96 protein-coding genes and 1 riboswitch (1 of these 97 only partly in view) are annotated in these 115,343 nt (G+C 42.3%); of the genes, 64 read left to right on the top strand and 32 right to left on the bottom strand.

Annotation, left to right across the window (positions count from 1 at the left end; translation table 11 throughout):
• The 6 genes from truB to pnp all read left to right on the top strand — a co-directional run.
• Positions 1–370, top strand: partial view of a tRNA pseudouridine(55) synthase TruB gene (truB, locus tag ACP69U_RS04500; protein WP_045454875.1) — the 3' end only. It extends 710 nt beyond the left edge of the window; only the last 370 of its 1,080 coding nucleotides appear in the window; its start codon lies beyond the left edge, outside the window; the stop codon is at positions 368–370.
• A 376-nt stretch (positions 371–746) separates the two neighbouring features.
• Positions 747–1,271 carry a type 1 glutamine amidotransferase domain-containing protein gene (locus tag ACP69U_RS04495; RefSeq protein WP_045454877.1) on the top strand — a complete coding sequence of 175 codons (525 nt, stop codon included), beginning with the start codon at positions 747–749 and terminating at the stop codon, positions 1,269–1,271.
• Positions 1,272–1,346: 75 nt separating this feature from the next.
• Positions 1,347–1,508 (top strand): hypothetical protein, encoded by a 162-nt coding sequence (locus ACP69U_RS04490; protein WP_157292328.1) that lies wholly within the window; start codon positions 1,347–1,349, stop codon positions 1,506–1,508.
• Between the two features lie 135 nt (positions 1,509–1,643).
• The gene (locus tag ACP69U_RS04485; protein WP_167541661.1) at positions 1,644–1,820 is read left to right on the top strand and encodes a hypothetical protein; all 177 of its coding nucleotides are present in this window, start codon (positions 1,644–1,646) and stop codon (positions 1,818–1,820) included.
• Positions 1,821–2,187: 367 nt separating this feature from the next.
• Positions 2,188–2,454, top strand: coding sequence for a 30S ribosomal protein S15 (gene rpsO, locus ACP69U_RS04480; RefSeq protein WP_045443035.1), 267 nt, complete (start codon positions 2,188–2,190; stop codon positions 2,452–2,454).
• Positions 2,455–3,202: 748 nt separating this feature from the next.
• Positions 3,203–5,305, top strand: a complete 2,103-nt coding sequence (gene pnp, locus ACP69U_RS04475; protein WP_201501757.1) for a polyribonucleotide nucleotidyltransferase — start codon at positions 3,203–3,205, stop codon at positions 5,303–5,305.
• A 128-nt stretch (positions 5,306–5,433) separates the two neighbouring features.
• Here pnp and ACP69U_RS04470 read toward each other — a convergent pair whose 3' ends face one another.
• The 4 genes from ACP69U_RS04470 to ACP69U_RS04455 all read right to left on the bottom strand — a co-directional run bounded on the left by ACP69U_RS04470 (position 5,434) and on the right by ACP69U_RS04455 (position 9,140).
• Complete coding sequence (locus tag ACP69U_RS04470) at positions 5,434–6,024, bottom strand: hypothetical protein (RefSeq protein ID WP_045454879.1); 591 nt, start codon at positions 6,022–6,024, stop codon at positions 5,434–5,436.
• Between the two features lie 33 nt (positions 6,025–6,057).
• Positions 6,058–6,582, bottom strand: coding sequence for a hypothetical protein (locus ACP69U_RS04465; protein ID WP_426137935.1), 525 nt, complete (start codon positions 6,580–6,582; stop codon positions 6,058–6,060).
• Between the two features lie 113 nt (positions 6,583–6,695).
• The gene (locus ACP69U_RS04460; protein WP_426137934.1) at positions 6,696–6,953 is read right to left on the bottom strand and encodes a YheV family putative metal-binding protein; all 258 of its coding nucleotides are present in this window, start codon (positions 6,951–6,953) and stop codon (positions 6,696–6,698) included.
• On the bottom strand, positions 6,954–9,140 hold the full coding sequence (locus ACP69U_RS04455; RefSeq protein ID WP_426137933.1) for a M3 family metallopeptidase: 2,187 nt from the start codon (positions 9,138–9,140) through the stop codon (positions 6,954–6,956).
• A gap of 455 nt (positions 9,141–9,595) precedes the next feature.
• On the opposite strand from ACP69U_RS04455, the gene ACP69U_RS04450 reads away from it, so the two are divergent.
• From ACP69U_RS04450 to ACP69U_RS04435, 4 genes are all read left to right on the top strand, one after another.
• The gene (locus ACP69U_RS04450; RefSeq protein WP_045443051.1) at positions 9,596–10,708 is read left to right on the top strand and encodes a hypothetical protein; all 1,113 of its coding nucleotides are present in this window, start codon (positions 9,596–9,598) and stop codon (positions 10,706–10,708) included.
• Positions 10,709–10,872: 164 nt separating this feature from the next.
• Positions 10,873–11,625 (top strand): M949_RS01915 family surface polysaccharide biosynthesis protein, encoded by a 753-nt coding sequence (locus ACP69U_RS04445; protein ID WP_426137932.1) that lies wholly within the window; start codon positions 10,873–10,875, stop codon positions 11,623–11,625.
• Positions 11,626–11,629: 4 nt separating this feature from the next.
• Positions 11,630–12,388, top strand: a complete 759-nt coding sequence (locus tag ACP69U_RS04440; RefSeq protein ID WP_426137931.1) for an endonuclease/exonuclease/phosphatase family protein — start codon at positions 11,630–11,632, stop codon at positions 12,386–12,388.
• Positions 12,389–12,475: 87 nt separating this feature from the next.
• Entirely contained in the window at positions 12,476–13,480 is a 1,005-nt protein-coding gene (locus ACP69U_RS04435) for an NADP-dependent oxidoreductase (RefSeq protein WP_426137930.1), read from the top strand.
• 191 nt (positions 13,481–13,671) lie between these two features.
• On the opposite strand, the gene ACP69U_RS04430 is transcribed toward ACP69U_RS04435, so the two are convergent.
• Genes ACP69U_RS04430 through ACP69U_RS04420 form a run of 3 tightly spaced genes read right to left on the bottom strand, consistent with a single transcriptional unit; the run spans position 13,672 to position 17,171 of the window.
• Positions 13,672–14,304: an alpha-ketoglutarate-dependent dioxygenase AlkB family protein gene (locus ACP69U_RS04430; protein ID WP_426138020.1), complete on the bottom strand. Its 633-nt coding sequence runs from the start codon at positions 14,302–14,304 to the stop codon at positions 13,672–13,674.
• 17 nt (positions 14,305–14,321) lie between these two features.
• Positions 14,322–15,212 carry an alpha/beta fold hydrolase gene (locus ACP69U_RS04425; RefSeq protein ID WP_201501766.1) on the bottom strand — a complete coding sequence of 297 codons (891 nt, stop codon included), beginning with the start codon at positions 15,210–15,212 and terminating at the stop codon, positions 14,322–14,324.
• Positions 15,213–15,263: 51 nt separating this feature from the next.
• Positions 15,264–17,171 (bottom strand): ABC transporter ATP-binding protein, encoded by a 1,908-nt coding sequence (locus ACP69U_RS04420; protein WP_426137929.1) that lies wholly within the window; start codon positions 17,169–17,171, stop codon positions 15,264–15,266.
• Positions 17,172–17,489: 318 nt separating this feature from the next.
• On the opposite strand from ACP69U_RS04420, the gene ACP69U_RS04415 reads away from it, so the two are divergent.
• The 4 genes from ACP69U_RS04415 (at position 17,490) to ACP69U_RS04400 (ending at position 21,778) form a co-directional block, all read left to right on the top strand.
• Positions 17,490–18,338 (top strand): hypothetical protein, encoded by an 849-nt coding sequence (locus ACP69U_RS04415; protein ID WP_045454888.1) that lies wholly within the window; start codon positions 17,490–17,492, stop codon positions 18,336–18,338.
• A gap of 192 nt (positions 18,339–18,530) precedes the next feature.
• Positions 18,531–19,433 (top strand): fructose bisphosphate aldolase, encoded by a 903-nt coding sequence (locus tag ACP69U_RS04410; RefSeq protein ID WP_426137928.1) that lies wholly within the window; start codon positions 18,531–18,533, stop codon positions 19,431–19,433.
• A gap of 125 nt (positions 19,434–19,558) precedes the next feature.
• Entirely contained in the window at positions 19,559–20,626 is a 1,068-nt protein-coding gene (locus tag ACP69U_RS04405; protein ID WP_426137927.1) for a hypothetical protein, read from the top strand.
• A 6-nt stretch (positions 20,627–20,632) separates the two neighbouring features.
• The gene (locus ACP69U_RS04400) at positions 20,633–21,778 is read left to right on the top strand and encodes a hypothetical protein (RefSeq protein WP_426137926.1); all 1,146 of its coding nucleotides are present in this window, start codon (positions 20,633–20,635) and stop codon (positions 21,776–21,778) included.
• A 55-nt stretch (positions 21,779–21,833) separates the two neighbouring features.
• On the opposite strand, the gene thiC is transcribed toward ACP69U_RS04400, so the two are convergent.
• On the bottom strand, positions 21,834–23,774 hold the full coding sequence (gene thiC / locus ACP69U_RS04395; protein WP_426137925.1) for a phosphomethylpyrimidine synthase ThiC: 1,941 nt from the start codon (positions 23,772–23,774) through the stop codon (positions 21,834–21,836).
• 247 nt (positions 23,775–24,021) lie between these two features.
• Positions 24,022–24,165, bottom strand: a riboswitch (TPP riboswitch).
• A 292-nt stretch (positions 24,166–24,457) separates the two neighbouring features.
• On the opposite strand from thiC, the gene pstS reads away from it, so the two are divergent.
• From pstS to phoU, 5 genes are all read left to right on the top strand, one after another.
• The gene (gene pstS, locus ACP69U_RS04390; protein ID WP_426137924.1) at positions 24,458–25,621 is read left to right on the top strand and encodes a phosphate ABC transporter substrate-binding protein PstS; all 1,164 of its coding nucleotides are present in this window, start codon (positions 24,458–24,460) and stop codon (positions 25,619–25,621) included.
• Positions 25,622–25,817: 196 nt separating this feature from the next.
• Complete coding sequence (pstC, locus tag ACP69U_RS04385) at positions 25,818–26,771, top strand: phosphate ABC transporter permease subunit PstC (protein WP_055123678.1); 954 nt, start codon at positions 25,818–25,820, stop codon at positions 26,769–26,771.
• Positions 26,772–26,862: 91 nt separating this feature from the next.
• Positions 26,863–27,768 carry a phosphate ABC transporter permease PstA gene (gene pstA, locus ACP69U_RS04380; protein WP_109590613.1) on the top strand — a complete coding sequence of 302 codons (906 nt, stop codon included), beginning with the start codon at positions 26,863–26,865 and terminating at the stop codon, positions 27,766–27,768.
• 97 nt (positions 27,769–27,865) lie between these two features.
• Entirely contained in the window at positions 27,866–28,792 is a 927-nt protein-coding gene (gene pstB / locus ACP69U_RS04375) for a phosphate ABC transporter ATP-binding protein PstB (protein WP_426138019.1), read from the top strand.
• Positions 28,793–28,911: 119 nt separating this feature from the next.
• Positions 28,912–29,718, top strand: coding sequence for a phosphate signaling complex protein PhoU (gene phoU / locus ACP69U_RS04370; RefSeq protein ID WP_055123676.1), 807 nt, complete (start codon positions 28,912–28,914; stop codon positions 29,716–29,718).
• Positions 29,719–29,805: 87 nt separating this feature from the next.
• Here phoU and ACP69U_RS04365 read toward each other — a convergent pair whose 3' ends face one another.
• Both ACP69U_RS04365 and argH read right to left on the bottom strand, forming a co-directional pair.
• Positions 29,806–30,096 carry an oxidative damage protection protein gene (locus tag ACP69U_RS04365; RefSeq protein WP_045443086.1) on the bottom strand — a complete coding sequence of 97 codons (291 nt, stop codon included), beginning with the start codon at positions 30,094–30,096 and terminating at the stop codon, positions 29,806–29,808.
• A 306-nt stretch (positions 30,097–30,402) separates the two neighbouring features.
• On the bottom strand, positions 30,403–31,776 hold the full coding sequence (gene argH / locus ACP69U_RS04360; RefSeq protein WP_201560448.1) for an argininosuccinate lyase: 1,374 nt from the start codon (positions 31,774–31,776) through the stop codon (positions 30,403–30,405).
• A gap of 125 nt (positions 31,777–31,901) precedes the next feature.
• Between argH and ACP69U_RS04355 the strand changes: the two genes are divergently transcribed.
• The 6 genes from ACP69U_RS04355 (at position 31,902) to ACP69U_RS04330 (ending at position 38,070) form a co-directional block, all read left to right on the top strand.
• The gene (locus ACP69U_RS04355) at positions 31,902–33,053 is read left to right on the top strand and encodes a sensor histidine kinase (RefSeq protein WP_426137923.1); all 1,152 of its coding nucleotides are present in this window, start codon (positions 31,902–31,904) and stop codon (positions 33,051–33,053) included.
• A 304-nt stretch (positions 33,054–33,357) separates the two neighbouring features.
• On the top strand, positions 33,358–34,095 hold the full coding sequence (locus ACP69U_RS04350) for a LytR/AlgR family response regulator transcription factor (RefSeq protein ID WP_045443089.1): 738 nt from the start codon (positions 33,358–33,360) through the stop codon (positions 34,093–34,095).
• Positions 34,096–34,312: 217 nt separating this feature from the next.
• Complete coding sequence (gene hemC, locus ACP69U_RS04345; RefSeq protein WP_055123673.1) at positions 34,313–35,347, top strand: hydroxymethylbilane synthase; 1,035 nt, start codon at positions 34,313–34,315, stop codon at positions 35,345–35,347.
• A gap of 98 nt (positions 35,348–35,445) precedes the next feature.
• Positions 35,446–36,450, top strand: a complete 1,005-nt coding sequence (locus tag ACP69U_RS04340; protein ID WP_426137922.1) for a uroporphyrinogen-III synthase — start codon at positions 35,446–35,448, stop codon at positions 36,448–36,450.
• A 101-nt stretch (positions 36,451–36,551) separates the two neighbouring features.
• Positions 36,552–37,529 (top strand): hypothetical protein, encoded by a 978-nt coding sequence (locus ACP69U_RS04335; RefSeq protein ID WP_426137921.1) that lies wholly within the window; start codon positions 36,552–36,554, stop codon positions 37,527–37,529.
• 52 nt (positions 37,530–37,581) lie between these two features.
• Positions 37,582–38,070: an acyl-CoA thioesterase gene (locus ACP69U_RS04330; protein WP_060490199.1), complete on the top strand. Its 489-nt coding sequence runs from the start codon at positions 37,582–37,584 to the stop codon at positions 38,068–38,070.
• 104 nt (positions 38,071–38,174) lie between these two features.
• On the opposite strand, the gene ribBA is transcribed toward ACP69U_RS04330, so the two are convergent.
• Together ribBA and ACP69U_RS04320 are read right to left on the bottom strand one after the other, a co-directional pair.
• The gene (ribBA, locus tag ACP69U_RS04325; RefSeq protein WP_055123670.1) at positions 38,175–39,287 is read right to left on the bottom strand and encodes a bifunctional 3,4-dihydroxy-2-butanone-4-phosphate synthase/GTP cyclohydrolase II; all 1,113 of its coding nucleotides are present in this window, start codon (positions 39,285–39,287) and stop codon (positions 38,175–38,177) included.
• A 325-nt stretch (positions 39,288–39,612) separates the two neighbouring features.
• On the bottom strand, positions 39,613–40,902 hold the full coding sequence (locus tag ACP69U_RS04320) for a replication-associated recombination protein A (protein ID WP_201552358.1): 1,290 nt from the start codon (positions 40,900–40,902) through the stop codon (positions 39,613–39,615).
• 430 nt (positions 40,903–41,332) lie between these two features.
• On the opposite strand from ACP69U_RS04320, the gene ACP69U_RS04315 reads away from it, so the two are divergent.
• Together ACP69U_RS04315 and ACP69U_RS04310 are read left to right on the top strand one after the other, a co-directional pair.
• Complete coding sequence (locus ACP69U_RS04315) at positions 41,333–41,839, top strand: type IV secretion protein Rhs (RefSeq protein ID WP_426138018.1); 507 nt, start codon at positions 41,333–41,335, stop codon at positions 41,837–41,839.
• A gap of 72 nt (positions 41,840–41,911) precedes the next feature.
• On the top strand, positions 41,912–42,862 hold the full coding sequence (locus tag ACP69U_RS04310; RefSeq protein WP_201602756.1) for a hypothetical protein: 951 nt from the start codon (positions 41,912–41,914) through the stop codon (positions 42,860–42,862).
• Between the two features lie 172 nt (positions 42,863–43,034).
• On the opposite strand, the gene gltA is transcribed toward ACP69U_RS04310, so the two are convergent.
• Positions 43,035–44,315, bottom strand: a complete 1,281-nt coding sequence (gltA, locus tag ACP69U_RS04305) for a citrate synthase (RefSeq protein WP_045455400.1) — start codon at positions 44,313–44,315, stop codon at positions 43,035–43,037.
• 1,029 nt (positions 44,316–45,344) lie between these two features.
• On the opposite strand from gltA, the gene sdhC reads away from it, so the two are divergent.
• The 12 genes from sdhC (at position 45,345) to ACP69U_RS04245 (ending at position 64,874) form a co-directional block, all read left to right on the top strand.
• A complete protein-coding gene (gene sdhC, locus ACP69U_RS04300; RefSeq protein ID WP_083475612.1) occupies positions 45,345–45,731 on the top strand; it encodes a succinate dehydrogenase, cytochrome b556 subunit in 387 nt (128 codons plus the stop codon).
• A 2-nt stretch (positions 45,732–45,733) separates the two neighbouring features.
• Positions 45,734–46,138: a succinate dehydrogenase, hydrophobic membrane anchor protein gene (gene sdhD, locus ACP69U_RS04295; RefSeq protein ID WP_227678233.1), complete on the top strand. Its 405-nt coding sequence runs from the start codon at positions 45,734–45,736 to the stop codon at positions 46,136–46,138.
• A gap of 463 nt (positions 46,139–46,601) precedes the next feature.
• On the top strand, positions 46,602–48,452 hold the full coding sequence (sdhA, locus tag ACP69U_RS04290) for a succinate dehydrogenase flavoprotein subunit (RefSeq protein WP_055123666.1): 1,851 nt from the start codon (positions 46,602–46,604) through the stop codon (positions 48,450–48,452).
• A 211-nt stretch (positions 48,453–48,663) separates the two neighbouring features.
• Positions 48,664–49,374, top strand: a complete 711-nt coding sequence (locus ACP69U_RS04285; RefSeq protein WP_055123743.1) for a succinate dehydrogenase iron-sulfur subunit — start codon at positions 48,664–48,666, stop codon at positions 49,372–49,374.
• Positions 49,375–49,883: 509 nt separating this feature from the next.
• Positions 49,884–51,188, top strand: coding sequence for an RNA-guided endonuclease InsQ/TnpB family protein (locus ACP69U_RS04280; protein ID WP_426137920.1), 1,305 nt, complete (start codon positions 49,884–49,886; stop codon positions 51,186–51,188).
• A gap of 761 nt (positions 51,189–51,949) precedes the next feature.
• The gene (locus ACP69U_RS04275; protein ID WP_426137919.1) at positions 51,950–54,832 is read left to right on the top strand and encodes a 2-oxoglutarate dehydrogenase E1 component; all 2,883 of its coding nucleotides are present in this window, start codon (positions 51,950–51,952) and stop codon (positions 54,830–54,832) included.
• Between the two features lie 153 nt (positions 54,833–54,985).
• A complete protein-coding gene (gene odhB / locus ACP69U_RS04270) occupies positions 54,986–56,227 on the top strand; it encodes a 2-oxoglutarate dehydrogenase complex dihydrolipoyllysine-residue succinyltransferase (protein WP_426137918.1) in 1,242 nt (413 codons plus the stop codon).
• Positions 56,228–56,448: 221 nt separating this feature from the next.
• Positions 56,449–57,903 carry a dihydrolipoyl dehydrogenase gene (gene lpdA, locus ACP69U_RS04265; RefSeq protein WP_426137917.1) on the top strand — a complete coding sequence of 485 codons (1,455 nt, stop codon included), beginning with the start codon at positions 56,449–56,451 and terminating at the stop codon, positions 57,901–57,903.
• A gap of 154 nt (positions 57,904–58,057) precedes the next feature.
• Positions 58,058–59,224 (top strand): ADP-forming succinate--CoA ligase subunit beta, encoded by a 1,167-nt coding sequence (gene sucC / locus ACP69U_RS04260; protein ID WP_426137916.1) that lies wholly within the window; start codon positions 58,058–58,060, stop codon positions 59,222–59,224.
• A 152-nt stretch (positions 59,225–59,376) separates the two neighbouring features.
• Complete coding sequence (gene sucD, locus ACP69U_RS04255; protein WP_426137915.1) at positions 59,377–60,252, top strand: succinate--CoA ligase subunit alpha; 876 nt, start codon at positions 59,377–59,379, stop codon at positions 60,250–60,252.
• Positions 60,253–60,363: 111 nt separating this feature from the next.
• Positions 60,364–63,651, top strand: a complete 3,288-nt coding sequence (locus tag ACP69U_RS04250; RefSeq protein WP_426137914.1) for a glycosyltransferase family 2 protein — start codon at positions 60,364–60,366, stop codon at positions 63,649–63,651.
• A 59-nt stretch (positions 63,652–63,710) separates the two neighbouring features.
• Positions 63,711–64,874: an SGNH/GDSL hydrolase family protein gene (locus ACP69U_RS04245; RefSeq protein WP_426137913.1), complete on the top strand. Its 1,164-nt coding sequence runs from the start codon at positions 63,711–63,713 to the stop codon at positions 64,872–64,874.
• Between the two features lie 42 nt (positions 64,875–64,916).
• On the opposite strand, the gene ACP69U_RS04240 is transcribed toward ACP69U_RS04245, so the two are convergent.
• From ACP69U_RS04240 to ACP69U_RS04230, 3 genes are read right to left on the bottom strand one after another with little or no spacing between them, the layout of a single operon-like run.
• Positions 64,917–66,011, bottom strand: coding sequence for a glycosyltransferase family 2 protein (locus ACP69U_RS04240; RefSeq protein ID WP_426137912.1), 1,095 nt, complete (start codon positions 66,009–66,011; stop codon positions 64,917–64,919).
• A gap of 3 nt (positions 66,012–66,014) precedes the next feature.
• A complete protein-coding gene (locus ACP69U_RS04235) occupies positions 66,015–67,274 on the bottom strand; it encodes a nucleotide sugar dehydrogenase (protein ID WP_201580718.1) in 1,260 nt (419 codons plus the stop codon).
• 48 nt (positions 67,275–67,322) lie between these two features.
• Positions 67,323–68,306, bottom strand: a complete 984-nt coding sequence (locus ACP69U_RS04230; protein WP_426137911.1) for a hypothetical protein — start codon at positions 68,304–68,306, stop codon at positions 67,323–67,325.
• A 161-nt stretch (positions 68,307–68,467) separates the two neighbouring features.
• Between ACP69U_RS04230 and galE the strand changes: the two genes are divergently transcribed.
• The 4 genes from galE to ACP69U_RS04210 are packed head-to-tail and all read left to right on the top strand — an operon-like array spanning position 68,468 to position 73,566.
• Positions 68,468–69,499, top strand: coding sequence for a UDP-glucose 4-epimerase GalE (gene galE / locus ACP69U_RS04225; protein ID WP_426137910.1), 1,032 nt, complete (start codon positions 68,468–68,470; stop codon positions 69,497–69,499).
• Between the two features lie 52 nt (positions 69,500–69,551).
• The gene (locus ACP69U_RS04220) at positions 69,552–70,424 is read left to right on the top strand and encodes a UTP--glucose-1-phosphate uridylyltransferase (RefSeq protein WP_426137909.1); all 873 of its coding nucleotides are present in this window, start codon (positions 69,552–69,554) and stop codon (positions 70,422–70,424) included.
• Positions 70,425–70,427: 3 nt separating this feature from the next.
• Entirely contained in the window at positions 70,428–72,095 is a 1,668-nt protein-coding gene (gene pgi / locus ACP69U_RS04215; RefSeq protein WP_426137908.1) for a glucose-6-phosphate isomerase, read from the top strand.
• Positions 72,096–72,135: 40 nt separating this feature from the next.
• Positions 72,136–73,566 (top strand): UDP-glucose/GDP-mannose dehydrogenase family protein, encoded by a 1,431-nt coding sequence (locus tag ACP69U_RS04210; protein WP_426137907.1) that lies wholly within the window; start codon positions 72,136–72,138, stop codon positions 73,564–73,566.
• A 99-nt stretch (positions 73,567–73,665) separates the two neighbouring features.
• Here ACP69U_RS04210 and ACP69U_RS04205 read toward each other — a convergent pair whose 3' ends face one another.
• Positions 73,666–75,165 carry a phosphomannomutase CpsG gene (locus ACP69U_RS04205; RefSeq protein ID WP_426137906.1) on the bottom strand — a complete coding sequence of 500 codons (1,500 nt, stop codon included), beginning with the start codon at positions 75,163–75,165 and terminating at the stop codon, positions 73,666–73,668.
• A 131-nt stretch (positions 75,166–75,296) separates the two neighbouring features.
• On the opposite strand from ACP69U_RS04205, the gene mazG reads away from it, so the two are divergent.
• The 8 genes from mazG (at position 75,297) to yjgA (ending at position 83,017) form a co-directional block, all read left to right on the top strand.
• Positions 75,297–76,178, top strand: a complete 882-nt coding sequence (gene mazG, locus ACP69U_RS04200) for a nucleoside triphosphate pyrophosphohydrolase (RefSeq protein WP_426137905.1) — start codon at positions 75,297–75,299, stop codon at positions 76,176–76,178.
• Positions 76,179–76,249: 71 nt separating this feature from the next.
• Positions 76,250–76,543, top strand: a complete 294-nt coding sequence (locus ACP69U_RS04195; protein ID WP_426137904.1) for a ComEA family DNA-binding protein — start codon at positions 76,250–76,252, stop codon at positions 76,541–76,543.
• 172 nt (positions 76,544–76,715) lie between these two features.
• Complete coding sequence (pcnB, locus tag ACP69U_RS04190; protein WP_426137903.1) at positions 76,716–78,995, top strand: polynucleotide adenylyltransferase PcnB; 2,280 nt, start codon at positions 76,716–76,718, stop codon at positions 78,993–78,995.
• Complete coding sequence (folK, locus tag ACP69U_RS04185; protein WP_426137902.1) at positions 78,988–79,509, top strand: 2-amino-4-hydroxy-6-hydroxymethyldihydropteridine diphosphokinase; 522 nt, start codon at positions 78,988–78,990, stop codon at positions 79,507–79,509. The genes pcnB and folK overlap by 8 nt, the downstream gene beginning before the upstream one ends.
• 130 nt (positions 79,510–79,639) lie before the next feature.
• On the top strand, positions 79,640–80,440 hold the full coding sequence (gene panB / locus ACP69U_RS04180; RefSeq protein ID WP_426137901.1) for a 3-methyl-2-oxobutanoate hydroxymethyltransferase: 801 nt from the start codon (positions 79,640–79,642) through the stop codon (positions 80,438–80,440).
• A 41-nt stretch (positions 80,441–80,481) separates the two neighbouring features.
• Complete coding sequence (panC, locus tag ACP69U_RS04175) at positions 80,482–81,381, top strand: pantoate--beta-alanine ligase (protein WP_426137900.1); 900 nt, start codon at positions 80,482–80,484, stop codon at positions 81,379–81,381.
• A gap of 51 nt (positions 81,382–81,432) precedes the next feature.
• Entirely contained in the window at positions 81,433–82,398 is a 966-nt protein-coding gene (gene rapZ / locus ACP69U_RS04170) for an RNase adapter RapZ (protein ID WP_426137899.1), read from the top strand.
• Positions 82,399–82,498: 100 nt separating this feature from the next.
• Complete coding sequence (gene yjgA, locus ACP69U_RS04165; RefSeq protein ID WP_045443152.1) at positions 82,499–83,017, top strand: ribosome biogenesis factor YjgA; 519 nt, start codon at positions 82,499–82,501, stop codon at positions 83,015–83,017.
• Positions 83,018–83,218: 201 nt separating this feature from the next.
• Here yjgA and ACP69U_RS04160 read toward each other — a convergent pair whose 3' ends face one another.
• Positions 83,219–83,839, bottom strand: coding sequence for a thiol:disulfide interchange protein DsbA/DsbL (locus tag ACP69U_RS04160; RefSeq protein WP_045443155.1), 621 nt, complete (start codon positions 83,837–83,839; stop codon positions 83,219–83,221).
• Between the two features lie 449 nt (positions 83,840–84,288).
• Between ACP69U_RS04160 and ubiG the strand changes: the two genes are divergently transcribed.
• From ubiG to ACP69U_RS04140, 4 genes are all read left to right on the top strand, one after another.
• Complete coding sequence (gene ubiG, locus ACP69U_RS04155) at positions 84,289–85,128, top strand: bifunctional 2-polyprenyl-6-hydroxyphenol methylase/3-demethylubiquinol 3-O-methyltransferase UbiG (protein ID WP_426137898.1); 840 nt, start codon at positions 84,289–84,291, stop codon at positions 85,126–85,128.
• Between the two features lie 75 nt (positions 85,129–85,203).
• Positions 85,204–85,914, top strand: coding sequence for an HAD family hydrolase (locus ACP69U_RS04150; RefSeq protein ID WP_045455441.1), 711 nt, complete (start codon positions 85,204–85,206; stop codon positions 85,912–85,914).
• Between the two features lie 99 nt (positions 85,915–86,013).
• Complete coding sequence (locus tag ACP69U_RS04145) at positions 86,014–86,850, top strand: YciK family oxidoreductase (protein ID WP_201580731.1); 837 nt, start codon at positions 86,014–86,016, stop codon at positions 86,848–86,850.
• A gap of 161 nt (positions 86,851–87,011) precedes the next feature.
• Entirely contained in the window at positions 87,012–87,278 is a 267-nt protein-coding gene (locus ACP69U_RS04140) for a DksA/TraR family C4-type zinc finger protein (protein WP_426137897.1), read from the top strand.
• A 62-nt stretch (positions 87,279–87,340) separates the two neighbouring features.
• On the opposite strand, the gene ACP69U_RS04135 is transcribed toward ACP69U_RS04140, so the two are convergent.
• Positions 87,341–88,594, bottom strand: coding sequence for a CobW family GTP-binding protein (locus tag ACP69U_RS04135; RefSeq protein ID WP_426138017.1), 1,254 nt, complete (start codon positions 88,592–88,594; stop codon positions 87,341–87,343).
• Between the two features lie 122 nt (positions 88,595–88,716).
• Complete coding sequence (ompR, locus tag ACP69U_RS04130) at positions 88,717–89,475, bottom strand: two-component system response regulator OmpR (protein ID WP_055123637.1); 759 nt, start codon at positions 89,473–89,475, stop codon at positions 88,717–88,719.
• Positions 89,476–89,971: 496 nt separating this feature from the next.
• Between ompR and ACP69U_RS04125 the strand changes: the two genes are divergently transcribed.
• Entirely contained in the window at positions 89,972–92,521 is a 2,550-nt protein-coding gene (locus ACP69U_RS04125) for a Tex family protein (RefSeq protein ID WP_314885871.1), read from the top strand.
• Positions 92,522–92,696: 175 nt separating this feature from the next.
• Here ACP69U_RS04125 and ACP69U_RS04120 read toward each other — a convergent pair whose 3' ends face one another.
• From ACP69U_RS04120 to ACP69U_RS04110, 3 genes are all read right to left on the bottom strand, one after another.
• Positions 92,697–93,062: a hypothetical protein gene (locus ACP69U_RS04120; RefSeq protein ID WP_426137896.1), complete on the bottom strand. Its 366-nt coding sequence runs from the start codon at positions 93,060–93,062 to the stop codon at positions 92,697–92,699.
• A 469-nt stretch (positions 93,063–93,531) separates the two neighbouring features.
• Positions 93,532–94,371: a hypothetical protein gene (locus ACP69U_RS04115; protein WP_426137895.1), complete on the bottom strand. Its 840-nt coding sequence runs from the start codon at positions 94,369–94,371 to the stop codon at positions 93,532–93,534.
• A 474-nt stretch (positions 94,372–94,845) separates the two neighbouring features.
• A complete protein-coding gene (locus tag ACP69U_RS04110; RefSeq protein WP_426137894.1) occupies positions 94,846–96,138 on the bottom strand; it encodes a saccharopine dehydrogenase family protein in 1,293 nt (430 codons plus the stop codon).
• 562 nt (positions 96,139–96,700) lie between these two features.
• Here ACP69U_RS04110 and ACP69U_RS04105 point away from each other — a divergent pair.
• Positions 96,701–96,856 carry a DUF1328 domain-containing protein gene (locus ACP69U_RS04105; RefSeq protein ID WP_021814049.1) on the top strand — a complete coding sequence of 52 codons (156 nt, stop codon included), beginning with the start codon at positions 96,701–96,703 and terminating at the stop codon, positions 96,854–96,856.
• Positions 96,857–96,971: 115 nt separating this feature from the next.
• On the opposite strand, the gene ACP69U_RS04100 is transcribed toward ACP69U_RS04105, so the two are convergent.
• The 4 genes from ACP69U_RS04100 to ACP69U_RS04085 form a co-directional block, all read right to left on the bottom strand.
• Positions 96,972–97,265: a 4a-hydroxytetrahydrobiopterin dehydratase gene (locus ACP69U_RS04100; protein ID WP_055123632.1), complete on the bottom strand. Its 294-nt coding sequence runs from the start codon at positions 97,263–97,265 to the stop codon at positions 96,972–96,974.
• A 375-nt stretch (positions 97,266–97,640) separates the two neighbouring features.
• Positions 97,641–97,934, bottom strand: coding sequence for a GNAT family N-acetyltransferase (locus tag ACP69U_RS04095; protein WP_314885948.1), 294 nt, complete (start codon positions 97,932–97,934; stop codon positions 97,641–97,643).
• A 223-nt stretch (positions 97,935–98,157) separates the two neighbouring features.
• Entirely contained in the window at positions 98,158–99,507 is a 1,350-nt protein-coding gene (locus ACP69U_RS04090; RefSeq protein WP_314885947.1) for an acyl-CoA desaturase, read from the bottom strand.
• A 149-nt stretch (positions 99,508–99,656) separates the two neighbouring features.
• On the bottom strand, positions 99,657–100,868 hold the full coding sequence (locus tag ACP69U_RS04085; RefSeq protein ID WP_426137893.1) for a flavin reductase family protein: 1,212 nt from the start codon (positions 100,866–100,868) through the stop codon (positions 99,657–99,659).
• A 437-nt stretch (positions 100,869–101,305) separates the two neighbouring features.
• Between ACP69U_RS04085 and ettA the strand changes: the two genes are divergently transcribed.
• Positions 101,306–102,967 (top strand): energy-dependent translational throttle protein EttA, encoded by a 1,662-nt coding sequence (ettA, locus tag ACP69U_RS04080; protein ID WP_045443195.1) that lies wholly within the window; start codon positions 101,306–101,308, stop codon positions 102,965–102,967.
• 147 nt (positions 102,968–103,114) lie between these two features.
• Here the strand turns inward: ettA and plsB are convergent, their stop codons facing one another.
• The gene (gene plsB / locus ACP69U_RS04075; RefSeq protein ID WP_426137892.1) at positions 103,115–105,913 is read right to left on the bottom strand and encodes a glycerol-3-phosphate 1-O-acyltransferase PlsB; all 2,799 of its coding nucleotides are present in this window, start codon (positions 105,911–105,913) and stop codon (positions 103,115–103,117) included.
• A gap of 258 nt (positions 105,914–106,171) precedes the next feature.
• Between plsB and ybaK the strand changes: the two genes are divergently transcribed.
• Positions 106,172–106,660 carry a Cys-tRNA(Pro) deacylase gene (ybaK, locus tag ACP69U_RS04070; RefSeq protein WP_426137891.1) on the top strand — a complete coding sequence of 163 codons (489 nt, stop codon included), beginning with the start codon at positions 106,172–106,174 and terminating at the stop codon, positions 106,658–106,660.
• A 107-nt stretch (positions 106,661–106,767) separates the two neighbouring features.
• Positions 106,768–107,142: a 5-carboxymethyl-2-hydroxymuconate Delta-isomerase gene (locus tag ACP69U_RS04065; protein WP_426137890.1), complete on the top strand. Its 375-nt coding sequence runs from the start codon at positions 106,768–106,770 to the stop codon at positions 107,140–107,142.
• A 37-nt stretch (positions 107,143–107,179) separates the two neighbouring features.
• Here ACP69U_RS04065 and ACP69U_RS04060 read toward each other — a convergent pair whose 3' ends face one another.
• Positions 107,180–107,662: a hypothetical protein gene (locus tag ACP69U_RS04060; RefSeq protein ID WP_426137889.1), complete on the bottom strand. Its 483-nt coding sequence runs from the start codon at positions 107,660–107,662 to the stop codon at positions 107,180–107,182.
• 191 nt (positions 107,663–107,853) lie between these two features.
• Positions 107,854–109,674: an acyl-CoA dehydrogenase C-terminal domain-containing protein gene (locus ACP69U_RS04055; RefSeq protein ID WP_060490238.1), complete on the bottom strand. Its 1,821-nt coding sequence runs from the start codon at positions 109,672–109,674 to the stop codon at positions 107,854–107,856.
• A 398-nt stretch (positions 109,675–110,072) separates the two neighbouring features.
• Between ACP69U_RS04055 and ACP69U_RS04050 the strand changes: the two genes are divergently transcribed.
• The gene (locus ACP69U_RS04050) at positions 110,073–111,200 is read left to right on the top strand and encodes an FUSC family protein (RefSeq protein WP_426137888.1); all 1,128 of its coding nucleotides are present in this window, start codon (positions 110,073–110,075) and stop codon (positions 111,198–111,200) included.
• Between the two features lie 95 nt (positions 111,201–111,295).
• Here the strand turns inward: ACP69U_RS04050 and aroE are convergent, their stop codons facing one another.
• The gene (gene aroE / locus ACP69U_RS04045) at positions 111,296–112,156 is read right to left on the bottom strand and encodes a shikimate dehydrogenase (RefSeq protein ID WP_426137887.1); all 861 of its coding nucleotides are present in this window, start codon (positions 112,154–112,156) and stop codon (positions 111,296–111,298) included.
• A 444-nt stretch (positions 112,157–112,600) separates the two neighbouring features.
• Between aroE and ACP69U_RS04040 the strand changes: the two genes are divergently transcribed.
• Together ACP69U_RS04040 and ACP69U_RS04035 are read left to right on the top strand one after the other, a co-directional pair.
• A complete protein-coding gene (locus ACP69U_RS04040; protein WP_238049849.1) occupies positions 112,601–113,269 on the top strand; it encodes a hypothetical protein in 669 nt (222 codons plus the stop codon).
• Between the two features lie 3 nt (positions 113,270–113,272).
• The gene (locus ACP69U_RS04035) at positions 113,273–114,259 is read left to right on the top strand and encodes an aminotransferase class IV (RefSeq protein WP_426137886.1); all 987 of its coding nucleotides are present in this window, start codon (positions 113,273–113,275) and stop codon (positions 114,257–114,259) included.
• A gap of 6 nt (positions 114,260–114,265) precedes the next feature.
• Here ACP69U_RS04035 and ACP69U_RS04030 read toward each other — a convergent pair whose 3' ends face one another.
• Positions 114,266–114,460 (bottom strand): DpnD/PcfM family protein, encoded by a 195-nt coding sequence (locus ACP69U_RS04030; RefSeq protein WP_426137885.1) that lies wholly within the window; start codon positions 114,458–114,460, stop codon positions 114,266–114,268.
• A gap of 158 nt (positions 114,461–114,618) precedes the next feature.
• Between ACP69U_RS04030 and ACP69U_RS04025 the strand changes: the two genes are divergently transcribed.
• Entirely contained in the window at positions 114,619–115,185 is a 567-nt protein-coding gene (locus tag ACP69U_RS04025; protein WP_426137884.1) for a hypothetical protein, read from the top strand.
• The last annotated feature ends 158 nt before the right edge of the window (positions 115,186–115,343 follow it).

Genomic DNA, 115,343 nt, shown 5'->3' with positions numbered 1-115,343 from the left:
ATTAGCGTTTGATAACAGGCAAGAGCAATTGATGCCAGTAGATGCTTGCATTAATATAGAAGCTGAGATGGTATTGACGGATGAGCAGTGTGAGCGTATACACATGGGTCAACGTTTGAATGTATTTGAGCAACTGACAGACAGTCTGCGCGACTATATTTCAACTAGTATCAGCCATCAGTCGTCTGTGTCAGAAAACAACGATATACATCTAGATAGTGATATGGTTAGTAGTAACGATGACCAACAACCCTTGATCCATGAGATTCCAGTTGATATTCGTTTGATAAATCAGCAAGGTCAGTTTCTTGGATTGGGTGCCGTAAGTCTCAACGGTAGATTGCAGCCTAAAAAATTAATCCAGCGTTAATGTTACGGTTCTTGTATAACCCTCGTTTAAACACGATTTAGCTTACTAATAGTTTACACTAATCACATATCCTCACATTTTATTGCAGGTTTCACCTATGGTGGAACCTGTTTTTTTTGTACTTTAGATCTACCGGATAGGAAGTCTGGATAGAAAAATAAATCGAACTAAGACTCTAAGAATAAGAACATAAAAAAATAATAAGATAAAAAGTCATATATCAAAAATAAAAACTAGGTTCGAAAGAGAATATTTAATAGGAACAAGATGGGTCAGAGGAAGACTATACAGCCAATAATAACAACGACTCATAAAAATAAAGTATGAATAATAAAACAACTAAAAGAAAATCACTCATAACGAGAAAAGGAATATCATGAAAACCATCGCTTTTTTACTACACAATAACTTCGAGCAAGCAGAATACGAAGAGGTTAATAATCAACTCAAAGATAAAGGTTACAAGACACTTCTTATAACCACAAATAAAGAAAAAGAAGTGCAAGCCATGCAGCAAGATGTAGACAAAGGCGACACCTTTATTGCTGATATTTTTGCAAAAGACGCAAGCATTTCTGATTATGATGCGTTGGTACTACCAGGTGGTACTGTCAATGCGGATACGATTCGTGGCAATGAAGAGGCTCATAGTATTATCAATGCTATCAATGATGCAGGCAAGCCATTAGCTGTCATTTGCCATGCTCCTTGGGCACTTATCAATACAGGTATTGCCAAAGGTAAAACGCTCACTGCTTATCATACGCTGCAGATAGATTTAGAAAACGCTGGTGCAAAATTTGTAGATCAAACAGTACAGGTAGACGGTAATTTGATTACCTCACGTAATCCAGATGATATCAGCAATTTCGTTGATGCTATTGATAAGGCATTATCTTAATTTTTCTACCCATTTACTGAATAATTAATTATTTATATTTCTTAAACGTTCACAACCGTAACTGAGGAAAATATTATGTCAAATTCTAATCCAAACGATACCAAGCTTGAGCAACAACGTTCTGAGTCAGCAACTGCAGCGCTTAAAAGCCAAACTGAGAACAATCATACTGAAGATAGTGAAGCCGCAGCAGATCGTATTGCGGACAACCTAGGAAATGCTAAAGAAGACAAGTAGAGTACGTAAAGTGTCATCCATAATAAGGTGACACTGATATATTTGCTTATCATCTCAATATCACTGATGACATTTGCATCTCAATGTAAAAAGTATAAAACAGCTACTTCAAAAAATAATAATTCAGGAGCTAATATGAGTAATTCATTGAATAACATGAATGAGCAAGAAAAAGAGATTGAAAGGCTTGCAGAAGACATCAATCCTAGCGAGCATGCTACTCCTGATAGTTTAGCAGAAGTTACCACAGCTGCACCGCTTGAAGATGATGAACTAGGCGGTAACGCGACGGAAGATGACGTCAAGAAATAAGCAAATTCTATTGCCTATTGACGGATGATTTAACTATAAAAAATAAATCTGACTTTACAAGTATTATGAAAAACTGCTGCTAGTTCAGCAGTTTTTTGTTATAATCACTGTCACATTTACATTAGGTTAAGATAAGACATCGTGCTTCATAGGCTGTCCAAAACGGATAGTTATATTAAGTGCTCTCTCATCGCAACTTATCCTAAATGGTCGTTATGACTAATTAGCTTGTCGTACACTAGGTCAACTCTAGTAATGCAGGGTTGTCCTGAATGACGTGCAGGTTATTTTATTTACTATTCTACTGCTTTAGATCTTACTCAAATTCGAGAATGTCTTAAAGCTTTTAGCATTGCCGGAGATATTCATGCTAACTAATACCGATCGCGAACAAATCATTGCTCAATACCAACGTGGCGAAAATGACACTGGTTCTCCAGAAGTTCAAGTAGCTCTATTGAGTGCTCGTATCAACGATTTGCAGAACCATTTTAAAGCACATAAAGCTGATCATCATAGCCGTCGCGGTCTTATCCGTATGGTTAACACGCGTCGTAAATTGCTTGATTACCTAAAAGGTAAAGATCTTGGTCGTTACACCACGCTTATCAGCCAGTTAGGTCTACGTCGTTAATCTAACGACAATAGTACGAGCGGATGCTAAGATAAAAGAAGCCATCATATGGTGCTATTCTAGAAGTTTTGCTGAATCGCTTGGAACTTGCTTGTTGCTATCGATAAAATAGATTTTTCTAAAAACGGTGTGGAATAGTTTCACGCCGTTTTTTTATGCTTATTCATTTTCAAGATTGATTTTGGATAGCATTGGTTATAAAGACCAATTCAAAGTAGGTAATAGAAGTTTTCGTAAAAACAGTAATACTAGAGCCTAGAGTTAAGTGTTTTCTATCGATAATTGCTGTGTTCCGCAATTCATTGGTCAATGGCTATAAATCACTGTAAAATAATGCCTTGTGAGTTTGATAGTATATCTACTACATATATGTTGACTATTTATAAAATACCCGTTTCTTAGCTTATAGAATAGCTAGCTGCGCTAATATCCAACTCTCAAAAGTGCAGAAAAATAGCCTATAGGGTTTTTAGCACCGAAGTCTTTTGACTTAAGGTCTTTTTGATAGTATTTATAGTAAAGCCAAAATTGAATGACCAAATATACACAATAGTACGATGTCTAGCACCGATAGGCATATGGAATAACTAGGTAATGTTATTGGCACTGGTTGAGATGATTTCTGAGAGAAAGACTGTCAATTATTAGTCATATACACTAGTAGTCACATACACAGAATTTTAATGAAAAATATCAGCATTTTTATAATGCTGATATTACTTTCGTCAGTCAACATTAGGAAGATTATATGACAATGTTTAACACCATTAAGCGTGAATTTCAGTATGGCAACCAACAGGTTGTGATCGAGACAGGTCGTATTGCTCGTCAAGCAAACTCTATCTTAGTACACATGGGCGGCGTTACGGTACTTGTCGCAGCAGTGGTAAAATCAGAAGCTAAAGAAGGTCAAAACTTCTTTCCGCTAACGGTTAATTATCAAGAAAAAATGTATGCAGCGGGCAAAATTCCAGGTGCCTATGGCAAACGTGAAGGTCGTGCAAGCGAGTTCGAAACCCTAACCTCACGCTTGATTGACCGCCCGATTCGTCCGCTATTCCCTGAAGGTTATGTTAACGAAATTCAAATTACGGCAACGGTTGTTTCATCAGATAAAACTCAGTCTGCAGATATCGCAGCCTTAATCGGTGCTTCAGCAGCATTGGCCATCTCTGATGCACCATTCAATGGTCCTGTCGCAGCTGCCCGTGTTGGCTTCATCAACGGCGAGTACATCCTGAACCCAACAATTGAGCAGCTTAAAGAGAGTGATCTTGATTTGGTTGTGGCTGGTACGAAATCTGCGGTACTAATGGTTGAATCTGAAGCAGCAGAGCTGTCAGAAGATCAAATGCTAGGCGCGGTATTATATGGTCATCAGCAACAGCAAATCGTTATTGATAACATTGCTTCAATGGCAGAAGAAATCGGTACTGCTAAGCAGCAGTATACTGCCCCTGAGCGTGATCAAGCGCTTACCAGCAGCATGAAAGAGCAGTTTGGCGAGCAAGTTGCTGACGCTTATACGATTACTGATAAGCAAGCGCGCTACACTAAGCTTGATGAAATCAAGCAGTCAATTATTGATGCACTTGCTGGTGATGCTGAGTCAGAAACTTACGCTGATACAGTATCTGAGCTTAAAGAAATCTATGACGATCTTAAATATCGTACGGTTCGTGACAATATCTTGTCAGGTAAGCCGCGTATTGATGGTCGTGACCTTGAGACTGTTCGTGCTCTTGACGTACAAGTTGGTGTATTGCCATACACGCATGGTTCAGCATTGTTCACACGCGGTGAAACGCAAGCATTGGTTACGACCACGCTTGGTAACAGCCGTGATGTCAACATGATTGACTCACTAGGTGGCACGATTCGTGACCATTTCATGCTGCATTACAACTTCCCACATTTCTCAGTTGGTGAGACGGGCCGCGAAGGTATTCCAAAACGTCGTGAAATTGGTCATGGCCGTTTAGCACGCCGTGGTGTACAAGCGATGCTACCGGATAGCGAACGCTTCCCGTATGTCATCCGTGTGGTATCAGAGATTACTGAGTCAAACGGTTCATCTTCTATGGCGTCTGTTTGTGGTGCAAGTTTGGCATTGATGGATGCTGGTGTTCCACTAAAAGCACCAGTTGCTGGTATCGCCATGGGTCTGGTTAAAGAAGGTGAGCGTTTCGCTGTACTATCAGACATCTTAGGTGATGAAGATCATCTTGGCGATATGGATTTTAAAGTTGCTGGTTCTAAAGATGGTATCACTGCGCTGCAGATGGACATCAAAATCGAAGGTATTACGCCTGACATCATGGAGCAAGCGCTTAAGCAAGCCCATGCCGGTCGTATCCACATCTTAGATGCGATGAATAAAGTATTGCCTGAGAGCCGTACTGAAATCAACGCTCATGCACCAAACTATGCGGTTATCGAAATCAATCCGGACAAAATCCGTGACGTAATCGGTAAAGGCGGCGCGATGATTCGTCAGCTAACCGAAGAGACTGGCGCAGTTATCGATATCGATGATGGCGGCACGATTCGTATCTTTGGTGAAAACAAAGCGGCAACTAAAGCAGCTATCGGTAGAATCGAAGCGTTGACGGCAGAAGTTGAAGTGGGCAAAACTTATGAAGGTACGGTTGCTCGTATCGTTGATTTTGGCGCGTTTATTAACGTCTTGCCAAACACTGATGGCTTGGTACACATCTCACAAATCGCTGAAGAGCGCGTTGAGAATGTTTCTGACTACCTAAAAGAAGGTCAGATCGTTAAAGTCTTCGTCCAAGACGTTGATAACCGTGGTCGTATTAAATTGACTATGAAAGGTATCGAACAAAGCTAATCGATATCTAATATAGTCAACATCTAAAAACCGCTTTAAGTCTCTCGTCATGAGTGCTTAAGGCGGTTTTTTTATGGGTGTAAAATCTTGTTTGCAGTAGAATATCTTATTAAAGTAACTGGCCTATATCAAAGTGATTGGTCTATATTAAAGTCTTTAGGAAGGTGAATATCGATACGAAGTTTTGGCAAGTCTTGTAGGTGCTGTAAGAGTAACGGTAAGATATCAGCATGCCAGTCTAACGCAAGTGAGCCTGCGTTTGCTAAATTGGCTGCGTTAGACACGTTAGCTGTCTCATTTCGTGAGTGGTTATGAATAAGTGGGCGTGCGAGGAGGGCAATTCTACGAATACCTTGATAACGGATAAGCGGGATAAGCTGCTCAGATAAATCATTCAATGCGGCAATTAACCATTGTGACCGTGTGGGGTGGTAAGGATGATTTGATACCACAAGATTAGCAATATAACTGGGCTGATTGCCATTACTGCTGATGCTTAAACCAGCTTGCTCAAGCACGCGTTTATGCAGTAAGCAGCTGCCAACACTCAGACTGCCATCGCGGCATGCGCGATAGTAACGTTGATAATTATCAGCAAATAAAGTTTTAGCTTTTGTGAGAACAGGGTCTAAAAGAATCCCTGCAGTATTGACTGGTAGAATAAGCAGCTGCGCGCTACTATTTAAGATAGGGGCGTGGGTAAGTTGCAAAGTCGCCATTGTCAGCCCCTTGATAAAAGTCTAAATAATGAGCTACTGGTTGTCGCCGTTTGTCTCGGCTTCTAATTGCGCTATTTGTTGTTCAAGTAGGGCGATTTGCTCTGCTTTCATATCAGTTAATTGCTTGTTCATCGTCAGTTGTTCAGCAGCCAATTTTTCTTGTTCGGCTAAGCGCTTACGCTCGTCTTCTAAGCGATCTATTTCTTCTTTGGCAAGACTATCTGTTTCTGGCAAAGCCGCATTTAAGATGGCATCAGCATTAGGTATTTGATTAACTGTGGTTGTCTCATTAGTATTTGACGTTAAGTCACTATTGTTTAAACTATTGTCATTATTACCTAAGGACGTAGCATCTAATTGAGTAGCGCTATCTGGTTCGGTAGTCGACGGTGTACTTTCGATAGGCGCAGTATTAGTGTCTATCGAATTGTTTTTCCAGACCAAGTAGCCAATCAATAATGCCGCTAATATAATAATTGACCACCATTTCTGGCGTAACTTAGTGGGCTTTTTTTTCAGTGATTTGGTTGACAGAGGACGCATTTTTTGGCTTTTCATACTATAGTCGATTTATGTTAGAAATATAAGTAGCCATACTATAGCAAACTCAAAATAAAAAGCCTATCTATTGCTAGATAGGCTGGTAGCTATTAATACTTGACGCTTAATATTTAAAGTTTGAACTTTACTGTGCCACTGGTACCAGTAGCCATAGCATCACGAGCAATTTGGTCTTCAGCATGGTTTTTGGCACTGATAGCATCAGGGTCGGGGCGATGCTCTGTATGTCCGCACTGCGTACATTCTATATACTCATCTGGCGCAGGTGTGACGATGCTTACTTGCACCACCGCATCCATCGCCTGACACTTAGGGCAGCGAACACCGGATAAAAACTGCCGCTTTGGTCGCGTTGATTGATAGCGCATTTAAATCATCCCATGTGTTGTTGAGGCATTAGCAGCAGCACTGCCTTTTTTAATATCAGCAAAACCGCTATGACGTAATAACGCATCAATGCTGGCGCTACGACCACGGAAGTTTTCAAAGTTGGTCTTGGCAGGGAAACTACCACCAACGGATAAAATTGTCTCACGGAAGGCTTTACCAGTGACAGGGTTAAAAATACCTTCTTCTTCAAACTTACTAAAGGCATCTGCCGATAGCAACTCTGCCCATTTATACGAGTAATAACCTGCCGCATAGCCGCCTGCAAAGATATGACTAAAGCCGTTGGCAAAACGGTTATAGTCAGGTGTTTGCATGATAGCAATGTCGTCTCGAACGGTATTTAGCGTGGCTAATATACCGTCATAATCAAGCGCTGGCGTATGCGCATGAATCAATAAGTCAAACAGTGCGAATTCGATTTGACGTAGGGTTTGCATGCCGCTCTGGAAATTCTTCACCGCCAATAATGCTGCAAGTTTGTCTTTTGGTAATGGCGCACCCGTTTCGACGTGGCTACTAATCAGCGCAATACCTTCGGCATCCCACGCCCAGTTTTCCATAAACTGACTGGGCAGCTCGACCGCATCCCATTCAACGCCATTGACCCCAGCGACATCACCGACCGTCACTTGGGTTAATAAATGATGGAGACCATGACCAAACTCATGGAATAGCGTCAGTACCTCATCGTGAGTCAATAGACTTGGTTTGCCATCGAGGGCAGGGGTAAAGTTGCCCACCATAAAGCAGACGGGCAATTGCTGATGATTTTCTTCATCATAACTATAACGCGACTGAAAACCACTCATCCACGCGCCGCCGCGTTTACCACTACGAGCAAATAAGTCAAAGTAAAAGCCGCCAAGCACGTTATCATCAGCATCAAACAACTGATAAAAGCTGACATCGTCGTGCCAGCGTGATACGGATTCACTTTGCTCTTGGACTTTGATACCGTACAAACGCTCAACGATGGCAAATAATCCGCTAATTACTTTTGGTAAAGGAAAGTACGGGCGGATTTCTTCTTGCGATAAGCTGAACTCGCTTTGTTTGACTTTTTCAGCGATATAAGCACTGTCCCACGCCTGTAACTCCTCAATATCATAATCCTGCGCATACTTTTGCAACTGAGCTAAGTCTTGCTTAGCCGCTGGAGTTGCTTGCGTGGCCAAACTCCGTAAAAAGGTTTCTACTTCTGCCACGTTGTCTGCCATTTTAGTCGATAGTGAGACTTCTGCATAATTGTCAAAACCTAATAGCTTGGCTTTTTGCTCACGTAATTGCAGAATTTGACTCATGATATCGGCGTTGTTTAGCGACTCACCTTTGGCATTGGTATGCGCATCAAACTCAGAAGCACGGGTGACATAAGCACGGTACATAGTCTCACGCAAACTGCGATCATCCGCATGCGTCATGATAGCGAGATAGACAGGAATGTTTAAACTTGCCACATAATAAGGTGTTGGTAGCGCTTCAATATCATCTTGCGTGAGTGCACCGCTGGCAAGCTGATTGGCTTTATATTGCTCACCTACATCTGCCAATAATGCCAAACCACTTTCGGTTAGACCTGCCAATTGCTCTTGCTGCAGCGGTAAGGCATAAGCTTGGGTGGCATCCAGTACATTGTCTGAAAAGGTCGCTGATAAGGTAGAAAGCTGACTTTGAATAGCTGCAAACTTTTCTTGTTCATCTTTTGGTAATGCGACGCCTGACAGCTCAAAACTGCGTAGCGCAAGCTCAATAGCCCGCGCTCGTGCAGGCTCAAGCGTAGCAAAAAATGCTGTGTCATTGACGATGGTTTGATAGCGACTAAATAGCGGCTGATGCTGTCCCACTCGTGTGCCATAAGCAGATAATTTAGGTAGCAGTTCATGATGGACATGACGAATGTCGTCATTGCTCATGACACTATTGAGGTGCGATAAAATACCCCAACTGCGATCCAATGCCAGATTAATATGATCAAAAGTCATCACATCGGCCAGTGCTTGCTCAGCACTGATATTAGTCGGGCTGTTATGGCTGTCAGTATCTGCGCTCATCTCATCTAAAAATGTATTGGCTGCATCGATTGCACTGATGACATGGCTTTGTAATGTACTTGGCGAAACGTTGTCAAAATCGACAAGGCGTAAATCTGTAGGAAGGGTTTTCATAAAAGTATCCGATATCTGATCGTAGTGAATGAATTATTATTGAGTAAACGTCGTTTTGTATAAGAGATTGGCTTGTCGCAAAATCTAGAACGTCAGTAGCTTTCTGTTATTTTTCTTTTTTGCTGTCTCATTGATAAGCTATATAAAAGATGGGTTCGTTTGACGAAAATGCAACCTAAGCATTAACTGTAAAGAAAGTGAATCGAGAAGATAGTGGATATTTAAGGGGTTTAAAAGGGATCAGTCAGTCTTTTAGAACAATACAGAGTGTTCTACTTACAAAGCGCTATCATTTGCTTGCAAATTAACCCTACAGCGAGTGAGGTTTGACTGCTAGCATCAAGGCAATGGAATAAAAAGATTAAGTACTACTGATAGCAGAAACTATGAATCAGTTGATTCATAGTAAAAATCACAATGTTAAAAGTAAATGATAATAAAACAAGGAGCAATAAATGAAAGCGACTCTCAAAAGTTTACGTGAAACCAAAGCCAATCCTGCGGTTAGTATCTTTGTTAAGACTCATCGCGAGCATCCTGCTAATGATCAAGATCCCATTGCCCTGAAGAACCAATTAAAAGTGGCTGAAGAACGCTTAACCAACGAATACGATAAGCGCACAGCGACTACCATACTCGATAAGATTCATGATAAGACCAAAGAGCTCAATCACAACTTAAATCTTGATACCTTGGCTATTTTTGCCAGTACCGACGATGTGCAAGTTATCCGTATGCCGATTGACACCACGGAGCGTGTGGTGATTTCACATCGTTTTGCGACTCGAGATTTAGTGCGTGATATGGCAAGCGCGGTGCATTATTACACCTTGGTGCTCACTCGTGATAATGCCCGTTTGATTGAAGCGTCTAATGATCGCGTGGTGAGAGAGTTCGATAAGGACGACGACCTGCAAAAAAATATGGATAATATTCCATTCCCTATTGAAAACAATGGTCTATATACGACAGGCGACGGTGGATCGGATCGCTCGTCTAATAATGAAAGTAGCTATCTAAAAGAGTTTTTTAATCAGGTCGATAAAAGTGTCCAAGAGCTGTGGGGTGAGCATAAAATGCCTTTGGTCGTCGTTGGCGATGCTAAAAATATCGGCTACTATAAAGAAGTTTGTGATCGTCCAGACAACATCATTGCCACAGTGTCAAATGCGACCAATCTAGAGGATGGTAGTGCTCAGCATATTATCAATAGTGTGCAAGAGGCGGTGGAAGGCTATCGTACATCACTGCATCAAGCTGCCATGGGTGAGATTGATAAAGCACGCGGTGCCAATATGTTACAAACAGATCTACAAGAAGTCTACCGCAGTGCCTTCCAAGGTGCAGGCGAGACGCTTTATGTCCGTCGTGGTTATATACAATCAGCCAAAATTGATGAAAAGGCACAGACTTTGAGTCTTGCAGATGATGCGGCTTCAGAAGGCGTTACTGATGATGCCATTGGCGAAATCATTGAGCATGTCATTCATAATGGTGGCGAAGCAGTATTTATGCCACAAGATATTATGGGTGAAGATCAACCAATTGCTTTGGTGACACGCTATTAATTGCTAGATAGTGCTTATTGATGACAATCCTTTGCGAATTCGCCATTGATAGAAGATAGGTATAATATGGGAGCATTGGTTCGATAAGAATCAATGCTCTTTTTACATTGATGATATATTAAGCCTTTACCTAAAACATATGCTTGATTGCCGTAGATTGTTAAATGATGCGAAATAACATACCAAATACTCTCATGCTATTTAGCGTCACAGCAATGATAGCCTTTAGCTCCAGTCTCAGTATGGCAGAGACAGATGTGAATAATATATCTGTGAGCCATCTATCATGGGGTCAATTGCCGCCTTCTATTCAAAACTATTATCAAATAGACTCTAAAAAAAATAAAATGAGGCTAAAGACCAAAGATATTGTTGCTATTCGTTCTTGGATTGGCACAGTAGGAGAACAGTATTTGGTTCAATTACAGCGTTTCAATTCAACCAATAGCCCCGGCGAGCCAGCAGGAGAGGTCTTCACGCATTTATATGTTATAGATGAACAAGAGGTTTTACGAGTATGGCAAATATATGATTATGTACCCTGCGATGGGTTAGATGTAATCGCAGAATTCGCTAAAAACACCGCCGTAGTGACTGATATTAATAATAACGGTGTTGTCGAAGTGAGTGTGCCTTATTATCTCGGTTGTCGTGGTGACGTAAGTTACGATGAGATGAAAGTAATCATGTACGAAGGGCAGCAAAAATTCGCCATCCGTGGTAACTCTGCAATTTGTAACGCCAAGACAGGTCAGCCAGTAGACGCTACTGGTTATTATGGTGGCGACTATAAGGTTGATGAAAAATTACTACAGCAATCAGCGCTATCAGCTTCTCAAAAATCAGTATTTAGGCGTCACTTGCAATCAGTGTGGCGAGATAATCAATGTTCCATTTATTTTAAGTATGATGACTAATTTTATGACTACCACAACCTCTTTTGTGCTAACCAGCTATAACATTCATAAAGGCATGTCGCCGATGAATCGCCAAGTTAAAATACAAGGTATCGCCCAAGCCCTTAATATCATTGGCTCTGATGTACTATGTCTCCAAGAAGTGCAAGGTCAGAATCTTAAGCGCAATATGCAGTACAACGAATATCCTGACCAATCGCAACATGAATGGTTTGGTGAGTATTTACAGCTGCAAAATAGCTATGGTAAAAACTCAGAGTATGAAAACGGTCATCATGGCAATGCGGTATTGAGCCGTTTTCCATTGGATCCTAAGCATAACGTCAATATCACCGTTAATAAGCTTGAGCAGCGCGGCGTCTTGCACTGCGAAGTACAACCAGTTGGATGGGATGTACCAGTGGTTGTACTGTGTGCACACCTAAATTTGTTTGAGCGTGATCGCATCAAGCAATATGAAGCCATTGCCAACTATGTTCGCAATGAGATTGCACCTGATCAACCACTGATTTTGGCAGGAGATTTTAATGATTGGAAAAAAATGTCTTGTGATAAGCTGGCTACTAGCTTGGGTATGACCGAAGCTTTCAAGCATTGTCATGGTAAACTGCTGCCAACTTTTCCAGCCAAGCTTCCTGTGCTGAGCTTAGATCGTATTTATGTGCGTAATCTAAGAGTGAAAAATGCTTGGGTGCATACGGGCAAACCATGGTCGACACTGTCTGATCATCTGCCACTCAGTGCGGAATTGGCACATTTATAAATGATTATTAGATAAGCTTAAGTTATTCACTAAAAATAAAATTGAATGCAAAAATAAAGCAATAGATACCTATAAGGATATATAACGATGTCTACTCTTTCTCATAACCCGCTACCAACGACCCAACATGCCGTACTCATACGTGAGTTTGGCGAACCTGAAGTGATGAGCTATCAAGAGGATGTGGCCATTCCTGTGTTAACAGATAACCAGGTATTGGTCAAAGTTGCTTACGCGGGTATCAATCCTGTCGATTACAAAACGCGTCAAGGCAAAGGCTGGGGCGCTGATGCCATTCAAAAAGACAAGTTTGATAAAAATGAGCCTGCAATTTTGGGGTTTGATATGTCAGGCACTGTGGTCGATAGTCGTAGTGAGCAATTTACTATCGGTACACAGGTCGCTGCCCTGACTTTTCATGGTGGCTGTTATGCAGAGTATGTAGCAGTCGATGCTGACATGCTGGCAAAAGTACCGGATTCTGTCACGTTAGAGCAAGCAGGTGCGCTGCCTTGTATTGGACAGACGGCGATACAGTTTGTAGAGTTTGCAGATATTCAAGATGGTGAGCATGTGGTGATAAACGCGCCAGCAGGCGGCGTGGGTCACTTGTTGATTCAGCTGCTCATGGATAAAGTGGCTAAAAACAATATCAAGGTGACTGTTATTTGCTCACCAGAAAAATATGCCAAGCTTGATAAAATAATAGATACCAATCAGCTTACAGGTTGGATTGATTATACCAAAGATGGTGAATTCCCTGAGTTACAGGCAGATGTGCTACTGGATTTGGTTGGTAATGAAGCAGGCGTGCGAGCGCTTAGCGTGCTCAAATCTGGTGGTCGCGTCAATGTGTTACCAACGATTTGGGTGGATAAACTTAAAGAAGCGGGTAGCCAGAAACAGTTAAAGGTAGCAGGTTATAAGGCGCAGCGTAGTGGTGAAGATATGGCGCGAGTTTTACAGCTCGTTGCTGATGGCAAGCTAACGCTACGTATACAGCAAACATATCCATTGTCTGAAGTGGTCTCGGCTCATCATGAGCTGCAAAAAGGTGCTGCTTTTGGCAAGATTGTTTTAAAAGTGAGCTAGGGCATGTCTTCAATCTGAAGGCATGCGACTAAGTGGGCTAAAAATGGTTAAATCTTTCTAGACTGCATCAAATAGCTGATTAATATCCCGATATTAATCAGCTATTTTCCTTGTTTGGCTACCGTTTATCTCATTTTTATCACCATTTTCAAAACGAGGACGCGCTCTAGCTTATACTAAGTTGCATTAATTTAATGCGATAGCACTTTTCGAAAGGTGAGGCTGATGCGCCCTGATGCGACAGTTTTAGTTTTTGTAATGGTATGCTTCCAAAAATCCTGCGTATCGCCATGCATAACGATAAGCTGACCGGATTCAAGATATAGCTCAACTTTGACGGGCTTGTTCTCTTGTCTAATAGTTTTATGTTTAAAAACAAATTTTCGCCTAGCACCGAGCGATAAAGAAGCGATAATCGGCTGCGCGCCCAGCTCTTTTTCATCGTCGGCATGATAGCCCATGCCATCAGCACCAGAGGGATAGTGGTTAAGTAAGCAAGAATTAAAATCAACGTTGATATCAATGCTTGATAACTGCTGCTCAATATATCGTTTTACGTGCAACATTTGCTTTGACCATGGAATGGCTCGACGCGTCTGTCCAGAGTAATGATAACTGACATCGTGGTCACCCATCCAGACGATTTGGCGAGTGGTAACATGCGTTTTACCAAACAACGTCACGATGTCAGACTGCCAAGGTAGCTCATTTAGTAAATTCTCATACAGAGCGTTAGCCTCAAGAATAACTATTCCTAAGTCATTGACCTGACCATCGTAAGGCAACAGATTGTCAGTCGGTGTAGGCGCAAAAAGGTCAGTCATCATTTAGACGGCTCAGCTTATTTATGACTATGATAATGCTCATTGATAACTTGAGCACATAATTCAGGTGCTTCCATCGGCAGTAGATGACCATAATCTAACAAAGATATGATGCTGTCATCAGGGACGAATTTTTGCCATTGTTGTCGCACTTTATGGTTAATAAACAACGTCGGCTTACCAGTGATAAGTGTATAAGGACAGCTTAATTGCTTGAGAGCGGTATCGATATGTGGCGCGCCGAAATAGTTGGCGAGCTCTTGCTCAGGCGCAAATATCAGCGTGTAACTGCCACTGGTATCTTTGGATAAACTTTGCTCTGCAAATACCCGCAAATGCGCATCACTCATTCGCCTATAAGCACGTTGAGCGCGTAAGTTCTCATAATAATCATCGATGCTTGCCCAAGTAGATTGTTTGGTGAGAGTGCTTTTAAACGGTTCGCGACTAAGCAGAAGCTTACGCGGCAATAGATTATAGAGTCGGGCTTGTGGTTTGGTAAACGTCACAGGCTCTATTAAATAGAGCTGTGAAAACAGATCTGGGCGCTGGGCTGCAGCGATGGCAGTGGCAGTGGCTCCTTGCGAATGACCAATACCAACGATGGGTTTGTCTTGCGTTTTTTCTAAAAATTCAATAAGTATCTCAGCATCCTGCTCGCGCGTAAGACGACGGCGCTGCGGCTTGTCATACCAATAGCCACGAAGTGCAAGCGAGCTGATTTTGAAGTCAGTTGCCAGCGCATTTAATAAGGGACTATAAGTACCAACGGTAAAACTATTGCCACCATAAAAGTGTGCTGGCACGCGAGAGGCAGTACTTGATTGTATCGATGGTGTAAGCTGGCTAAGGTTATAGTAGCGCGCTTGTTTTCCACTAATATTAATATTTTTTGCAAATGCTTTCATAATGTACACACCTCCTTGTGTCTGATTTTTAATGAAAATTAAGGGTTGTACTTAGCTGTCTTCACCTAAAAAACCACCACTTTGACGGTGCCACAAGCGAGCATAAACACCGTGTAGATTTAATAATTCATCATGGCTGCCTTGTTCGATAATTTGACCTTTATCCATGACCACCAATCGATCAAGTGCGGCAATGGTAGAGAGACGATGGGCAATCGCAATGACCGTTTTACCTGTCATAATGTCATTCAGGCTTTCGGTAATGGCAAATTCAATCTCAGAGTCAAGGGCGCTGGTCGCTTCGTCCAATAGTAAGATGGGCGCATTTTTCAGCATAACACGTGAGATGGCGATACGCTGACGTTGACCGCCAGATAGTTTGACGCCGCGCTCACCGACTTGGGTATCAAGTCCTGTATTGCCTTTATCATCATATAAGTCTTTAATAAAGTCCCATGCTTGCGCTTGTTTGGCAGCGGTAATAATTTCTTCGTCGGTTGCGTCAGGACGACCGTAAGCGATATTTTCACGTACTGTCCGATGTAGCAAAGACGTATCTTGCGTCACCATACCTATCTGCTGGCGCAAAGACTCTTGGGTGACTTCATCAATTGCTTGTCCATCGATAAGGATTTTACCGCTATCAACATCAAAGAAGCGTAACAATAAATTAACCAAGGTAGATTTACCGGCACCTGAGCGTCCAACCAAGCCTATTTTTTCGCCGGGTTTAATATCCAAATAAAAGTTATCAAGTAGTTTAGTCTTCGTAGTAGGCGTTGCTGATGTTTTCACTGTATCTAAGCTATCGCCTTCGACCGCATCGCTATCATTCTCATAACTGAAATCAACATGATCAAAAACGATACGACCTTCGGTGACTTTCAAAGCGGGTGCATTGGGCTTATCAATGATTTTTTGCGGCGCTGATAAGGTACGCATGCCATCTTGTACGGTTCCGATACTTTCAAATAGACTGGCAGTTTGCCACATGATCCAACGAGTCAAACCGTTCAAACGTAGTGCCATGGCTGTCGCGGCAGCAATCGCACCGACACCGACCGCGCCTTGTTGCCATAAATATAAGCCAATAGCTGCAGTGCCACTAACCAAAATCACACTGATTAGATGGGTTGATACTTCTAAGTAACTGACCCAGCGCATCTGTGCATGGACGGTACCTAAAAATTGCCCCATGGCATTTTTGGCATAACTCAGCTCACGGCGTGAATGGCTAAACAGCTTGACGGTCATGATATTGGCATAAGCATCGGTAATGCGGCCAGTCATCAAGGCACGGGCATCGGCTTGCACAATGGCAGTTTGTTTGAGCTTAGGAATAAAGTACCAAATGGTCAGCGCAACCAAGACTAGCCAAACGATAAACGGGATTAATAATAGGCTGTCCAGATTAAATAAAATGACACCTGACGTAATAAAATAAACGGTGACATACATAAACATGTCGGTGACGGTCATGACTGTATCACGTACGGCCAGTGCGGTTTGCATTACTTTGGCTGAGACACGTCCAGAGAATTCATCTTGATAAAACTGCATCGATTGCCCAAGCATCCGCTGGTGAAAGCGCCAGCGCATTTGCATAGGAAAGACGCCTTGCAAGGTCTGAAAATGGATGAATGATGACAATGCAATCCATAGCGGACTCATGATCATGACGGCTAGCATGAGCAGTAGCATATCGCCTTTTTCTAACCACAGATTCTGCGGTGTATAGACGCCTAGCCAGTCAACAATATTCCCAATCCAAGCAAATAGCATCGCTTCATAGATGCCAATGCCCGCAGACAAAATCATAAATATCAATAGCCAGCCACGTAAACCGTTGGTACACGCCCACAAGAACTTTAGCATGCCCTCACGGGGTGAAGGTAGCGGCATAGGGGTTTCAGGAAAGGCAGGGAGGCGAGTTTCAAAAAATCGAAATAGAGCATTCATAGGCAGTCATAAAACATCAATAGCAGTACGCCAAAATCAACGACATTACTCGTTATTTTGAATCTTTACTTTTGTTATTAGGATTGAGTACTATTTTAGCAAACTTCCCAATCAGACCTGCATGCTAATTGTAAATTGAAGGCTAAAGAGCTACTTGTCAGCAGTCGAATAAAAGCCAATAAATAGATTGCTGTGTAAGAAATACTTTGTTACATTCTATGGCTTTATCCTAATTGGCGGTTCGCGCTTTATCTTCAGTATATGAATGATGAGCGAATAATGTCCCCATAAAGCGGCAGTTTAACAAGGTAATAGCTCATGATATATTTGACGATAGCGGTGCTTTGTAGTGTCGCCGTTTCAGTATTGCTAAAAGTGTTACGACAGAAAAATATAGACATACGGCAGACTATCGTCGCAGGCTATCCGGTGGCTTTTCTGCTGACGTGGTTTTTATTGAAGCCAGACGTCAGTGGACTCGGTACGCTTGGCAGTGCATGGGGCATTATTATCGCGCTTGGTATCCTGCTTCCCGCCGTGTTTATTGTCCTTGGAAGGGCGATTGAATCTGTGGGAATGGTAGCAACCGATGCGGCTCAGCGGCTATCGTTGATTATTCCTATCGTCGCGGCTTTTTTATTGTTTGGTGAAATACTGACCAGCACGCGAATATTTGGACTGTTATTGGGCTTTCTAGCACTCGGAGCGTTGATTTATCGTCCACAGCAGGGTCAGATTAGCAGACAATCGAAGCATACACCGCTATGGTTGTTTGGCGTCTGGGCAGGCTATGGCATTATTGATATCTTGTTCAAGCAAGTTGCCAAGCAGGGCGCTGCTTTTCCTCTTACATTATTTGTCAGTTTTGGTTTAGCAGGATTACTGCTGTTTATTTATTTGCTGATTACGCGGGTGCGCTGGCAGGGGAATGCGCTCGCAGCAGGATTGTTATTAGGTGCGCTCAATATGGGCAATATTTATGCTTATGTACGTGCGCATCAATTATTGTCCGAGTCGCCTAGCATCGTCTTTACCGGTATGAATGTCGGTGTCATTGCAGTGGCAACCTTGATAGGGGTCGGTGTGTTTAAAGAGTCGCTTAACCGTATTAATGTATTGGGTTTATTATTAGCCATTTGCTGTGTGGCAGTGCTGTTTTTAGCATAAACGTTCAGCCTAGTGAGTTCGCTCCTAGGACAGCCCCTAATTATTTTATCAACGTGTTAACTTATCAGATATAGGCACAAAGAGCGTCCTATGATAAGGTTGTCTACAAACAGTAAGGCTGATATAAGCCAATAAAAAGCGATTTACTTTGTGACACTTGACCTTAACAAATAACAATAGGACGCACTCTCAATGGAATATCAAAACCAATATAACAAACAACTACAACGTATCAAAAATGGTTCAGGGTTCATTGCGGCACTGGATCAAAGTGGCGGCAGTACACCAAAAGCGTTAGAGAATTATGGTGTCACAGGCGATGATTATGACAACGATGAAGCCATGTTCGACCAAGTGCATGAGATGCGCGCGCGTATCATGACTTGTGAGGCTTTTGATAATGAGCGTGTGCTTGGAGCGATTTTGTTCGAAGATACTATGGAACGTGATGTCAATGGCAAACCGACGGCCAATTATCTATGGGAAGATAAAAATATTGTGCCATTTTTAAAAGTGGATAAGGGTTTGGCTGAGCAAATGAATGGCGTCCAAGTGATGCGTCCGATGCCAAACTTAGATTTGCTACTCGATAAAGCCAAAAACTATCCAGTATTTGGTACCAAAATGCGCTCAGTAATTTATGAGCCGAATGTCGATGGCATTGAGCTGGTCGTGCAACAGCAATTCGATGTAGCAAAACAGATACTCTCAAAAGGTCTGATGCCAATCGTAGAGCCTGAAGTCGATATCGACAGTAGCAAAAAACATGAATGTGAAGTCATACTCAAGACCAGCATTTTGCACAATCTGGATCGTTTGACTGACGACCAGCAAGTGATGCTAAAGCTGACTTTGCCAGAAGAAGCGGGTTTTTACCAAGAGCTAATCGATCATCCAAAAGTGCTAAAAGTTGTGGCGTTATCGGGCGGCTACAGCCGTGGCGATGCTTGTGCCAAGCTTAAGCAAAACCCCGGTATGATTGCCAGTTTCTCACGTGCCTTTACTGAAGGGCTGAGTAAGCAGCAAAGTGATGATGAGTTTGCTAATACTATCAACACGTCTATCGAAGAGATTTATGAGGCGTCGAAGGTTTAAAGCCTTCAACCTTTATAATTGATTTTGAATCCCAGCTGACTTTAGGTTTGCTGGGATTTTTTTAATGGCATTCACAGTAGATATTTATTAAACTTGTGTTTGTTTTCATGGTTTCTGGAGAGGTTGTGTTTCGCTTTATTACTTTAGGAGTGTTTTTATTAAGTTGGAGTGTTTCTAGTCAGTCTATGGAGCCTGTAGGCTATTCAGGTACTTGGGCAAGCGCTGCTTATTTTAATAATGCCATCGATGTTATATCAGAGACAGTTAATATCGATATTACAGATGATGCTAATAATGCTGGTTATACAGTGAGCTATAAGCTGTATAACAATCGTGAAGGGCTGCAATTCCCATTGGTTTTTGAAGTATTCGATGAATTTGGACAAAGTAATGAGTTCGAAATTACTGTCGATGGTCAATCAGTGCCCGTCGTAACGGTTACTGAAGATAATAACGGGCTTGAGACATCTGACTTCTATATGCCAGCCAATACTGGTTTAGAGCAATTCAGAGCAGATTCAAAGTATATCAACCTGAATTTGTCGTCAGGGTTGCATACTATTACAGCTACTTATGACGTCCAGCCGCATTATTATGGCAGTGATTGGACTGGGATAAGCACTTACTCTTATTCGTTAGTGCCGATGAAGGAGAGCGTCAGTGATGATAAGCAGTTTAAAGGGTCATTTATTAAGCTAAATTTCAATGGTAGTTCAGACTATATCAGTATGGGTATCGATGGCACGAAGAATACTTTACCTTCTAATAACCAATGGCATTTCAAAGATAATCTAACAAAAGAGATTGATTTTACTATTCAAGCACCTCTGAATCCTGTGGCAAAAGTTTTGACGGCTGTTTCGCCATTCATAACTATAAGTTTCGCGCTATTTGTATTGGGTGGACTGCATTTACGTATGATGAAACGTAGACAGCAAGCCCAGCCCGAAACCCTTTGGACAGTCATGCTCGCGGGTGGTTTTCTAGTGCCTCTGCTTAGCCTGATAATCTACTATATATATCTACTAGCAACGGATATAGTTATTGGTAAAGGTGCAACAGGAGAGAGTCGCGATTTGTTCTTTATTTGGGTTTTACCATTAGGCTATATAGTATTGACACCCGTTTATCTGGTCGTTAGTTTTGTGGCTTTTATGATGGTTAAACAGACGGTTACTAAAACAGTAAAGTAATTATAGTTGAAGGCTGTAAATAGCTTTGTGATTCGCGAACAGCTAGCTGATGAGCCATTTGAGAGAATATTAATGCGTAGGATTATTTTAGGATTGCTTTTATTAAGTACTAGCATGTTTAGCTATGCCAATATGGCGTCTCCCATTATCGACGGTACTAATGCCAGTACGGCATATTCAAGCAAAGATATCGATATATTGTCTGAAAACATAGATATCAATATTGCTGAAGGTTTTAATCAAGCTGACTATGATATCACTTACGAAATTTATAGCGCTAAAGCAAGCGATCGAATACCTTTGGTTTTTGAGGTGTTCGATAATATAGGTAATGATACAGACAAAAGCTTTATAGTCGAAGTCGATGGGCAAGCGGTACCAGTACTTATCAATTATGATTATGAAAGTCAGTCAAAATCATTGCCTGCTTATCATGATCCAGAAACGGATACGGCTGTACAGTTCAATAATGACGCTAAATACTTTGAGATAAACTTAAGCGAAGGCAATCATGTCATTAATGTTAAATATGCTGCCTATCCTACAATAAACCGTAGTGATTGGACCAATCAATATATCTATAGCTATTCATTAAAACCTGCCAAAACTTGGAAAAGCTTTGGTGACCTGACCGTTAATCTAAAGATTGCTGATGAGTCGCAATACTTGAAGACTAATCTTGGCGAACCTTTAAGTGGGATGATAAAAGCAGATTCTAAGTGGTTTTTTGATCATCTGCCTCAAGATGTTCTTGAAATATCTTATCAACCACAACCAATACCTCTAGCAAAGTGGTTAATTAACTTAGACTCATTAATACTTCTGTTGTTTTTAATATGTTTGTTAGGGGGTGCTCACTATGGACTTATGTATTGGAGCCGGAAGAAAAGCCTTAAAAGAGCATGGATGGTCACATGGTTAGGGATTCTGATAGTTCCATTTATCGTATTGATGATAGTTTTCTATAAGATTTGTCTTATAGATTGGTTACTGGGCGAGCATGCCAGCAGGTATCATGGTTATACTATTTTTATTATTATCTTTGGCTATCCACTGACTTTGCTTGTTTATTTAATCATTATGAAGTTATGCGATTCTTATTTGAAACGGGTTTTTTTACAACCCTCACAAGTAGGTACAAAAAAAGCTTGAACCCAGTGAATGGATTCAAGCTTTTTAAGTTAGCCAGTTTTCAGTAAGTAAAGCACTACACCTCTTTAATAACATGACCTACATTGGTTGAATCATCCGATTTCGGAGTTGATTTTTTATTAGCGGCATCTTTATCTAGCCCTGCCGCATAATCCCGCACGTTTTGAGTGATTTTCATTGAGCAAAACTTAGGTCCACACATCGAGCAAAAGTGCGCCGTCTTATGCGCGTCTTTAGGCAAGGTTTCATCATGGAACTCACGGGCGGTATCTGGGTCGAGCGCCAGATTGAACTGATCGTCCCAGCGGAATTCAAAACGGGCTTTAGATAACGCATTATCGCGAGCTTGTGCGCCCGGATGTCCTTTGGCAAGGTCGGCGGCATGAGCAGCGATTTTATAGGTGATGATACCGTCTTTAACATCTTTTTTATTAGGCAGACCTAAATGCTCTTTTGGCGTCACATAGCAGAGCATAGCAGTACCAAACCAGCCAATCATCGCCGCACCAATCGCACTGGTAATATGGTCGTAACCGGGTGCGATATCGGTGGTTAAGGGTCCTAAAGTATAAAAAGGCGCGTCGGCACAAACCTCTAATTGCAAGTCCATATTTTCTTTAATACGGTTCATTGCTACGTGACCGGGACCTTCAATCATGACCTGTACGTCATGCTTCCATGCCACTTGGGTCAGCTCGCCAAGGGTACGCAGCTCACCAAATTGTGCCTCGTCATTGGCATCTTGCAAGCAACCCGGACGCAAGCCATCGCCTAAACTAAATGCCACATCATACTGCTTCATAATCTCGCAGATATCTTCAAAATGGGTATATAAAAAGCTCTCTTTATTATGAAACATGCACCACTGAGCCATGATGGAGCCGCCACGCGAGACGATACCGGTCAAGCGTCCAGCAGTTAGCGGCACATAGCGCAAAAGTACACCAGCGTGAATGGTGAAGTAATCGACGCCTTGTTCAGCTTGCTCAATCAGCGTATCACGAAAGATTTCCCACGTTAAATCTTCTGCCACGCCATCGACTTTTTCTAGCGCTTGATAAATGGGTACTGTACCAATAGGCACTGGAGAGTTACGGATTAACCATTCTCGGGTTTCATGAATGTGATTACCCGTGGATAAATCCATAATATTATCCGCGCCCCAACGCGTGGCCCACGTCATTTTTGAGACCTCTTCATCAATAGAAGAACCTAGCGCTGAGTTACCAATATTGGCATTAATTTTCACCAAAAAATTACGCCCGATAATCATCGGTTCAGATTCAGGGTGATTGATGTTATTTGGGATAATGGCGCGACCTGCAGCCACTTCACTCCGCACAAACTCAGGGGTAATAACAGTGGGCGTATTGGCGCCAAAGTTCTCACCATCGTGCTGACGCATATCGGTCAGCTCATGCTGCTTTTGCGTTTCGCGAATGGCGATATATTCCATTTCTGGGGTGATGATGCCGCGGCGTGCATAGTACATCTGCGTGACGTTGCCAGCTTTGCCATCGACATCTTTGGCGCGGCGAGGTTTGTCGATATGAGCAAATCGTAGATTGGCAGTGCTGATATCGCGGGCGCGTGCCATTCCGTAAGAGCTAGACAGTCCGCTTAATTGCTCGGTATCACCGCGCTCAGCAATCCAACCTTCACGCAGCTTTGGTAAGCCTTTCGTCAAATCAATCTCAACGTTGGGATCGGTATAAACGCCAGAGGTGTCATACACATAAAAGGGTGGGTTCTGTTCCCATTCGTTCTCAGAAACGCCTTGCACAGGGGTAGGATCAAGGGTGATTTCACGCATGGGTACTTGAATATCGGATCTAGAGCCTTCGATATAAACTTTACGAGAAGCAGGTAAAATACGATGTAAGTCGCGCGCGTCTTCTTCAAAGCGCGCATCATTGGTACTGCGGTGAGCAGGGGTCTTTAACGCGTCTGTCTTAGAAGGTTTTTGAGAAGGAGAAGTGGCTAATAAAGTTGTCATATGCTGTCCTAGCGTGTTGGTTTTTGAATAAAAGCAACACCGCCAGTAGCTGCGGGGGTAGCATCTGTAATCTAGACAAGTTTATCTCATGAGTATACAGGTGCGACCAAAGCGTATCGTCGCAGATAATACTCATCAAATATTGGACGCAGCTTTGTATCGATCCTCACTATCTGGACATGCAAAACGCATATTAAGACAGTAATGATGATAAAAAGGTATTTCTACGCGTCCTTTGTCATAAATAACAAAGTGCTTAAGACTTCCCTGCGTCGGTACTAACCGCATCAGGTTCGGCGGGTGATCTCTCAGCGAATGTATAAAGGCGACTATTTTAATAAAGCAAGCTTATAAAGTAAGTCCATAATACACCGCACCCCGAGTCTGTCAGTGTTGTAAATCACCTCAATACTAACAAAGTTCTGCAATGAGGGCTAATGATATTTAGATGAAAATATCAGGCGTTGAGTTTGAGGTTCGATGTTTTTATGAGAACGACTCTAGAGTACTAGTGATTGAAATCACTTGATGTTACTGAGCTGTAGATAGCTTATCTAAATATTATGTAAAGCGAATGAAAGATTGCAGAGGTTGTCATTAAACTGTCATAAAGATTTGGCAAGATAGCACGCATGTCACAAACAATGCTTTTTTGTATCGTTGTTAAACTTTAGGAGTCCTACATGCGTTATTCGTTATTAGCAGTGGCCGTTAGTTGTACATTAGTGCTTACGGCATGTAATAAATCGACTGAAACGACAGAGCCAGCTGCGGATAGCAGTAGCGCTGTCACCACCACTGAAGCAACCACTCAGACAACGTCTGCTTCTACAACAGGTTTTAAATCTGCTGAGAATATCGCCATGAATATCACGGGTGCAGGGGCATCGTTTCCGCAGCCTATCTATGCCAAATGGTCTTACGACTATAACGCTGCTACCGGTGGTCAAGTCAATTACCAGTCGATTGGCTCTTCTGGTGGTATCAAACAAATCGAATCAAAAACAGTCGATTTTGGGGCATCTGACGCGCCGATGACGCCTGAAGAGCTAGACGCAGCAGGCTTGATTCAGTTTCCGACGGTTATCGGTGGCGTCGTGCCAATCGTCAACATCGATGGTGTTGAGCCGGGCGCGTTGAAATTAGACGGTGCAATGTTGGCAGACATCTATTTGGGTAAGATTAGTAACTGGAACGACCCAGCCATTAAAGCCATGAACCCAGATTTGACTTTGCCTGATGCCGCTATTACGACGGTATTCCGCTCAGATGGTTCTGGCACAACGTTTAACTTTACGGATTATCTAGCCAAAGTCTCGCCAGACTGGAAAGACACAGTTGGTGTTGATAAAACAGTCAAATGGCCAACGTCTGCGACTGGTGCTGGCGGTAAAGGTAACGAAGGCGTATCAAGCTATGTAAATCGTATGAAAAACTCTATCGGTTATGTGGAATATGCTTACGCTAAGCAAAACAACATGTCACATACTGCATTGAAAAACGCTGCTGGCAACGTCGTTCAGCCATCTGCTGAGACATTTGCTGCGGCAGGTGATATCGACTGGTCACAGCAAGCAGGCTTTTATAAAGTCATCACCAACTCTGAGACTGAGCAAGCATGGCCGATCGCTGCTGCGACCTTTATCTTGGTACATAAGCAACCAGAGAATCCTCAGCAAGTAGCTGGCGTGTTGAACTTCTTTGATTGGGCTTATAGCCAAGGTGATGACAGCGCCATGGCGCTAGACTATGTCCCATTTTCTGATACGGCAGTGGCCTTATTCAAGGAAAAATGGAACGAGGTAAAAGGCAGTGATGGACAGCCTGTTTATAAGCCTGCTCAGTAACCTGTTTCTGCTAAATATTCTTTAATACCTTGTCAGTGCCTTACTAGTCCCTTTCGAGTTATCCTCTCGAATAACTATTCTCCGGTAGTTATTTGAGAGGTTTTATCACAGCAAATTTGATGACAAGTTTGTTGTGATAAAACCGAATGAATGCTTCTACTATTTTGACTTGATTCTATTTAATGCTGAGACACTTATGAATGATTTAAGGTCCCAACTGGCTAAACAAAAGCGCTATGACTTATTGTTTGTGAATGCCACCAAGGCTTTTGCCATATTAGTACTCTTATCGTTGGGCGGCATTTTAGTCTCCTTGATCATCGGAGCATGGCCGAGCATTCAAACATTTGGTCTTGGATTTTATACCAGTAATAATTGGGATACGGTCGCCAATGAGTACGGGGCGCTAGCACCTATCTATGGTACGTTGGTGACATCCTTTATCGCGATTTTGATTGCAGTACCAATCAGTTTTGGCATTGCCATATTTTTGACCGAGATGTGCCCAACCTTCCTCAAAAAACCACTTGGTATTGCCATTGAGTTATTAGCGGGTATCCCTTCTATCATTTACGGTATGTGGGGTTTGTTTGTCTTTGCGCCTTTCTTCGGTGATCACATTCAGCCATGGTTCATTGAGCACATTGGCCCACTACCTATCATCGGCAAGTTGTTTACGGGCGCGCCAATGGGATTGGGCATGTTTACGGCATCCCTTGTACTGGCCATCATGATTATTCCATTTATCGCCGCTACCATGCGCGATGTTTTTTCGGTCGTGCCAGACCTGCTCAAAGAGTCGGCCTATGGCATGGGTGCGACGACGTGGGAAGTTATGTTCAAGATCATTTTGCCGTATACCAAAGCTGGCGTGGTTGGTGGCGTGATCTTAGGACTGGGTCGGGCATTGGGTGAGACGATGGCAGTGACTTTCTTGATTGGTAATGCCTTTAACATCAGTCCGAGTTTATTTACCTCTGGTGTCACCATTACCTCAGCTTTAGCCAACGAGTTTGCCGAAGCGTCGAGTGAGCTACATTTGGCTTCCTTATTACATTTAGGCTTAATCTTATTTGTCATCACCTTCATTGTGCTATCTCTAGCAAAACTCATGCTCATGCGCATGGATCACAAGGCAGGCAATCGGTAGTCGTTTGGCAATCTCGATAGGTCTTTTACGGATTTATTGGACATCAATAAACATTGATAGATATTGATAAAAGATATGGGAAATAAATAGTATGGCTGCTAACAATGCGATCAATGCACCACTACCGACTCAGCCAAACAGTGCTAGCCGCTACAATCAAAGCCTTTATAACAAGCGCCGTTTGACCAACAAGTTAGGTTTAGGCTTTGCCATGTCGGCGATGGTTTTTGGACTATTTTGGTTGTTTTGGATTTTGTTGACGCTTTTCGTGGAAGGCTTTCAAGGTATTGTGCAGCTGCCTATTTTTACTGCTGACACACCGCCACCGATGAGTGCGGGCGGGCTGCGTAACGCCATTGTCGGTTCAGTAATGCTCGCGTTTTCAGGATTGTTTATCGGTGCGCCTATTGGTCTTATGACCGGTATTTATTTATCCGAGTTCGCTCAGGGCAGTATGCTTGGCAAGGTAACGCGTTTCTTAAATGATATTTTGTTATCGGCACCCTCGATTGTAATTGGTCTCTTTATTTATGCATTGATGGTAAAAGGTCAAAGTTTCTCTGGTTGGGCAGGCGCGTTAGCATTAGCATTAATCGTTATTCCTGTGGTCGTACGTACCACTGAGAATATGCTCAATCTGGTTCCTAATAGCATTCGTGAAGCGGCTTACGCACTTGGCACACCCAAGTGGAAAATGGTGACTCAAGTAACGATTAAGGCAGCTAGAGCAGGACTGACCACTGGGGTGTTACTGGCATTTGCTCGAATCACCGGTGAGACAGCACCGTTGCTATTTACGGCGCTTAACAACCAGTATTTCAGTACCGATATGGGTCAGCCTATTGCCAACTTGCCCAATACCATCTACCAGTTTGCGATGAGTCCTTATGATAACTGGCATACCTTAGCGTGGGCGGCAGCGTTGCTAATCACGACCTCTGTCTTGGTATTAAATATTTTGGCGAGATTCATCGGTAGTAGAGGTCAGGCTAAATAAAGGCTGATGGTAAATTAAGGCTTGTCCTAGATTACCTCGAGCATTTACTTCCATTTATATTCATTGAGCTGGGTTGGAACACATTATGAATGACGTCATGAGCAAAATCCGTACAAAAAAGCCTGTCGATAAATTCAATGCGGCAGATAAATTTAATCCAACAACAGACAGTTTATTAAACAGACCGATGTCGACGGCAGCACAAATGGAGCAGCCAGATATTGCCAGCCTAACCAAACAAACGCTTCATGATATTCCCAAAAACATGCCTACAGCAAAAATGCAAATTCGGGATCTGAATTTTTATTATGGTGACTTTCAGGCGCTAAAAAATATTAATATCGATATTCCTGATAAAAAAGTCACTGCTTTCATTGGTCCTTCAGGTTGCGGCAAATCGACGCTGTTGCGTACCTTTAATCGGATGTATGACTTATATCCAGGGATGCGGGCAGAAGGCAATATTAATCTTGATGGCAACAATATCTTGGGCAAAGACGTCGATGTCAATTTGCTGCGCGCCCAAGTTGGCATGGTCTTTCAGAAACCAACCCCATTCCCGATGTCAATCTATGACAATGTCGCCTTTGGGGTACGCCTTTATGAAAAGTTGAGCAAGGCTGAGCTGGACAATCGAGTAGAGTGGGCACTCAAAAAATCCGCATTATGGCCAGAAGTGAAAGACAAGCTAAAAGCGTCAGGGCTTTCGTTATCAGGTGGTCAGCAGCAACGCTTGTGTATCGCACGTAGCGTCGCGACCAAGCCTGAAGTGTTATTGCTTGATGAGCCAACGTCAGCGTTAGATCCTATCTCGACAGGTGCGATCGAAGATTTGATTGAAGACTTAAAACAGGATTACACCATTGCCATCGTTACGCATAACATGCAACAGGCCGCACGGGTGTCAGATTACACCGTCTATATGTACTTAGGCGATATGATTGAGATGGGCGAGACCGACCAGATATTTACCAAGCCTGCCCAAACCGCGACGGAAGATTATATTACGGGTCGTTATGGCTAACATCGCGGTCTGAGCAAGGACGACGTGCTCGATACGTTCAATAAGATATCGTGAGCCAATCTGTTCGACTCAACAGCCACACCGCGCTACCAAAATATGGATTTTAGGGAATACCTCTTATGCAAAGCGATAAGCATATCTCCAAAAGTTTTGACCAAGACCTTGATGAAGCTATCCGTCTATTTCTATACATGGGTGATAGCGCGGCCAACCAAGTGGCGAAAGCGATCCATGCGCTTATCGATAAAAATGAGACACTGGCGCAAGAGGTGATTGATATGGACTTTGATATCAATCGAATGGAAGTCGAGTTGGATGAGCATATCTTGCTACTAGTCGCCAAACGCCAGCCCGCCGCCAGCGATTTACGCTTGGTCATGTCCATCAGTAAAGGCGTGGTTGATCTAGAACGCATCGGTGATGAAGCCGTCAAAATTGCTCAAATGGCCAAAAAAATTGCGGCACAAGGTAAACTGTCGTATGGCTATGCAGAAGTTCAACACCTAAGCAATCAAGTGCGTCTCATGCTACACAATGCACTAGAGGCATTTAGCCAATCAAATGCTGAGCAAGCGTTTGAGGTCATGCGTAACGATAGCATGGTCAATGATGAGTATCAGTCCGCCATCCGTGCTTTAATGACCTATATTATGGAAGATTCACGGCACGTTTCAAAAGTCATCAATATTATGTGGGTATTGCGCGCGCTTGAGCGAGTAGGCGATCATGCACAAAATATTGCAGAACTGGTGATTAACTATATTAGTGGGCAAGATGTGCGTCATTCCGACTATGCGCTGGTCGAAAAAGCCGTGCAAGAAGCCAATGACCGTATGGCGGCGCGCCAAGTCAGCACCCTGTCTGCCACTAAACCTGCCGTCAAGTCAGCCACGGATTTTGTAGACTCAAACGGTGATGAGGGCTGAAAAAATAGTTCATCGTAAGTTTTACATCCAAAAAAACGCGCTATATTAAATAGCGCGTTTTTTATATTGTGGCAATAATAAAAACAATTAGCTCTCCGGCGTCCAACCTTGTGCACGCTCATAATCTTCATTATCTAAAAATTTATCACGTTGTTCGGTGAGGAATTTTTTGGCAGCAGGATCTAACATGCTTAGATGGTTTTCATTAATCAGCATCGTTTGCTGTTCAAGCCATTCTTTCCACGCTTTGTCAGATACCGTTTCTTGTAGCTCCTGACCTTTTTTATTAGGAAAAGGCGGGTGCGGCATTTTTGGCAATTCTTGCTGATACTTACGGCAAAATACCGTATTGGCTTGCGGATTAAAAGTCTCAGTCATAAGGCACTCCTTATTAGGGTTTAGTTATTATAAAAATATGTTATTGAATCACTCATGAGAATAGTTATACCAAACCCAAAAAGTAAGATTAGCTGTGTCAAACTCGCTTAGTCTACAAGGCGTAGTACTTTCATTCGTTTTCCTTGCTACTCTAATTTCTGTGAATGGTATTAGTTAGCACCTATTCAGCATAAGTGACTTAAATATTATTAGCTGAATTTACTTTACCTCATCATGGTATCAAAAACACCCGCAGCAGGGGCGGGTGTTTTTGATAGTAGAAGCTGTCAGGTCAACAATGCGCTTTTACGCAAACACTTCTAAACGACTGCGACCGCGAGCAACGGCTTGCTTAACTTGATTTGGCGCTGTACCACCTAAGTGGTCACGGGCTGCTAGTGAGCCTTCTAACGTTAGATAGTCAAATACATCATCACCGATAGCATCGCTAAATTGCTGTAGCTGCGCCAGTGATAAGTCACTCAAATCAACACCTTCTTTGATACCTAAGGCGACAGCGTTACCGACCACTTCATGAGCATCACGGAAAGCCACACCACGACGTACCAAATAATCGGCCAAATCCGTCGCTGTTGCATAGCCTTTCATTGTGGCAGCGCGCATGTTTTCTTTATTTGGGGTGATATTCGGTAGCATATCAGCAAAAGCCAATAAACAGCCGGTAAGGGTGTCGACGCAATCAAACAACGGCTCTTTGTCTTCTTGGTTGTCTTTGTTATAAGCCAGTGGCTGACTCTTCATTAGACTTAAAAGTGTCATTAACTGCCCAAAGACACGTGCTGCTTTACCGCGGACCAACTCTGGCACATCAGGATTTTTCTTTTGCGGCATGATAGAGGAGCCAGTACAAAAGCGATCAGGGATTTGCACAAAGTTAAACTGCGCTGACATCCATAGGATAATCTCTTCGCTCATCCGTGACATATGCATCATAAGGATAGACGCGGCAGAGGTAAATTCAATCGCAAAGTCACGATCTGAGACGGCATCAAGCGAGTTTTGGCAAATACCTTCGAAACCTAACAGCTCAGCAGTAATGGTACGATCGATTGGGAATGTCGTGCCAGCAAGCGCAGCGCTACCAAGTGGCATCTGATTGATACGGCGGCGCGCATCGACCAGACGTTCGGTATCGCGGTATAACATCTCAAACCACGCCATGACGTGATGACCAAAGCTCACAGGCTGCGCCGTTTGTAAATGCGTAAAGCCGGGCATAATAGTGTCAGTATGCTGCTCAGCCAAATCAAGCAAACCACTTTGCAAGCGTACTAATAAGGCAATGATATTATCAGTCTCTTCGCGTAGCCAAAGACGAATATCGGTGGCAACCTGATCGTTACGGCTACGACCCGTATGCAGTTTTTTACCAACAGCGCCGATGATGTCAGTCAAGCGCGACTCAACATTCATATGCACGTCTTCTAGCGCGATTGACCAGTTAAACTCGCCAGCCTCAATCTCGCGCAGTACCTGATGCAGACCATCAATAATGGTGGCTACTTCGTCAGCGGTCAAAATGTCACATTCTTTAAGCATGGTCGCGTGGGCGATTGAGCCTTGAATATCGTGACGCGCAAAGCGTTGGTCAAAGCCAACAGAGGCGGTGAAGGCAGCGACAAAGCTGTCCGTCGCTTCACTGAAGCGTCCGCCCCACATCTGCTGGCCTTGGCTGTTTGAAGGACTGCTTACAGGGTTGTTTTGTGCAGCGTTATTTGTTATCGGAGCATCTGTGCTAGAATCAGAGACAGATGGGTTTACATTTGATTCGGGACTACTAGGTTTTGAAGAATTGGCGTTCATATCGGTACAAGACAAGTCAGCAGAATAAGAGCTCAAGTATAGCAAAGGATGAGGTTGCCTTACTAGCGGAGCGCTTAGAGTTTTTTATTCCCAAGCTCATGGAAGTCATGAAGCCTTGGCAGTGGTTCATTTATATCTTTTTTTGGTCACTATTCGTCACGGTAATAAATCGCTATGATATTGCCACGTGGTCAGATTTTTTGATTCAGCTGTTTAGCAGAGTCCTGCAAAACACCTTGAGTATTATTCCTTCCTTATACATCATTGATTATTTGCGCCCCATTTTTAAGGGCATGAGCATACCTAAAGCCAGCATGTATGTGCTTACCTTACTCATGGTGGCATCTACCATATCCATGATTTTAGTCATGCTAATAATGATTAACATTGGTTGGTTTGAATATGATCGTCAAACTTTTATTCTAAATATATTGTTTGATGCGGTGATTAGTGGTGGCTTTACCTTGGTGTTCTTACTGTATTTTTTACGCCGTTATCGTGAGACGAATGCGCTCAAACAATCGTTTGAGCAGAAATTGAGTGCACAAAACGATGTGATCAAAGCACGAATCGCTCCGCATTTCTTCTTTAATACCATTAATACCCTTGTGTCACTGATAGAGTCCAATCCAGCAAGAGCTTCCGCTTTATTACAGCACGTTTCTGCCTTATTTCGTGCCAGTTTCAATGGGGCACGAGAGATTAGCTTTGAAGAAGAAATTGCTCTTTGTGAGCACTATCTAGCGATTGAGTCTAGCCGCTTAGCGGATAAGCTTGAAGTGAGTTGGCAATTGCCTGACGAAGATGTCATGTATGACATGGTGATTACCGCCTTGACCTTACAGAGCGTGCTAGAAAAAATGCTGCTGAATGTGGTAGAGATGACTACTGAAACCATTTATATCAATATTAGAGTCACTTGGCAGCAGCATCGGGTTGTGATTACGATTGGTGTCGCGCTGCCGAAAAAAACCATGATTATTAACCATGATTTACGTCAGCACATGAATTTTTATATTCAAGCGGAACGTTTACGGGCTTATTTCGGTCAAAGTGCGGATATTAAAAGTAGCGTTACCAGTAGTCGAATTATTACCATCATCGACTATCCCCTTCAAGATGTTAGTTTATGACCGTTTCGTTTGGGCTTAATTTTGTATTTTATTTCTCAAGAAATAGGTATGGCATACTTATTGCACTATCTTTATAGCTAATGCGCTGTTTTACTTTATATTTAGCCATGATTCCCCATAAAAATTACTATCGATAAATGCATCGCAATAAAACTCAACGCACAAGGCTATCAACGTCAATATAGCCAGTTATTGTTTCATGAAATAATTAAAGGTTTTTATGCTAAGTGATTGGTAATGAGTGCTAATATGTTGGTAAGGCCATTGAAAAAAATACTAAGTTTATCCTGGGATTGGAGTTTGCATGCGTATCGTAGTTTGTGATGATGAGCCACTAGCACGTGAGCGTTTGGTTAGAATTGTACAGGAGTCAGGTCATCAAGTCGTTGCTCAAGCAACCACGGGTGCAGAAGCCATTATCGCTGTCAAAACTCAGCAGCCAGACATCATATTATTAGATATTCGTATGCCTGAGATGGATGGGGTGCGCTGTGCGCAAGAGCTTGCCAAACTTGAGCATCCGCCAGCCATTATATTTGTCACCGCTTATGATCATTATGCCATTGCCGCGCTAAAAGCCAATGCGATTGGTTATTTATTAAAGCCTGCCAATAAAGATGAGTTACTAGAAGCACTAGATAAAGCGAAAAATTTGAACGCGGCGCAGTTAAATGAGATTCGTAAACTCGAAGACCCAACAGCGCGTCCAGTACGTGAGCATATCGCTGCTCGTACCCACCGAGGCGTTGAGCTCATTAAACTCAAAGATATCTATTATTTTACCGCCGATCAAAAGTACGTCAAAGTCCGTCACAAAGATGGCATTGTCCTGATTGATGAGACGCTAAAAGAGCTTGAACAAGAATTTGAGGATCGGCTGTTTCGGGTGCACCGTAATGCCATCATCAACCTTAGCTTTTTGGACTTTTTAGAAACGTTGGATGCAGGACAATATCAAATACGCTTTAAAGGCATTGATGAGACACTTGCGGTTAGCCGTCGTCACTTACCTGCATTACGTGACAAGATTCAAAGCATGTAAACTGCGGTTTGCATTGTGAAATAACAGCAAAATAACCGTGAAATAATCATCCCATATCATCAAACCCTTATTTATGCTTAAATAGGGGTATTTTTTTGCGTCAGCATTGACTATATATGGTTTATATCGCCCATTTTTTGTGGAAAATTTGCAGTATTGCTTAATACTGACATGCATAGTACTGATGTGAACAGTATCGAATTTATTGAGGCCCTTTATGAGCAATCCGCAGCAAACTGCTTTGACTACCTTGAATATCGCCACGCGTCAGAGCCCTTTAGCATTATGGCAAGCTGAGCATATCCGTGCTCGTCTACTAGATTTGTATCCTGAATTGACGATTAACTTGCTAAAAATTGTCACTAAGGGTGACAAGATTTTGGACACACCTTTGGCTAAAATTGGTGGTAAAGGTTTGTTTGTTAAAGAGCTTGAGCAAGCACTATATGACAAACAAGCGGACATCGCGGTACATTCATTAAAGGACGTACCGATGCAGCTTCCTGAAGGCTTGATGCTGGGCGTCTATTGCAAACGCGCCTCACCGACTGATGCTTTTGTGTCCAATACTTATAATAGTATTGATGAGTTGCCGCAAGGGGCAGTCGTTGGCACGTCAAGTTTGCGTCGTCAGTGTCAGCTTAAAGCCTATCGCCCAGACCTACAAATCAAAACCCTACGCGGTAACGTTGGTACACGTTTGGGCAAGCTAGATGCTGGCGAGTATGATGCGATTATTTTAGCAACCAGTGGTTTGCAGCGTATCGAGCTGGATGAGCGCATACGCGGCGAGCTTGATATCAATGCCTGCCTGCCTGCGGTTGGTCAGGGCGCCTTAGCGATTGAATGCCGTGAAGGTGATGATGAGGTGCTAAAATTACTGGCACCACTGAATGATGATAAAGCTCGTATCCGCCTCATTGCTGAACGCGCGCTAAACCGTCACTTAGAGGGTGGCTGCCAAGTGCCCATTGCTGCTTATGCCGTGTTACAAATGGCGGATGAAACGAGCAGCAACAATGATGATAACGGTGACAATGGCAATAACGACAACGGCAATGTGTTATGGCTACGTGGCCGCGTCGGTCAAGCGGATGGCAGCGAGCTGCTAAAAGCAGAGAAGCGCGTCACGTTGATTGGCACACAAGCCGAGCAAGAAGTACAGGCTAATCAGCTTGGTATTGATGTTGCCAATATACTGCTTGCCGATGGCGCGGGTGATATCTTATCCGCGATTTATCATCCTGAATAACAGGCCAGTATTTTGATTATCTTAGTCATAGCCCCAGTATTATTGATGCTAGGGCTATCGTTAAGCCAATTCTATCAGTCTTTTGTCATGGTACGTCTATGTCATCAACATTAAATCACGCCCAGCTTATTGCTAACAGTCAATCAAATAATGAGTCATCACTTACGCAAGTAGTCATCAATACTCGCCCAGCGGAGCGTGCCGCTGCATTGACGGATCATCTACAAGCAGCAGGGCTGACGGTGGTAGAGATACCGATGTTGACGTTACAACCGCGCCCAACGACTGAGCAAGACATGACGCTGATGCGGCATTGGCTAGCAGGCGATTATAAGGCGCTTGTGATCGTTAGCCCAACGGCAGCCGCTTCAGGACTGGCTGTGTGGCAAGCGCTCGAAGATGAGCGCCAAGCTCAAAACCATGACGATGACGATGATAATGACGGTGAGCGAAAAGATATAGCAATTAATGCTCTGCAAGCGCCGAGCTACTTGATTGCCGTGGGTGAAGCGACTGCGTCGGTATTAAATAATGCCAAAATCGAGGCGTCGAATTATCAAGTACTTCAGCCTCACATTGCCAATAACGAAGGTATGCTAGCGATGCCTGAGATTGGGCATTTGCAAGCAGGTGACAAGTTGCTCGTGTGGCGCGGATTGGGTGGTAGGCGACTATTGGTCGATACGTTGCTGGCACGCGGTGTGCATATCGATAGTATTGCTTGGTATGAGCGCATAATGCCAGTCGAGGCGATGGCTCAATATGAGCAGTGGCTAAAAGAATTTTTAACCGATAATTTAACGCATAATATGATGCAAGATGCGTTGGCAGCGCAGCAACCAAAGCCAATCGTTGTGATCAGTAGCGGTACAGCCTTTGAGCATTGGGAAAGCATCGTTCGGGCTGTAGCAGAAAAGGCATTAGAGCAAGAAACAGCCAGAGAAACCTCTGCTATTTTGCCCTATAAATTGTCAGACTTTTCTTATGTGGTGTTGGGTGAGCGTTTAGCTGATATGGTCGCTGAGCAGCAATTAAGTTATTGGCGTGTGGAAGATTTGGCGCCAGAAACCATTCTTGCTGCCATCCATGCTAAAGCCTATTAAATGTATAAATGTACCAACCGATGACCTGTCCTTATCTATTATGTTTCACTTTTTATTTATTCGCTTTAAACCTGTTTTAGCCAAAATAACGGTGCTGCCTTATGTCAATCAATTCTGAATCGTTATCTCAGGAACCTTCTGCTACTCAGCAGCGCCGACAAGCAAATGTGTTTTTGTTGCGCCTGCAGTGGCTGGTTATCTTGTTGCTTATCGCCGCCCTATTGTGGCTCTACATTAGCCAGCAGCGTTTCCAGCATAGTGTTAATGAGCGTTTGCAAAGCAACGAGCAAGTCGTCAGCCGTCTGAATGAGATGGATGACCGTCTATTTGCGATGAGTCAGCAGACGTTGCCAGAGCCTCGATCTGCCGCCAGTAGCCAAGCGCAAAACCAGTTAGATTTACTGCGTATTCAGATACAAGCCGCTGATAGATTATTGGCAGACAATAATGACAGTGCGGCGATTGATTTGTTGCGTGGTCTACACTGGCAGCTTTCGCAAAGCAGCAATGAGATTGCTCCAGCGCTAACGGTTGTGATCAAACAAAGCTTGATGAAAGACATCGAACGTTTGCAGGCGAGCAGCTCTCAGCCCAGTCCTTGGCAGCTACAAAACCTCGCCATTCAAAATATTCAAGAGTTTTTGCACAGCTATGAGCGTGTGAGTAGTGAGGCGACACCGCACAATAGCGCTGATAATAATATGAGCCTCTCGCGCAAACAACTGACCATTCACGAAGTGATTATGACCTTAAATCTGGCCAGTCAAGCCAGTAATATGCGCGAACAAGAGCAGCTGATTGGTTATCTGCGTCAAGCACGAAATCAACTACAAACCTTGGTGCCGAAGTCTGCTATTCCTCAAGAGTCAGCGCCAAAGGCAGCCATGACTAATACTGAAAACGCCTCTAATGATGCGTCCGTAGGCAAAAAACAAACCTCTACCGACAAGAACCTACCAACCAGATCCTCTCCCACAAATATCGCAGAAGTCATAGATTGGTTAGATAAATTGATTGCCAATGCACCGAAACCAACGCCATTGGTGACCACCCAGATTTTGGATAAATCTCAGCGTTAGTGGTTCAGTGGATGTTGATTGATAGATTTATAAAAATAAGAGAAGTGACGTTATGGACAGTTTGAATCAAGCAGCACATGTAGCCTCCAATATCGCAGATAATCATCCTGACGAATTGTCTCATTACCCCATTATTCATCACCAGCCCATTCACTGGGGCGAGATGGATGCGTTTAACCATTTAAATAATGTGATTTATTACCGTTACGCTGAATCAGCACGAATTGGCTATTTGCAGGCGCTAGGTATGTTTGATGGCAGTATGGTGACGGTATTGGCACAATCTAGCTGCCAGTATTTACGCCCTGTGACTTATCCTGATACTTTGCTATTAGGAGTGCGCTGTCAGCGCTTGGGCAATACGAGTATCGTGATGGAATACAGCTATTATAGCACCGCGCAAGCAGCCATCGTCGCGACGGCTGAGGCAGTCGTGGTACGGCTCGATAGTGAGGGAAAGCGTAAGTTAGCTTGGACAGAGGAAGAGCGCGCTCGGCTATTGGCATTAGAAGCAAAAGTTGGTCATATACCAAAGCTTTAGCACTGAATATCAGCCACATAGCAAAGGGCACGCTAACGTTACGTTAGCGTGCCCTTTGCTATGTGACTGATATCGAATCAGCCAATTAATCAGTCAATCAACTATTAATCTTGCTTTGGCGCATGTACGAAATCGATGACGTTCAAGTCAAAGCCTGATAATGCGTAAAACTTCATGGGTGATGATAATAAACGCATATCACGAACGCCTAAATGACGCAAAATCTGTGCACCAACACCAATGCTGCGATACGGCTGCTGGGTAATAGTCGATTGCGATTCATTGTCTGCCGCTTTGTCTAACGCCTCTCCTAAATCTATTGGCTGGTTGCTACCAATCCAAACTAATACGCCGCGATCTGAATTACTAATTTCCTCCAGCGCTGAGCGTACGCTCCAGCCACTACGACCCGTCATATCATTTTTGGCAGCAAACAAGTCGCGTAGTGGGTGAAAACCATGGACACGGACGGTGCTGACGCCTTCGCTCACATCGCCTTTTACCAAAGCCAAATGCGTTTCATCAGCGCCAAATTCGCGGAAGCGATGTAGCGTAAAGGTGCCGTATTCTGTTTCAAAAGGACGCGACTCAATTTCTTCTACCGTTTGCTCGTTCGCGATGCGGTAGTTGATGAGGTCAGCAATTGTACCCATCTTGATGCCATGCTCTTCGGCAAATATCTCTAGATCATCACGGCGCGCCATCGTACCATCAGCATTGATGATTTCGACAATCACTGCTGCGGGCTCAAGTCCTGCTAGGCGTGCTAAATCACAACCAGCTTCGGTATGTCCAGCGCGGTGCAAGACGCCACCATTTTGAGCCATGATTGGGAAGATATGTCCAGGTTGGACGATGTCTTCAGGTTTTGCCGAAGAAGAAACCGCTGCTTGAATCGTACGAGCGCGATCAGCAGCAGAGATACCCGTGGTAACGCCTTCAGCGGCTTCGATAGAGACCGTAAAGTTGGTACTAAATTTTGCCTCGTTACGATCAGACATCAGCGGCAACGCCAACTGCTGGCAGCGTGCTTGTGACAAGGTCAAGCAGACCAAACCACGTGCATGAGTAATCATAAAGTTAATATCTTCAGGGCGCACATGGGTCGCTGCCATGATGATATCACCTTCATTTTCACGATCTTCATCATCCATTAAGATGACCATCTTGCCAGCACGAATGTCTTCGATAATCTCAGGAATCGTATTTAAACTCATAGTAAGTCTCAATATTTTATTATTTATAGATAGGTGTGATGTGGAATATAAAGCATTGTCTGTCTATTGTAGCAGTAGATACTACAGAGCGCTGTTGCGGTTAGGCAAAGTGCATTAGATCAAAGTGATCCACCGTAGACATTATGGAATCATTGCTTATATATCAATATGAGGACATTTTAACGCTTTTCAGCCCACTGTGCTGCTTCATCTCGAAACTATATGGGCCAGTCTGTCAAATATAGTGATAAGTATTACTAATGGTTACGACGATTCATGTATTCAATGACGCAGTAAGCAATGGGCTAACCTATATTGCGAGCCATCAGTCATTACTGGCTGCTTGGCTTTTTAGCCAATCCATAAACTGTTTACTGTGTTGCTCGCGCTGGTTGTCGGCAAATTCATAAAAGCTGCTCCCAACTAAATTGTCTGGCAAATAGCTTTGTGGATAATAGTGATTGGGATAATCGTGTGGATAGGCGTAACCTTGACCATAGCCTTGATTACGCATTAGTTTGGTCACGCCATTGCGCAGGTGTAGCGGTACTGGAGAGGCATCTTTTTCTGCCAACGCCATCGCAGCATTGATGGCTTTATAAGTGCTGTTACTTTTGGCACTGGTCGCCAAATAAACCACCACTTGCCCCAAGATAATACGCGCTTCTGGCATACCAATTGATTGCACACTACGTAATGCTGCATCGGCAAGCAGTAAAGCATTAGGGTTGGCATTACCAATATCTTCACTGGCCAAGATGACCAAACGCCGCGCGATAAAATCAGCAGGCTCACCGCCAACTAACATCCGCGCCATCCAATAAAGCGCAGCATCAGGGTCTGAGCCACGTACGGACTTTATCATCGCCGAGATAATATCGTAATGCTGCTCGCCATCTTTGTCATAGCGAACTAGAGCTGTTTGGGCGACACGAGCGACCAATTCATCGTTAATGACGAGGGGTGATTGCTTAGTGTCCGCCGTTTGAATAGCCAGCTCTAATAAATTTAGCGCCTTTCTAGCATCGCCATGCGCCAGTTGGCTGATAGTGTCCTGTGCTTGTAAATCAACCGTCAAATTTTTCAGCACTGAATCTTCTGAAATTGCCCTTTGCAATACCGCACTGATTTGTTCAGGCGTCAGTGGCTCTAAACGATACACTTGGCAACGTGATAGCAGCGCATTATTGACGCTAAAGGACGGGTTTTCAGTTGTCGCACCAATCAAGGTAATATCACCAGATTCGACCGCGCCCAGTAAGGCATCCTGCTGAGCCTTGTTAAAGCGGTGTATCTCATCGATAAACACCACTGGCGATTCAAATGCCAGTGAGTCCTTATTATCTAACACTTCTCGCAGCTGTTTGACCCCAGTATTCAAGGCAGACAAGGCATGAAACGGTCTGCCAACAGCATCAGCCAACAGCATGGCAATAGTCGTTTTGCCGATGCCAGCTTCACCATGCAAAATAATCGATGGCAGATGCCCTTGTTCGACCAAACGCCGCAAGGGTGCACCTGCCGCCAGTAGATGTTCTTGACCAATGATTGCATCAAGTGTCGTTGGGCGCATACGCTGAGCAAGGGGTGTATCGGCATGAAAATTAGGCGGCATAGAAATCTCTATTATCAATTTAAACAGCTATCAATTAGTTCATAACGACAGTGATTAATGGGCTTTTATTGCTGCATCTAAATGACTACATCCTAGATTACATTCATCATTGCTATGGAAAAAGACCATATCTGTCTGTTTGGCATGATTTTCGCACTAATGAATATTAGACATTAGTGGTAAAAGTAGGCTAATTTATAAAGATGCTATTTAGTATGTGTCTTGTTATATGTCATACACGATAGGCTAACGCAGATTTACGTTAATAAAAGTCAATCAAGTGTACAGCTTATGTCCCAAATACTTTGATTTTTATGCTTTTATCCCTATTAACGCTTCAACAGCATTGATAGATCGCAGATATCACGCGCGATTTACGACCTATCATTTGTGATTATCCATTCATTAGGTATAAGGTATTACCGTCATGATGTCTCCGCCGATATTGCAGCGCTTGTTTGCTCGCTATTTATATGACAGTGCCAAGCAGCAATCACGTTTGCTTACTACAGGTGAGATAGCGCTGGCGCGTTCAGTATTTGGCGACAGCATCAATCTCGATGAGGTTCAGCTCAAGACTGCTTGGTGGGTGTTGAAACATTATGCCGTTAGTCCTAATGGCAATATTTATTTTAACCCAGCAGATTGGACAGTAGATTTTAGCGATGCTTCATTGAGTAAAAAAAGCTGGCTGATACATGAATTGACTCATGTATGGCAATTACAGCAAGGCTTAAAAGTGGTGCGCGGTGCACTTATTGATCGCCGTTATGATTATGTGCTCAAGACAGGCAAATCCTTCTTTAACTACGGTATCGAACAGCAGGCGCGTATGGTTCAGGATTATTTTATTCGTCGTCAGCGTGGACAAGACTGTCAAGCATTAGAAATTTGTATTCCATTTTTAATCGTGAAGTCTGACGACAATATGAAGTGATATCCATTGGCAATGGATTGCCATGATAATTTTGGTTTTTATTATTTTGCCTTAACAAGGACACGTACCCTTATGTTTAAATTTTTGCCAAAAAAGCCCAATTATAAAATGAGTAAAGGTGTGGTTGATAATTCTATCAATCAAAACAACAACCCTTCACAGCACTCGTCAACCTTGCTTGCGGCAACACTCAGCGGCGTATTGCTGTTAAGTGGTTGTCAGCAGCAAGCAGAGACTCAACCTGCGCCAGAAGACAGTCAGAGCGTTGAAAAAACGAGCACTGAAGACAGTCAGCCTATGCGCCCAAGTGATTCTGCTGCTGCCCGTATAAAGCAGTTTCAGCCCATATATGTCGCGCAAGCACAAAGGCTACAGCGTCGTTTACAAGCAGAGTATGAATCCCTACAAGCCGCTGATAGCTCAGATAGTGAGGATTCATTGCTGCTAAATGATGATACAGCTGCTAGCGATACTAATACTGATAACGTGATGGAGAATGACAACGACACAGCTGATAGCAGCTCACTATCTGCTGACACCACAGATGATGAAGTGGATATCTCCGCTGAGGCTGATATCAATACCAGTACGGAAGTTGGCGAGCGTGATTTAACGGTGTTAAAGCGCATTAGCCTTGAGCCGCGTAAGCCTGTCATGCTAACAGAAGATCAAATCATCGAAAGCTACCAGCAAGCGATGGAAGCGCTTTATCAGCCTGTGACGACGCCTCTTAGCGCAGAAGATGTTGATACTTTAATTAATATCGCGACATTGGCTCCGCAGTTATTTGAGCATGCAGAAATTGCCGGTAGGCTCAGTGCCAAAAGCCCAGCATTAGCGCGTTTGATTATTCAGCATCAGGTTTGGGAGCAGATAGAAGCTCAGCAAGTGATTGATATGCAGCAGATGAAACTGAATCAACAAAAAGAATTTGAGACGCTTATGACTAAGTTTAATGACACCATTAAAGGTTATGATGAGCAAATTGCCAAATATGAGCAAACACTAAAAGAATTCCAGTAGCCGCAATTCTGTCACTCAACCAGTTATTCATTCAGTAACGGATAGGGTTTCTATAAAATGTAATGTGGCTAACCGTATCAAATGAGACAGTAAGAACCATAAAACAAGAACCATAAAAAATCCCGCACGATGGCGGGATTTTTTATGGTTCTAAAAACTAAAATATAAGTGACTATTTACGGTCTTCAACTTTAACGAAGTCGCGATGCGTTTCACCCGTGTATAACTGACGTGGACGACCGATTTTGAACGGTGTGCTGTGCATCTCTAACCAATGGCTGATCCAACCAGAAGTACGAGCCAATGAGAAGATTACGGTAAACATTGACGTTGGGATACCGATGGCTTTAAGGATAATGCCCGAGTAAAAATCAACGTTTGGATACAAGTTACGCTCAACGAAGAACGGGTCTTCTAAAGCGATTTTCTCAAGTGCCATGGCAAGCTCAAGCTTAGGATCATTGATGCCCAATGCGCCCAATACTTCGTCACAAGTTTCTTTCATCACTTGTGCGCGTGGATCAAAGTTTTTATAAACGCGATGACCAAAGCCCATGAGCTTCACTTCACGGCTCTTCACTTTTTCCATGAACTCAGGCACATTTTCAACTGAACCGATCTCATCTAACATCTCAAGCACGGCTTCGTTCGCGCCGCCATGTGATGGTCCCCAAAGGGCGGCGATACCAGCAGCGATACACGCATAAGGGTTAGCGCCAGTAGAACCAGCTAGACGTACCGTAGACGTTGACGCGTTTTGCTCGTGGTCAGCATGCAAAGTAAAAATTTTATCCATGGCGCGAGTGATGACGTCATTGGTTTTATAATCAACATCAGCAGGCGTGGCAAACATCATGTATAAGAAGTTTTCAGCATAGCTAAAGTCATTGCGTGGATACATGAACGGTTCGCCTTGCGAGTATTTATAACTCATCGCAGCAAGCGTTGGCATTTTAGCGATTAGACGGATAGCCGTGATTTCACGATGCTCTTCGTTACTGACGTCTAATGCTTCATGATAAAACGCGGATAAAGCACCAACGACACCAACCATAATGGCCATTGGATGTGCGTCACGGCGGAAGCCTTCAAAGAACTTGCGCAATTGATCATGAACACCCGTATGCTTACGGATTTTTTCAAAGAAATCTGCTTTTTGCTCAGCGTTCGGTAAGTCGCCATGAATCAAGGCATAAGCCACTTCTAAATATTCAGCATTGTTTGCCAATTGATCGATAGGGTAGCCGCGGTGTAGTAGCTCACCCTTACCACCATCAATATAAGTAATCTTTGATTCAACAGGAGCGGTTACTTTAAAACCAGGGTCATAAGACCAAAATCCTGATTCTTGTAGAGCAGCAATATCTAGAACTGGACGCCCTAAAGTACCTTCGATAATAGGAAACTCGTATTCTTTACCATTGACGGTTAGTTTGGCATTAGTGTCAGCCATAAATTGCTCTCCATTGGTTTTAGCTTGTTAGAATAAAATTACGACAGACACACACCCTCGGTCTATCGTTAGTCAAATCATAAAAATGCATTTAACTCATTTAATACGCAGGGTATATTAGCAGTAATTACTTATGATTTGAAAAGACTTTTACCATCAATAGCGTCAATTGGCACGGTTTAGTCGTGTTTATTCACTGTAATTTTTGTATCAAAATATGTCTGATTGGTTATTTTGCTTAGAAAGCTTGTTTTTATGACAGTAAGTACAGCTACATTATCCGCATAATTTTTAAAGAATTTTACGATAATAATGTAGCAGGTTTGATTAATATTCGGGTTAAAAACAGACAGAGTATGCGTAGTAGACGAATTGAGTTTGGCGTAAATTCCCTCAAAATTGAGCAATGTTGGCAAATACGTATGACCGCTGTCTATTTATTTGTTAACCCAGCGTTTGCCTTTTACTACTTAGGGGATAAATTTGTAATTATCGCCCAGTCATTTTATAATTGTAGGAACTTAACTGGCACTCGCTTTGTGCGAATTGATAAGTGGTCATGATGTAGTGTCGTTTTTCTATTCATACTCGGTTATGGCTGAGTAGCACCAGAGCAACGACGCACTAGCGTTTTGATAGACAATATCTGTAATCCAGGGTTTGAATGCTTTTGTTAACTGTTCTATTTTTAAGTCATTAGTAAAAGGGCTGTATTGATATCGATGACGGAGTAGCGTTGTCTTTATTGATATGACCAGTAAAAATAGACTAGTTAATCGATCTTACTCATGTTTATTTTCTTTGTTGTATAATAGACGGGTTGTTTTATAGACCTGTCGATTTGACGAGCGATATTAAACAGTTTATCAATACCTTGTACCCCACGATCCTTTCTTCATATTTAGCGCAAACTAAACGAAGTCAGCTAGCTCTTCCTTACTTTATTCGTCTCGTGTGTTGCTCAATGCTTAATCGACATCAGTGATATCAAGCGTTGATAGCAGATACAGGAGTATAACCGCAAAAAGGATGCCCGCTGTGAAAAGCAACCGACCTATTGATCTGCCTTTAAGCCAAGTGATTAGCGTTAATCGCTCACCGATTGCGATCGCCTCTATCTTGCATCGTATCTCTGGCATTATTTTATTTTTATTGATTCCTGTCATGCTGTGGTTACTACAGAACTCATTGGCTTCGGCTGAGAGCTTTGAAACCGTATTTGACAATGTACTTGTGCGCTTCTTAGCATGGATATTTGTTGCCGCGATTGCTTATCACTTTGTGATGGGTATTAAGCACTTATTCGCTGATATGGGCATGAACGAAGAGCTAAAATCTGGCCGCACTGCGTCTATGGTTAGTTTTGTGATTGCAGCGATTCTAATTGTCGCGTCATTTGTATGGGTGATGTTCTAATGATAAAAAATGATTCAGGAATCAAAAGTGCGACTGGTCTGACAGGTTCAGGCTCACGCGATTGGATTATCCAGCGTATTAGCGCTGTCGTTTTAGCCGTTTATAGTGTGGTATTGCTGGGCTTCTTTTTGACGCATGGCGAGGTTACTTATCTTGAATGGTCATCATTCATGACCAGTTTACCTATGCGTCTATTTAGCTTGGTGGCGGTACTTGCCCTAGCTGGTCATGCTTGGGTTGGTATGTGGACGGTTTTCACTGACTATATTACCACGGGCAAATTGGGCTCAAGCGCAGCAGGTCTACGCTTAGTGCTACAGTCATTGATGATTATCGCTATTTTAGTGTTTCTATTTTGGGGCATTATGATTTTTTGGGGTACTGGTTTCGGTGTGGTTGCTGTTTAACGATAGCCAATCCCCTATAATCTGGATACGGTGTCAGGCTTGCTTAGTCAACTATTTGTAGTTCTGGTGACTCGCCTTCCTTATATCCATATTATATTGAACAGACTATGTATTGATAATATTTATTTATCTGTAACTTGATTTATTTATAAACAATAACGGACGCGACTAGCAAATGTCAAAGTCATCCGTTAGTAGCCAAAAATAGTCATAGCCAATCATAGCGTTGGACATCATTGACTTAGCCAGTCACTTATATAATAGGTGCGCTATGGTTTAGTCAGTGAGCGAACCCAATATAACGATAGATATGCAAATTAGGTGGTTAAAGGTTGTGAGCGTCATCCACTTTGATCATTGCAAATAGTGGCAAGACAATAAAGTGTTTTGTCCAGCAATAGGATGATTTTGAGACAGCCTTTTTATTTACTTCTAAGCATTAATAGGCATTAGGAAAACCGTAATGGCAACTAGACAAGATAATACCATTAGTAATATTAAGACGCTAAACTACGATGCAGTCATCGTTGGTGGCGGCGGCTCAGGTATGCGTGCTTCACTACATTTGGCAGAAGCAGGCATGAAAGTTGCCGTTTTGACCAAAGTATTCCCAACCCGTTCGCATACGGTTGCGGCTCAGGGCGGTATCGGCGCAAGTTTGGGTAACATGAGCAACGATAACTGGCATTTCCACTTTTATGACACCGTTAAAGGGTCAGATTGGTTGGGTGACCAAGACGCGATTGAATACATGTGCCGTGAAGCGCCTAAAGTTGTCTATGAGCTTGAGCACATGGGCATGCCGTTTGACCGTAACGAAGACGGCACGATTTATCAGCGCCCATTCGGTGGTCATACCTCAAACTATGGCGAAAAAGCCGTACAACGTGCGTGTGCTGCGGCTGACCGTACGGGTCACGCGCTACTACATACGTTATATCAGAAGAATTTGCAGCAAGGCACTGAGTTCTTTATCGAGTGGATTGCGCTTGATTTGATCAAAGACGAAGCGGGTAATATCAACGGTGTTATCGCGCTTGAGCAAGAGACAGGTACGGTTGCCGTATTCCAGTCACCGATTACTGTCCTAGCGACAGGCGGTGCAGGTCGTATCTTTGCCGCCTCTACTAACGCTTATATCAATACTGGTGACGGTATTGGTATGGCCGTTCGTGCTGGTATTCCATTACAAGACATGGAATTTTGGCAGTTCCACCCAACAGGTGTCCACGGTGCAGGCGTACTGTTAACTGAAGGTTGCCGCGGTGAAGGCGCTATCTTACGTAACAAAGATGGCGAAGCGTTCATGGAGCGCTATGCGCCAACCGTGAAAGATTTGGCACCACGTGATTTGGTTTCTCGTTCTATGGATCAAGAGATCAAAGAAGGTCGCGGCTGTGGTCCAAACGCTGACCATATCGTGATGGATATGACGCATTTGGGCGTTGAAACCATCATGAAGCGTTTGCCATCGGTATTTGAGATTGGTAAAAACTTCGCTAACGTTGATATCACCAAAGAGCCAATTCCCGTTATTCCAACCATTCACTATATGATGGGCGGTATTCCAACCACTATCCATGGTCAAGTCATTAAGCCTGATCTAGAAGCAGGTACGGACGAAGACGGTCTATATGCAAAAGGCAACGTGGTTAAAGGTCTTTATGCTATCGGTGAATGTGCTTGTGTCAGTGTTCACGGTGCCAACCGCTTAGGTACCAACTCTTTGCTTGATCTATTGGTATTTGGTCGTGCTGCTGGTAAACATATCGTTGATGAATTCCATCATGCCGATCATAACTATAAGCCACTTGATCCTCGCGTCCTTGATTATACAGTTGGTCGTTTAGACAAGCTGCAACAGTCGACCGAAGGCTACAATGCCCAAGACGTGGCTGACGAGATTCGTGCAACCATGCAAGCGCATGCGAGTGTGTTCCGTACGCAAGCGATGATGGACGAAGGCGTTGAGAAGATTTTAGCGCTTGGTGACAAGATTGAAAAAATCCATTTGGCCGATAAATCACAAGTATTTAACACAGCGCGCATTGAAGCATTCGAAGTGGCTAACTTGTATGAAGTGGCCAAAGCGACGATGGTATCAGCGGCAATGCGTCACGAAAGCCGCGGTGCTCATAGCGTGTCTGACTATGACCGTCCAGAAGATGATGATTACGCACCAAATGGCCGTAATGACCACGAGTGGATGAAGCATACCTTATGGTATTCTGAAGGCAATCGCATTATTTATAAGCCAGTTCGTAAAGTACCACTAACGGTTGATTATATCGAACCGAAAGTTCGCGTCTATTAATTTTAGACTGCGCAATTTAGCGATACGAACAGCGTAAACGTTTTATTTTTTATTCATTTATTAAAAGGTGACCGCCAGCTACATGCTCATGCCAGCGTGACAATATGATTAGTTGATATTTGATAATGACTGTCAATATGGGCTAATCAATAGCGCTGATATGCTGCAACCTTTGTATGCCCGCCATCACCTACGTGTGGAGTTTAGCATTATGAGCCGAGGTACTCGCACCATCGAAATCTATCGCTACGATCCTGATCTGGACGCAGCGCCGCGCATGCAAACGTATACGATTGAGTTGCTAGACTCAGATCGTATGTTGCTTGACGTGTTATTACGCCTGAAAAAGGAAGACGAAACACTGACCTTCCGTCGCTCTTGCCGTGAAGGTATTTGTGGCTCTGATGGCATGAACATCAATGGCAAAAATGGCCTAGCGTGTCTCATTAACATGAACACTCTGCCAGAAAAAGTCACGGTTCGTCCATTACCAGGTCTACCTGTTGTTCGCGATTTGGTTGTTGATATGAACCAATTCTATGAGCAATATGAGAAAGTACATCCGTACCTGATCAATGACCAGCCAGCACCGCCGACAGAGCGTTTGCAGTCACCTGAACAACGCGAAAAGCTAAACGGTTTGTACGAATGTATTCTATGCGCATGCTGTTCAACCAGCTGCCCATCGTTCTGGTGGAACCCTGATAAATTCTTAGGTCCATCAGCACTACTGCACGCTTATCGCTTCGTGGCTGATAGCCGTGATGGTGATACGCAAGCACGTTTGGCGCGTTTAGATGATCCATTTAGCCTATTCCGTTGCCGCGGTATCATGAACTGTGTATCAGTTTGTCCAAAAGGTTTAAACCCAACCAAAGCAATTGGTCATTTACGTAATATGCTCATTGACCAAGCAGGTTAATCGTTTATAATTGTCTGGTTTTTTTGCAGATAGCGTACGAAAAACACCACCTAATCATTAGGTGGTGTTTTTTATGAGCAATATATCTGAGATTCTTTGATTGTCTTTCAGTGCCAGATATAGCTTATAGAGACGATTATTTAATATGGTTAAAGGTAAGGCTGGGCTATCAATACGTTGGTTGTATGTAAGAAGGCATGATATATAGGTCAGCAATCTATCAAAAAAGCGAAATAGGACTCCACCCGACATTAGGGCGGAGGGGAATGTCACTTAGTATTTATTATATTCGGTGGTGTGTCAAAAAATATGTTGACTAAAATTTGAACAATTTTTGAAGCCTTGAAAGCTCTATGGAATCAGAGAAATTAGCATAGACTTCGTATTAAATTTTTTCGTCACCATACTTTTTAGAACACCGCCTTATATTTTTATACAGATTGGTTACTGAAATAAACCGTGTTAATCTTTAGTATTGGTAACATGTCAGACGAAAATGAATTGGTGTTATGAAAATCAGTAAAGCGTATAAGTTTAGGCTTGAGCCTAACGCAGAGCAAGAGGTTATCTTAAATAACCTTGTTGGTTCTGCGCGCTTTGTTTGGAATCAAATGCTGGCCATATCGTTTGAGATGTTTGCTAAGAATGAGTTTATTAATGCAACGAATTTGGTTAATAAAATCATGGATATTAAAGCCAATCCTGATTTTGCATTCTTAAAAACAAGCTCCAATGCGGTATCTTTACAACAGAAAGTTCGTGATCTCGCTTCTGCTTGGTCGCGCTTTTTTGACCCTAAAGTTCATGCAAGGCTGAAAGAAAATAACAGAAAACCTAGAAAAACTAAATGCCTCAAGCTTGCCGACGGCACTGAAATCCAACTACGCCCACTCATGCCGCGTTTTAAACGTAAATCAGATGGTCGAGATTCAATCCGCTTGGTTCAATTTGATAAATATTGCCGCGTTAATGGCAATCGCGTCAAATTACCGAATGGTATTGGCTTGGTGAAGTTTAAAAAATCTCAAGAGATCATAGGTGTCATAAAGAATATCACCATCAGTAAGAAATCCGGCCAATGGTACGTGTCTTTCGGTACGGAGCGTGAGGTTGAAACACCGACCCATCCGTCCAAAACCGCCATTGGTATTGATTTAGGGATTACTAAATTTATCACTACCTCAAACGCTGATATTATTCAGCCCAGAAATAGCTTCAAAGCCAATCAAGTCAAGATAGCAAGGCTACAGCGCCAATTAAACCGCAAGGTCTTATTTAGTAATAATTGGAAAAAGCAAAACCGTAAAATCCAAAAGCTTCACCATCATATCGCCAATATTCGCCATGACTACTTGCATAAGATCACCACTGACATCAGCAAAAACCACGCCATGATTGTCTGTGAGGATTTGAAGGTAGCTAATATGTCGAAATCAGCAAGTGGTACGCTTGAAAACAAAGGTCGCAATGTCAGAGCCAAATCAGGATTGAATAAATCAATTCTTGATCAGGGTTGGGGTATGACGTTGACTATGCTTGAATATAAACAGCAGTGGCAAGGTGGATTATTGATCCAAGTAAACCCAAGATTTACTAGCCAAACCTGTTTTGAGTGCAAGCATGTTGCCAAAGAAAATAGACGCACCCAAGCAAAATTTGAGTGCGTTGAATGTGGTTATATTGCGAATGCTGATGTTAATGCAGCTCGTAATATTCTTACGGTAGGACATGCCGTTTTGTCTGTGGAGGGAGGACGCGGTAAAGGTCGCCCGATGAAACAGAAAGCTTGTGACCTTCGTGAGAAAGTCACCTAAGAGCTTTTGCTTTTAGAATCCCACACTTGAGCTTGTCGAAAGTGGCGGGAGTATGTCAAATAATTGGTGTTAGAAAAAAGTATTCAGCCAGAGATATTCACCACGTTAAATGTTAGAATAGCGCATTATTTTAATAATTAGTCGTTTTGACGAACCACTATCAGTCGTTAATGTTTAACTTACTGATAAATAAGTATTCAAAACAGATAATAGACTGGAATAATGCATTCAAAATGATAGTAGATATTCATTACCTAAATAGTTAGTATTGAACAAACAAACTATGGCGCGAAACGCTGTCATGCTACTCTATACAGCAACGTATGTTTGCCATAAAAGTAATGATAGCTTGGGAATAACCAGACGTTCCAGCGAGGATAGCCAAATAATAGGCCAGCTGAAGGCGTCAATAATTCATCGATCGTTTATCTTTGATGAATTGGTTATGACTAACTTCAGTATATATAAATTAATGTTGTGAGACGAGTCAGATAACAAAACTGGACGTTCACAAATAATTATATTTTTAATATAGGTATTGTAATGGCACTTATTATCACTATTTAGCATCACTGTCTGTCATAAGCAAAGCACAGATAAGCGTACTTTTCTTTTATAGTAATAAGTGTGGTTCATAAATCAGTACTGAACAGAATACGATTGAGTTTTTATAGCATTAAGTATTTAGATGTCTCACATACAACAGATTACACAATAATAAGCACGATTCCATTCATTTATCTATCAAATAGACGATTATTATGAATAGTATAACTAAAGAAGCCGCAAGCCTAGGACATACAGAACTGGCTGCTGACAACGCCAGCTATATAGAAGCTCTTTATGAGCAGTACCTAAACGACCCTGATAGCGTTGATACCGATTGGCAAACGTATTTTGAACAATACAAATCGCCAAACGATGCACAGCATAACGCTATTAAGGAACAGTTTTTGTTGCTTGCTCGCAACCAAACTGCTAATAAAGCCAGCACTCAAGCGCCTGATAAAAATGCAGGCTTAGCCGACTGTGCTAACCCTAAACAAATGGGTGTACAGCAGCTAATTTCAGCTTACCGTCGCCGTGGTCATCGCCGCGCGAAGCTTGATCCGTTAAATCTACATCCACGTGCAGAAGTGGAAGATTTGACCCTTGCTTATCATAATCTTTCAGAAGCTGATCTTGATACAGTATTTCCTACCAATGATTTAAATATCGGTAAAGACGAAGCGCCATTGCGTGAAATCATCGAAATTATGGAACGTGTTTACTGCCGTTACATTGGTACTGAATACATGCACGTTACCACCAGTACTGAAAAACGCTGGATGGAAAAGTATCTAGAAACCAACTTAGGTTACATCAAGTTTGATAAAGAAAAGCGCTTATCTATTCTTGAGCGTCTAACAGCAGCTGAAGGTCTAGAAAAATACTTAGCACGTAAATATACGGGCGTTAAGCGTTTCGGACTAGAGGGCGGCGAAAGCTTTATCCCTGCTATCAATGAAATCATCCAACGTGCAGGCGGTTACGGCACTAAAGAGATGGTCATTGGTATGGCTCACCGTGGTCGCCTAAACCTACTGGTCAATATTTTAGGTAAAAACCCTGCGGACTTGTTTGACGAGTTTGATGGTAAAGTACAGCCAGAAAAAGGCTCAGGTGACGTTAAATATCATAATGGTTTTTCATCAAACGTGATGACGCCAGGCGGTGAAGCGCATTTGGCTTTAGCATTTAACCCATCACATCTTGAGATTGTCGCACCGGTATTGCAAGGATCTGTACGTGCCCGTCAGGTGCGCCGCAATGATCAGCCACTATTGGATAATAAAGGCGGTAATTCAGTATTGCCAATCGTTATTCATGGTGATGCTGCGTTTGCTGGTCAAGGCGTGGTTCAAGAAACGTTCCAAATGTCACAAACCCGTGCTTATACCACTGGTGGTACTGTACATATTGTGATCAATAACCAAGTCGGTTTCACGACCAGCCGCCAAGAAGACGTGCGTTCGACTGAGTACTGTACTGATGTTGCAAAAATGGTACATGCACCTATCCTACATGTGAACGGTGATGATCCTGAGTCGGTCGTATTTGCCGCGCAATTAGCATTAGATTACCGTCATGAGTTTGATAAAGACATCATTATCGATCTGTTCTGCTATCGCCGTAATGGTCATAACGAAGCGGATGAGCCGTCAGCGACTCAGCCACTCATGTATGCAGTTATTAAGAAGCTACCAACGACTCGTACGATTTATGCACAAAAACTTATCGAAGACGGTATTTTGAATGCTGAAGAAGAAAAGCAGTATGAAGATGACTATCGTGAGTCTTTAGACCGTGGTGACTATGTTGCAAACTCATTGGTTAATGAGCCTAACGAAGAGTTGTTCGTCGATTGGAAACCTTATTTAGGTCACGATTTGGTGGATGATTGGGATACCAGTGTCGACATCGAGATTCTAAAAGGGTATGGACGTCGTATGGCGGAAATGCCAGAAGGCTATAAGTTACAACGCCAAGTACAAAAAGTGGTTGAGCAGCGCTTGGCCATGCAGACAGGCGAAGAGCCATTAAACTGGGGTGCAGCTGAAACATTGGCATACGCATCACTAGTCGATAATGATAAAGTGTTGGTACGTATTACTGGTGAAGATGTGGGTCGCGGTACTTTCTCACATCGTCATAGCGAAATCTATAATATCAATGATGGCAGTATGTATGTGCCATTGGCTCATATGAGTGACACTCAAGCCCGCTTTGCCACTTATAACTCACTGTTGTCAGAAGAAGCGGTATTAGCATTTGAATATGGTTATGCAACGACAGTACCAAATGCCTTGATCGTTTGGGAAGCGCAGTTTGGTGACTTCGTCAACGGCGCGCAGGTAGTGATTGACCAGTTTATCTCAAGTGGTGAAACCAAGTGGCAGCGCGTTTGTGGTCTAACTATGTTATTACCACATGGTTTTGAAGGTCAAGGTCCTGAGCATTCATCTGCTCGTCTTGAGCGTTTCTTACAGCTATGTGCTGAAGACAATATGCAAGTAATAACGCCGACGACACCTGCACAGATCTACCATGCCCTACGTCGTCAAGCAGTTCGCCCAATTCGTAAGCCATTGATTGTCATGTCACCGAAGAGCTTACTACGTCATAAGCTAGCCACTTCAAATCTTGAAGAGCTGGCGAATGGTAAATTTGAAACGGTACTGCCAGAGATGGACAACCAAAATGCAGACAAAGTCACTCGTATGGTTCTTTGTGGTGGTAAAGTTTACTATGACCTATTAGAGCAACGCCGTGCGCTAGGTTTGGATCATGTTGCGATTGTGCGTATTGAGCAGCTCTACCCATTACCAGAGCAGCGTTTGATGGCTGAGATTGAAAAATACAGCAACTTGGCTGAGATCGTTTGGACACAAGAAGAGCCGCTGAACCAAGGCGCTTGGTATTATTTAGCACCGCATATGTTCCGTATCGTCGTACCACACCCAACCAAGGCGAAAGTCATGGAGCCAGTGGCGCGTCCTGCGAGTGCAGCACCTGCAACAGGGTCACCAAAACTGCATGCTCAGCAGCAGCAAGCGTTGATCGCTGGTGGTCTTGGTATCAGTGTCGATGAGTTGGCTAAGTAACAGATTATTGAAGATAAATGAATCAGGCGATAACAGTCAGTATGTTGTAATAAAATCTAGATAGTATTATCTAAGATCGCTATGCAAGATGGCACTGACTGCCTATCACGACTTAATAACAAATATGAATATCCCAATCTAAGGAGTATATCGATGGCTGATATCAAAGCCCCCGTTTTTCCAGAATCAGTTGCCGACGGTACTATCGTTGAGTGGCATGTCACTGAAGGTCAGCAAGTCAATCGTGATGACCTATTGGCTGAAATCGAAACTGATAAAGTCGTATTAGAAGTTGTGGCGCCTGATAACGGCGTTGTGACCAAAATCGTTAAGGAGGTTGATGATACCGTGTTGTCTGACGAGATCATTGGTCAATTCGAAGCTGGTGCAAGCGCCAGTGCAGATAATGCTCCTGCGGTAGATCCAGATCAACCAGCAGCGCCAGTACAAGCCAAGCAAGCAGCAGATGGTGGCGAGCCTGTCCAAGCAACAGATAAAAAAGACGAAGCGGATCATAAAGATCAAAGCCCAGCAGTGCGTAAAGCAGCGAAAGAGTCTGGCGTTGATCCTAAAGAAGTGGAAGGTAGTGGTCGCGGCGGTCGTGTGACCAAAACGGATATGGCTAACCCAACATTGAAAGCAGACAGCAGCATCAAATCTGATAGCGGCCGTCCAGTGGCTGAATCAATGGGTGAGCGTACTGAAAAACGTGTGCCAATGACGCGTCTACGTAAGACAGTCGCCAATCGTCTGCTAGCAGCTTCACAAGAAACGGCGATGCTAACGACGTTTAACGAAGTGAACATGAAGCCATTAATGGACATGCGCGCTAAATATAAAGACCAGTTCGAAAAACGTCATGGCGTACGTTTAGGCTTTATGTCATTGTTCGTGAAAGCGGCAACCGAAGCACTTAAACGCTTCCCAGCAGTAAACGCTTCACTAGACGGTGATGACATTGTTTATCATGGTTTTTACGATATCGGTGTTGCTGTATCATCTGACCGTGGTTTGGTTGTTCCAGTACTACGTGATACCGATCGCATGAGCATGGCTGATGTTGAAAGCCGTATCCGTGAGCTTGGTGGCTTGGCTCAAAAAGGTAAGCTTGGTCTAGATGACATGACTGGTGGTACTTTCACTATTTCAAATGGCGGTGTATTTGGCTCATTGATGTCAACGCCTATTTTGAACCCACCACAAACGGCTATCCTAGGCATGCATGCGATCAATGACCGTCCTATGGCTGTTGATGGTAAAGTTGAAATTCTACCGATGATGTATCTTGCATTGTCTTATGACCATCGTATGATTGATGGTAAAGAAGCGGTACAGTTCTTAGTAACCATCAAAGAATTGGTTGAAGATCCAGCCATGTTGCTACTAGACCTGTAAGCTTTTAAGCTTGTATTGGCAACCGCTGATACAAGCTTTTTAACTTTAGTCTAAACAGTGGTGCTCGTTGTTTACTAATAAATAAGAATGTTTAACTGATGTGGTGTATTTACCGTAAAGTGAAAAAATTTGAACTAAAACATGGCTTATTTATTAACGAGACAATCCTCAGTTTAAACGATATTTACAATTAGAACGATAATTAGAAATAGGAACGTACTATGAAAGACAATTATGATTTAGTCGTCATCGGCGGCGGTCCTGGTGGTTATGAAGCCGCTATCCGTGCAGGTCAGTTAGGTATGAGTGTTGCTTGTATCGAAAAGCGTGTTTATAAAGGTGAGCCAGCACTTGGCGGTACTTGCTTGAACGTCGGTTGCATTCCATCAAAAGCACTACTTGATAGCTCGCATCGTTACGAAGCGACGAAGCATGACCTTGCTGAACATGGTATCAGCACTGGTGACGTTGCTATTGATATTGAGCAAATGATTGCACGTAAAGAAGGTATCGTTAAGCAATTGACGGGCGGCGTTGCTGCACTATTGAAAGGCAATGGCGTTGACTGGCTACAAGGCTGGGGCACGTTAGAAGACGGCAAGGGCGCTGATAAAAAAGTTAAATTTACCGCGCTTGCAGATGAAGTAGAAACGACTATCACTGCTAAAAACGTGATTCTTGCGGCAGGTTCTGTGCCGATCGATATCCCAGTTGCTAAAACTGATGGCGATCGTATCGTTGACTCTACTGGCGCGCTCGACTTCACTGCTGTACCTAAACGCTTGGGCGTGATTGGTGCTGGTGTCATCGGTCTTGAGCTTGGTTCAGTATGGCGTCGTCTAGGCGCTGAAGTTGTTGTTTATGAAGCGCTTCCAAGTTTCTTAGCAGCCGCTGATAAAGACATTGCTAAAGAAGCGGGCAAAATGCTAAAGAAGCAAGGTCTTGATATCCGTGTTGATACCAAAGTAACCAATGCTGAAGTACAAGGTGATCAAGTTGTCGTTACTAGCGAAAGCAAAGGCGAGTCATCTGAAGAAAGCTTCGATAAACTCATCGTTTGTGTCGGTCGCCGTGCTTACTCTGAAAAATTACTTGGTGATGACAGCGGCATTCAGTTGACTGAACGCGGTCTTATTGACGTGAATGATCAATGTAAAACCAATCTTGATGGTGTTTATGCCATTGGCGATTTGGTTCGCGGTCCAATGCTTGCGCATAAAGCGATGGAAGAAGGCATGATGGCGGTTGAGCGCATTCATGGCGAAAAAGCTCAAGTTAATTATGACACGATCATTAACGTCATCTATACCCATCCAGAAATCGCATGGGTTGGTTTGACTGAGCAAGAAGCTGAAGCAGCTGGTTTTGAGGTCAAAACAGGTTCATTTAATCTAGCAGCAAATGGCCGTGCATTGGCTCAAAGCGAAGCAGAAGGCTCTATCAAAGTCGTAGCTGATGCTAAAACAGATCGCTTATTAGGTATGCATGCTATCTCTGCTGGTGCTGGTGATATCGTCCATCAAGGTATGATTGCGATGGAGTTTGTCTCTAGCATCGAAGATCTGCAATTGATGACTTTTGCCCATCCAACCATTTCAGAAGCCGTGCATGAAGCTGCTCTGTCTGCCGATGGTCGTGCTATTCACGCCATTCAGCGTAAAAAGCGTAAAAAATAAGTAGTTAGTTTGATAAGTACCGACTTATAACCTGATCGCGGTGGGGTTGTTATAGCTCTCATCACGATCATAAGTGCGCCATATATATGTAAAACATGTATATACGAACTTGTTTTCACTTTTTATTAATTGTAAAAAATAAAGGATACAATCAATGAATTTACATGAGTATCAAGCAAAAGAGCTATTAAAAAGCTACGGTTTGCCGATTCAAGAAGGCATCATTGCCTATAACGGCGACGAAGCTGCTGCTGCTTTTGATAAAACACCAACAGACATTGCGGTTATCAAAGCGCAAGTACATGCTGGTGGTCGCGGTAAAGCGGGCGGTGTAAAGCTGGTTAAGACTCGTGAAGAAGCCAAGCAAGTTGCTGAAGAGCTAATCGGTACCAACTTGGTTACTTTCCAAACTGACGCTGATGGCCAACCAGTTAACTTTGTATTGGTTGCAGAAGATATGTATCCAGTACAAACTGAGCTATATCTTGGTGCAGTTGTTGACCGTTCTACGCGTCGCGTAACGTTCATGGCATCAACTGAAGGCGGTGTTGATATTGAAGAAGTTGCACACAACACACCAGAAAAAATCTTTAAAGTACATGTTGATCCTTTAGTTGGTTTAATGCCTTTCCAAGCGCGTGATGTTGCGTTTAAATTAGGCTTAGAAGGCAAGCAAATCAATCAATTCGTTAAATTAATGACAGGTGCTTATCTGGCATTTGTTGAAAACGACTTTGCCCTAATGGAAATCAACCCATTGGCTGTTCGTGAAAATGGCGAAATCGTTTGTGTTGACGGCAAAATCGGCATCGATTCAAACGCACTATACCGTCTTCCTAAAATTGCAGCACTGCAAGATAAGACACAAGAAAATGAGCGTGAGCTTAAAGCGGCTGAGTTTGACCTAAACTATGTTGCTCTAGAAGGCAACATCGGTTGTATGGTTAACGGTGCTGGTCTTGCAATGGCTACCATGGATATCATCAAATTGTACGGCGGCAAGCCTGCTAACTTCTTGGACGTTGGCGGCGGCGCAACTAAAGATCGCGTTGTTGAAGCGTTCAAAATTATCCTAGAAGACAGCAGTGTTGAAGGCGTTCTAATCAACATCTTCGGCGGTATCGTACGTTGTGACATGATTGCAGAAGCTATTATCGCTGCTATCAAAGAAGTTGACGTAAAAGTACCTGTTGTTGTACGTCTAGAGGGTAACAACGCTGAAAAAGGCGCACAAATCCTAGAAGAGTCTGGTCTGAAATTGATCTCAGCCCAAGGCCTAGCAGATGCTGCTCAAAAAATTGTCGATGCTGTTAAAGCTTAATATATTTGAGGCATAGTCCTTTAAATATATGCGCTTAAGCATAGTAGTCAAAGCGTAATAGCTGCTTTTTGGTATAAATTTATCATTAATATTTAATGAATAATATGCTATCAGGTGGCTATTACAAGACAACCGAATACAAGGAATAAATAATGAGTGTATTAATCGATAAAGATACCAAAGTATTGGTACAAGGTTTTACTGGTAAAAATGGCACGTTTCACTCTGAACAAGCAATCGAATATGGTACTAAAGTCGTCGGCGGCGTAACCCCAGGTAAAGGCGGTCAAACGCATTTAGGCCTACCAGTATTCAATACGATGAGCGAGGCCATGGAAGCGACCCAAGCTGACGCTTCTGTTATCTATGTACCAGCACCATTCGTACTAGATTCTATCATTGAAGCAGTTGATGCTGGCGTTAAATTGATCGTTGTGATTACTGAAGGCGTACCGACTCTCGATATGCTAAAAGCAAAACGCTATCTTGAAGCAGCGGGTGATGTACTTCTTGTTGGTCCTAACTGCCCAGGCGTTATCACTCCAGGTCAGTGCAAAATCGGTATCATGCCAGGCCATATTCATCAGCCAGGTAAAGTGGGTATTATCTCACGCTCTGGTACATTGACTTATGAAGCCGTTGCTCAGACCACTAAACTTGGTTTTGGTCAGTCAACTTGTATCGGTATCGGTGGTGATCCTATCCCTGGTATGAACCAAATTGACGCATTAAAACTGTTCCAAGAAGACCCACAAACTGAAGCAATCATCCTAATCGGTGAGATCGGCGGTACTGCTGAAGAAGAAGCGGCTGCATATATCAAAGACCATGTAACCAAGCCTGTTGTTGGTTATATCGCTGGTGTTACTGCTCCAGAAGGCAAGCGTATGGGTCATGCTGGTGCAATTATCTCTGGTGGTCAAGGTACTGCTGAAGAGAAATTTAAAGCCTTTGAAGATGCTGGTATCGCGTATACACGTGACCCATCTAAGCTTGGCGAAAAGCTAAAAGAAGTTACTGGTTGGTAAGTAAGATAGGCATAAGTCTACATTGTAGCTACTAAAACGACCTTGAAATATAAAGAAGACACTTCTACAATGGGGTGTCTTTTTTTTTATGCTTATTCTAAAGGTTTTATAATGAAAAAATTCATAACTTATCTTATTGAGAATAATAAAATAGAGTTAAAATCAGAACTTGAAAACTACCTTTATCAAGCTTATTCAGAGCTTAACCATTTTTTGAGAAAAGAAAAATATGTACAAATAGTTTTCGATATGCAAGATGTAGAATGTATTGGTTACATTGCGATAAGAGAGTTTTTCAAGGATAAAGATGCTAAAAATGGCTTTAAAGTTTTAGTTACTAATTCCATAGATACAGCTGAGCAGGACAGATCAGCTGATCTAGTGTTAATCCCTAATGATCTTAATAGAAAAGTATTTTCATTTACTGATGCTAATTATTATCATTCAAAGCATTCGAATATTTCATATATAATTAAAAATGTGAGTGAAAAAGATACTTCATTTATCGACTATTACTTCCAACAGCTTAATGGAAATACTTGTTTAGTTAAATTTAATTTACTAGAGGAATATTACTATCTATATTTAGAAACTCAAAAAATAAAAAAAATGAAAAGTATTTACACGGAAGATAAGGAATATCTAGAAAAAAAGCTTCAAAATTCTTATAAGATAATCGAACATCAGAAAAATTTAAACGAAACTTTAACAATACAAAAAGACAATATAAAAAAGCAACTTTCTTATAGAGTGGGTAATCTATTAGTAAGTTCTTTTAAAGATAAGAAAAAGGTAAAGGTTCTACCTTATAATATTATAATCGAGTTTCATAGCTTTTATTCCGATAAAAAAACCATTCCTAAGGTATTAAAGTTTACTAAATTGTTGGCAGATAATAAAAAAAATATTTATGATTTCAAAAATATAAAACAAGCTTTCCCTTCTTTTAGTAGAAATCGTATTGTAAATATTAATAATGAAAAATTTAGTTATGATACAAGACCAACTATACTATCTGTTAAAGATTTCGTAGCAGGATATGAGAATATTAGAATAAGCTTTTTTATGAAGTCTGATTTAAAGGGGCTTTATGAGATTACATACAAATTTGTAGAAGATAATATACATAATTTTAAAAATTTCGAACCTATTTTGAAGGAAATATTACAAATATTTTTCTATTATGAAGGTGTTTCTAATAAAGGAATAGAGAGGATTTTAGCTCAGAATTTTTTAAATGATTATGCAGTCAAGGGGGAGTTAGATAAGATTTCAGCTTTCTTTGTAGAGTTTAATTCAATTTTGGGATGGGATGTTTTTCAAGAAACATTATTTAAGCATAATATTAGCTTTGCAAGTATTTATCAGAAAAAACATTTTTTAGAGTCTATAGCTTCGAGACCACAAGCTTTTATACCAGCGTTAGATGAAGAATTTTATACTTGGGCTGAGAGCCAAACAGAAAGCTATGAACTTATTTTAGCTAAGTTTCTCTACTCGATAATTAAGGGTAAAAGATTAGATCGTGTAACCTTGTTCGGATTTTTTAATATAAAGAGGTCTAAGTTTAAGAAAAGATTCTTGGATATACTGCAAAGATATACTTATTCAATTAAAAAGTCTATCAATGATGAAGATTTTATTCACGAACTTATAAGTCAGATAAATAGTGTTGAAGACCTAATTTATGTTTCTTTATTAATTTCCTGTAATTCTAGTAAAGAAAATATAGATAGCTTTATTGTCAATGTTGATAGACTACATGAAACTATGTTATTCGATAAATATCAACTCGCATATTTATTTTCTCAGGTTGGTAATAATAGTAATTTAACTAGCATTATTAATGACAGTTTTAAAGGAAGTTTTGTCAAACCGATTGATCCCTTAGGTAATAAGTCCATAATCTCAATTTATAACAACATCTTAAATACAGCTGTGAATAGAGACAGAAATTATCCAGAGTTCCAGAATATTATCAATGTAATTACTAGTACTTTTAATCCTGATATATCCTTATTAAGCTTGTCTATTGATTCTATACTAAAGCAATCTCATAATTTACTAGTATTGACTATTGTTGATGATTGTTCGGATAATAGTAAAGATATACAGCAGTTGATTAATACTAAAAATGATAGCCGAATTAAATATCTAAGGATGACTGAAAATGGAGGAGCATATAAATGTCGTAATTTTGCTATAGATAGTATAGAGAGTGATTTTATTGCTTTTCAAGATGATGATGATATATCACATCCACAGCGACTCGAATATCAGTTAAACCATATGAGAAATAGTAAGATTGAAGTATCTATGGTTACTAATTTGCGCATAGACATCGATGGCCATGTCCAAATTGATAATCATAGTTCGATACTTTCAAATGGCCCTGTCACAATGCTCTTTCGTAAAGATTTGATAAGTAAAATTGGATTATTTAAAGAATTTCGTTCAAGAGGAGATGTTGAATTTAAAAATAGATGCGTGAGATTATTAGGTCCAAGTTCTTTAGAAGTAGATTCTAAAATCCTATATTACTCCTTAGGCTCGCATAACTCTCTGTCTTCTACTTTCGAACATGGGAAAAATAACTCAAATTTAAAACTAATTAGATCGCTAATACATTATGATCAAACTAAACTAAATATCGAATTTAAGAGAAATAGTAGTTCCGGTAGTAAAGTTATTGCCTGTATGGCATCTTTTCCTGCTAGGAAAGAAAAGATGCTGTTAACAATTGATTCTATTGTTGGCAACGTCGACAAAATTTATTTATACTTGAACAACTATCAAGAAATACCAGTAGAGTTAAAAAAGTATAATAATTTAGAGGTGATACTTGGACATAATACCAAGGGCGATCTGAGAGACAATGGAAAAATTTATCCATTTTCTGTTGAAAAGATTGAAGGTTACTGTTTCTTGATAGATGATGATATTATTTATCCTCCTTCCTATTTCAATGAATTTGTGAGAAAGATTGAAAAATATAATAGGAAAGCTGTGGTAGGTGTTCACGGAGTAATCTTTGCCAAACCCTTCCAAAGCTACTTCAGAAACCGTGAGGTTTTTCATTTCAAAAATGAGAATTTGGTAGATGTTATCGTCAATCAGCTGGGTACAGGCGCGTTGGCCTTCCATACTGATACACTAGTTCCTACTTTAGATAAATATGTGGAAACAGGAATGGCCGATGTTTTTTTTGCTATAGAAGCTAAGCAGCTGAATGTTCCTCTGGTTTGTATTGCACATCCTGCAGAATGGTTAAAACCGTTAGAAATAGAAATAGAAGATACAAGCAATTTATATGATGAGTTTAAAAATGATCATTCAAAACAAACGATGTTTATTAAAAATGCTGGTGAATTTAAAAAGCTAGATATTTTAGATTTATGAAAGGATTAAATTATTTACAATACTATTTCTGACTTTATAAAAGGTACCTAACAATTTTCATGAAACGACACATTAGATTACGAGAATTTAGCCCACTTACTACTGCTACTTATATTCCATCTTCAGAATATTTATCTAGACGCCCTAATATGATTAGACATTGGGGCTACTTCGTAGAATTTGATGGCTCTGGATATTTGAAGACTGGGAATCATATTATAGGGAAAAGGAAAATTGTATTTCTAGGAGGCTCTTTTTACGAGAATTTATATGTGTCTCAAAATGCACGTATCCCTTCTATATTAGAGGTGTTACTAAATTCTCAAGGATATGACTATGAAGTCTTAAACGCTAGTATTTCAGGCTTGACATTACTACAGGCATTCAACGTTATTGTGAATAAAGTCGCTTCAAATCCTCCTGACATCTTAATTATGGGAGATTTGGCGAATGAGATATATCCTTTAAGTCATGAAAAAATATATTGGAATAAAACTAGATATTATTCTAACTTAACTGATTATAATAAAAACAATGCATCAGAAGTTGATCTTAAGCTAAACAACATAGATGTAAGAGAGAAAATATTAAATTCTATAATTTACTTTTGTAATGAATTCAATATAAAGCTCATATTTGCATCTATCTGTAATTTGCAAGTAGAAGATGAAACGTTTTTTCGAGTCAATAAAAAAGATAATGAATTAAGAAAAATTTTATATAAAAATACAGAGAAAGTAGCAAAGGAAAAATCTATTCCTTATATAAATGTTACAGATTATAATGAAAAACAATATTTTACTAATATGCAAGATGACATTCATGTTAATTCATTAGGTGCAGCAAATGTAGCTGATAAAATCCATAAATTTATTCTAGAAAAATACAATTTGAAGAAAAAGAGTAAACCTATCTTTTCTGAGGAGATTTCCGACACTTTCGTCACCGCTCCAAATCGTTCTAAAATAGTATATCAAGTGAGTTGTGTATCTTATTCTAGGATAGTAGTAATTTTCGATATAAAATGTTTAAGTGAGGTGAATACTGACTACGTTCATGTAAAGATCTTTGGCAATTATAAAAATGGAATAGATATACTTCCAAATGTATGGCAGCAGAGAAGCGTGTTTTTTGATTTAGAAAAAAAGGATAATACCTTCCCAATTTCATTTAGATCTAATAATACTTTAGAGCTGAAAAATATAAATTTGATTTTCATTTAAGTGAAGACTAGTTATTTATACATACCATATAATTTAGACTTTCTAATCATAATAAATTCTCTCAGTAGAAAACCCGTATTTATTGAATCCTGAAGCCTGTGCAGTAGTTAAAGAATTTTCTCTATATAACCCAATAGCTAGAGGTTTTCTAATATATGATATTGAGTTTTTACTGTAAATTGATTCTATGAGTTGAAGTAACTTTTTATCTGACTCAATCCTTTTTGTAGAGTCAAAGCCTCCTAATTTGTTTAGAGTTATACGTGATATCATCATTGATGAAAGATTAAGACGTAATAAAGGATAGTTCTGTCTACAAGTAGGTAAACCTGATAATTCGTCAACTCTAAAAAAATGCGAGTAACTGGCAATATTTGTATTTGTCTTTAAAAGCTCCTCTAGCTGCAGTTCTAAGCGTTGTGGATGCGACCAATCATCTGAATCTTGGAATGTTATAAACTCGCCAGATGAGAGTTGTATACCGATATTTCTAGCATGATATGTGCCACGATTTTCATTAAGTTCAATGACTTTTATAGATGAATACTTTTTGAGCACTTCTACAGTATTATCAGTGCTAGCATCATCGACTACAGTGATTTCAATATTGTTAATGGATTGATTCAACAAAGAGTCTATACAGTTTTCGATAAAAGCTGCAGAATTATAAGTAGTGACTATAATACTGACTTTTTGAGTGTTATGAATTTTTTTTACTTTTCTACGATTATTGCCGATAGTAAGCTTATTGTTTTTAACTAAGTTTATAGATTGTAGCCCATACTGACGATAAAACCTATAAATTAGCAGTTTTGCCAATAAAGGTTTATTTCGCATAAGAGCGATTTTTATGGCGATTAGCGTATCAGCTTGTTTGTAAAAGCGCAGAGGAGGGGTATCTCCTAAAGCTATTCTTAAAGTATCTTTAAATGGCTTAGGAATATCGTCTCGTTGACTACATAGCTCTAGAGTCAAGTCAGGGTAAACATAACCTATTCGATATAGAAGTTGCAGTGCATCCTTTCTTTCCAAGCTAACGATACAGTTAGTCTGTAGCAGACTCTCAATTAGAGAGTCCGCATGGGCGTATTGCTGAGCTTGAACATAATGCTCAAACTCTTTTAAAATTTTACTCATTTATTATAAACGCCAGTCTGGATTTACTAATGCACCTTTAACATCGATGACTACTTTAGGCTTAGTGCAAAATCCATCTATTCTGTCATCTTCACCAACAAAATCTGAATGGTTAACAGCTACAATAACAGCGTCAAAACTATTCTCTTGAATATCTTCATAGTCGATATAATCAACATCTAGGCTATTCCAGTCTTCTTCAGTAACCCAAGGATCGGAATAAGTCATTCTTACCCCATATTTCTCAAGTTCAATACCAATATCTGTTACTTTGGTATTTCTGACATCTGGACAGTTTTCTTTAAAGGTAACACCTAAAAGTAAAATACGGGCATCTTTGATATTTTTCCCATATGAGATAAGCTTTTTGATGGTTTGTTCGGCAACGAATTTACTCATAGAGTTGTTGATTGCGCGAGAAGTCAAAATTAAATTGGGATTTAATCCTAAAGATGATGCTTTGTGTGCCAAGTAATAAGGATCTACGCCAATACAATGCCCACCTACTAAACCAGGCATAAGCTTGATAAAGTTCCATTTAGTAGCAGCAGCTTCTATGACTTCATGAGTGTCGATACCAACTTCGTTGAAAATAAGGGCCAATTCGTTTATCAAAGCAATATTGACATCACGCTGAGTGTTTTCAATAACTTTAGATGCTTCTGCGACTTTTATAGAGGAAGCCTTGAATGTGCCAGCAGTAATCACTGAGCTATATAATTCATCCACTATGTCTGTGTAGTAAGGGTTTGAACCTGAAGTGACTTTTAAGATGTTCTCTACTGTGCGCAGTTTATCGCCTGGATTAATACGTTCTGGAGAATAGCCTACGCCGAAATCGTCATTCAATATCAAACCAGATTTCTCTAGTTCAGGAATACAAACTTCTTCTGTAGCACCTGGATATACTGTTGATTCATAGATAACGATATCATCTCGCTTAATAATTTTACTTAACATCTGAGAAGCTTTAACCAATGGGGACAAATCTGGTAAGTTATTATCATCAATTGGTGTTGGTACGGTAATGATAAATACGTTTGCTGCGGTTAGGTCATTAGTGTCAGAAGTAAAAGTAAGACGAGAAGTGTTTTTGAGATATTCGCTAGTCACTTCTCTAGTTTTATCAATATTATTAGATAACTCGTTAATACGTGTTTCATTTATATCAAAGCCTATAACGTCATATTTTTTTGCAAACGCACAAGCTAGTGGTAGACCTACGTAACCTAACCCTATAATGGCGATTTTTTTGGAATTCATCGAATGACCTTTTTGTATGAATTAATTAGATAAGAGTGTTTGGCTACTTTAGTGATAATTAAGATTGTAGGTATAATAGCAGATATAAAATAGCTGAGAAAGTAACGGTGTGTTTGATTTTATATCATCAGAGCATAAGCCGTAATAAAAAGGTCGCCCTAATACGGTGACCTTTTTGCCTCTTAACAACGCCTCAAATCCACCCAAAGACGTAATCGTATATACGTGATCGACTGTCTCTAACGCGTCGACCAAATGAATAGACTGGTTAAGGATTAGGCAATCTAGCTCAGTGAGTTCATCAACGATAGAGTGATCATCAAGCGTCATTGGATGTGGTTTGACTATAATTTGTGCATCAGGATTTTCTGCAATTGCCTGATTGACCACATCAAGCAATGTAATACCAATGCCGCCGCCGTACTTTAATGAATCATCATGCGGCACTTGACCTAATACCAAAATACGCTTTTTATCTTTAACGCCATATATTGGTGCTATATCGACATAAGGCTGATGATTGTATTTGCTCACGCGATGTGACACATAATAATCAAGTATCTCTTGAGCCAATGTCTTATCATAGCCATCCTGTTCAAAATCAAAGTTTGCTATGAGGTCAGTTAAGTCATTTGGGCGAGTGGTATCGAAGTAGGGCGCTTGGCTATCCATTACAATAGACAATGGTGGAGCGCCTGATTCATCATCAGGGCCAGAACGAATGAATCCGTCTTCTAAAAAGAAAATATCTAGACCTTGCTTGCGGATATAATCAATAAAATACTCAGGCGCTTTATAACCCCAAATATAGATAACAGGGTTTACACGCTTGATAAATGGCTTTAACCACGTAGCAAAGTAACGCTTATCAAAATGTCGTTGTATTTGAACATGTGATGACTCCAATACCCAGTCACCAACCAAGTCTTGCCATGGCAGCATACCAACGACTAACGCCAAACGCTGTTTTGGCTGACGATTATGTTTATAATAACCTAATAGTAGCGGTTGGATGTAAGCGTTAAATTTCATAATATGTTGGCTGGCTTAGTTTGATAGCGAGAGGGCAGATAGTCATGATTGGGGCATTTACGTTGGCAATGTTTTATCGTTCCCAGTATAGTTGCATTTACGAGTAAAAACGAATACCTACTTCGAAAAATAATAACTTCGAAAAATAATGGATCGATATTATGAAAAACAAGATACTAGTCACGGGCGGTGCGGGCTATATTGGCACACATACCTGTATCGCCTTGCATGAAGCTGGCTATGAGATTGTAGTTTACGACAACTTATCTAATAGTAGTCGTGAAGCCATCAATCGTATCTCAGCTCTCATTGGTCAGCCTATTGAGTTTATCGAAGGCGATATTCGCGATGCTGAAATGTTGAGACAAGTATTTTTATCTCATCATTTCTTCGGCGTGATTCACTTCGCTGGACTAAAAGCAGTTGGTGAATCTGTTGCCAAGCCATTGCTATACTACAATAACAACGTCAGTGGTACCATTACCTTGCTAGAAGTTATGGCAGAGTATGATGTCAAAAACTTCGTTTTTTCTTCCTCTGCGACTGTTTACGGTGACCCTGAAATTCTGCCAATTGATGAGAGCTCATCACGTTCTTGCACCAATCCTTATGGACAAAGCAAACTTGCCGTCGAGCACATATTAGAAGACCTTGCCGTATCGGATACTAGATGGAATCTCATTCCTTTGAGATACTTCAATCCGGTAGGTGCACATCCATCAGGTCAGATTGGCGAAGACCCTAATGATATCCCAAATAATTTAATGCCTTATATCTCTCAAGTAGCCGTCGGTAAGCTGCCCAAGCTCAGTATCTTTGGTAATGACTATCCAACTATTGATGGTACAGGTGTTCGTGATTTTATTCATGTTACTGATTTGGCACAAGGTCATGTCGCTGCGTTAAATTATTTAGAGCGACAAGTGGCACCAGTAGGATTTTTACCGATTAATTTAGGCACTGGTAAAGGTACTTCTGTTTTAGAATTGGTATCTGCATTTTCCGATGTATCTGGACAGACCATTCCTTATCAGTTTACAGATCGTCGTGCAGGTGACATTGCCAGTTGTTATTCCAGTGCCGATAAAGCGAAAGTATTGTTAGGGTGGCAAGCCAAATTATCAATTACTGATATGTGCCAAGATACGTGGCATTGGCAGAGCATGAATCCGAATGGGTATAATGTCACTTAGACTTTATCAGATATCTTTTCTTTTAATCCTCTTTTAATACAGTTTAAAAATTATGAAAAAAATTACCCATGCCGTTATACCCGTTGCAGGCTTTGGCACTCGTATGTTGCCACTGTCTAAATCTGTACCAAAAGAGTTATTGCCACTGGGCAATCGCCCTGCTATTCATTATGTGGTTGAAGAGGCGATTGCTGCCGGTATCAAGCATATTGTACTAGTCGGCCATGCGCAAAAAAGTGCGATTGAAAACTACTTCGATATCAATGCTGAGCTAGACAGTCAGCTTAGAGCAAAAGGTAAAGACGCGCTGGCGGATAGCTTAAACTGGTTACCAGAAGATGTGACAGTCTCTATGATACGCCAAGGCAAGGCGTTAGGTTTGGGTCATGCGGTACTCGTCGCTCGCCCCATTATTGGTGAGCATGATTTTGCCGTATTATTGCCCGACGTTGTGCTTGATCCATTTACTGGCGATATGGCTGCTGATAACTTAGCCTTTATGATTGATGCTTTTGCTGAAGACAATCATTCACAAATATTGGTCGATAATGTTGCCGATGAAGATGTGCATAAATATGGTATTGCTAAGCTGAGCGACGCTATTGAGATTGATGAGCAATCAGATACTAATACTAGCTTTAAAGTCGCAGGATTTGTAGAAAAGCCTAACTTAGCCGATGCACCTTCTAAGTTAGCAGTGGTTGGTCGTTATGTCTTTAGCAATCAAATTTTTGACTATTTGACCAATACCAAAGCCTCGGTCGGTGGTGAGATTCAGCTGACCGATGCGATTGATGCCTTGATTAGCGAATACGGCGTGAATGTCACAACCATGCGTGGCGACAGCTATGATGCAGGTGATATGCGCTCATATATGCAGGCGTTTATCTATTTTGCCAAGCAGCAATTAGCAAATGAAGAGTAATCAATGAGCGATACGAAAGATAATAACAAGTATAGTAGTGCTCGAAATTCTAAGTACTGGCAGCAATTGCAAGAATTAGCGGCACAGCCATGGTCGCTGGATAAACTATTTACGCAAGATACTGAGCGCACGAGTCGTTTTAGCACTCAAGTTGGTGCACTATATATGGACTATAGCAAGCAATGTATTGATGAACAGGTACTGGCAATTCTGTTGCAGTTAGCAGAAAGCTGTGAATTGTCCACAAGGATTGATGCACTGATGCAAGGGGCGATGGTCAATACCAGTGAGGAGCGTGCTGCCTTGCATACAGCACTACGATTGCCAAAGTCTGCCAAACTAGACGTTGATGGGCAAAACGTCGTCGCTGATGTGCATGATAGTCTGTCGCAAGTAGCACGTTTAGCTGAACGTGTCCGTAGTGGTACATGGCGCGGATTTTCTGGTAAAGCTATCACGGATGTGGTCAATATTGGCGTCGGTGGCTCTGACCTTGGCCCGCTTATGGCGACGACCGCGCTAGATGAGTGGGCAGATACCGACATTGAAGTACATTTCGTCTCTAATATGGACGGCACTCAGCTTGATAACTTGCTCAAGCACCTCAATCCTGAGACCACCTTGTTTATTATTTCATCTAAATCCTTTGGTACGGTTGATACGTTATCTAATGCTAAAACAGCATTATCATGGCTGCTTGCCACTGCCAAGCGGCGTGCAGGTACTGAAGATAGTGTGCTACGCCGCCACTTTATTGGTATCTCCGCTAATAGTGAAAAAATGAGTGCTTGGGGTATTCATCCTGAGCATCAGCTACAGCTTTGGGAGTGGATTGGTGGGCGTTTTTCTTTATGGTCAGCGATTGGTCTTGCTATTGCTATTCGTATTGGTATGGCTGGTTTTAAAGCGTTATTAGCTGGTGCGCATAGTATGGATCAGCACTTTGCTCAGGCTGATTTTGCAAAAAACTTACCTGTCTTATTGGGTTTACTTGCTGTTTGGAATAGTACCTTTTTACAAGTGAATGCTCATACCGTATTGCCCTATGATGGTCGACTCAGCTATTTACCAAGCTACTTAACCCAGCTTGAGATGGAGAGTAATGGTAAGTCGGTCACCCAACACGGTGATCATATTGATTATGATACCTGTCCGATTTTATGGGGTGAGATTGGCTCCAATGCGCAGCATGCCTTTTATCAGCTGCTACATCAAGGCACACAGCAGGTGTCTTGTGACTTTATCGCTTGTGTGCGCCGCTATAGTGGTCAATCGCAAAACGCGCCATTACAGCAGCAGCATGAGCTGTCTTTAGCCAATTGTCTAGCACAGAGCCGAGTGCTGGCTTTTGGTAATGCCGCGCTTCAAGAGACTGAGGTTCAAGTAGCTTCTGCTGCGGATAAGTATAAATATTACCGTGGCAACCAGCCGTCAACGACATTGCTAATCGATGAGCTGACGCCGCACAGTTTGGGAGCGCTGATTGCGCTTTATGAGCATAAAGTCTATGTCATGGCCAGCATTTGGGATATTAATCCGTTTGATCAATGGGGCGTCGAGATGGGCAAGCAAATGGCAGAGTCCGTACATCAAGCCAAGCAGCAAGCAGGTGAGAGTCAGTTTGACAGCTCCACTAACCAGCTGTTAAAACACATTCAACAGCTGTCTTGATCGTTTTGCTACTAAGTCAATAATCATTAAAGGTGAACGCATGAGCGCTGTTTCTATAAATGACAATACAACTAAATATACGCATGAATCTAAACCACAAAGCACTGCAAGCAAGCAAGTTTGTGTGCTTATTGGTCATAGCATTGAGGCCATTACTAGCGCCGTGGTGCTGGCAAGTCTAGGTCAGCGCGTGCATCTTTATGCAGGTATTGAGCTATTGACGCAGCAAATACAACAATACAGCTTTGAGCATCATTTGCAAGCACTGTGGCAGATGTATGAGCAGCAGCAGGTTATTATCAGTACAGCATTACCAGCTAGCGCTGACACGTTAATACAATATTATGAAACGGCAAATTTTAGCGACAGTCGTCACATCAATGAGAGCAATGAGAGCAATGAGATTAGTAAGATTGACGACCAAAGCACCGTTGCGCTTTATTGGTTGTTTTTAGACAGTATCAAGCCAGTATGGGCAGAAGCCAGCTGGATTACCGCATTCAACCATAGCCATCAGCAATCGCTACCCGTGATTATAAGTGGCATTGAGAAACTAGGGGTTGTCTCAGCACTGGCGCAAAATTTGCAGCGCGCGTGGGTCTACTATGTGCCGTTTGTATTCTTGCAAGATGGTGATGCTTATAGCTCAATGTTAAATCCCTCACTATGGTTGCTTGGTGAAAAAACAGCCAACAGTAGCCAGCATCTAGAGGTATTGAAGCCGTTAATGCAGCATGCGCGTGCCGCTCATCACGCTGATATCGCAACGATAGAGTTTGCCCGTAGCAGTATTATGGCGATGCTGGCGACGCGAGTGAGTTTTATGAATGAGATGTCACGCTTGGCGGACAGTCAACAGGTAGATATCAAGCAAGTCAGTCGTATCATGGGGCTAGACGCGCGGGTCGGTAGCAGTTATCTACAAGCGGGCTGGGGCTTTGGTGGTAACACACTACCGACCGAGCTGGCTAAATTACAACAGTCCAGCCAAACGCACAGTTTAGAGATGCCGCTGTTGCAGTCAGTCATGCACATCAACGAAGATCAAAAAGAGCTGATATTCCGTAAATTCTGGCAATATTTTGATGGATTTATTGACAATAAAACGGTGATGATTTGGGGCGGTAGTTATAAATCAGGCTCAGGACGTACCGCAGGCTCAGCCATACATCCATTGCTAGCGTTATTATGGTCTTATAATATTCGTACTTTGGTGTATAGCGATAAAGCACAAGATGAACTTGCCATGCTTTATCAGCAGCAATCATTACTGCAATTGATTAATAATCCTTATCAGCAGCTAAGTGCCGCACAGGCGATTTTTATTATTAGTTGGTCGCCACAAGATCAACTAGATATTGCCAAGCTTAATCAACACGCGATGCCAGTATTTGATGCGCAAAATGCACTGACACGATTGCAGATCGATAGTCTGGTAGGTGACTATATGGGCATTGGTCGGTCTAAATAGCTTTATTTCAGTTTTTCTGTCATCAAAAAAGCTCGTTGATAATTATCAGCGAGCTTTTTTGATTTTTAGTCGAAATCACCCATATTAAATCGTATTCGTTTACGCTGGTACAGCACCTTGTGTCGCTAGCCACTGTTGAATCTCTTTAACTTTAATAGCTAACAATTCTTCATTGCCACGACTTTCAATGTTTAATCTAATAAGTGGCTCGGTATTTGAGGTACGCAGATTAAAGCGCCACTCGCCGAAGTTAAGACTTAAGCCATCAAGGGTTGATTTGGTCGGATTTTCGCTGCTAAATTTTTCCTCAATAGCGCTAATAATCGTTGGAGCATCATGAGTGGTGAGACGAAAATTAAGCTCGCCTGAACTTGGATATGCTTGAATATAGCCAGTAACCAATTCTGATAAAGTCTTACCAGTGACAGACAACAGCTCAATGGTTAATAACCAAGGGATCATGCCGCTATCGCAATAGAAAAAGTCACGGAAATAGTGGTGCGCAGACATCTCGCCGCCATAAACAGCGCCCGAGTCACGCATGACTTGCTTAATAAATGAATGTCCAGATTTACTGATGACAGCCTTACCGTTATGTTCCTTAATCACTGCTTCAGTATTGTAAATGACACGTGGATCGTAGACGATTGACTCATTCTGCCCTTGTTGTTGATGCTTATTCAAAAATGCTTGAGCGAGCATGCCGACGATGTAACTGCCATCAATAAATTCACCATGTTCATCGAATAAAAAGCAGCGGTCAAAGTCGCCATCAAAGGCAATGCCAAGGTCGGCCTTATTTTCCAAAACAGCTTGTTGAGTCGCCACTCTATTGGCTTCAATCATAGGATTGGGGATGCCATTGGGGAAGCTACCATCTGGTGTATGGTGCAGTTTAATCACTTCAATTGGCGCACCAGCTTGTGCAAGCTTTGCAATCAACAAGTCAACCACAGGCCCTGCACTGCCATTGCCTGAGTTAATCACTAATTTGAGGGGTTTGAGCTTATCGGTATCAATAAAAGTCATGACATGATTGATATAAGCGCTTTTATCAGTTAATAACTGCAAGGCTCCTGATCGGTTTTTAGTAATAAATTGCCCAGACTCTGCCAATGCTTGAATCTCTGCCAAACCATCATCGCCACTGATCGGCTTTGAATGTTCCTTAACCAATTTTAAGCCATTATAGTTAATAGGATTATGGCTGGCTGTGACCTCAATACCACCCAATGCCTGATAATAACTGGTGGCAAAATAGACCTCTTCTGTACCGCTCATGCCCAAGTCAATCACATCGACACCAGCATCTACAATACCAGCGATGGTCGCTTGTTTTAACTGCTCGCTTGAATGACGAATGTCACTACCAATAACGATGGCAGGTTTTAGATTTACCATATCATTGTCATGAGCCTCAACCGCCGTACCATAATGCTGAAATAAAATCTGTGCAAAAGCACGACCAATACGGTAAGCAATGGCTTCGTTTAGATTTACCCCAAGCTCGCCGCGAATATCATAAGCTTTAAATGAATCAATAATAATGGGATTAAATGCAGTTTCTGGCTGATAACGAATGGTCGCAGACGTAGACATAATGATAAAATTCCTTGCGCGTGTGCAGTGGTAAAATAATAAAATAGATAGCACGATTATAAGCCAATCAAGGTTCAATGATACACTAACTGCTAAATTGAACGATAAGCAAAAATATAAGAGCCTCCCTTATGAATACTCTCGACAATAAAATAGTAGCGCCTACACCAGCACAAGGAACGCCAACTGCTAGTGGTGAATTAGACGATTTATTGGCTTTGATGGCACGGCTACGTGTTGATTGTCCGTGGGATAAAAAACAGACCAATCATAGCCTAATTCCCTATGCGATCGAAGAGGCTTATGAGCTGGGCGAGGCGGTACAAAGTAATGACGATGAGGATATCAAAGGCGAGCTAGGCGATGTACTGCTGCAAGTGGTGTTTCATTGTCAGATGTATGCGGAGCAAGGTCGCTTTGATATGAACGATGTCATTAACACTTTACAAGAAAAGCTCATTCGTCGTCATCCGCATGTATTTGAGGCTGAAACCCTTGAAGATGACACGGCGGTAAAAGCTCGTTGGGATGAGATTAAAGTGGAAGAGCAGCAAGCGCGCGAGGCACGAGGCAAACCAAAACGTCGTTTAGACAATACCAAAGCGGGCAGTGCGCTTATGCAAGCGCAAGATGTACAAAAACAGGCGTCAAAGTTAGGGTTTGACTGGGAAGGCGTTAGCGGTGCTTTTGATAAGCTAGATGAAGAGATTGCCGAGTTAAAGGCTGAATTGATAGATAAATCAAAAGATGCTGCTGAATATGACATAAGCAAAGCCAATATTAGCGATATTGAAAAAGAGCTGGGTGATTGTATGTTTGCGCTGGTGAATGTGGCGCGTAAACTTAATCTTGATGCAGAAACCGCAACGCTGACGTGTGTGCATAAATTTAAGTCACGCTTTGGTTATATTGAAGAACAGTTAGCTGCGGCTGGCAAGCGTTTAGAGGATAGTGATATTAACGAGATGGATGCGTTATGGGAAGCGGCGAAACAACATGAACGATCGTCATGAACGCTTATCATAAGGCCTCGTTTGTTAGCTTGGTCAATATGGCTGTTTTCAGTCTAATATTGGCGGTTTTTATGTTGAACAGTGTTCAAGCTGCGCCTTGTTTTGATAATCCTCAAAGGGCTTATGAATATCTATTGGCGCAAGAAAGTGCCAAAATACAAGTACGTGACCAAGCCACTGTAAATATCAATCGTGCTAGTGAAGGCGAGCTAGTTTCGCTAGATGGTATCGGCAGCAGCAAAGCCCAAGCGATTATTTTATATCGTGAGATGTTTGGTGATTTTAAGACAGTGGATGAGTTAGCAAAGGTCAAAGGTATTGGTGCAAAAACGGTTGAGAAAAATCGAGGACGTTTACGCGTATAAGATTAAGGGCAGTATTTTGCTTTAATTAACCCCAATATTGACAAAATAGCACGTAAGTATCAGTCATAACACACCTACTAGGCGCAAAATTTGTTAAACTAGCAGGTACATCCGCCTGATAAACGCTGTGTTCATCAGGGGTGGTTAAAGAATACCGGCGAGGAGTAGATGCATGGCCGAGCGTGCCGCCAAGCAGTTAGAACTGAATAAATCTGAATTACCCAATTCCATTACTGAAGTGATTGCCACCTTAAACCGAGCTGGGTTTGATGCCTATATCGTCGGTGGCGGCGTGCGTGATACTTTATTAGGTCTGCGTCCAAAAGACTTTGACGCTGTCACTGATGCCAAGCCGCATGAGATCAAAGACGTCTTTGGCAAGCGCTGCCGCATTATCGGTCGCCGCTTTCAGTTGGCGCACGTGTATTCAGGCCGTGAGTTGATTGAGGTTGCTACCTTCCGTGGTCCACCAACCAATGATGCTAATACCAATCAAGACGGTATGATCCTGCGTGATAATGTTTGGGGTGATATCAAACAAGACTTCTCTCGTCGCGATTTCTCTATTAATGCGCTGTATTATCAACCACTTAAAGGCGTGGTTCATGATTTTTGCGGTGCGCTTGACGACATTGATAATAAAATCATTCGACTGCTCGGCCATGCGCCCGTGCGTATCGAAGAAGATCCAGTACGTTTGTTGCGTGCTTTACGTTTCAAAGCCAAGCTCGGTTTTGAGTTTGATGACGAGTTAGCCGATCAGTTTCATGATGGCAACTGGGCATTGCTTGAGCAAATATCACCGCATCGTCTCTATGATGAAACCCAGAAAATGTTTACCGGTGGTTATCTGGTGCCATTATTGCCGCTATTGTTTGAGTCAGGGGCGATTGATAGCTTAATTATCTATCCACCATCTGAGCCGAGTGCACTGGTCAATCAAGTCGCTATTAATACCGACAAACGTATTGCTGCTGGCAAAAGCATCAATCCGGCGTTCTTTTATGCCGCGCTATTATGGGAAAACTATCTGCATCAGTTGGCAAAAGCTAAAAAGCGCAATATGCCGTTTGCTGAAGCACAAATGCACGCCGCTGGTAAAGTGATTGATCGTCAACGTATCAAGACCGCGATTCCTAAATTTGCAGAGCAGTTTATCCGCGATATCTGGATATTGCAGCCAAGACTTGCAGCCCCGCGTAGCAAACAAATCGTCCAGCTCTCTGAGCATCCACGTTTTCGCGCAGGTTTTGACTTTTTGTTATTGCGTGAGCAATGCGGTGATGCTGAGCATCCGTTATCAGAGTCGACCAATGGTATGGGCGATTGGTGGCAGACCTATCAGACATTGTCTGAACGAGAGCAGCAGCAAGCCATTGATGATTTTGATGAAAATATTCGTCGCGGTGCCTATAAAAAAGGGCAACAAGCGCAGCGTGGTCGTGGGCGTAATCATCAAAATTCAGAGTCAAATAGCATCGATCACTCAATATCTCATCAGAAAAATACCAAGCATAGCAAAGCCAATGATACTGCTGAGCAGGGTAGGAATGATCAGAATATGGTAAATGACCCGTCAAATATTCCAGCACGCCGTCGCCGCGCTGCCAGTCAGTCAGCCTTTGTTAAGCAATCTGGTGGCAATAACAACAAGCACTATGAATCGCAGCAAGTAAGTCAAGACAGCCATGAACTTGCTCAGTTACGACAGCTATCCCTTGCCAATAGCAGCAACCAAGCGGCAAATAAACGCCATCATTACAAGCCGGCACCACTTTTTGTAATTGAGCACGAAAAAGTCGTGCCGCCATTGCAGAAGCAGCTATCAAATGGTGATAAACCTGATAGTCGTCAAGGGGCGGCGCAGAAAAAACCTGCCCATAAGAATGTATCGGCTGAGAAAGCACTAAAAAATCAGGATGCCAGTTCTGATGCCAACTCTTATAGTAGTAAGGCTGACAGTAAACCTGATCGCTCAAATCAAGCTCAGCAGCCAAAAGCAACACAGTCAGAGGTTATGCCTTCATCTGTGGCTCGCTCGGTAGCAAGATCGCCATCGCTCGTCAGTATGAATAATGAGCCGATACCGTATAAGCGTCGCCGTCGTCAGCCGAGTGTAGATAGTATAAATCTTGCTAGTAACACAGAGATGCAAGTAACGACTAACAACGATGTTAAAGCTGCAGCAAAGTATGCAAAAAAAGCACCTAAGCCCGCAGCCCAGCCTACTGATAAAACAGATATTCCGGCTAAAAAAATGGCTGAGCGCAAAAAAGTGACGAAGGTTATGACACCTGCAAGCGCTAAAAAACCAGCCAAAACGACAGAAGCAAAGTCTGCTAAAACCAGCCAAGCTGCTAACGGTAATGTTGGTACGAGTAGCGTGAATGACAATAAAGGCCCTATCCCATCGAAACGTCGCCGTCGCCAACCTAGTACTGACAATGTCTAATATTACTAATGATGCGGGCAACGCGAATTGGGTAACCTGCTACGTAGGTTTGGGTAGCAATTTGTCTAACGACTTGGGTTCACCAGTAGAACATTTGCAGCAGGCAATCGCAGCGATGCAAGAGCATAATCAAATACGTGCGGTTCGTGTTTCTTCGTTTTACGCTTCAGCGCCTATGGGGCCGCAAGATCAGCCTGATTTTGTTAATGCCGTCGCTGGGTTTGAGACGATATTGCCGCCTTTTGAGTTGCTTGCTTACTGTCAACAGTTAGAAGAAGAGGCTAAACGTGCACGAATACGGCGTTGGGGTGAGCGTAGTTTGGATGTCGATATTTTGTTATACGGTGAGGCACAAATCACTGAGCCACAATTAACCGTACCGCACGCTGGATTGTTTGAGCGTAATTTTGTCTTATTACCACTGCGAGAGTTAGCCCCAGCGCTTATCATTGCTAGCAAGTCGATAGATGACTATCCGCCTAGCAAAGATTGGACAGGCATAAAATTACTGTAGCCAATCTATTATAAAAGAGTGAAAACGTTCACCTCTTTTAAGGTAAATCACCTATACCAAACGATTGCTAAAAGTTTTGATCACAATCAGAATAATAGCTAGAGACAGCTAAAGGTTAATCGAGGATCATATGAGGACGTTATCTACTTTAAAAAAATTCAAAAAAGATGGCACCAAGTTCACTTGCTTAACGTGCTATGACTCGATGTTCGCACGAATGATGGAAAAAGCAGAGATTGATACCATTTTAATCGGTGACAGTTTGGGCATGGTGGTGCAAGGTCATGACTCAACGTTACCCGTGACTGTCAATGACATGGCTTATCATACAGCCAATATTGCCCGTAGCAATAGACACGCGCTGATATTGGCTGACTTGCCGTTTATGAGCTATGTCACCCTACCAGAAGCAGTTGCCAATAGTCGCCAGCTGATGCAGGCGGGCGCGCATGTGATTAAGATTGAAGGTGGTAGTGAGCTTTGCGATTTAATCACGACTTTGGCGCAAGCAGGGACGCCTACTTGTGTACATCTAGGGTTGACACCGCAATCAGTCAATGTGTTTGGTGGTTATAAAATCCAAGGTCGTGGTGACGAAGCGGCTGATAAATTGCTTGCTGATGTGAAAGCAGTCGTTGCGGCAGGTGCTGCGCTGCTAGTGTTAGAGTGTGTACCTGCTGAGCTTGCAAAAGCAGTGACGGAAGCCGTCGCAGTGCCAGTTATTGGTATTGGTGCTGGCGCAGGTACGGATGGTCAAGTGTTGGTCATGCATGACATGCTAGGTATGGCGCACGGCCGTGTCCCGCGCTTTATTCATGACTTTTTGACCGATGAGCGTAATAGCACGCACAGTATCGAAGGCGCATTTGCCCTTTACCAGCAGTCAGTACGTGAAGGCAGTTTTCCAACCGAGCAGCACCAGTTTAGCTAACATTTTAGTTTTTACGATTATCAGTAGAAGAATAGTTAACCATGCCAATCATTCATCATCATATCTCCGCATTGCGTACGGCTTTACAGTCTTATCGTGGACAAAAAACTGACAATCAAGATGGCCCACAGCGCATCGCTTTAGTGCCAACGATGGGCAATCTGCATGCTGGTCATCTTGAATTAGTAAAAATAGCCAAGCAACATGCTGATATCGTGGTGGTTAGTATTTTTGTTAACCCTACTCAATTTGGCGCGGGAGAGGACTTTGATAGTTATCCTCGCACGCTTGATGAGGATGTCGCTAAGCTAGCAACGGTCGATACTGATTATGTGTTTGCGCCCAGTATTGAAGAGATGTACCCAGTCTTACCGCCACCGACCTCTGTTCTTGCAGGTGCTATTACCACTCAATTATGTGGTCAATCACGCCCTGGCCATTTTGACGGTGTTGGTATTGTCGTTTCTAAACTGTTCAATATCGTACAACCAGATATGGCTGTTTTTGGACAAAAAGACTATCAACAATTAGCGATTATTAAGCAATTGGTACGTGATTTAAGTTATCCCATTGACATTATAGGGGCACCTATTGTCCGCGCTGCAGATGGTTTGGCACTCTCATCGCGTAACCAATATTTAAGTGCTACTGAACGTGAGGTAGCACCTGTTATCCATCAAGCGCTACAATATTTAGCAAAGCAGTTAGAAAAAGGCGAACAGAGCCAACAAGTTGTTCAGTCGTTGTTAGCAGAAACGCATCAGCGTATTACGGATGCTGGCTTCATTATTGATTATTTAGACATTAAAACCGATACGCTAGAGTCACTCACTAATGATACTGTAACTTTTAATGCAGAAAACAAGAATTTGATGATTCTAGTCGCTGCTTGGCTAGGACGTGCACGTTTGTTAGACAATCAATTGGTGATGGTGGATTAATCGTTGTGACATAGTAATTTGCAGGATGCAATGGACTAGAATGGGTGAATCATGGATGTGAGTCAGGGTGAAAATAACAGTAAATCTGAGCAGGCAGCGTGTAAAATAGCAACCGATAAGCTCAGTATCCTAGTGGTATCAGGGCGTTCAGGCTCAGGTAAAACCTCAGTATTAAATATCTTAGAAGATTTAGGATATTATTCTATTGATAACTTACCGTTATCCTTATTGCCGGATGCTGCGCATAAATTGGTCAATGAAAGTGGGATTCGTCGTATTGCGCTTGGTGTTGATATTCGAACACCGCGAGCGGATCTATCCAACTTTGCAGAGATGCATGCATCCCTAAAAAAAACATACGGGGCGCATGCGGTCAAAGTAGTGTACGTGACCGCGCAAGAAAGTACCTTAATAGCACGTTTTAATGCGACACGCCGCGTACATCCGCTGATGTCGCAGGATATCGATAGTGACAATGCCAAGCACATTGCTTTTAATCTACCTGCCGCGATTAAAAAAGAAGTGGAGCTGTTAGAGCCTATCGCAGGTCATGCCGATATCAGAATTGATACCAGCAATTTGAATATTCATCAATTGAAAGACAGCTTGCGTGAACATGTCGGCGTGGACAATCAGATTGTGATTAATCTGCTGTCTTTTGGCTTTAAATATGGCAGTCCTATTGATGCAGATTTTGTCTTTGATGTGAGGATTTTGCCGAATCCGCATTGGAACCCTGAATTGCGTACTTCGACAGGTCTAGACATGGAAGTTGCTGCATTCTTTGCCGACTATCCAGAAGTGGCTGAGATGACTGATGATATAGATAAGTTTTTAACCCGTTGGTTGCCCGAATTTTTACACAATAACCGCCATACAGTGACAGTGGCCATTGGCTGTACTGGTGGTAAGCATCGTTCAGTATTCATCACCGATAATTTACAACGTCGTCTTGCCGATGTTATGCCGCAAAGTATAAAAGTGCTGGCGAAACATCGTGAAAAAAATCGTTGGTAGTTATTGGTAAACACTGGGGCATATCTTCATTTTTATGACTATTCCTAAAATGAGGACATGCCCCTGTTAATTTTATTATTTATTATTTTGGAAAGCTTTTATGATTGACTGGAAAGAACAGGATATGCGCGTCTCGCGCACTGAACTCAAAAAGGCCCATGAGCGCTTGCAGAAGTTGTCGATACCACTTGCCAGCTTATCGAAAAAGCAACTCAAAAATCTGCCAGCCAGTGACTATTTTATGGCAGAACTCATGGCATTGGCCGATATCACCAGCGCTAATGCGCGTATTCGCCAAACCAAGCGCGTTGGTAAGCTGATTAGTGAAGAAAACCGCCACGAATTGGTAAAAGCATTATTTGATGCGTTTTTCCCTAAAGAACAAGTCTCAAAAATAGAAAGTTGGTTTGAGCGTTTAAATATTAATGATGAAGGGACGCTTAAGCAGTTCGTTAAACAATACCAAGCATCTGAACAAAATAGTATGTATCAATTACTGTTATGGATTGAGTATGCCAAACATACCCAAGATGATGAGCTGATGGCAGAGTCTAAAGCAGACTTAGCCAGTTATATTCGTGAAGTTACTATTTTGTCGCAATTGAAAAAAGAAAAGTAATAAGATGATAGCGGCTAAATAACTTTGAGCACTGTTTATACAATATCTCCAATTATAAACTAAAGTAGTCTGCAAATAAAAAAAGCCAATCATCAAGTGATTGGCTTTTTTATGGGTAAGAGCATTTATGTCCAAATGGCACTTGTGGATAAATGCTAGTCCCTAATTTATAACGGTACTTAATTTATAACAGTACTTAACCTATTTCTTTTCAGCACGCACTTTGTCAACCAAATAGTCAACGACTTTAGGTACAGTGGCGCTTTCACCAGTGACAACGTATTTGCCTTGCACGACGACTGCTGGCACACCAGAGAGCTGATAACGCTTAGCGCCTGCTTGTGAACGACCAATTTTCGTACCAACGGCGAATGAATTATAAAGGCTATTGAATTTCTTCTCATTAACGCCTTTCGATGCATACCATTTGCTTAATGATGATTGGTCAAAGATTTTCTTACCATCTTTGTGAATGGCATCAAATAGCGCGTCATGAGTCTTGTCTTCAAACCCTAGCAGCTGAGCGGCATAGAAACCACGAGCGTTCGCTTCCCAGACAGGGTTAAGCGCTGCTGGCGTTTTGAAAAAGGCAACGTCTTTGTCTTTGTTTTTAGCCCATTTTTCCATATGTGGGTTAAGAACGTTACAATGCGGGCAACCATACCAAAAAAACTCACGAACAATGATAGCATCACCGCTGATTTTTTCTGGATTGTCTAGCACGCGATAGTCTTTTCCGGCGACATAGTCGGCAGCTTGTGCGCCCATAGTGGCAAGTCCAATGGCCATGGCCAGACCAGTCAGTGTGATGACACGTTTCATACTTTATCCTTGAGGTGTGAAAACTTAGGGTTTGTTGAGATGTTTTAGTATCGTATGGTTTTGGGTATAGCGCACAGGTTTTTAAAGTGCCCAAACGAGACAGCGTCGAGTATAATCGAACTATAGTGACGTATCGACTATAATAACGTAAAACATGGTCGCTTGTGAATCCGATTCTTAACTAATGGTTGTAAAGCTGTGAGCCATTATTTAAGGCATATTTCACCGTGTTTTTTGGAATTTTTTTAGCGTTTTATTATTTAGGTTTTAAGCTGTTTGAAGCATCTATCTTCTAAAAAAACGGTACAGAAAATATGAACGTTTGCTAAGAGTATTCACAATCGGTGACGATGTACTCACGACAAAGCTGCCGCTCTCATGCTAATATTAGGTACATAATTGTGCACTGTATATGATTATAACGATAATGACAATAAAGGAAAAATGCAATGAGCTCAGCTCTATCTTCCTCGCCTTCTTTGAATGAGCAAGCAAACAGCAGTCTTGATGATACAACGGCTACCGCCATTAATGTAGATCCTAGCGAAGTCGACAAGTTTAATAAGTTGGCAAGCGAATGGTGGAGCAAGACGGGTGCATTTGCGACTTTGCATGAAATAAATCCACTGCGTCTAAATTGGATAGAAGAAAACGTCAAGCGCAGTTATCAAAATGACAGTGCTGATACGGATATTCATAAAACGGCTGAAACCGGCTTGGCTGGAAAAAAAGTGCTCGATGTCGGCTGTGGCGGCGGTATATTGTCAGAGTCTATGGCACGTCGCGGTGCGGATGTGACAGGGATTGATTTGGGTACCGAAAATCTAAAAGCGGCAGCGCTGCATGCAGAGCAAAGCGCTTTACATGAGACGTTGCGTTATCAGCATATCCCAGTAGAAGAATTGGCCAAAACTCATGCAGGTCAGTTCGATGTGGTGACTTGCATGGAGATGCTCGAGCATGTGCCTGATCCCAGCTCGATTGTGCAGGCTTGTTTTGAGTTATTGGCACCAGGCGGTGTTTGCGTGCTATCGACGATCAATCGAAACCCTAAATCATATCTATTTGCCATCGTTGGGGCAGAGTATGTATTGCGCTTGCTCGATCGCGGCACTCATGACTATGCCAAATTCATTACGCCAGCTGAGCTAGACAAAATGGCAATTGATGCGGGATTCACACGTCGAGATATCATTGGCTTGCATTATAATCCGCTGACCAAGCGCTATTGGCTCGCTCAAAATGTCGATGTCAATTACATGATGGCAGTACACAAGCCACTGGCTTAAGCTGAATGCCGTATTTGGTTGTTTTCATGCCATACTATTTCACTCAACACCTTATCTATATTAAGAGCATTCACTATGAGCCAATTTGTAAAAGCGGTTTTATTTGATCTCGATGGGACATTAATCGATACGGCTGCTGATTTTGTCCGTATTATCGGTAAAATGAGCCGCCAAAATGATTGGCAAGCACCCCCTGAAACAGAAATTCGCGAGCAAGTTTCTGCTGGTGCCTCAGCGATGGTACAGTTGATGCTACGTCATAACGATCAAATTGAGGTTAGCGAAAAAGCTTTACAGGAGTTTCGCCAACAGTTTTTAGATGATTATGAAGCTGAGATATGCGTCGATAGTTGTGTGTTCGCTGAATTAGAAGACGTGTTGACTGCTCTTGAAGAAAAAGGGGTGCCATGGGGTATTGTGACCAACAAGCCGCGTTATTTGGCAGAGAAGTTACTAGACAAGATGCAGTTAGACGGGCGCTGTTCTGCTTTGGTCTGTCCTGATGATGTGTCTCGCTCAAAACCTGACCCAGAGCCTATGTATGCGGCGTTAGAGAAGCTTGGTATCCCTCGCGGCGCCGCTGAAAGCGTTATTTATGTTGGCGATCATATCCGTGATATCGAAGCTGGTAATGCCGCTGGCATGCCGACGATTCTAGCTGCCTACGGTTATATCCCGCCTGAAGATCAAAAAAACCTAAAGAAATGGGGCGCAGATTATATTACTGATACGCCTGAGCAATTAAATAAACTGTTGCTCTCATCTGGTAAATTTGACTATTTATAAATCAAATTATAAATCGAGTCCGCCACACTCTATGTTTTTAAAGAAACACGATAAATACTTAGCATCCCAACTATTAAACGATAAGCAGTGAGTAATGCCATGAGTGACAATATTAATCAGCTGGCTAATCAGCAAGACAACCAAAAAACTGTTCAAAGTCTACCTCAACCGTTAACTCATAACGATATTCGCAACTTTGTGCCATCTGATAATTGTTTAGATGGTAAGACTATTCTGGTCACGGGGGCAGGTGACGGTATCGGCCGCGTTGCCGCGCTGACTTATGCTCGCTATGGAGCGACAGTCCTGTTATTGGGACGTACCAGCAGCAAGCTTGAATATGTTTATGATGAGATTGAAAGTCTTGGCGGCAAACAGCCTGCCATGCTACCGATGAATCTAGAAGGCGCAACCTATGCTGAGATGCAGCAGTTAGAGGGGTTGATTAATAAAGAAGTCGGTCAGCTCGATGGTATCTTGCACAATGCGGGCATGCTTGGGCAGCTAACCCCACTTGAGATGTATGACGTCGATACTTTTGCACAAGTTATGAAGGTGAACTTTACCTCGACGTTTATGCTCACCCAAGCACTGCTACCACTACTTAAAGATGCTGAGAATGGTTCTATTGTTTTCACCTCTAGCACGGTCGGTACACATCCTCGCGCGTTCTGGGGTGCTTATGCGCTGTCCAAGCAAGCCGTAGAAGGCATGAGTGATATCTTTACCCAAGAGACGCAGAATACGACTAATTTACGTTTTAACTGTGTCAATCCTGGTGGCACTCGTACCAATATGCGTGCGCATGCTTATCCAGGAGAGAGTCCTATGAGCCTAAAAACACCTGAAGATATCATGGCAGGCTATGTTTGTCTGATGAGTGATGCCAGTATCGGGGTACGCGGGCAAGTGGTTGAGCTACAGCCAAAAGATTAGCCATGTGATTTTTTGCTAGGAAATGTCATTATTTAGCGCATTTATTCGCATACTTTCAGGTTGAGGCATGCTCTAGTAGGTTGCAATTAATCATAGATAACCCCATCTATTTGTTATTAAAGCGATTTGTAATATCTAATTATCGTAAATAGGATGAAGTTATGGCAGGTGGTTGGTCAAGAGATGGTGCTGAGCATGAGCAAATGGATGCAACGGTAAATGATGCATTAGAGCGGGCAAGACGTGCTTTGCCAACTGGCATCAGTGCCGAGATATGTGATGAATGCGGCAAGCCTATTCCAGAAGCACGGCGGTTAGCAGTGCCTGGTATTCAGCATTGCGTCAGCTGTCAGACAGAACTTGAACAAGAGGCGAGAGCCGCTGAGTTGTTTAACCGGCGCGGTAGCAAAGACAGTCAATTACGTTAAAAAAGAAAGAGGGCAGACATTGCTATATCGAACAGCAATGTCTGCCTTTTTTTTGTTTATTACTATATAACCAGTGCCATTAGTTCACGGTCGCAGGTATCCCAATCGATAGAAGGTAGCGTCTCTATAGAAGATAAAAATGCTGTCCTATATTTTTCTTCTGAGCGGTCGCTTTCTGCCGCTGTATCGTTGTCATTATTAGTATTTGCATCCAACTGTAATATAATCTCTAGCCGACTATCAACTTGTGCGCTGACCGTACTGGTTGTTAAGCTGTCAGGGGTAAAATTGATTTGTAGCCAGCCATCAGACGTATGAACCACACCTTTGATACGTTGCCAGTTCGGTAGCGTTAATAACCAGCTCTGTAACTCATCCGCTTTTAATATGTAGTGCGCTGGCAGTCGCCAACCCGCCAACTGTAAATCTTGCTGTTTCTCATGATAACGGTAAGGTAGCTCAATATCTGTGTCGGTCTGCGCATTATCTTTGTTTGTAAAAGCGTCGGATGGCAAGGTGGTCGATATCGATAGAGCCTTACTCTGCGGTTGCAAGCTAGTAGTCGATTTTTGAGGGTGAACAATATTGACTGTGCGTTGTTTCGAGATAACCTGACTGGGCTTGGTTAGCTGCGTTTTCAACTCTGACACGCTTGATTCTGATAAAAGAATATTGGATGAGTCATTTGTATCATGAGATATCTGCTCAGATGCTGCCCAAATAATTTTTACCTGTGCATTGAGCTTGGCTATCCATTGTTGCAGTGCTTGTTTTTCGCTATCGCTTAATTGAGCATAGCGATTAATGACTAACACATCGGCATCACGGACATGCGCTTGAAAACCGTCATGATGACGGTATTTATCTTGCTGCCATTGCACGCCACTCAGTACCGTTATTACTGCCTGCATATTGAGCGCTGTTTGCCAATGCGGTGCACTGAGCTGCATGATAAGCTCACGTGGATGAGCAAGCCCTGTGGGTTCGATGAGCAACCGCTGTGGATGATGCTCACTAAGTAGCCGACTGATAGCAATTTGTAATGGCAGCTGACTGGTACAACAAATACAGCCACCACTGACTTCGCGTATCGCAATATTATCTTGCTCAGGCTTACTCTCTTGCGCGCTTGCCAGCAGCGCACCATCAATACCGATACGACCAAATTCATTGATCAGCAATGCCCAGCGCTCATCGGCAGGTTTGATAGCAAGCAGCTGATTAATCACTGTGGTCTTGCCAGCACCCAAAAACCCTGTCACCAAGGTACAGGGTATGTTTTGAAAAATAATAGGTTTTTTCACAAAGACACTCATCATATAGGCTGTATTTGTGAGTAATCAAACACGGCCTATATTAAAAGGAAATGATATTAGCGTGTGTCCTCAATTCAATCGATAATCGAAATTTTCAAAATGAGGACACACTTAGTCAAAAGTTACTCACTTTTAACGGTTTCTACTTCGGCTTCGTCAGGAACGAATACATAGCCTACGCCCCAAACGGTTTGGATATAACGCGCTTGTGAAGGGTTGTCTTCAATCAAACGACGTAAACGTGACACTTGCACGTCGATAGAACGCTCCATCGCACCCCATTCACGACCACGCGCAAGGTTCATTAGTTTGTCACGGGTTAATGGCTCACGTGGATGCTGTACGAGTGCTTTTAGCACCGAAAATTCACCTGTCGTTAAGGTAACAACATTGCCATCACGTTTAAGCGTACGTGTCGATAAATCAAGCGTCCACGGTCCAAACTCAACCACTTCAAGCTGATGGCTTGGTGCGCCAGGCAGCTCGCGATTTTGACGACGTAATACCGCTTTGATACGAGCCAATAGCTCTTTTGGATTGAATGGTTTTGGCAGATAATCATCTGCGCCCGCTTCTAGACCAGCGATACGATCAGCATCACCACCTTTGGCTGTTAGCATAATGATAGGAATGTCGCCATTGTCTTCGCGTAGACGCTTACAAATACTGATGCCGTCTTCGCCTGGTAGCATCAAATCGAGTACCACCAATGAGAAAAGCTCACGCTGCAACAGCTTATCCATTTGACTACCATCATGAGCGGTACGAACGACAAAACCATCGTCTTCTAGAAAGCGCTGTAATAAAGAGCGCAAGCGTGCATCGTCATCAACGACTAAAATTCGTTGAGTTAAGGTATCAGGGCTGTTATTTTCAGACATACAGGCATCCTCTTATAAAAATTATTATTAGTAAAAATTATCGTTAACAGTCAAGGCTAAAGGTTATATAGTTAAAATGATATAAAAAAAATACGGTGTCAGGCTCGTTGAGTCTACTATTTATAGTATTTTAACGTGCTTTCCTTATCGCTAAATTATCTTGAATCGACTATACAAAAAAACTGTCTTTATTCAATGAGTGGTCAAAAGTAAAGGTCCGTCTCAATCCATCATAAATTTGAATACTATTGTTCAATGCGTCAGCGCGTACCAATATTTGCGCCTTCGATACTTTAGTGTATAAGATTGCACCACTAATTGCATCACCCATCAGGACAAATGCTGTATGCGTTTGTTTAACAAAGCGACAGAACCTATGATATGAGACGATTTTCGTCATAAAACTAGCGATAAATAACGAAAAGATAAAAAGGATTTTTATTCATGCAGCTTTTGCTATAATGCAAAACTACATTTCTCAACGATTGATACGTCTATGAGTAGCACTGATACCTTAACGCCATCTCAAACCTCGACAAATGCACAGGTTTTGGATGCAACCACACACGCGAATATTCACGACAAGCTTGCTCGCGCGCTTGGCATTAAGACTGCTCAAGTCAATGCGTTTGTCAAACTTTACGATGAAGGCGCGACCGTTCCATTTATTGCCCGTTACCGTAAAGAAAAGACGCAGAATCTTGACGATGCGCAATTGCGCGCTTTAGAGAAGTCACTCAATTATGAGCGCGATATGGCAACCCGTCGCCTCAAAATTACTGAGCTGCTCAGCACGCAGGGCAATCTGACGGACGAGCTACAGACGCGTATCGATAATGCGACGTCGAAACTTGAGCTTGAAGACATCTACTTGCCATACCGCCCGCGTCGCCGTTCACCAGCTGCTAAAGCACGTGCTGCTGGTCTTGATGTGGCAGCGCAAGCCGTCTTGATGCAAGAAGTCACGCCAACTGACGCATTAGCAGACTATCAAGTACAATCTAGCATTACCGATGATAGTGGTAATGAGATCGAAGTTGATTTTAGCGATATCACCAAGCAATTGGCTGGTGTACAAGCCATCATCGTTGATGAATGGACGCAGGCTTTGGCTTTGCTAGACAACTTGCGCAGTGGCTTTGCCAAGACGGCCAGTATCGTATCTGCCGTTGCTAGTGAAGAAAAACGCGAAGTCGGCGAGAAGTTTAAAGATTACTTCGAGCATAGCGAAAGCCTTGCGCGTCTGCCAAATCATCGTTTATTAGCGATGCTACGTGGTCGTCAAGAAAACGTCTTAGGCCTCAAAATAGAAGGCGAAGACGCACCCTTTATCGAAAAAATCATTAAGCATTTTGACGTTGATACAAAAGCTCCAGCCGAGCGTCAAGAGTTTTTGACAGAAGCGGCGACCAGTTTATGGAAAGACAAATGGCGTCCGCATATTGAACATCGTTTATTGACAGAAAAACGTCTTACCGCTGAAGCTGACGCGATTGACGTGTTTGCTAATAATTTACAGCACTTATTAATGTCAGCGCCTGCTGGCCGTAAAGTTATTTTAGGTGTCGACCCTGGTATCCGTCATGGCGTAAAAATGGCTATCGTCGATGCTCAAGGTCACGTCATGCTAGACAGTGAAGACAAGCCTGTCGTCGCCACAGTTTATCCATTTGCCCCTGATAATAAGATGGGTGAAGCCAAAAAAGTCATCGATGAATTATTAAGTACTTACAACGTTGATTTAGTGGCTATCGGTAATGGTACGGCGAGCCGCGAAACAGATGCGATGATTAAAGAAATTTTGGCTGCCAACTCTGAGTTACAAGCCAAATCAGTTATCGTCAATGAATCTGGCGCTTCTGTTTATTCTGCCAGTGAGCTTGCCACTGATGAGCTTGGTAACTTAGACGTTTCGGTACGCGGTGCGGTTTCTATTGCCCGTCGCTTGCAAGACCCTTTATCAGAATTGGTCAAGGTTGATCCAAAAGCCATTGGCGTTGGTCAATATCAGCATGATGTCAACCAAACACAATTGGCAGATAGTCTTGATAAAGTCACGCAAGATAGCGTAAATGCGGTTGGCGTTGATGTAAATACCGCAAGCCCTGCTATCTTGGCACATATCGCTGGTTTGAATAAAAATGTCGCGCAGCAAATCGTGACCTATCGTAAAGAGCATGGTGCTTTTGACAGTCGTGAATCATTAAAAAACGTTCCACGCTTAGGCGCTAAGACCTTTGAACAAGCAGCAGGCTTCTTGCGTATCCATGGTGGTAGTAATCCCCTTGATGCCACTGGTGTGCATCCAGAAAGCTATGCGCTGGTCGATAGCTTATTGGCACAAACTGGTAAAGCATTGCCAGAAGTCATCGGTAATGACGACATATTAAATACGATAGATACCACTGCATTGGCTGCTAATGATGACAATATTAGTGTAACTGCTATCATCGAGGAGCTAGCCAAACCAGCACGCGACCCACGTCCTGAATTTAAGACTGCTAACTTCCGTGAAGACGTTAACAGTATTAAAGACTTGAGCGAGGGCATGCAGCTTGAAGGCGTGGTGACCAATGTGACAGCCTTTGGTTGCTTCGTTGATGTTGGCGTTCATCAAGATGGTTTGGTACATATCTCACAAATGGCCAATGACTTTGTCGCTGACCCGATGAACCGCGTCAAGCCGGGCGATATCGTCTCGGTACGTGTCATCTCTATCGATGAAAAACGTGGTCGTATTGGCTTTAGTATGAAGCCAGAATCTGAAAAGCCTGCGCGCCCAGCAGCGAAATCGGCTGAAAGTACTGGTAATGATGAGAAAGTCAGTCGTCCACGTAGCGATCATACAAATAGCAAACGCCCGAACAGTAGCCGTCCAGCGCCTGATAAGCGCCCGTCGAAATCTCGCGGTAATCGTCAGGATAAAGACCATGCTAATAATGATCGTAGCAAAGCGCCAAGGGCTGATAAAGCAGAAGCACCTAGCAAAATGGGTACGCTTGGGGCGCTGTTACAGGAAGCTGGTGTGACTAAAACCAAAAAATAGTCAATGTTAATAGTGACAAAAAAGGCAGCCATTAGGCTGCCTTTTTTATGGAATGTATATAAAGATAGAAATTGTTAATGAACACTAATAACTACTCAAAACCTAACTCGCTGAATAACCTCTTTTCAATGATTTCAGTTAACAGCGGGGTTCATATCGTACTCTATTTCGTATTCTATAATTCTTCTTGTGTGTTTAACGAGTCTTCTTCTTGCATCGCTTCTTCAGAATCTTGAATCAACTCTTGCTCGGCATCCATTGTTTCTTGCTCAGCCTGAAGCTCAGTAGTCATCGGCTGTTGCTTAGCACTGTTGTCAACGCTTGCTCTTGAGATAATCTGTGTCTCACTAATCTGAAATGGGCTAGATTGATTGTCTGTTGAGGCATTATTTGTATTGTCACCTTCCATCTCAAGTGTAGTGGCAGTAGCCGCTGATTGCACATCTACTGCTGCAGTATCAGCAGGTGCTGCCATAGCCAAACTTGGGATTGTGAGCGCAGCGCCAATCAGTAGCGATAAAGACAGAGTACTTTTTTTCATTAATCAATTCCTTAATTTACAATCTTATAATGTCAGTTTAAAAAATTTCAAACTTGACGCTTATGTTGCTAACTGCTGTATACAGCAGTTGCATATCACACATTCATTTAGTAATTCAAATCTATATATTTAATATATCTAACATTTAATTGATAGACAAAATAAAATCATGATAACCATTAAGAGACTATCATGATGGATTTGGATAAAGAGCTTTATAAGCTGACCTAAATCAGTGATAAAAATCTAAAAGGGAGAATACCAATTAAACAAGCGTTAGTTCAGTAGTCCATAGATTAAAATTCTAACAGATGGATGTTAGCAGGTGACTTTGTGCAACTATTGTATGGTTATTGTCAGATAGAAAAATAGTATTGTTTTCTACTTTCCCGTCTCTAATTTTCCTATCTCTAATTTTTATAGCAACGATGTCTAAACGAATTTGGTTCGTCTGTATTTCATTAAAGTCTTATTCAATAACAATATACTTGCCAGTGTTTGGATCAACGACGCGTTGTTGAGTGCTGCTACTAGGAACACGAATGACTGGGAAAGTTTGATTGATTTCAGTATTGTCGATGACATCCGCATCTGCTTCTTCACCAACGATTACAGTACGATTAGCCTCGTCTTCGATAGCAATGGCTGTACCTGACGCTGTGTTTACTCGCTTGATTTGATCGTTCGGTACGATGATGACTTCTTTGACACTATATTTAGTAGGGCGGATAACACGTGTGGTTTCAACGATGACAGGCTCTACACGGCGATCTTCGATAATCGCGAGTTGTGATTCTGGTGCTGTAGCTTCTTTTGTTTCGCTCGTAATAGGCGTTGGAAACTTGGCACCGAAGTGGTTATCGCACTGCTGCATGCTTAAACGTACTGGATTGCCAGCCTTATCCATATAGACGTTGACAGGCATATCAGCGGCGATAGGGACGTATTTTCCAACCAATGCGCCTGACACACCGTAGCGACCATTTGACTGCCCAACCCCTAAATCACAAGCACCTGCTGAGTAATCACTGGCTGTTAAGTTGTTTGCATTGACCACTGTTTGAGGAATCATTACTTCAGACAAACGCATTTTTTTGACAGTCGCTTCACCTGCTTGGCGCTTTGGGTTTTGATAAGTATAAGGGGTATAAAATTTGGCCGAACCGTCTTTGACAGCGGTGACACACTCCTTATAACTGTCATAGCCAACATTGCCGTGGCTATCGGTAGTCATAGCGGCGTTAGCAGAGCTTGCAAACACAGCAAGACTGGATGTCATCACAGCAGCGGTTAATATATTGATTTTCATTGTTATTTCCTTTTAATTAGATGAGGGTCTATTGATTTATTCCAAATTTATGATAAATAAGTAAAACTTAATTTTTATTAATATGATTTTTATTGCACTAGAAAATTACTCTGACGCGTTTAAAGTCTAAATGAAATTTTAATGAGCCAATTATTCCTCTCAAAGCTGCTATACAATATGGGATAAAAAAATATGGGGTAAAAAATCGCCTAACTTTTTTTATCCTACGTCATTCACTGCAATATGGCTGTGACATTACTCTAGAAATGTGTAGCTTAATGTATTAAAAAGGCAAGAAGTGCCAATATCGTTTACCAAAGAATCACGTTATTATTATTTATTAACAATCGCTCAAAAGATTGCAATCTGAATAATTAGAAAGAATAGGCAATAATAAACCGTATCTCGTTGCTAAGATACGGTCATTACTTAGATATTAAGAGGTAGATTGCTTCGATTTATAAATGGGTAATCTTACGAATCGACAACTTCAAAACTAAGACCCGCATGCTCTTCTAAACGCGCCAGTAGATGATTACCCATGGCAGAGGCTGGTGTCCAAAAACCACCACCAATTTCTTCTTTGCTGATATCTTGTGCTAAGCATAACGCTGCTTGCGCTAGCATACGCGAGGTACTGCCGTAACCTGGATCTTTGTCACCCGTTACTTTCGTATTGATGGTGTCTTTATTAGCCGTTTCTCCAAAGAGGCGAATGTCAAAGTAGCCGTTTGCTTGCTCTTCTGCAGACGGACCAGAACCTGACTTAGGTAGCACGTGCTTAGCTAATAATTCACGGCTCGGTTTGACCATCATAGCAGTGGCAAATCCAAACAAGCCTGCACTCATTGCATAGCTTGATAATTGACCTTTCACACCATCTTGCATCCACATTGCTTCGTCATATTTAAAGTCACGACCATATTCATAGCCAAGCAATTGGTTGGTGCGATGCACGATACGGGTATTGATACTGGCCATGACAAAAGGCGCAAGCCAGCGTTTGTGCTCACTATCGTATTCTGGCTTACTAACATTAGCTTGGCGCACGTTTGGCGCATCTTTATCATCGTTGAGTAGATAAGGATTTGCTACCTGCTTACGACGTGACTTGTCCTTTCCAACTTCTTCAAAAATAGTCGCCATCGAGGCAATGGTGCCACCCGATAGACCGCCTTTCGCCGCTTTGACACGCATATGAATCACATCACAAGCGCGACCAAATTTTTCTTCTGCTTGGGTTTGGGTAAAGTAGACGCCCAAATCCGATGGAATCGAATCAAAGCCACACGAGTTGACAATACGAGCGCCGCTTTGCTTTGCCGCGTCCTGATACTTGTCCATCATATCTTTGATAAAGATAGCTTCACCAGTGAGGTCGACATAATCTGTCCCATGAGTGGTACAAGATTTGATCAGCGGCTCACCGAATTTGAGATAAGGGCCGACGGTTGAAATGATGACTTGGGTTTGTTTGGTCATCTCGTCAAGGCTGTCCGAGTCGTCACTATTAGCAAGAATAATATCGACAGTGCTGCCAAGTTTAGATTGCAATTCGTTCAGTTTTGCTTCATCACGCCCAGCAATCGCCCACGTGACATCGGCGCCATCTTTGTCTTTAGTATTAGATAAAAACTCTGTTAAATAGTGCGCTGTGATTTGACCAACAAAGCTGGTTGCACCATATAAGACGACCGCGTAAGGGCGCTTTCCATCGCTGCGCTGTTGTGTATTGTTTGAGATATCCGTATTAGTATTGGTATCCATATTTATTATCCTTAATAGCTATTTTGATGAGTCGTGTGACGTTTAAAATTTGTTGCCATTTAACAGTCAGAGTTTGAGGTCTGATTTTTTGATAGCAATCAGGTTAACTATATATATAAGTCATGACTCAGACTTATATCTGCCTGAAAAAGATATATTAAAGTATTTTTGACCAGTAAAAATGACTTGTAAGTTACTGTTTATAGCAGATTATATGATGAAAATGTTGATGGCTAAGTGATAACTAACCATCTATACACATAACTCCCATAAAGGGATGAAAAAAAGGTTCGATGTTAAGATTTGCTACAAAGGTTACATAACCTACCGATATCATTACCAAAATGAACGTTTTCTAAAGATAAATATTGCTAATCTATGGTCGTAAGCAGTATTAATGGTTAAAAAATTAATAAATATCAAAAAAACAAAAAGTAAAGAAAAAGGAATCTTAGAGAGAGCAAGGTACTCATTAATAATAGTAGTTATTTCTTATTAATAATTGTCCATTGCATCAATCTAAATATCTGGTTTTCTAATAATAATTTTTAAGGAGAAGGTTATGTTTCGCTGGGCTATTATTTTTGCCGTGATCGCACTGTTAGCAAGTTTGTTGGGTTTTGGCGGTGTCGCAGGATTGTCTGCTAATTTGGCATATATTTTCTTAGCAGTCGCTGTCATTTTATTTATTGTGGCATTTGTAAGCCGCAAGATGTAATTAATACCTGTAAATTGTTAAATAAAAAAGTCCTCAATTGAGGACTTTTTTTGGTATTTAATAATGTATTTACTAATGAAAAATTTTTATAAACATTATGAAAATAAACACATCACTATAAACGTTTCGGCTGGACAATGTGTTCCATCCGTTTAGCCAGTCGAATATCATGACTGGTAATACCGCCAGTATCGCCAGTAGTTAAGCGCACCTCTACCACGTTATAAGTGTTACGCCATTCGGGATGGTGCTCAAGCGCTTCGGCATGGAACGCTGCTTGATTCATAAAGCTTATGGCTTCGATGAAATCGCTAAAGTGATATGTTTTTACGATAGCATTGCCCTCGCGCTGCCAACCGGGCAATTCTTCCAGCTGCAAATTTACTTGCTTATCAGATAAACTACTCATATTAATCACCTTTATTATTATGTTGGTTTGGTTTATTAAAAACTATATCAGGCATTACATTGTATCTGTCAAAGCTATTTTATGAAATATCAATCCTCTTTTTCAGTTGTATCATTGAGGCTATTACATCACTGTAAAGACCTTTTGTTCTATCGGCACTATAGGTCAGAAAACCCGCCTATATTTGCTATCTTGCCATATATTCGAAGATAAACATACGAGGGCAGATAGCAAATAAATAGGAGGGTAGTAGCGTATTAACGTTCCATTTTTATTGGCCAAGCTGAACCATAGTAAATGCTTAAAACATTTCTAAAGAAATTATGACGCTTATTAGCATACTGCATTTTCTATGGCTCATCGCTAAAGAGTGGACTATAGCAAGTCTTGGTAATCAGGATGTTTGCTGATATATGACGAGACAAATGAGCACTGTGGTACCACTTTTTTATTTTGTCCACGAGCATAGTTGAGGGCATGCTTAACCAATGCTGAGCCAATGCCGCGCCCGCCTAGCTCCTGAGGTACGATAGTGTGATCATAAACTAATTTATCGTCACGCTCTTGATAGCTAATATAGCCAGTATGACCGTCAATAGAGGTCTCAAAGCGTTTACCCTGTTCATCATGGGTGATGGTTAGGTTTTGTTCAGGGTTTTGATTTTTCATGGATATTCTCCGTTATTATTGATTATTATCATTAAATATTATTGGTTTTTTTTAGTATGGATCAAGCGTATTTTTAAATGAAGAGAGCTTGAATGACCAAATAGATTATTCACTAAAGTATGAGTCCTTTCGATTCACATTTATAGTTCTTTACCGTAAGAGTCGATAGAGTAAATGTTAAGACTAAGGCGGGTCGACCAGTGGTCTCCATATGAGCTGCACATCAAGCATAAAATAAGGCTTGGCGCATGACAGAGGGAAGATATTTACCTAATCCACGTATAGCGGGCAGCTCTTTTGGTCTTTCTGTTACGGCATGATTTGTTTCAGCGATTGACGTAGTTTGTGAGTGTAAATAAGACGGCCATTCTTCAGCACTTGGCTTGCTAAAGTGGCGGATACGTCCCAGCATTTGCCGGAATTGTGTACCAAAGCGCCCAGTATTGTAGGGTAGATTGTACTTGCGGCATATCGCCTGTAATTGTGGTGCGATACGAGCATAGTGACTGGCTGGCATATCAGGGAAAATATGGTGCTCGATTTGATGCGATAAATTACCCGTCAAAATGTGAAACAGCTTACCGCCTTGAATATTGCTGGAGCCAAGAATTTGACGCACATACCAGTCGCCTTTAGTCTCATCGGCATCGAGATGGCTATAGATATGGGCTTGCTCGGTAAAGTGTCCACAGAATATCACCGCCCATGTCCACAGATTACGAGCGATATTTGCAGTAACATTACCGCTCAGTGTCGTCATAGCACTACCTCGACCTAATGTCAGCCCTGCTAACGTGGGTAGCACAATATGATCTTTGCCTACTTGCCGGGCGATTTTGGCAAATAATGCGCGAGATTTCTGTTGCATGGTTTGGTGTCGATCAGGGGAGTCCGCGTATTCGTCGACACTGATTTGAATGTCATGAAAGGCGACCGCCCACTCAAAACCTAGAGCCAATATCGCTGTTTTAAACATATTATGGCGATCGCTTGGCGTCCAAGGTTGCTCATCAGTCACGCGAATTAAGTGATAGCCAACGTCGTGGTCACGACCAACGATATTGGTAAAAGTATGATGCAAGTAATTATGAGAGTGTTGCCACAAGGGGGCAGGACAGACAATATCCCAATCAAACTTTTGGCTATTGAGATACGGGTGCTGCATCCAGTCATACTGACCATGCATGACATTATGCCCAAGTTCCATATTGTTTAGAATTTTGCTGAGACTCAGTAGTGAGGTACCCAATAGCCAAGTCGCGACTATTTTACGTTTTGACTGCATGCATCCAGCCGCTGCCAGTAAGCCACGCGCTGTCATTTCACTATAGACTACCGCGGCATACACTCGTTTAATGTATCGTGCGTCATCACTACCTAACGAATCCATCACGCTTCGGTAAAGCACATTTAATTCATGAGCGAGGGCATCAGATTGCGCCTTTGGTAAGGGCGCTCCTGTCAACGTTGGGTAGCGAGTCAACTGCTTTGCTTTTTGCTGTTTTGCATCAGTTAGTGGAGTCAAAACGGGTACAGCAGATTGTGCAGTAGTGACGGGTGGTAGCAAGCGCATAAATAATCCTTAACCGAAATGGTACGGATAGTCGGTACTGGATTCGGTTCAATAAGTTGTTTAAGTTTTTACCGTAGGCTATAAGGTAACAGCAGGCTGTGTTTCTATCTTATGAGCCGTTATGAGTATTTATTTTTATCACCGTGTTGCTAAATATCTAGCACCACATCAGTCATGGCAATGTTGATGCAAGTTTGAATAGATTCATAACCATCACTGCTCATTTTTCCTGTGTGGATATTTTTGACCACACCGCTGACTTTATTGCAGCGACATAACTGACAGATACCTTGTCTACAACCATGCGCTAAGCGAATTCCTGCATCCTCTGCGGCATTCAATAATGTCGTGCTACTGTCAAACTGCCGTTGCCTCGCTCGTAAATAAACAGTATGTTGTGCTGCGTGTTTTTTTCTATCGAGCGCCTGTTTGTCATCAAAATTGAAATCAGGCAACGTATGACCAAAGTTTTCTACAATGATATTATCTCGCAGGTTTTTATTGTGCGGTAGGGTTACCTCTGCCGCTGCTTTATATAATCCAGTCAACAGAGCCTGTGACCCGCATGCAAATATTTGCGTATCTGCCAGCGGTAGGTTTAATGCCAACAAACTGTCTACGCTCAAGTGTCGCTTGCCAGCCAAATAAGTATCAGATTTCTCGGTATTGACCAGATGATAGGTGAAAGCTGGATACGCTGTGCTCAGTTGTTGCCATTGGTTTTTGAACGGGAGCATTTCAGTGCGACTGTAATATAGCAACGTCACCTGATGTCCGTTGTCCAGTGCTTGCGTGATGAGCCCTAACATGGGCGTAATACCGCTGCCACCCGCGATAAATAATAAAGAAGCAGGTTTTTCGGCAGCTGATTTTGTCTGTACTGTTATAGATGCCTGTGCCAAAGTGAAAGAGCCACTGGGGACACTACTGTTGATGACACTGCCAAATGCCATATGTTTGGTTAAATAATCCGAAACCAAGCCTTGTGGCTTTATAGCAATGGTAATCGCAAGGTAAGGTGGTTGATTTTTGCGAGCGCCACTATTAATACTGTTGCCAGTAGTAACGTCGTGCCACCAGAGCGGTTGGTGCGCCAAACCTAATAATGAATAGCTGCGCTGATGATACACACCTTCAATAAGAACGCTTAAGTTAAGATGTTGACCACCCTGCCAACTCACTAATTGCCGTCGAAAAGCATGATTGGTCTCAAATCTGAGCGCTATTAAGTCATCGCTAAGGGTATACCGCGCAACAAGGCGCAGCTTTGGAACAGTGAAAGACCAAAACGGCTGTAAGTGTGATCCAATAAAATCGATAAATGCATGTTGAATCATTTCAGGGCGATAGCCGTTGGTCATATTATCAGTACCTTTGTTAATACTATCAAAATGATTGACGTCATAAATATTGTGTTCACCTGTGCACCAATTTAGCAGATATCACTTAGGTCAGGTCGAGTGAATCTGTTAAGTTATCCTAACATGCTAACGGCTATTGATTAAATTTGCGAAAGTTTTGATGCTATTTTTTGTGGTCTTTATAAAACAGTTATAAGTCAGAATGTTAAGCGAAAGGGTTCGATAGTAGGTTTCGTTACCGCTTTTAGCTACAAAGCTGAGCACTCTGTGACAAAAGCCGTAAAACAATCGTTAAAACAATCTGTTGGCTTGCAGGGTATGCGCCACAATGCGATAATGGCTTATAATTTGTAACCCTGATTTTGAGGTGCAGCACGCTTGGCATCATTGCTAAGTATGATTTGCTCGCCTCTTTTATGCAGTCTATCGGAGTGTTAATGGCTCAATATATTTACACGATGAACAACGTGTCAAAACTTGTTCCGCCTAAGCGTGAAATTTTAAAAAATATTAACTTATCATTTTTCCCAGGTGCCAAAATCGGTGTCCTAGGTATCAATGGTTCAGGTAAATCAACCTTGCTACGCATTATGGCGGGCGTGGATACTGAATTTAGTGGTGAAGCACGCGCGCAAACTGGCACCAAAATAGGTTATCTGCCGCAGGAACCACAGCTTGATGACAGCAAAGACGTACGTGGTAACGTCGAAGACGGTATGCGTGAAGCCTTAGATGCGCTCGCACGTTTAGATGCCATTTATGCAGAATACGCTGAGCCTGATGCTGACTTTGATAAGCTTGCTGAAGAACAAGGCAAGATGGAAGACATCATTCAAGCGTGGGATGCCCATAACTTAAATACTCAGTTAGAAAAAGCGGCTGATGCCCTACGTCTGCCACCTTGGGATGCGGATGTGAGTAAGCTGTCTGGTGGTGAAAAACGCCGTGTGGCACTATGTCGTTTGCTATTGTCACGCCCTGATATGCTGTTACTTGACGAACCAACCAACCATTTAGACGCCGAATCTGTTGCATGGCTAGAGCAGTTCTTACAGAACTACAGCGGTACAATCGTTGCCATTACCCATGATAGGTATTTCCTAGACAACGTTGCTCAGTGGATTTTGGAGCTAGATCGTGGCCATGGTTATCCGTATGAAGGCAACTATACTGAGTGGCTCGAGCAAAAGAACACCCGTTTAGAGCAGCAGAATAAGCAAGAAGAATCATTTGCTAAAGCACTGAAAAAAGAGCTAGATTGGATTCGCAAAAACCAAAAAGGTCAACAAGCCAAGTCTAAATCTCGTGTACAGCGCTTTGAAGAGTTGAACTCAACAGAGTTCCAACAGCGCAATGAGACCGCTGAAATTTATATTCCACCCGGTCCACGTTTAGGTAATAAAGTCATTGAAGTGAATAACATCTCCAAATCATTTGGTGATCGTCTGCTTTATGAAAACCTAAGCTTTAACGTGCCAGCTGGTGCTATCGTCGGTATCATCGGACCAAATGGTGCGGGTAAAACCACGCTATTTAATATGATTACTGAGCGTGATACGCCAGATACGGGTTCAGTCGATTTGGGCGAAAGTGTCAAAGTCGCTTATGTTGGTCAGGTACGTGATAACTTAGATGACAGCAAAACCGTTTGGGAAGAAGTGTCTGACGGTCTTGATATTATTACGGTTGGCGATTACACCACGCCAAGTCGTGCTTATATCGGTCGCTTTAACTTCAAAGGCTCAGATCAGCAAAAGCACGTCGGTCAATTGTCTGGCGGTGAGCGTAACCGCTTGCAGCTTGCTAAGACATTGAAGCAGGGCGCGAACGTATTGCTCCTTGATGAACCTTCAAACGATTTGGATATTGAGACCTTACGTGCGCTAGAAGATGCGATTCAGGTCTTCCCAGGTACGGTCATGGTCGTCTCGCATGATCGCTGGTTCCTTGACCGTATCGCCACTCATATCTTGGCGTTCGAAGATGAAGGCCCAGTTTGGTTCGATGGTAACTATTCTGAGTTTGAAACCTATCGTAAAAAGACGATGGGTGATGCTGCCACTCCTAAGCGTATGAAATATAAAAAGATTTCAACCTAGGACTGTTATTTAAAAAGTAGTTGTTAAAAAAACAGCTACTTAGAAATTTCAAATTTGAAGATAAAAAAAGACCTCTAATCAATTAGAGGTCTTTTTTTTGCTCGATATATTCAGTTTAGCTCATTAAATATTATAGCTGGTTGCAGATTAACGCTTACGCCCAAATTTACGCTGCTTTTTATTACTAATCTCAGTAATCGCATGAGTAATTTCTTCTTCATCTAAGCTGGCGACTTGCTGCAAAATCTGCATCATATCAGGCGTTAGCACGTACTTAGCATGACGAGCAATATCATTGATACGATGATCAAAGGTCAATACGCCAGTTTCATCATCTTTTTGCAAGTAATCAAGACGAGTCAAGGCACTGATGAAGCTGGTGAATAAGGCGCGGTCAAAGAAATCAGGAATATCATCTGCATATAGTACAGATAAGCGCTGACCCAGCAGATGACACAGATCAACGACTTCGCTTTCGGTTAGATTGCCTGAGCCTTGCTGGGCGAGTAGGGCAAGCGTCATAAAGTAACGCTCAAGGCTCTGTCCGACAGGCGTAGCTAGCACTTGCAGCTGCTGATAGCATTTGCTGTTTGACTCAGGGACGCTAAGTACGCCATCGCTCAATTCGACAATCAGACCATGCGAGAGTAAGCTGTCGACTTTTTTGTTCAAGGTATCAGCCAAGCCATGTGCTGGATAATATAAGAAAAGCTCGCTTTGTAAAAATGGATAGAGTTGCTTAGCAATATTGTCCAAACGACTGCGTTCGATACGGCCGTTACGCGCCACTAAAGCGGCTAAAAAAGACAGTAGAATAAAGACATGAAGGATATTGTTACGGAAATAGCTGAGCAATGCCGCTTGCTTGCCGGCAATTTGAATGATGTCGCCTAAGATATGCGGCGTACGTTCAATGAGCTTTAGTTTGATACCATAATCAATGATTTGCTGCGGACTCATATCTGTAATGACGGTATCATCTGAGTAGGACAACTGCTGAGCAAGACCTTGATAAAGGGCAATTTGCTCACGACAGATTTCTTCATCTAAAGCCGCTTTAGGCGCTGATAATAATACCAATGATAATAACGAAACGGGCGTCACAACCGCCGCCTTATTGATGTGCTGCATGATTTTGACGCCGATGTTATCGACCATCGCGCTGGCTTTATCATCGAGCGGGGTATCGGTGCGATCCGTCGGCAAGCTATTGGCTGGCACATCGAATTTTGTCATAAAGTCGCTAAGATGCAGCGGTGTGCCAAAGCTTAGATGTACATTACCAAAGATACGCTCAATTTTACGACCAACTTTGAGTAAGCCTAGTAAAGATTCAGATTCTTTTGGCTTGCCTTTTAGCTCACCAACATAGGTGCCACCTTCCATAATACGCTCATAACCGATATAAGTCGGAATGAAAACCACTGGCTTCTCAGAATGACGTAATTGACTGTGCACTGTCATTGCTAGCATGCCCATTTTCGGTGGTAATAAACGTCCTGAACGCGAGCGACCACCCTCGATAAAGTATTCAATCGGTGTGTTACGCGTAATAAGGGTGTGCATATATTCGCGGAGGACGGCAGTATAAAGTGCATTGCCACGAAAGCTACGACGTATATAAAAGGCAACCGCGCCGCGTAATAATGGACCTAATACGGGTACATCTAGGTTGTCACCAGCAGCGACATAAGGAATGCTCAGACCGCGCTTGTAGATGACGTAAGATAGCAATAGGTAATCGACATGGCTACGGTGACAAGGCACATAAACCAGCTCATAGTCAGTCGCAAGCTCACGTACGCGCTCGAAATGATGGACTTCTACGCCATCATAGAGTTGCGTCCATAACCACGTTAAAAACTTATAAAAACCGCGCACGATGGAATGTGAATAATCATTGACCATCTCATTGGCATAACCTTTAGCCAAGACACGGGCTTCACGTACACTGATACCAGATTCTACTGCTTCTGCCTCTATCGCATGTTTGATAGCTGGTGAATACACCAGCTTGTCTACTAAGTTGCGTCTGTCTGATAAATCAGGACCGAGCATACTGGCACGCTGCTTGTCTAAATAAACCGTAAGCCGCTGCTGTAGCATACGTACCAGCTCACGATTGCTGTCAGCGGTCGCTACCAAAGCATAGTTTGGTGCTTCGTCAGCATCGCCCACGCTACTGGTGATGTCTAAATGGCTGTCTTTCACAGAGCTTTCTTTTACATTGCCTTCTTTTGTAGAGTTCTCTTTTGAATCAGTAGCTAGTGAATCAAAAATAGAAAACCCTTCTTCATCACCTTTAAGGCTATCATTGATAAGGGTACGTAGATCTTGAGGTGGATGGAACTGTACAAAGGTGTCACGTCCCATTACCCCGATATTAAAGAGCTGCTTGGTGATGCTAGGATCTTGCCAGTTGTCAGCGGTCAGCAGCTTAAACAGTGAATCCTCTTTTTCTGGGGCGCGTCCCCATAAAATAGAGACGGGCACCAAACGTACTTTTAGTTCTGGATATTGCAAAACAGCAGACACCAAACGTGACAGGCGCGGCGATAGCTGACTGTCTTTGGCGCTTGGATGGTTCAAAAATATGATGGCTGCGTTTTCTTTGATATTATGGGCGGCATCATGTACCCCAACCAATGCTGGTGGTAGGTTGTGCTCTTGCGTCTGCAGATCAATCAAAATACTATTGGAGCGCGAATAATCTTGCAACACATAAAATCTTAGCGTTTGATCGTCTGTATCGAACTCAGGTAATTCACCCAATAGCTTAGGTTTAACAGCGACATCGAGTAGCTGCCCCGATAGCTTGCGATAAATTTGATTAATCGGCGCATTGGAATAAGGCTTGGGGGCGATTGGATTGACGTCAGTATTAGAAGCGCTGTCGGTTGTGACTGGCGCTTTAAAAATCCGTTTTTTTAAGAACTTCGGTATCATAATCAGTATCAAAAATAGTCAAATATGTTGCGCTTATGATGCCATAAAAGCCATCAAAGCGATATATAGTGTCTGTATATACTGCTAATATTAATACGGTCTGGTTACTATATAGTGAGTTAAGCCGCTCTTAATAAGCTCAAATAATTGAAAGTTAATGTATTTAGCGCAATAATGGTTCGGCGACAACCAAGAGTCACTATAGAGTAATTATGTTTAAATCTACCCATTAATATCATTGATATAAGCTGAAATATTATGACACCAGCGATTAATCTTGCCAAACAACGCGCTCTGAACTATCAATTACACGACTATGCCCATGACAGTAATGCCGCCTCTTTTGGCTTAGAGGCGGCAGAAAAGCTAGGCGTGGATGTGTCACAAGTGTTCAAAACCTTGGTGGTATCGACAGAGACTGATGCGCTTGCCGTTGCTATCTTACCCGTGGATAAAACGTTAAACTTTAAAAAAATGGCTAAGGCGCTATCTTCGAATAAATTGCTGACCTGCAAAAAAGTGCAAATGGCGGATCCTAAGCAGGTAGAGCGTAGTACGGGCTATGTGCTAGGCGGCGTCAGCCCATTGGGACAAAAGAAGCGCTTGCCGACTATCATAGACAGCTCGGCTGCAGAGCAGACAACGATTTATGTCAGCGGTGGTCGCCGTGGTTTAGAAATTGAGCTGCCACCAGCACAATTAGCTGAGACCCTTGCTGCTTGCTTTAGTACTATTATTGATGACTAAAAAGTTACTGATGACTAAAAATCGTTGCCGCTGACGGGCTGTTCAATCAATCCTGAAACGATGGCTAATATTTTATTCCCTCACTCATATTTTATAAGGACATATTCATGCCACATCTAACCATTCAAATGACGCCCAATGTCAGTATTGCTCATGAAGAATCATTGCTTAAAGCGTTAAATAAAGCATTATGGGACAGTGGGCACTTTGGCACGCCGACTGATATTAAAGCACGGATCGTGCCCATTGAGACATTTTTGGTAGGCGTTGAAGATGATGGGCAGGCGTATGGCTTTATTTATGCGCATCTAAAACTAATGACTGGTCGTGACATGGTTATCCGTAATCAGCTAGCAGGGCTGCTGGTGACGACGATAGAGCAGGAGATAGGCGCAGAGCAATCAGGGCGAGCAGCCTTACAGATATGTGTGGAAGTTGAAGAAATTAGCGCGGTGTATCATAAAAAAATGCTGGGTAGCTAAAATGCTGATATCGTCCGAAACGACGATTCATCAATCGTTATAAGTACTCACATAGCGATTTACTGGCATATGTGGGTAATATCATTACCTCAACCTTATAACCAGCCGTTTTACCTTCAGTCGCCATCAAATTGCGGGCAATACGTAAGCGATATTCTCCGGTTGCGGGTAGGCAGCCTTGATACACGATACCGCCTTTGCTGCCATCTTGCGTACCGTTTGGTATATGTAATACGCCGACACTGGCGGTCTCAGGCGTACCAATAAGTGGCGCAATATTAATAACGGCATATTGCCAGCTGGTGGCATCAAAGCGATACCAGCGCTCATCTTCATTGGGGCTTAATTTGCCAGTGATCGTGCTACTGATCGCGCCTTGGGCAAATTTAATAGGAATGTCAGGGTTTTTAGCCAGCTCCGTAGCACTAGTTGCGCTAAAACTGATCAGTGCTGTACTGAGCAGTAGCACTCGTATAACTGATGAGGCCAAAGAAGTTTTTTGATGATCAATGGATAACATTATTGGCTCCTAAAATGGCCATTTATCTATAATAAGTTACTCATTAACCCTCATCTATGATGTATATTTATTGTCGATAGGCTTTAATGAGAACGTCTGTACTTTTAGTTAAGCATAAAAAAGCGCCTACATGCTAGGCGCTTTTTTTATTGATTATTGCTTAATTGTGATGCTATCTTATTCTAAAAAACTTAGTCTAGAAAAGCAAAGTTCTCAATCTTCATTGCTGTCATGCTGTCACTTGGTGCAACCATGGCTTCGGCATGCCCCGAGGTACGTGGTAACAACTTATCAAAGTAGAATTCAGCCGTTTGGATCTTAGCTTTGTAGAATTCTGGGGATTCAGTGCCGCCGTTTTCTAGCTTGTCATAAGCGACTGCTGCCATACGCGCCCAATGATAACCCATCATGACATAGCCTGAGTACATCAAGAAATCGTCTGATGCAGCAGAGATGATTTCACGATCTTTACGTGCCATTAGCATCAAGCGGACAGTCAATGTATTCCACTCAGCACATAGCTTGGTGAGTGCCCAAACGAATTTACGCATGTCTTTATCAAGTGCATACTCGCCACACCATTTCATGATGCTTGAAGTATAATCACGGATGATTTTGCCTTTAGACTGCAAGATCACTTTACGACCGAGTAAATCCAATGCTTGAATACCAGTTGTACCTTCGTACATGGTGGCGATACGAGCATCACGAGCGATTAGCTCCATGCCCCATTCTTTGATATAGCCGTGACCGCCATAGACTTGCTGACCGTGTTTGGCCGCTTCAATGCCTAGCTCAGTTAAGAAGCCTTTTAGGATTGGTGTGTAGAAACCCAATTTGTCATCCCATTTTTCAAACTCTTCATCATCGCCATTGATGATACCTTGTGCCATTTTATCGGCATAGCGCGCAGAATGATAAATCATCGAACGACCGCCTTCGGCAAAGGCTTTTTGGGTCAATAGCATACGACGTACGTCAGCATGGTTGATGATGGCATCAGCAACTTTTTCAGGCTCTTTTGTGCCTGATAAGGTGCGCATAGAACGGCGATCTTTTGCATACGGCAGCGCGTTTTGGAATGACAATTCAGTATGCGCCAAACCTTGGATACCAGTGCCAATACGGGCTGTGTTCATAAAGGTGAACATGGCTTTTAGACCTTTGTTCGGTTCACCAATTAAGTAACCAACGGCATCATCAAAGTTTAGGACACAAGTAGCCGATGAGCTAATGCCCATTTTGTGTTCGATCGATCCACAAGTCACGCCATTACGCTCGCCAATTTCACCCTCAGTAGTTGGCAAGAATTTCGGTACGATAAATAATGAGATACCGCGTGTGCCTTCTGGTGCATTTGGCAAACGTGCTAAAACAATATGAACGATGTTTTCCGTTAAATCATGCTCACCGCTTGAGATGAAAATCTTAGTACCGCTAAGCTTGTAAGAGCCGTCATCTTGTGGAATGGCTTTAGACTTAACTTGACCCAAATCCGTACCACATTGTGGTTCAGTCAAGCACATGGTACCAGCCCAAGAGCCTTCGACCAATTTATGCAAGTAGGTTTCTTTTTGCTCATCGGTACCATATTGCATAATGGTATTGATACAGCCAGTTGATAGACCAGGATACATTGCCCATGGCCAGTTCGCCGTGCCGATCATTTCAGCTTTAATTAAGTTCAATGAGGTCGGTAAGTTCATACCGCCGTACTCTTCAGGGTAAGAAATACCTTGCCAGCCGCCTTCTACAAATTGATCATAAGCTTCTTTAAAGCCTTTAGGGGTTGTGACCACACCATTTTCAAAATGACAACCTTCAGCATCTGCTGGTTGATATAAAGGCGCTAAGACATTTTCAGCAAAATCTGCCATCCCTTGAAGAATCATATCGACGGTTTCAGGATCGGCATTTTCGCCATTGTCCAAATCTTTATAATGAGTTTGAAAGTCAAAAACATCATTTATTAAAAACTTGATATCACGTAAAGGTGCTTTGTAAGTTAACATAATCGCTCTCTTTAGTTATTCGCTATCATAAATGGTTAGCTCGGTATTTGAGCCACGTTTCATGTAAAAGGGTGTTTAATTATTTGGGGTAAGAATAGACGATATCACGGCTCGTCATTCAGATTTATCAAAAACAGCTCATCCATTTTGATTGCCGTTAAGGCATCCTTGATAAAAAACAGCTGTCGCGGCGTTACTGTCAGTATAAATCTTCTATAGCGACAAATATATAACTAATAACTAATATTCATAATTAATATTTTAAATCAAAACATTAATTTATGTATTGATGGATTCGGTTTTTATTATTGTCTGTGGTTAAGTACCTATTTATGATAGATGTAACCGTATCAGGAAAACATTTTTTAACTGCATTTACGATATAAGGAAAGCCAATTATGAGCGCATCCAAGCGCGAGGCAACGCGAGCATCTTGGCTGACAGCGTTATTTGCTCGCATAAAGGCTTTAATTGATGGGGAGCTGGCGCATCTGCTGACAGTGAACCGTAGTAAGAGACCGTGGCATATGCCAATTATCGCGGCGATTGCGATTAGCTTCCCCGTGTTTGTGGGCGCTTATTTTGGTGCTTTATCGTCAGGCATTAAAGCGTCCTTGGGGGCAATGGTTATTTTGAATATACCGTTAGTGGGCAAGCTGCCGTATCGATTGGTGACGGTGATGGCTTGGGGTTTTGCCATGTCGCTGTGCTTTGCGCTCGGTCTAATTGCTCAGCAAGTCCCGCTATTAAAGCTGCCGATATTTACGCTCATGGCGTTTGGCATTGTGATTTTTGGACGTTATTATCGTCAGCCACCACCAGCGGGACTGTTTGTGATGATGGCAGGCGCTATTGCGCTATTTATACCGCTGCCTTTGGAAGACATTTTGCGTGCAACTGGACTGGTGATGCTTGGCAGTGGCTTTGCTTTAGTGATGGCATTGCTGTATTCGTTGTTTTTACTGGCAACGCGCCCAGCGACGCCGACGCCTATTTATAGCTACGAGTCAGATACCATTACTGAAAGTTTGATTGTCGCCAGTTTTGTCAGTTTAGCCTTGCTCATCGCCGTTACTTTACAGCTGTCCAACCCCTATTGGGCAGCAGTTAGTTGCTTTTTGATTATCCAAGGTATTCATTTGCGTACCATGTGGATTAAGCAAATACATCGTTTACTTGGTACAGTATTGGGTGTGGTTTTGGCGAGTTGGATGTTGTCTTGGGGATTATCAATATGGGGGGTGGCACTGGCGATACTGACGATGATGCTTTGTATCGAAACGTTAGTGGATCGACATTATGGTTTGGCAGTCATATTTATCACGCCGCTGACGATATTTATTGCAGAATACGGCAGTGGCCTACCATTTTCTGAGTCCGCCTATCAAGAAGTGATTCGCACACGCCTTTTTGATACTGTGATTGGCTGCTTGGTGGGTCTGAGCGGCGGAGTAGTGATGCATTCAACCAACTTACGCATACCACTACGGCGTATCGAAAACTGGCTGCTGGCGCGCTTTGGCTAATTGATGAGTGTCAAACCACCAGTACATTTGAAATCAAGTATTAATCAAAGTCGCATGAGCTGAGTTCATGCGACTTTTTTCATATCAATTTTCGATTAACGATTGTGTAGCGCTTCGGTCGCTTGTGAAACATCGATCGTATGACCTGTCCAACGTTCAAAACTTAGCGCTGCTTGCCCGATGAGCATGCCGTAACCATCAGAAATCTGTGCGCCACGCGCAGAAAAATGCTGCAAAAACGGCAGCGTGCGTCCGTACATCATGTCATAAGCATAGTCACCGTTTAGCGTGTCGCTTAGTGGTAGCGTATCTGCTGATAAACCAATAGAAGTCGCATTGATGATAATATCAAACGGTCCATTTAAATCCGCCGTGCGACAAGTTTCAATCTGCTGCTCATGAATAGCCGTGCTTGCCGCGCTAAGCTCAGTGACTAACGCTGTTGCCTTGCTCAGCGTGCGATTGGCAATCGTAAGATGTGTGATACCGGCTTCAATCAATGGCAATATCACCCCACGTGCTGCGCCGCCTGCACCAATGAGTGCCACACGTGCACCATTCAATGGCCAATCCAAACTTAAGATGTGATTGACCAGTCCTTGTCCATCGGTATTATCGCCATACAATGCCTCGGTGATTGGCACGCCACTTTTCACCAGCGCTTTATTTAGTAACAGCGTATTGACTGCGCCTGCAACCTTGGCATGTTCCGATAAACCACCGCGCGCCGTGCAACAGTTATAAGCGATTTGTTTAAAAGGTACAGTCACGTTGGCTCCAACCCCGCCGCCCTGAAAAAACGCCTCAAGCACCGCGGTAAAACTGGCTGCATCATCGGGGCAATATTGGCGTTGATAGCTAATCTCAATGCCCGTCTGCGCTGCAAATAACTTATGAATTTCAGGGGATTTGCTGTGGGCAATGGGATTGCCGATAACGATAAAATGCTGGGTCATAATAGGTCTGCTTGCGGTAAGAGGCAAAAATTGATCAGTAGAAGGGCATTGATATACAATCATCATAAGGGATAATGCGATATTTGACAAATCAGTGGTCTAACCAGTAAACACTTGAATAGGTAGGTTTTTTGACAGGTTAGGTCTTTAACAAATCTGTACTGTCTGGGAGCGTTATCCGTAACGTAAAGGGTGGTCAAGTGTTAAGCAGTTGGGTAAACTAGAGAGCATGAAATTTTTATATTGATATTTTGGCAGTTGCATAACTATCAGTAACTGAACTGTCAAAAATTAAGTCATAGGAAACTGACATAACAAACTGAGTCATAAAATACCAGGTATAAGAACGCTTATTTATAAAATATAATGTCCATTATCAGCGGCCTATCTGCCTGCTCGTTAATACTATTTTGAGAATCATCTAAAAGTGTGAGTAAATTGCCCATGTGGAATAATAGCCTACAGACCCTCTTGGTCGGTACGATAATGGCAGTCGGTGTGTCGCTCAGTGGTTGTGATAGCAGTAAAGACGACGCCCAAAACCAAGATGCCGATATGAGCGAGCAAACCGTCGCTGACGATGCGCTAGTACAGGACAATGCTACGCCGAACGCCGATTTAGACGGCGCTACTGCTCAGCAAGGTACACAAGTGAAATATGACGTTGCAGGATGGGGCACTAAAAATGTAGCGTCACTGACCGTCGATAATTTAGATGAGATCAAAGCGACTTTTGGCAAGGTCATGAGCACTGATGAGAACAGCCTCGACTATGCCAGTAATCCAGCCGCCAAATATCGCTTTATGGATACCGATGCGCCGTATTTGGATCTGATTGATTCTGAAAAGTATCTCGAACTGGGCTGGTACTTTGCCAATCCTACTGACTCTGATAAAGAAAAAGAGATAAGCCAAAACCATGCCGAAAAAGCGCATAAGCTTGCCCGCCAACTGATGGGTGATGAGGGCGGACAACTGATTTCTGATATGCTTAATGGTCAAATTATCAAAAATAAAGTCATCGGTGGTCAAAAAATAGAATTGGCAAAATGTGAGTTCTACAGTTGTATGCTGGTCATCAATAAATCTGCTGCCCAAACAGATAAGAAGTAAGCTGTGCTCGCTATCATGCCGCTCAATAATTGGCTATGCATACATCCATCAAGTGCTACGACGGATATCTCAGACACAGTATCGCTAGACAATCGTGGGTTGGCATATGGCGATGGGTTTTTTACCACGATGGGGGTCATCGATGGGCAGATACTGTGGTTGGCTCATCATCAGCAGCGCCTTATTTCCCATGCTGAAGCTTTACAACTTGAATTAGACAGTCATTCTGTCATGGCTTTATTGCAGACGCATGCCGAGCAGCTACAACAAGGCATGCTGAAGCTGATGGTGACTCGCGCCGTGCAAGATGTCCGTGGTTATGGCTATGTGCCAACCACGTCTGGTAGCGATTGTGAGATTTGGCTAAAATCCTCTGTGATGACCGTCACTACGACTGAGCAATTACGCTTGCCTGATGGACGCTTAATCCCCATGCAGCCTATCAGTTCTGCCATTTGCCTATCTTCGCAGCTTGCCTGCTTACCGCCACCATTAGCAGGACTCAAAAGCCTCAATCACCTCGACAATGTGCTGGCAAGTGGCGAGCTACAAAGCATCAAAGCCAAAGTATTGGAAGACAATATTAAACCTAGCATCGGCGAAGGTCTGCTACGTGATATGAGTGGTCGTTGGGTTGAAGGTACGATGAGCAATGTCTTCTATCAGTTATCAGACTCGCCTTTATCAACACTATCATCAGAAAAAACGGCATCAGAAAAATTGTCTACGCTACCGCTTTATGAAGACAATGCAAACTATCTAACCACTGGTCAATGGTATACACCATCCATGGCGAAATCTGGCGTCGCTGGCGTGATGCGGCAAGTGCTTATCGATGCGTTATCAACTAGCAAACATCCCGTCATTATCAGATCATTAAAAGATGAGGATTTGCCACAGTTAAGCCAGCTGTTCTTTTGTAATGCACTGCGCGGTGTCATGCCAATGAGTAGCCTGACGTTATTATCGGGTGAAGTGGTGGATTTTTAAGCGATTCTAATCGTATTTAAAAATATTAAACTTGGTATCAATGAAGTCATCTGGGTACAAAACAACTTCTTCATTGCGATACATATCTCGCACTTTTAATAGTGCGTCTTGCTCGTTCTCTGCGTTAACTTCTACGATATTATTCAACGTCTCGACAATCTCTATCTGAAGAGCTCTCTTCAGTTTTTTATCTACTTTCATCATTACTATCCCCGATATACGCTTATCAAAATTTCTTGAGTATTTATATATTCTAGGTTAGCAAAGGCGCTTAAAAAGAAGTGATCGTCTTTTGTTACGTAGACTTGTGCGATAAGGAAAATCGATCAATGATAGTATTTTGATAAGGAGAGATATCCATGGACTACGTCTACGAAGATGAACGAATACCTTTACAAATCCGTCGACTATTAATTTTTGATGAGATTTGCAAATTAGCAAAAAAACAACCTGATGAAATTATTCATTTATCAAGATTCACTGAATTATCGCTCGGTGTTATGTATTTGAAAGACTTTAAAAAATTTATCGCGTTTGGCGGCGTGTTTGAGTACGCAGAAACAAGAGAAGAAGTTATCGAGCAGCGTATTAGAGTTTTTCCTAACGATGAACCAGTCACACGTGCGCTGACAGTTAACTTAAGGCAGTTTACTAAACCTGCGCGTACAGCTATCCAGCTGGTCTGGTATTGGAATAACTATGTTAAAAATAGAATGCATGCTTACGTCGATTATCGAGAAGAGCATTTTTTTAAAATCAATGATGAAATTGATGGAGAGTATCCACCGCATAAGTTTCATGGCCGTTTAGTTGCAACGGCACGTTTACCTTTATGGGACGATAGAGAGGAGTTAATTGCAGACGTGTACCGTGATAATGAGGGAAAACCAAGGCCTGAGCGATTCAATGAGAAACGTTTAATATAATTTACAATACGTAGAAATCAATCGTATCTGATTAAAGATTATTTAGCAGGAGATAATAAATGCGAACTACCTATGAAGAAAAACGTATTCCATTACAAATCCGCCGATTAATGCTATTTAATGAGATATGTCATAAAGCAAAAAAATATCCTGATGAA

The organism is Psychrobacter sp. TWR1-1-1, from assembly GCF_049895865.1.
Lineage (GTDB): Bacteria > Pseudomonadota > Gammaproteobacteria > Pseudomonadales > Moraxellaceae > Psychrobacter > Psychrobacter immobilis_A.
The sequence above is the reverse complement of the archived record's forward strand: the minus strand, read 5'-3'. Positions and strand labels throughout refer to the sequence as shown.

Coding starts and splice junctions, on each gene's coding strand:
- ACP69U_RS04495 (WP_045454877.1), top strand. CDS start 747: ATGAAAACCATCGCTTTTTTACTACACAATAACTTCGAGCAAGCAGAA.
- ACP69U_RS04490 (WP_157292328.1), top strand. CDS start 1,347: ATGTCAAATTCTAATCCAAACGATACCAAGCTTGAGCAACAACGTTCT.
- ACP69U_RS04485 (WP_167541661.1), top strand. CDS start 1,644: ATGAGTAATTCATTGAATAACATGAATGAGCAAGAAAAAGAGATTGAA.
- rpsO (WP_045443035.1), top strand. CDS start 2,188: ATGCTAACTAATACCGATCGCGAACAAATCATTGCTCAATACCAACGT.
- pnp (WP_201501757.1), top strand. CDS start 3,203: ATGACAATGTTTAACACCATTAAGCGTGAATTTCAGTATGGCAACCAA.
- ACP69U_RS04470 (WP_045454879.1), bottom strand. CDS start 6,024: ATGGCGACTTTGCAACTTACCCACGCCCCTATCTTAAATAGTAGCGCG.
- ACP69U_RS04465 (WP_426137935.1), bottom strand. CDS start 6,582: ATGAAAAGCCAAAAAATGCGTCCTCTGTCAACCAAATCACTGAAAAAA.
- ACP69U_RS04460 (WP_426137934.1), bottom strand. CDS start 6,953: ATGCGCTATCAATCAACGCGACCAAAGCGGCAGTTTTTATCCGGTGTT.
- ACP69U_RS04455 (WP_426137933.1), bottom strand. CDS start 9,140: ATGAAAACCCTTCCTACAGATTTACGCCTTGTCGATTTTGACAACGTT.
- ACP69U_RS04450 (WP_045443051.1), top strand. CDS start 9,596: ATGAAAGCGACTCTCAAAAGTTTACGTGAAACCAAAGCCAATCCTGCG.
- ACP69U_RS04445 (WP_426137932.1), top strand. CDS start 10,873: ATGATGCGAAATAACATACCAAATACTCTCATGCTATTTAGCGTCACA.
- ACP69U_RS04440 (WP_426137931.1), top strand. CDS start 11,630: ATGACTACCACAACCTCTTTTGTGCTAACCAGCTATAACATTCATAAA.
- ACP69U_RS04435 (WP_426137930.1), top strand. CDS start 12,476: ATGTCTACTCTTTCTCATAACCCGCTACCAACGACCCAACATGCCGTA.
- ACP69U_RS04430 (WP_426138020.1), bottom strand. CDS start 14,304: ATGACTGACCTTTTTGCGCCTACACCGACTGACAATCTGTTGCCTTAC.
- ACP69U_RS04425 (WP_201501766.1), bottom strand. CDS start 15,212: ATGAAAGCATTTGCAAAAAATATTAATATTAGTGGAAAACAAGCGCGC.
- ACP69U_RS04420 (WP_426137929.1), bottom strand. CDS start 17,171: ATGAATGCTCTATTTCGATTTTTTGAAACTCGCCTCCCTGCCTTTCCT.
- ACP69U_RS04415 (WP_045454888.1), top strand. CDS start 17,490: ATGATATATTTGACGATAGCGGTGCTTTGTAGTGTCGCCGTTTCAGTA.
- ACP69U_RS04410 (WP_426137928.1), top strand. CDS start 18,531: ATGGAATATCAAAACCAATATAACAAACAACTACAACGTATCAAAAAT.
- thiC (WP_426137925.1), bottom strand. CDS start 23,774: ATGACAACTTTATTAGCCACTTCTCCTTCTCAAAAACCTTCTAAGACA.
- pstS (WP_426137924.1), top strand. CDS start 24,458: ATGCGTTATTCGTTATTAGCAGTGGCCGTTAGTTGTACATTAGTGCTT.
- pstC (WP_055123678.1), top strand. CDS start 25,818: ATGAATGATTTAAGGTCCCAACTGGCTAAACAAAAGCGCTATGACTTA.
- pstA (WP_109590613.1), top strand. CDS start 26,863: ATGGCTGCTAACAATGCGATCAATGCACCACTACCGACTCAGCCAAAC.
- pstB (WP_426138019.1), top strand. CDS start 27,866: ATGAGCAAAATCCGTACAAAAAAGCCTGTCGATAAATTCAATGCGGCA.
- phoU (WP_055123676.1), top strand. CDS start 28,912: ATGCAAAGCGATAAGCATATCTCCAAAAGTTTTGACCAAGACCTTGAT.
- ACP69U_RS04365 (WP_045443086.1), bottom strand. CDS start 30,096: ATGACTGAGACTTTTAATCCGCAAGCCAATACGGTATTTTGCCGTAAG.
- argH (WP_201560448.1), bottom strand. CDS start 31,776: ATGTGGGGCGGACGCTTCAGTGAAGCGACGGACAGCTTTGTCGCTGCC.
- ACP69U_RS04350 (WP_045443089.1), top strand. CDS start 33,358: ATGCGTATCGTAGTTTGTGATGATGAGCCACTAGCACGTGAGCGTTTG.
- hemC (WP_055123673.1), top strand. CDS start 34,313: ATGAGCAATCCGCAGCAAACTGCTTTGACTACCTTGAATATCGCCACG.
- ACP69U_RS04340 (WP_426137922.1), top strand. CDS start 35,446: ATGTCATCAACATTAAATCACGCCCAGCTTATTGCTAACAGTCAATCA.
- ACP69U_RS04335 (WP_426137921.1), top strand. CDS start 36,552: ATGTCAATCAATTCTGAATCGTTATCTCAGGAACCTTCTGCTACTCAG.
- ACP69U_RS04330 (WP_060490199.1), top strand. CDS start 37,582: ATGGACAGTTTGAATCAAGCAGCACATGTAGCCTCCAATATCGCAGAT.
- ribBA (WP_055123670.1), bottom strand. CDS start 39,287: ATGAGTTTAAATACGATTCCTGAGATTATCGAAGACATTCGTGCTGGC.
- ACP69U_RS04320 (WP_201552358.1), bottom strand. CDS start 40,902: ATGCCGCCTAATTTTCATGCCGATACACCCCTTGCTCAGCGTATGCGC.
- ACP69U_RS04315 (WP_426138018.1), top strand. CDS start 41,333: ATGTCTCCGCCGATATTGCAGCGCTTGTTTGCTCGCTATTTATATGAC.
- ACP69U_RS04310 (WP_201602756.1), top strand. CDS start 41,912: ATGTTTAAATTTTTGCCAAAAAAGCCCAATTATAAAATGAGTAAAGGT.
- gltA (WP_045455400.1), bottom strand. CDS start 44,315: ATGGCTGACACTAATGCCAAACTAACCGTCAATGGTAAAGAATACGAG.
- sdhC (WP_083475612.1), top strand. CDS start 45,345: ATGCCCGCTGTGAAAAGCAACCGACCTATTGATCTGCCTTTAAGCCAA.
- sdhA (WP_055123666.1), top strand. CDS start 46,602: ATGGCAACTAGACAAGATAATACCATTAGTAATATTAAGACGCTAAAC.
- ACP69U_RS04285 (WP_055123743.1), top strand. CDS start 48,664: ATGAGCCGAGGTACTCGCACCATCGAAATCTATCGCTACGATCCTGAT.
- ACP69U_RS04280 (WP_426137920.1), top strand. CDS start 49,884: ATGAAAATCAGTAAAGCGTATAAGTTTAGGCTTGAGCCTAACGCAGAG.
- ACP69U_RS04275 (WP_426137919.1), top strand. CDS start 51,950: ATGAATAGTATAACTAAAGAAGCCGCAAGCCTAGGACATACAGAACTG.
- odhB (WP_426137918.1), top strand. CDS start 54,986: ATGGCTGATATCAAAGCCCCCGTTTTTCCAGAATCAGTTGCCGACGGT.
- lpdA (WP_426137917.1), top strand. CDS start 56,449: ATGAAAGACAATTATGATTTAGTCGTCATCGGCGGCGGTCCTGGTGGT.
- sucC (WP_426137916.1), top strand. CDS start 58,058: ATGAATTTACATGAGTATCAAGCAAAAGAGCTATTAAAAAGCTACGGT.
- sucD (WP_426137915.1), top strand. CDS start 59,377: ATGAGTGTATTAATCGATAAAGATACCAAAGTATTGGTACAAGGTTTT.
- ACP69U_RS04250 (WP_426137914.1), top strand. CDS start 60,364: ATGAAAAAATTCATAACTTATCTTATTGAGAATAATAAAATAGAGTTA.
- ACP69U_RS04245 (WP_426137913.1), top strand. CDS start 63,711: ATGAAACGACACATTAGATTACGAGAATTTAGCCCACTTACTACTGCT.
- ACP69U_RS04240 (WP_426137912.1), bottom strand. CDS start 66,011: ATGAGTAAAATTTTAAAAGAGTTTGAGCATTATGTTCAAGCTCAGCAA.
- ACP69U_RS04235 (WP_201580718.1), bottom strand. CDS start 67,274: ATGAATTCCAAAAAAATCGCCATTATAGGGTTAGGTTACGTAGGTCTA.
- ACP69U_RS04230 (WP_426137911.1), bottom strand. CDS start 68,306: ATGAAATTTAACGCTTACATCCAACCGCTACTATTAGGTTATTATAAA.
- galE (WP_426137910.1), top strand. CDS start 68,468: ATGAAAAACAAGATACTAGTCACGGGCGGTGCGGGCTATATTGGCACA.
- ACP69U_RS04220 (WP_426137909.1), top strand. CDS start 69,552: ATGAAAAAAATTACCCATGCCGTTATACCCGTTGCAGGCTTTGGCACT.
- pgi (WP_426137908.1), top strand. CDS start 70,428: ATGAGCGATACGAAAGATAATAACAAGTATAGTAGTGCTCGAAATTCT.
- ACP69U_RS04210 (WP_426137907.1), top strand. CDS start 72,136: ATGAGCGCTGTTTCTATAAATGACAATACAACTAAATATACGCATGAA.
- ACP69U_RS04205 (WP_426137906.1), bottom strand. CDS start 75,165: ATGTCTACGTCTGCGACCATTCGTTATCAGCCAGAAACTGCATTTAAT.
- mazG (WP_426137905.1), top strand. CDS start 75,297: ATGAATACTCTCGACAATAAAATAGTAGCGCCTACACCAGCACAAGGA.
- ACP69U_RS04195 (WP_426137904.1), top strand. CDS start 76,250: ATGTTGAACAGTGTTCAAGCTGCGCCTTGTTTTGATAATCCTCAAAGG.
- pcnB (WP_426137903.1), top strand. CDS start 76,716: ATGGCCGAGCGTGCCGCCAAGCAGTTAGAACTGAATAAATCTGAATTA.
- folK (WP_426137902.1), top strand. CDS start 78,988: ATGTCTAATATTACTAATGATGCGGGCAACGCGAATTGGGTAACCTGC.
- panB (WP_426137901.1), top strand. CDS start 79,640: ATGAGGACGTTATCTACTTTAAAAAAATTCAAAAAAGATGGCACCAAG.
- panC (WP_426137900.1), top strand. CDS start 80,482: ATGCCAATCATTCATCATCATATCTCCGCATTGCGTACGGCTTTACAG.
- rapZ (WP_426137899.1), top strand. CDS start 81,433: ATGGATGTGAGTCAGGGTGAAAATAACAGTAAATCTGAGCAGGCAGCG.
- yjgA (WP_045443152.1), top strand. CDS start 82,499: ATGATTGACTGGAAAGAACAGGATATGCGCGTCTCGCGCACTGAACTC.
- ACP69U_RS04160 (WP_045443155.1), bottom strand. CDS start 83,839: ATGAAACGTGTCATCACACTGACTGGTCTGGCCATGGCCATTGGACTT.
- ubiG (WP_426137898.1), top strand. CDS start 84,289: ATGAGCTCAGCTCTATCTTCCTCGCCTTCTTTGAATGAGCAAGCAAAC.
- ACP69U_RS04150 (WP_045455441.1), top strand. CDS start 85,204: ATGAGCCAATTTGTAAAAGCGGTTTTATTTGATCTCGATGGGACATTA.
- ACP69U_RS04145 (WP_201580731.1), top strand. CDS start 86,014: ATGAGTGACAATATTAATCAGCTGGCTAATCAGCAAGACAACCAAAAA.
- ACP69U_RS04140 (WP_426137897.1), top strand. CDS start 87,012: ATGGCAGGTGGTTGGTCAAGAGATGGTGCTGAGCATGAGCAAATGGAT.
- ACP69U_RS04135 (WP_426138017.1), bottom strand. CDS start 88,594: ATGAGTGTCTTTGTGAAAAAACCTATTATTTTTCAAAACATACCCTGT.
- ompR (WP_055123637.1), bottom strand. CDS start 89,475: ATGTCTGAAAATAACAGCCCTGATACCTTAACTCAACGAATTTTAGTC.
- ACP69U_RS04125 (WP_314885871.1), top strand. CDS start 89,972: ATGAGTAGCACTGATACCTTAACGCCATCTCAAACCTCGACAAATGCA.
- ACP69U_RS04120 (WP_426137896.1), bottom strand. CDS start 93,062: ATGAAAAAAAGTACTCTGTCTTTATCGCTACTGATTGGCGCTGCGCTC.
- ACP69U_RS04115 (WP_426137895.1), bottom strand. CDS start 94,371: ATGAAAATCAATATATTAACCGCTGCTGTGATGACATCCAGTCTTGCT.
- ACP69U_RS04110 (WP_426137894.1), bottom strand. CDS start 96,138: ATGGATACCAATACTAATACGGATATCTCAAACAATACACAACAGCGC.
- ACP69U_RS04105 (WP_021814049.1), top strand. CDS start 96,701: ATGTTTCGCTGGGCTATTATTTTTGCCGTGATCGCACTGTTAGCAAGT.
- ACP69U_RS04100 (WP_055123632.1), bottom strand. CDS start 97,265: ATGAGTAGTTTATCTGATAAGCAAGTAAATTTGCAGCTGGAAGAATTG.
- ACP69U_RS04095 (WP_314885948.1), bottom strand. CDS start 97,934: ATGAAAAATCAAAACCCTGAACAAAACCTAACCATCACCCATGATGAA.
- ACP69U_RS04090 (WP_314885947.1), bottom strand. CDS start 99,507: ATGCGCTTGCTACCACCCGTCACTACTGCACAATCTGCTGTACCCGTT.
- ACP69U_RS04085 (WP_426137893.1), bottom strand. CDS start 100,868: ATGACCAACGGCTATCGCCCTGAAATGATTCAACATGCATTTATCGAT.
- ettA (WP_045443195.1), top strand. CDS start 101,306: ATGGCTCAATATATTTACACGATGAACAACGTGTCAAAACTTGTTCCG.
- plsB (WP_426137892.1), bottom strand. CDS start 105,913: ATGATACCGAAGTTCTTAAAAAAACGGATTTTTAAAGCGCCAGTCACA.
- ybaK (WP_426137891.1), top strand. CDS start 106,172: ATGACACCAGCGATTAATCTTGCCAAACAACGCGCTCTGAACTATCAA.
- ACP69U_RS04065 (WP_426137890.1), top strand. CDS start 106,768: ATGCCACATCTAACCATTCAAATGACGCCCAATGTCAGTATTGCTCAT.
- ACP69U_RS04060 (WP_426137889.1), bottom strand. CDS start 107,662: ATGTTATCCATTGATCATCAAAAAACTTCTTTGGCCTCATCAGTTATA.
- ACP69U_RS04055 (WP_060490238.1), bottom strand. CDS start 109,674: ATGTTAACTTACAAAGCACCTTTACGTGATATCAAGTTTTTAATAAAT.
- ACP69U_RS04050 (WP_426137888.1), top strand. CDS start 110,073: ATGAGCGCATCCAAGCGCGAGGCAACGCGAGCATCTTGGCTGACAGCG.
- aroE (WP_426137887.1), bottom strand. CDS start 112,156: ATGACCCAGCATTTTATCGTTATCGGCAATCCCATTGCCCACAGCAAA.
- ACP69U_RS04040 (WP_238049849.1), top strand. CDS start 112,601: ATGTGGAATAATAGCCTACAGACCCTCTTGGTCGGTACGATAATGGCA.
- ACP69U_RS04030 (WP_426137885.1), bottom strand. CDS start 114,460: ATGAAAGTAGATAAAAAACTGAAGAGAGCTCTTCAGATAGAGATTGTC.
- ACP69U_RS04025 (WP_426137884.1), top strand. CDS start 114,619: ATGGACTACGTCTACGAAGATGAACGAATACCTTTACAAATCCGTCGA.